This is a genomic window from Phytohabitans sp. LZ39 (assembly GCF_059359075.1).
Window position 1 is genome coordinate 1 of sequence record NZ_JCADBM010000031.1, and the last position, 112,495, is coordinate 112,495.

96 protein-coding genes and 3 pseudogenes are annotated in these 112,495 nt (G+C 70.6%); 61 read left to right on the forward strand and 38 right to left on the reverse strand.

The window, feature by feature from the left end; genetic code table 11:
* Positions 1–154 precede the first annotated feature (154 nt).
* The 6 genes from AC5L36_RS40090 to AC5L36_RS40115 all read left to right on the forward strand — a co-directional run bounded on the left by AC5L36_RS40090 (position 155) and on the right by AC5L36_RS40115 (position 7,957).
* Entirely contained in the window at positions 155–2,302 is a 2,148-nt protein-coding gene (locus AC5L36_RS40090; RefSeq protein ID WP_494909571.1) for an alpha/beta hydrolase, read from the forward strand.
* Between the two features lie 115 nt (positions 2,303–2,417).
* Complete coding sequence (locus AC5L36_RS40095) at positions 2,418–5,168, forward strand: AfsR/SARP family transcriptional regulator (RefSeq protein WP_441224044.1); 2,751 nt, start codon at positions 2,418–2,420, stop codon at positions 5,166–5,168.
* 136 nt (positions 5,169–5,304) lie between these two features.
* Positions 5,305–6,084, forward strand: coding sequence for an IS21-like element helper ATPase IstB (gene istB / locus AC5L36_RS40100; protein ID WP_441224045.1), 780 nt, complete (start codon positions 5,305–5,307; stop codon positions 6,082–6,084).
* A 57-nt stretch (positions 6,085–6,141) separates the two neighbouring features.
* On the forward strand, positions 6,142–7,140 hold the full coding sequence (locus tag AC5L36_RS40105; protein WP_441224046.1) for a hypothetical protein: 999 nt from the start codon (positions 6,142–6,144) through the stop codon (positions 7,138–7,140).
* A 67-nt stretch (positions 7,141–7,207) separates the two neighbouring features.
* Positions 7,208–7,822, forward strand: coding sequence for a hypothetical protein (locus AC5L36_RS40110; RefSeq protein WP_441224047.1), 615 nt, complete (start codon positions 7,208–7,210; stop codon positions 7,820–7,822).
* Complete coding sequence (locus tag AC5L36_RS40115; RefSeq protein WP_441224048.1) at positions 7,823–7,957, forward strand: hypothetical protein; 135 nt, start codon at positions 7,823–7,825, stop codon at positions 7,955–7,957. It begins immediately after the preceding gene.
* Here the strand turns inward: AC5L36_RS40115 and AC5L36_RS40120 are convergent.
* The 3 genes and pseudogenes from AC5L36_RS40120 to AC5L36_RS40130 all read right to left on the reverse strand — a co-directional run.
* Positions 7,950–8,109, reverse strand: a pseudogene (locus AC5L36_RS40120) (AraC family transcriptional regulator); the annotation flags it as partial. The gene AC5L36_RS40115 and the pseudogene AC5L36_RS40120 sit on opposite strands and share 8 nt — an antisense overlap.
* Before the next feature lie 10 nt (positions 8,110–8,119).
* A complete protein-coding gene (locus AC5L36_RS40125; RefSeq protein ID WP_441224049.1) occupies positions 8,120–9,106 on the reverse strand; it encodes an aldo/keto reductase in 987 nt (328 codons plus the stop codon).
* Positions 9,107–9,139: 33 nt separating this feature from the next.
* A complete protein-coding gene (locus AC5L36_RS40130; protein WP_441224050.1) occupies positions 9,140–9,997 on the reverse strand; it encodes a helix-turn-helix transcriptional regulator in 858 nt (285 codons plus the stop codon).
* Between the two features lie 85 nt (positions 9,998–10,082).
* On the opposite strand from AC5L36_RS40130, the gene AC5L36_RS40135 reads away from it, so the two are divergent.
* Positions 10,083–10,868, forward strand: coding sequence for an SDR family NAD(P)-dependent oxidoreductase (locus tag AC5L36_RS40135; protein ID WP_441224051.1), 786 nt, complete (start codon positions 10,083–10,085; stop codon positions 10,866–10,868).
* Positions 10,869–10,906: 38 nt separating this feature from the next.
* Here the strand turns inward: AC5L36_RS40135 and AC5L36_RS40140 are convergent, their stop codons facing one another.
* Positions 10,907–11,662: a DUF4386 domain-containing protein gene (locus AC5L36_RS40140; RefSeq protein WP_441224052.1), complete on the reverse strand. Its 756-nt coding sequence runs from the start codon at positions 11,660–11,662 to the stop codon at positions 10,907–10,909.
* A 502-nt stretch (positions 11,663–12,164) separates the two neighbouring features.
* Here AC5L36_RS40140 and AC5L36_RS40145 point away from each other — a divergent pair.
* A complete protein-coding gene (locus AC5L36_RS40145) occupies positions 12,165–12,758 on the forward strand; it encodes a dihydrofolate reductase family protein (protein WP_441224053.1) in 594 nt (197 codons plus the stop codon).
* A 37-nt stretch (positions 12,759–12,795) separates the two neighbouring features.
* Here the strand turns inward: AC5L36_RS40145 and AC5L36_RS40150 are convergent, their stop codons facing one another.
* Positions 12,796–13,242 (reverse strand): hypothetical protein, encoded by a 447-nt coding sequence (locus AC5L36_RS40150; protein ID WP_441224054.1) that lies wholly within the window; start codon positions 13,240–13,242, stop codon positions 12,796–12,798.
* Between the two features lie 30 nt (positions 13,243–13,272).
* The gene (locus AC5L36_RS40155; RefSeq protein WP_441224055.1) at positions 13,273–13,398 is read right to left on the reverse strand and encodes a hypothetical protein; all 126 of its coding nucleotides are present in this window, start codon (positions 13,396–13,398) and stop codon (positions 13,273–13,275) included.
* Between the two features lie 158 nt (positions 13,399–13,556).
* Between AC5L36_RS40155 and AC5L36_RS40160 the strand changes: the two genes are divergently transcribed.
* From AC5L36_RS40160 to AC5L36_RS40175, 4 genes are all read left to right on the forward strand, one after another.
* Positions 13,557–14,810: an MFS transporter gene (locus AC5L36_RS40160; RefSeq protein ID WP_441224056.1), complete on the forward strand. Its 1,254-nt coding sequence runs from the start codon at positions 13,557–13,559 to the stop codon at positions 14,808–14,810.
* A 3-nt stretch (positions 14,811–14,813) separates the two neighbouring features.
* Positions 14,814–16,580, forward strand: coding sequence for a S9 family peptidase (locus tag AC5L36_RS40165; protein ID WP_441224057.1), 1,767 nt, complete (start codon positions 14,814–14,816; stop codon positions 16,578–16,580).
* Between the two features lie 431 nt (positions 16,581–17,011).
* A complete protein-coding gene (locus AC5L36_RS40170; RefSeq protein WP_441224058.1) occupies positions 17,012–18,901 on the forward strand; it encodes a RiPP maturation radical SAM C-methyltransferase in 1,890 nt (629 codons plus the stop codon).
* Positions 18,898–19,563 carry a DUF5825 family protein gene (locus AC5L36_RS40175; protein WP_441224059.1) on the forward strand — a complete coding sequence of 222 codons (666 nt, stop codon included), beginning with the start codon at positions 18,898–18,900 and terminating at the stop codon, positions 19,561–19,563. The genes AC5L36_RS40170 and AC5L36_RS40175 overlap by 4 nt, the downstream gene beginning before the upstream one ends.
* A gap of 250 nt (positions 19,564–19,813) precedes the next feature.
* Here the strand turns inward: AC5L36_RS40175 and AC5L36_RS40180 are convergent, their stop codons facing one another.
* On the reverse strand, positions 19,814–22,678 hold the full coding sequence (locus AC5L36_RS40180) for an AfsR/SARP family transcriptional regulator (RefSeq protein ID WP_441224060.1): 2,865 nt from the start codon (positions 22,676–22,678) through the stop codon (positions 19,814–19,816).
* A 190-nt stretch (positions 22,679–22,868) separates the two neighbouring features.
* Between AC5L36_RS40180 and AC5L36_RS40185 the strand changes: the two genes are divergently transcribed.
* The 4 genes from AC5L36_RS40185 to AC5L36_RS40200 all read left to right on the forward strand — a co-directional run bounded on the left by AC5L36_RS40185 (position 22,869) and on the right by AC5L36_RS40200 (position 26,606).
* A complete protein-coding gene (locus tag AC5L36_RS40185) occupies positions 22,869–23,783 on the forward strand; it encodes an NAD-dependent epimerase/dehydratase family protein (protein WP_441224061.1) in 915 nt (304 codons plus the stop codon).
* A gap of 9 nt (positions 23,784–23,792) precedes the next feature.
* Positions 23,793–24,653 carry an RNA polymerase sigma-70 factor gene (locus AC5L36_RS40190; RefSeq protein ID WP_441224062.1) on the forward strand — a complete coding sequence of 287 codons (861 nt, stop codon included), beginning with the start codon at positions 23,793–23,795 and terminating at the stop codon, positions 24,651–24,653.
* 211 nt (positions 24,654–24,864) lie between these two features.
* Positions 24,865–25,311 (forward strand): CBS domain-containing protein, encoded by a 447-nt coding sequence (locus AC5L36_RS40195; RefSeq protein WP_441224063.1) that lies wholly within the window; start codon positions 24,865–24,867, stop codon positions 25,309–25,311.
* Positions 25,308–26,606: an ArsB/NhaD family transporter gene (locus AC5L36_RS40200; protein ID WP_441224064.1), complete on the forward strand. Its 1,299-nt coding sequence runs from the start codon at positions 25,308–25,310 to the stop codon at positions 26,604–26,606. Before AC5L36_RS40195 ends, AC5L36_RS40200 begins: the two co-directional genes overlap by 4 nt.
* Before the next feature lie 14 nt (positions 26,607–26,620).
* Here AC5L36_RS40200 and AC5L36_RS40205 read toward each other — a convergent pair whose 3' ends face one another.
* Positions 26,621–27,064 (reverse strand): ester cyclase, encoded by a 444-nt coding sequence (locus AC5L36_RS40205; RefSeq protein WP_441224065.1) that lies wholly within the window; start codon positions 27,062–27,064, stop codon positions 26,621–26,623.
* Positions 27,065–27,124: 60 nt separating this feature from the next.
* Between AC5L36_RS40205 and AC5L36_RS40210 the strand changes: the two genes are divergently transcribed.
* A complete protein-coding gene (locus tag AC5L36_RS40210) occupies positions 27,125–27,775 on the forward strand; it encodes a TetR/AcrR family transcriptional regulator (protein WP_441224066.1) in 651 nt (216 codons plus the stop codon).
* 62 nt (positions 27,776–27,837) lie between these two features.
* On the opposite strand, the gene AC5L36_RS40215 is transcribed toward AC5L36_RS40210, so the two are convergent.
* The 3 genes from AC5L36_RS40215 to AC5L36_RS40225 all read right to left on the reverse strand — a co-directional run bounded on the left by AC5L36_RS40215 (position 27,838) and on the right by AC5L36_RS40225 (position 30,887).
* Positions 27,838–29,229: an alpha/beta hydrolase gene (locus tag AC5L36_RS40215; RefSeq protein ID WP_441224067.1), complete on the reverse strand. Its 1,392-nt coding sequence runs from the start codon at positions 29,227–29,229 to the stop codon at positions 27,838–27,840.
* 108 nt (positions 29,230–29,337) lie between these two features.
* Entirely contained in the window at positions 29,338–30,387 is a 1,050-nt protein-coding gene (locus AC5L36_RS40220) for a hypothetical protein (RefSeq protein ID WP_441224068.1), read from the reverse strand.
* On the reverse strand, positions 30,384–30,887 hold the full coding sequence (locus tag AC5L36_RS40225) for a SigE family RNA polymerase sigma factor (protein ID WP_441224069.1): 504 nt from the start codon (positions 30,885–30,887) through the stop codon (positions 30,384–30,386). The genes AC5L36_RS40220 and AC5L36_RS40225 overlap by 4 nt, the downstream gene beginning before the upstream one ends.
* A gap of 126 nt (positions 30,888–31,013) precedes the next feature.
* Between AC5L36_RS40225 and AC5L36_RS40230 the strand changes: the two genes are divergently transcribed.
* The 9 genes from AC5L36_RS40230 to AC5L36_RS40270 all read left to right on the forward strand — a co-directional run bounded on the left by AC5L36_RS40230 (position 31,014) and on the right by AC5L36_RS40270 (position 40,645).
* Positions 31,014–31,754, forward strand: coding sequence for a hypothetical protein (locus tag AC5L36_RS40230; RefSeq protein WP_441224070.1), 741 nt, complete (start codon positions 31,014–31,016; stop codon positions 31,752–31,754).
* A gap of 62 nt (positions 31,755–31,816) precedes the next feature.
* Complete coding sequence (locus AC5L36_RS40235; protein WP_441224071.1) at positions 31,817–34,213, forward strand: hypothetical protein; 2,397 nt, start codon at positions 31,817–31,819, stop codon at positions 34,211–34,213.
* Positions 34,210–35,202, forward strand: a complete 993-nt coding sequence (locus tag AC5L36_RS40240) for an MmpS family transport accessory protein (RefSeq protein ID WP_441224072.1) — start codon at positions 34,210–34,212, stop codon at positions 35,200–35,202. Before AC5L36_RS40235 ends, AC5L36_RS40240 begins: the two co-directional genes overlap by 4 nt.
* Before the next feature lie 23 nt (positions 35,203–35,225).
* Entirely contained in the window at positions 35,226–36,146 is a 921-nt protein-coding gene (locus AC5L36_RS40245; RefSeq protein WP_441224073.1) for a hypothetical protein, read from the forward strand.
* A gap of 123 nt (positions 36,147–36,269) precedes the next feature.
* Positions 36,270–36,647, forward strand: a complete 378-nt coding sequence (locus AC5L36_RS40250; RefSeq protein WP_441224074.1) for a VOC family protein — start codon at positions 36,270–36,272, stop codon at positions 36,645–36,647.
* A 207-nt stretch (positions 36,648–36,854) separates the two neighbouring features.
* Entirely contained in the window at positions 36,855–37,814 is a 960-nt protein-coding gene (locus tag AC5L36_RS40255) for an aliphatic sulfonate ABC transporter substrate-binding protein (protein WP_441224075.1), read from the forward strand.
* 122 nt (positions 37,815–37,936) lie between these two features.
* Positions 37,937–38,689 (forward strand): ABC transporter permease, encoded by a 753-nt coding sequence (locus AC5L36_RS40260; RefSeq protein ID WP_441224076.1) that lies wholly within the window; start codon positions 37,937–37,939, stop codon positions 38,687–38,689.
* Positions 38,662–39,384, forward strand: coding sequence for an ABC transporter ATP-binding protein (locus tag AC5L36_RS40265; RefSeq protein WP_441224077.1), 723 nt, complete (start codon positions 38,662–38,664; stop codon positions 39,382–39,384). The genes AC5L36_RS40260 and AC5L36_RS40265 overlap by 28 nt, the downstream gene beginning before the upstream one ends.
* Before the next feature lie 70 nt (positions 39,385–39,454).
* The gene (locus AC5L36_RS40270; RefSeq protein ID WP_441224078.1) at positions 39,455–40,645 is read left to right on the forward strand and encodes an LLM class flavin-dependent oxidoreductase; all 1,191 of its coding nucleotides are present in this window, start codon (positions 39,455–39,457) and stop codon (positions 40,643–40,645) included.
* Positions 40,646–40,661: 16 nt separating this feature from the next.
* On the opposite strand, the gene AC5L36_RS40275 is transcribed toward AC5L36_RS40270, so the two are convergent.
* From AC5L36_RS40275 to AC5L36_RS40285, 3 genes are read right to left on the reverse strand one after another with little or no spacing between them, the layout of a single operon-like run.
* A complete protein-coding gene (locus AC5L36_RS40275; RefSeq protein WP_441224079.1) occupies positions 40,662–41,630 on the reverse strand; it encodes a ThuA domain-containing protein in 969 nt (322 codons plus the stop codon).
* A gap of 9 nt (positions 41,631–41,639) precedes the next feature.
* A complete protein-coding gene (locus AC5L36_RS40280; RefSeq protein WP_441224080.1) occupies positions 41,640–42,452 on the reverse strand; it encodes a citryl-CoA lyase in 813 nt (270 codons plus the stop codon).
* On the reverse strand, positions 42,449–43,618 hold the full coding sequence (locus tag AC5L36_RS40285) for a CaiB/BaiF CoA transferase family protein (protein ID WP_441224081.1): 1,170 nt from the start codon (positions 43,616–43,618) through the stop codon (positions 42,449–42,451). Before AC5L36_RS40285 ends, AC5L36_RS40280 begins: the two co-directional genes overlap by 4 nt.
* Positions 43,619–43,771: 153 nt before the next feature.
* Between AC5L36_RS40285 and AC5L36_RS40290 the strand changes: the two genes are divergently transcribed.
* Genes AC5L36_RS40290 through AC5L36_RS40310 form a run of 5 tightly spaced genes read left to right on the forward strand, consistent with a single transcriptional unit; the run spans position 43,772 to position 50,645 of the window.
* Positions 43,772–45,244, forward strand: a complete 1,473-nt coding sequence (locus AC5L36_RS40290; protein WP_441224082.1) for an aldehyde dehydrogenase family protein — start codon at positions 43,772–43,774, stop codon at positions 45,242–45,244.
* Positions 45,241–46,989 carry a thiamine pyrophosphate-binding protein gene (locus AC5L36_RS40295; RefSeq protein ID WP_441224083.1) on the forward strand — a complete coding sequence of 583 codons (1,749 nt, stop codon included), beginning with the start codon at positions 45,241–45,243 and terminating at the stop codon, positions 46,987–46,989. Before AC5L36_RS40290 ends, AC5L36_RS40295 begins: the two co-directional genes overlap by 4 nt.
* Before the next feature lie 34 nt (positions 46,990–47,023).
* Entirely contained in the window at positions 47,024–49,147 is a 2,124-nt protein-coding gene (locus AC5L36_RS40300) for an outer membrane protein assembly factor BamB family protein (RefSeq protein ID WP_441224084.1), read from the forward strand.
* Positions 49,147–49,599 carry a type II 3-dehydroquinate dehydratase gene (locus AC5L36_RS40305; RefSeq protein ID WP_441224085.1) on the forward strand — a complete coding sequence of 151 codons (453 nt, stop codon included), beginning with the start codon at positions 49,147–49,149 and terminating at the stop codon, positions 49,597–49,599. The genes AC5L36_RS40300 and AC5L36_RS40305 overlap by 1 nt, the downstream gene beginning before the upstream one ends.
* On the forward strand, positions 49,596–50,645 hold the full coding sequence (locus tag AC5L36_RS40310; RefSeq protein ID WP_441224086.1) for a Gfo/Idh/MocA family protein: 1,050 nt from the start codon (positions 49,596–49,598) through the stop codon (positions 50,643–50,645). The genes AC5L36_RS40305 and AC5L36_RS40310 overlap by 4 nt, the downstream gene beginning before the upstream one ends.
* A gap of 190 nt (positions 50,646–50,835) precedes the next feature.
* Here the strand turns inward: AC5L36_RS40310 and AC5L36_RS40315 are convergent, their stop codons facing one another.
* Together AC5L36_RS40315 and AC5L36_RS40320 are read right to left on the reverse strand one after the other, a co-directional pair.
* Positions 50,836–51,483, reverse strand: a complete 648-nt coding sequence (locus tag AC5L36_RS40315) for a TetR/AcrR family transcriptional regulator (RefSeq protein WP_441224087.1) — start codon at positions 51,481–51,483, stop codon at positions 50,836–50,838.
* 179 nt (positions 51,484–51,662) lie between these two features.
* Positions 51,663–52,460: an IclR family transcriptional regulator gene (locus AC5L36_RS40320; protein WP_441224088.1), complete on the reverse strand. Its 798-nt coding sequence runs from the start codon at positions 52,458–52,460 to the stop codon at positions 51,663–51,665.
* A 219-nt stretch (positions 52,461–52,679) separates the two neighbouring features.
* On the opposite strand from AC5L36_RS40320, the gene AC5L36_RS40325 reads away from it, so the two are divergent.
* The 4 genes from AC5L36_RS40325 to AC5L36_RS40340 all read left to right on the forward strand — a co-directional run bounded on the left by AC5L36_RS40325 (position 52,680) and on the right by AC5L36_RS40340 (position 56,526).
* Positions 52,680–53,243: a TRAP transporter small permease gene (locus AC5L36_RS40325; RefSeq protein ID WP_441224089.1), complete on the forward strand. Its 564-nt coding sequence runs from the start codon at positions 52,680–52,682 to the stop codon at positions 53,241–53,243.
* Complete coding sequence (locus tag AC5L36_RS40330) at positions 53,240–54,520, forward strand: TRAP transporter large permease (RefSeq protein WP_441224090.1); 1,281 nt, start codon at positions 53,240–53,242, stop codon at positions 54,518–54,520. The genes AC5L36_RS40325 and AC5L36_RS40330 overlap by 4 nt, the downstream gene beginning before the upstream one ends.
* Before the next feature lie 47 nt (positions 54,521–54,567).
* Positions 54,568–55,602 (forward strand): DctP family TRAP transporter solute-binding subunit, encoded by a 1,035-nt coding sequence (locus AC5L36_RS40335; RefSeq protein ID WP_441224091.1) that lies wholly within the window; start codon positions 54,568–54,570, stop codon positions 55,600–55,602.
* Between the two features lie 69 nt (positions 55,603–55,671).
* A complete protein-coding gene (locus AC5L36_RS40340) occupies positions 55,672–56,526 on the forward strand; it encodes a shikimate dehydrogenase (protein WP_441224092.1) in 855 nt (284 codons plus the stop codon).
* On the opposite strand, the gene AC5L36_RS40345 is transcribed toward AC5L36_RS40340, so the two are convergent.
* The 3 genes from AC5L36_RS40345 to AC5L36_RS40355 all read right to left on the reverse strand — a co-directional run bounded on the left by AC5L36_RS40345 (position 56,515) and on the right by AC5L36_RS40355 (position 62,687).
* A complete protein-coding gene (locus tag AC5L36_RS40345) occupies positions 56,515–59,238 on the reverse strand; it encodes a TIM barrel protein (RefSeq protein WP_441224093.1) in 2,724 nt (907 codons plus the stop codon). The genes AC5L36_RS40340 and AC5L36_RS40345 overlap by 12 nt on opposite strands.
* A 3-nt stretch (positions 59,239–59,241) precedes the next feature.
* Positions 59,242–61,158, reverse strand: coding sequence for an alpha/beta hydrolase family protein (locus tag AC5L36_RS40350; protein ID WP_441224094.1), 1,917 nt, complete (start codon positions 61,156–61,158; stop codon positions 59,242–59,244).
* Between the two features lie 281 nt (positions 61,159–61,439).
* Entirely contained in the window at positions 61,440–62,687 is a 1,248-nt protein-coding gene (locus AC5L36_RS40355) for a metallophosphoesterase (RefSeq protein WP_441224095.1), read from the reverse strand.
* Positions 62,688–62,786: 99 nt separating this feature from the next.
* Here AC5L36_RS40355 and bluB point away from each other — a divergent pair, with 99 nt between their 5' ends.
* Both bluB and AC5L36_RS40365 read left to right on the forward strand, forming a co-directional pair.
* Complete coding sequence (gene bluB, locus AC5L36_RS40360; protein WP_441224096.1) at positions 62,787–63,437, forward strand: 5,6-dimethylbenzimidazole synthase; 651 nt, start codon at positions 62,787–62,789, stop codon at positions 63,435–63,437.
* 4 nt (positions 63,438–63,441) lie between these two features.
* The gene (locus AC5L36_RS40365) at positions 63,442–63,792 is read left to right on the forward strand and encodes an antibiotic biosynthesis monooxygenase family protein (protein ID WP_441224097.1); all 351 of its coding nucleotides are present in this window, start codon (positions 63,442–63,444) and stop codon (positions 63,790–63,792) included.
* Between the two features lie 96 nt (positions 63,793–63,888).
* On the opposite strand, the gene AC5L36_RS40370 is transcribed toward AC5L36_RS40365, so the two are convergent.
* Positions 63,889–65,421 carry an alpha-N-arabinofuranosidase gene (locus tag AC5L36_RS40370; protein ID WP_441224098.1) on the reverse strand — a complete coding sequence of 511 codons (1,533 nt, stop codon included), beginning with the start codon at positions 65,419–65,421 and terminating at the stop codon, positions 63,889–63,891.
* 239 nt (positions 65,422–65,660) lie between these two features.
* On the opposite strand from AC5L36_RS40370, the gene AC5L36_RS40375 reads away from it, so the two are divergent.
* Positions 65,661–66,551 carry an alpha/beta fold hydrolase gene (locus AC5L36_RS40375; RefSeq protein WP_441224099.1) on the forward strand — a complete coding sequence of 297 codons (891 nt, stop codon included), beginning with the start codon at positions 65,661–65,663 and terminating at the stop codon, positions 66,549–66,551.
* Positions 66,552–66,576: 25 nt separating this feature from the next.
* Here AC5L36_RS40375 and AC5L36_RS40380 read toward each other — a convergent pair whose 3' ends face one another.
* The 3 genes from AC5L36_RS40380 to AC5L36_RS40390 form a co-directional block, all read right to left on the reverse strand.
* Positions 66,577–67,176, reverse strand: a complete 600-nt coding sequence (locus AC5L36_RS40380; RefSeq protein ID WP_441224100.1) for a CGNR zinc finger domain-containing protein — start codon at positions 67,174–67,176, stop codon at positions 66,577–66,579.
* Positions 67,160–68,047: an alpha/beta fold hydrolase gene (locus tag AC5L36_RS40385; RefSeq protein WP_441224101.1), complete on the reverse strand. Its 888-nt coding sequence runs from the start codon at positions 68,045–68,047 to the stop codon at positions 67,160–67,162. The genes AC5L36_RS40380 and AC5L36_RS40385 overlap by 17 nt, the downstream gene beginning before the upstream one ends.
* Before the next feature lie 284 nt (positions 68,048–68,331).
* Positions 68,332–71,622 (reverse strand): ATP-binding protein, encoded by a 3,291-nt coding sequence (locus AC5L36_RS40390; protein ID WP_441224102.1) that lies wholly within the window; start codon positions 71,620–71,622, stop codon positions 68,332–68,334.
* A 114-nt stretch (positions 71,623–71,736) separates the two neighbouring features.
* Here AC5L36_RS40390 and AC5L36_RS40395 point away from each other — a divergent pair, with 114 nt between their 5' ends.
* Together AC5L36_RS40395 and AC5L36_RS40400 are read left to right on the forward strand one after the other, a co-directional pair.
* Entirely contained in the window at positions 71,737–72,417 is a 681-nt protein-coding gene (locus tag AC5L36_RS40395) for a hemerythrin domain-containing protein (protein WP_441224103.1), read from the forward strand.
* On the forward strand, positions 72,417–73,382 hold the full coding sequence (locus tag AC5L36_RS40400) for a quinone oxidoreductase family protein (RefSeq protein ID WP_441224104.1): 966 nt from the start codon (positions 72,417–72,419) through the stop codon (positions 73,380–73,382). The genes AC5L36_RS40395 and AC5L36_RS40400 overlap by 1 nt, the downstream gene beginning before the upstream one ends.
* Here the strand turns inward: AC5L36_RS40400 and AC5L36_RS40405 are convergent.
* Positions 73,372–74,034 carry a TetR/AcrR family transcriptional regulator gene (locus tag AC5L36_RS40405; RefSeq protein ID WP_441224105.1) on the reverse strand — a complete coding sequence of 221 codons (663 nt, stop codon included), beginning with the start codon at positions 74,032–74,034 and terminating at the stop codon, positions 73,372–73,374. The genes AC5L36_RS40400 and AC5L36_RS40405 overlap by 11 nt on opposite strands.
* A 56-nt stretch (positions 74,035–74,090) precedes the next feature.
* Between AC5L36_RS40405 and AC5L36_RS40410 the strand changes: the two genes are divergently transcribed.
* From AC5L36_RS40410 to AC5L36_RS40450, 9 genes are all read left to right on the forward strand, one after another.
* Positions 74,091–74,855, forward strand: a complete 765-nt coding sequence (locus AC5L36_RS40410) for an alpha/beta fold hydrolase (protein WP_441224106.1) — start codon at positions 74,091–74,093, stop codon at positions 74,853–74,855.
* Between the two features lie 59 nt (positions 74,856–74,914).
* Positions 74,915–75,118: a response regulator transcription factor gene (locus AC5L36_RS40415; RefSeq protein ID WP_441224107.1), complete on the forward strand. Its 204-nt coding sequence runs from the start codon at positions 74,915–74,917 to the stop codon at positions 75,116–75,118.
* 168 nt (positions 75,119–75,286) lie between these two features.
* Positions 75,287–77,806 (forward strand): ATP-binding protein, encoded by a 2,520-nt coding sequence (locus AC5L36_RS40420; protein WP_441224108.1) that lies wholly within the window; start codon positions 75,287–75,289, stop codon positions 77,804–77,806.
* Between the two features lie 66 nt (positions 77,807–77,872).
* Entirely contained in the window at positions 77,873–79,021 is a 1,149-nt protein-coding gene (locus tag AC5L36_RS40425; RefSeq protein ID WP_441224109.1) for a glycosyltransferase, read from the forward strand.
* On the forward strand, positions 79,018–80,175 hold the full coding sequence (locus AC5L36_RS40430) for a lipase family protein (protein WP_441224110.1): 1,158 nt from the start codon (positions 79,018–79,020) through the stop codon (positions 80,173–80,175). The genes AC5L36_RS40425 and AC5L36_RS40430 overlap by 4 nt, the downstream gene beginning before the upstream one ends.
* Positions 80,176–80,180: 5 nt before the next feature.
* On the forward strand, positions 80,181–81,665 hold the full coding sequence (locus AC5L36_RS40435) for an alpha/beta hydrolase (RefSeq protein WP_441224111.1): 1,485 nt from the start codon (positions 80,181–80,183) through the stop codon (positions 81,663–81,665).
* Complete coding sequence (locus tag AC5L36_RS40440; protein ID WP_441224112.1) at positions 81,662–82,279, forward strand: hypothetical protein; 618 nt, start codon at positions 81,662–81,664, stop codon at positions 82,277–82,279. The genes AC5L36_RS40435 and AC5L36_RS40440 overlap by 4 nt, the downstream gene beginning before the upstream one ends.
* A 5-nt stretch (positions 82,280–82,284) precedes the next feature.
* A complete protein-coding gene (locus AC5L36_RS40445) occupies positions 82,285–82,872 on the forward strand; it encodes a hypothetical protein (protein ID WP_441224113.1) in 588 nt (195 codons plus the stop codon).
* Positions 82,869–83,696, forward strand: a complete 828-nt coding sequence (locus AC5L36_RS40450; protein ID WP_441224114.1) for a hypothetical protein — start codon at positions 82,869–82,871, stop codon at positions 83,694–83,696. The genes AC5L36_RS40445 and AC5L36_RS40450 overlap by 4 nt, the downstream gene beginning before the upstream one ends.
* Before the next feature lie 27 nt (positions 83,697–83,723).
* Here the strand turns inward: AC5L36_RS40450 and AC5L36_RS40455 are convergent, their stop codons facing one another.
* A complete protein-coding gene (locus AC5L36_RS40455) occupies positions 83,724–84,245 on the reverse strand; it encodes a GNAT family N-acetyltransferase (protein WP_441224115.1) in 522 nt (173 codons plus the stop codon).
* Positions 84,246–84,451: 206 nt separating this feature from the next.
* On the opposite strand from AC5L36_RS40455, the gene AC5L36_RS40460 reads away from it, so the two are divergent.
* Positions 84,452–85,477 (forward strand): hypothetical protein, encoded by a 1,026-nt coding sequence (locus AC5L36_RS40460; protein ID WP_441224116.1) that lies wholly within the window; start codon positions 84,452–84,454, stop codon positions 85,475–85,477.
* A 100-nt stretch (positions 85,478–85,577) separates the two neighbouring features.
* Here AC5L36_RS40460 and AC5L36_RS40465 read toward each other — a convergent pair whose 3' ends face one another.
* The 4 genes from AC5L36_RS40465 to AC5L36_RS40480 form a co-directional block, all read right to left on the reverse strand.
* Positions 85,578–87,632 carry a helix-turn-helix transcriptional regulator gene (locus AC5L36_RS40465; RefSeq protein ID WP_441224117.1) on the reverse strand — a complete coding sequence of 685 codons (2,055 nt, stop codon included), beginning with the start codon at positions 87,630–87,632 and terminating at the stop codon, positions 85,578–85,580.
* 54 nt (positions 87,633–87,686) lie between these two features.
* Positions 87,687–88,724 (reverse strand): aminotransferase class V-fold PLP-dependent enzyme, encoded by a 1,038-nt coding sequence (locus tag AC5L36_RS40470; protein ID WP_441224118.1) that lies wholly within the window; start codon positions 88,722–88,724, stop codon positions 87,687–87,689.
* A gap of 124 nt (positions 88,725–88,848) precedes the next feature.
* Positions 88,849–89,352: a permease-like cell division protein FtsX gene (locus AC5L36_RS40475; protein WP_441224119.1), complete on the reverse strand. Its 504-nt coding sequence runs from the start codon at positions 89,350–89,352 to the stop codon at positions 88,849–88,851.
* Between the two features lie 10 nt (positions 89,353–89,362).
* The gene (locus tag AC5L36_RS40480; RefSeq protein WP_441224120.1) at positions 89,363–89,884 is read right to left on the reverse strand and encodes a permease-like cell division protein FtsX; all 522 of its coding nucleotides are present in this window, start codon (positions 89,882–89,884) and stop codon (positions 89,363–89,365) included.
* 237 nt (positions 89,885–90,121) lie between these two features.
* On the opposite strand from AC5L36_RS40480, the gene AC5L36_RS40485 reads away from it, so the two are divergent.
* The 7 genes from AC5L36_RS40485 to AC5L36_RS40515 all read left to right on the forward strand — a co-directional run bounded on the left by AC5L36_RS40485 (position 90,122) and on the right by AC5L36_RS40515 (position 98,902).
* A complete protein-coding gene (locus AC5L36_RS40485) occupies positions 90,122–91,459 on the forward strand; it encodes a choice-of-anchor B family protein (protein WP_441224121.1) in 1,338 nt (445 codons plus the stop codon).
* Positions 91,456–92,322, forward strand: a complete 867-nt coding sequence (locus AC5L36_RS40490) for a DUF8832 domain-containing protein (RefSeq protein WP_441224122.1) — start codon at positions 91,456–91,458, stop codon at positions 92,320–92,322. Before AC5L36_RS40485 ends, AC5L36_RS40490 begins: the two co-directional genes overlap by 4 nt.
* A 156-nt stretch (positions 92,323–92,478) precedes the next feature.
* Positions 92,479–93,396 carry an AraC family transcriptional regulator gene (locus AC5L36_RS40495; protein WP_441224123.1) on the forward strand — a complete coding sequence of 306 codons (918 nt, stop codon included), beginning with the start codon at positions 92,479–92,481 and terminating at the stop codon, positions 93,394–93,396.
* Positions 93,397–93,534: 138 nt separating this feature from the next.
* Complete coding sequence (locus AC5L36_RS40500; protein WP_441224124.1) at positions 93,535–96,249, forward strand: helix-turn-helix transcriptional regulator; 2,715 nt, start codon at positions 93,535–93,537, stop codon at positions 96,247–96,249.
* 171 nt (positions 96,250–96,420) lie between these two features.
* Complete coding sequence (locus AC5L36_RS40505; RefSeq protein WP_441224125.1) at positions 96,421–97,248, forward strand: alpha/beta fold hydrolase; 828 nt, start codon at positions 96,421–96,423, stop codon at positions 97,246–97,248.
* A gap of 17 nt (positions 97,249–97,265) precedes the next feature.
* Complete coding sequence (locus AC5L36_RS40510; RefSeq protein ID WP_441224126.1) at positions 97,266–98,099, forward strand: alpha/beta fold hydrolase; 834 nt, start codon at positions 97,266–97,268, stop codon at positions 98,097–98,099.
* 2 nt (positions 98,100–98,101) lie between these two features.
* A complete protein-coding gene (locus AC5L36_RS40515; protein ID WP_441224127.1) occupies positions 98,102–98,902 on the forward strand; it encodes an alpha/beta hydrolase in 801 nt (266 codons plus the stop codon).
* A gap of 21 nt (positions 98,903–98,923) precedes the next feature.
* On the opposite strand, the gene AC5L36_RS40520 is transcribed toward AC5L36_RS40515, so the two are convergent.
* Together AC5L36_RS40520 and AC5L36_RS40525 are read right to left on the reverse strand one after the other, a co-directional pair.
* On the reverse strand, positions 98,924–100,222 hold the full coding sequence (locus tag AC5L36_RS40520; RefSeq protein ID WP_441224128.1) for an MFS transporter: 1,299 nt from the start codon (positions 100,220–100,222) through the stop codon (positions 98,924–98,926).
* Positions 100,223–100,358: 136 nt separating this feature from the next.
* Positions 100,359–103,052: a PQQ-dependent sugar dehydrogenase gene (locus tag AC5L36_RS40525; RefSeq protein ID WP_441224129.1), complete on the reverse strand. Its 2,694-nt coding sequence runs from the start codon at positions 103,050–103,052 to the stop codon at positions 100,359–100,361.
* Positions 103,053–103,676: 624 nt separating this feature from the next.
* Here AC5L36_RS40525 and AC5L36_RS40530 point away from each other — a divergent pair.
* The gene (locus AC5L36_RS40530) at positions 103,677–103,799 is read left to right on the forward strand and encodes a hypothetical protein (RefSeq protein ID WP_441224130.1); all 123 of its coding nucleotides are present in this window, start codon (positions 103,677–103,679) and stop codon (positions 103,797–103,799) included.
* Between the two features lie 45 nt (positions 103,800–103,844).
* A pseudogene (locus tag AC5L36_RS40535) lies at positions 103,845–104,075 on the forward strand (Hsp20/alpha crystallin family protein); the annotation flags it as partial.
* Between the two features lie 59 nt (positions 104,076–104,134).
* On the opposite strand, the gene AC5L36_RS40540 reads toward AC5L36_RS40535, so the two are convergent.
* Together AC5L36_RS40540 and AC5L36_RS40545 are read right to left on the reverse strand one after the other, a co-directional pair.
* Positions 104,135–104,758, reverse strand: coding sequence for an alpha/beta hydrolase family protein (locus tag AC5L36_RS40540; RefSeq protein WP_494909600.1), 624 nt, complete (start codon positions 104,756–104,758; stop codon positions 104,135–104,137).
* A 324-nt stretch (positions 104,759–105,082) separates the two neighbouring features.
* Positions 105,083–105,337, reverse strand: a pseudogene (locus AC5L36_RS40545) (ferrochelatase); the annotation flags it as partial.
* Positions 105,338–105,510: 173 nt separating this feature from the next.
* Between AC5L36_RS40545 and AC5L36_RS40550 the strand changes: the two are divergent.
* Complete coding sequence (locus tag AC5L36_RS40550; protein ID WP_441224132.1) at positions 105,511–105,852, forward strand: hypothetical protein; 342 nt, start codon at positions 105,511–105,513, stop codon at positions 105,850–105,852.
* Positions 105,853–106,060: 208 nt separating this feature from the next.
* Here AC5L36_RS40550 and AC5L36_RS40555 read toward each other — a convergent pair whose 3' ends face one another.
* Positions 106,061–107,023, reverse strand: a complete 963-nt coding sequence (locus AC5L36_RS40555) for a hypothetical protein (protein WP_441224133.1) — start codon at positions 107,021–107,023, stop codon at positions 106,061–106,063.
* A 69-nt stretch (positions 107,024–107,092) separates the two neighbouring features.
* On the opposite strand from AC5L36_RS40555, the gene AC5L36_RS40560 reads away from it, so the two are divergent.
* On the forward strand, positions 107,093–107,524 hold the full coding sequence (locus AC5L36_RS40560) for a DUF1398 family protein (RefSeq protein WP_441224134.1): 432 nt from the start codon (positions 107,093–107,095) through the stop codon (positions 107,522–107,524).
* A 191-nt stretch (positions 107,525–107,715) separates the two neighbouring features.
* Here the strand turns inward: AC5L36_RS40560 and AC5L36_RS40565 are convergent, their stop codons facing one another.
* The 4 genes from AC5L36_RS40565 to AC5L36_RS40580 all read right to left on the reverse strand — a co-directional run bounded on the left by AC5L36_RS40565 (position 107,716) and on the right by AC5L36_RS40580 (position 112,007).
* The gene (locus AC5L36_RS40565; protein ID WP_441224135.1) at positions 107,716–109,323 is read right to left on the reverse strand and encodes an MFS transporter; all 1,608 of its coding nucleotides are present in this window, start codon (positions 109,321–109,323) and stop codon (positions 107,716–107,718) included.
* 792 nt (positions 109,324–110,115) lie between these two features.
* Complete coding sequence (locus AC5L36_RS40570) at positions 110,116–110,688, reverse strand: CbrC family protein (RefSeq protein WP_441224136.1); 573 nt, start codon at positions 110,686–110,688, stop codon at positions 110,116–110,118.
* A 205-nt stretch (positions 110,689–110,893) separates the two neighbouring features.
* On the reverse strand, positions 110,894–111,382 hold the full coding sequence (locus tag AC5L36_RS40575; protein WP_441224137.1) for a dihydrofolate reductase family protein: 489 nt from the start codon (positions 111,380–111,382) through the stop codon (positions 110,894–110,896).
* 16 nt (positions 111,383–111,398) lie between these two features.
* A complete protein-coding gene (locus AC5L36_RS40580; protein ID WP_441224138.1) occupies positions 111,399–112,007 on the reverse strand; it encodes a TetR/AcrR family transcriptional regulator in 609 nt (202 codons plus the stop codon).
* Between the last annotated feature and the right edge of the window lie 488 nt (positions 112,008–112,495).

The window sequence follows — 112,495 nt, forward strand, 5'->3', positions numbered from 1 at the left end:
ACCGACGAGGCCAGCGGGGACGGCGTCACCGGCACGCCCACCGTGCGGGTGGGCGGCAAGGACGTCCAGCCCACCACCCAAGCCATCCTAACGGCTTTGTCGGTCGACCGACCGAGGTGATAGCCTAGGATCGGCTGATGCGGATGGGGGCGACATGCGAGCACGTGATCCTGACGGCGAGGGCTTTGTAGAGTGCGACGGTTTGAAGATCCACTACGAGGTGTACGGCGACGGTGGGCCGACGATCCTGCTGTTGCCGACCTGGACGATCACGAACGCGCGCGTGTGGAAGATGCAGATCGCCTACCTGTCCCGGCACCACCGCGTGGTGACCTACGACGGACCGGGCAACGGCCGGTCGGACCGGCCCACGCGCACCGAGCCGTACGAGCATGACGCACAGGTCCGGTACGCGCTGGAGGTGCTCGCGGCGACCGGCACCGACCGGGCCGTGGTGGTCGGCCTGTCCAAGGCGGCCAACTGGGCTCTTCAGCTGGCCGCCGAACATCCCGGCCGCGTCGCGGGCCTCGGCCTCGTCGGCTCCGCCGTGTCACTTGAAACGCCGTCCGCGGCTCGGGCCGCCGCCCAGGCCGCGTTCGAGGCCCCGCCGCCGCGGTTGGCGCCTTCACAGGTGCCGGCCGGTGGCCGCGATCCGCGGTCGCACTGGGCCAAGCACAACCGGCGGTACTGGTTGGAGCAGTACGAAGACTTCCTGTGGTTCTTCGCCGGCCAGTGTTTTCCGGAGCCGCACTCGACGAAGGCGATCGAGGACGGGCTCGCCTGGGGGCTCCAGACAAGCGCCGAGGTGCTTATCGCGGACAGCGGCGCGGCCATGCCCGACGCCGCGACCGTCGAGGGGTGGTGCGCGGCCGTCCGCTGCCCCGTGCTGCTGATCCACGGCGAGGACGACCTGATCAGTCCGGTGTCGCGCAGCCGGCGGCTCGCCGAGCTCACCGGTGGTGAGCTTGTCGTGATGGCCGGCAGCGGGCACCTTCCGCCGGCTCGGCACCCGGTGCCGGTAAACCTGCGCCTCCGCGAGTTCGTCGAGCGGATCGCGCCGTCCGCGCGCCAGCGCCCGAGTGTCGCGTCGCCGGGCCGAAAGCCCAAACGCGTGTTGTACCTGTCGTCCCCGATCGGGTTGGGGCACGCTCGGCGAGACGTGGCGATCGCCCGTGAGCTGCGCCGCCAGTATCCCGGCGTGGAGATCGACTGGCTGGCCCAGGATCCGGTCACGCGGGTACTCGACCGGGCCGGCGAGCGCGTGCACCCGGCCAGCCGGTGGCTGGCCAACGAGTCGGCGCACATCGAGCGCGAGGCGGTCGAGCACGACCTGAACTGCTTTCAGGCGGTCCGCCGCATGGACGAGATCCTGCTGGCCAACTTCATGCTGTTCCACGACGTAGTGACCGAGCAGCGGTACGACCTGATCGTCGGCGACGAGGCCTGGGACGTCGACCACTTCCTGCACGAGGCGCCGGAGCTGAAACGCTTCGCGTACGCGTGGCTGACCGACTTCGTCGGCAACCTGCCGATGCCGGACGGCGGCGAGCGCGAGGCGTATCTGACCGCGGACTACAACGCCGAGATGCTCGAGCACGTCGCCCGCCATCCGCGCCTGCGCGACCGGGCTGTCTTCGTGGGCAACCAGGCCGACGTCGTCGACGAGCGCTTCGGCCCAGACCTGCCGAGCATCCGCGAGTGGACCGCGAAGCACTACCACTTCCCGGGGTACGTGACGGGCTTCGACCCGAGCGAGCACGCGGACCGCGCCGCGCTCCGCGCCGACCTCGGCTATCGCCCGGACGAGCCGGTTTGCGTCGTGACGGTGGGTGGCTCAGGTGTCGGCGTCCACTTGTTGCGCCGGGTCGTCGCCGCCTACCCGGAGGCGGCGCGGCGGGTGCCCGGGCTGCGGATGGTCGTGGTCGCCGGGCCGCGCATCGACCCGGCCAGCCTGCCCGCGCCGGCGGGCGTCGAGGTCCACGGCTACGTCGACGGCCTGCACAGGCACCTCGCCGCCAGCGACCTCGCCATCGTCCAGGGTGGACTTACGACGTGCATGGAGCTCACGGCCAACCGGAGGCCGTTCATCTACGTGCCGTTGCGCAACCACTTCGAGCAGAACATCCATGTGCCGCACCGGCTCGACCGCTACGGCGCGGGGCGGCGCCTCGACTACGCCGACGCGACACCCGACGTGATCGCCGGCGCGATAGCCGCCGAGATCGGGCGTGAAGTCGACTACCGCCCGGTCGAGACCGACGGCGCCGCCCGCGCCGCGAGCCTGCTGGCCGACCTGATCTGACATTTGTGGTCGAGCCGGTGGCGCCTTGACCTGGCGCTGAACCAACGCTGGAACGGACGGGGGCCTCGGAATGCGGGTCAGGCTTCTCGGCCCGGTCGACGTGACCGTCGCTGGCATGATGCGACCGATCTCGGGTCTGCGCCGCAAGGGCGTGCTCGCCGTCTTGGCGCTGCACGCCGGATCGGTGGTGAGCGTCGACCAGATGGTCCACGCCATCTGGGACGAGCACCCACCCGCGACCGCGTTGAACACCCTACAGAATCACGTGTCGCATCTGCGTGGAGTCTTCGGCGTCCGCGACGCGATCGTGGCGCGTTCACCCGGCTACATGCTCCAGATCGGCCCCGACGCGACCGATGTCGGTGTCGCCGAGGTCCTCATTGGACAAGCCAGACAGGCGGCGGACTGGTCCACCAAGGCAGCCCGGCTGCGCGCCGCCCTGGCGCTCTGGCGCGGTCCGGCGCTGGTGGACGTCGCCGGCCTCAGCTGGCTGGAGGCGCAGGCGGAACGGCTGACGCATCTCAAGATGGAGGCGACGCACGCGCTGCTGGAAGCCCGCCTGGCGCTGGGCGAGCACGCCGAACTCCTGCCCGAGCTCCAGCGCCTGACCGCGGAACAGCCGTACCACGAGAGCCTGCACGGGCAGCTGATGGTCGCCCTGTACCGGTCCGGCAGGCAGGCCGACGCGCTCGCGGTGTACCAGCGGCTACGGCAGGAACTGCGCGACGACCTCGGGATCGACCCGAGCCCGCCGCTGCGCGACCTCGAGTCCGCCATCCTCCGGCACGACACCGATCTCGACCTGCCGCCGCAGGCGATCGTCACCGGATCCGCCGCGCCGGCGCGGCCGACGCCCGCGCAGTTGCCTCTGGCAATACGGACGTTCGTCGGTCGTGAGGCAGAGCTCGCACACCTGGACGAGATCCTGTCAGAACCCGGTGACGCGGCATCGGATCGTGGGACGATGGCGGTCGCGGTGCTGTCCGGGACGGCCGGCATCGGCAAGACCGCGCTGGCGTTGCACTGGGCGCACCGCGCCGCCCCGCGGTTTCCCGACGGTCAGTTGTACGTGAATCTGCGCGGGTTCGATCCAGCCGGGTCGGCGCTGGACCCCGCCGTGGCGTTGCGGTCGTTCCTGGAGGCGCTCGGGCTGCCGGCCCAACGGATCCCCGCCGGCCTGGACGACCAGGCCGCTCTCTATCGCAGCGCGCTCGCTGGCAAGCGGGTGCTCGTCGTGCTGGACAACGCCCGCGACGACGCCCAGGTACGGCCGCTGCTGCCGGGCGCGGCGGGATGCATGGTGGTCGTGACCAGCCGCGATTTGCTCGTCGGCCTCGTCGCCACCGAGGGCGCCCACCTGTTGACGCTGCACCTGCTGACCCGCGACCAGGCGCGCGAATTGCTCACCCGCCGCGTCGGCGACAGGCGAGCGGCGGCCGAACCGGAGGCGGTAGACGAGATCGTCGACCGCTGTGCGTGCCTGCCGCTGGCACTGGCCATCGCCGGTGCGCGCGCCGCGAGCCGACCACACCTGCCGTTGTCCGCGCTGGCTGCGGAGCTGCGCGACGCCGCCGGGGCACTGAAGCCGCTGAACGGCGGCGACCACGTCACCGATCTCGGCGCCATATTCTCGTGGTCGTACCGCACCTTGAGCCCTGGCGCGGCGCGGATGTTTCGGCTGCTCGGCTTGCACTGCGGGCCGGACATCACCGTCGCGGCCGCGGCCAGCCTGGCCCGGGTAGCCGCGAAGCAGGCCCGGTCCATGCTGTTCGAACTGACCGGTGCACACCTGCTCGCTGAGCACGCGGTTGGCCGCTTCGCCTTCCACGACCTGCTCCGCGCCTACGCCGTGACCCAGGCCAGAGCAATCGACGATGAACGCGACCGTCGGGCGGCGGTGCACCGGACGCTCGACCACTACCTGCACTCGGCACACGCGGCCGCCGTGATCCTGGACCCGTTTCTGGTGCCGATCAGCCCGGCACCGATCCAACCGGATGTCGTCGTCGAGCCACCCGCCGACCACGACGCCGCGCTGTCCTGGTTCGCGGCGGAGCACGCCGTCCTGCTGTCCGCCGTCGAATGGGCCGCGGAGGCCGGCTTCGAGTCGTACCCCTGGCAATTGGCCTGGACCCTCACCACCTACTCGCTGCGACAGGGACTCTGGCCGCACCATACGGTCGCACACGACGCGGCGCTGGCCGCCGCTCGGCGGCAGGCCGATCGGAAGGGTCAGGCACACGCCCTCTACGGCCTCGGTCTCGGGCACTCTCGTGCCGGCCGGTTCGAGGAGGCGGAGCCCTATCTGTGGGAGGCCCAGGACCTGTTCGGACAGGTCGACGACCGCCTCGGCCAAGCCGTCGCCCTCGAAGGCCTGGCCTGGATCGCCGAGCGGCAGGGCCGCCCAGCCGACGGCCTGCACCGCATGAAGCGTGCCCTCTCCCTCGTCGAGGGCGGCGCCGACCAGGTCCACAAGGCTCGATTCCTCAACGATCTGGGCTGGTTCCACGCCCAGATCGGCGACCATCGGCAGGCGCTGGTCCACTGTGAACAGGCGCTGGCGCTCTGCCAGAAACTCGACGACCGCCTCGGCCAGGCCGGCGCCTGGGACAGCCTCGGGTACGCGCACCGGCACCTCGGCCACCATCAGCAGGCGGTCAGTTGCTATCAGCACGCTGTCGACCTGTACCGGGAGCTCGTGGACGCGTACAACGAGGCGGTGACCCTCGCCGACCTGGGCGACACGTACCAGGACGCGGGGCAGCCCGAGGACGCTCGTCGTGCCTGGCAAGAGGCGCTGCACACGCTCACGAAACTCGACCATCCGGACGCCGAGGACGTGCGCGTCAAGCTGCGCGAAGTGTGAGGGCAACTCTCGTTTCAGCGCCGTTTCAGCGCCGTTCCAGGTCGGCACTCCACCCTGTTCGAGCCTGCGGTGCGCCGTCACCGTGTAGGGCGGGTCAGGGGGCTTGGCCCGGGGCTTCAGGGGGAGGAAATGGTTCATGACTGTGTTCGAGGCCGCGGCGGGATCGATGCCAGCCGGCATGACACCCGTAGCTCGCATCCGGTCGGCCGCCGTGCGGCTCGGCCTGCCGCACCTGGCCGAGACTCTGGAACGCCACACCGCCTACGCCAGCGCCGAGGCCATGGGACACCTTGATTTCCTCGACATGGTGCTGGCCGAAGAGCTCGCCGCACGCGGCGAACGCCGCTTCCGCACCGCCCTGCGGCGAGCCAGGCTGCCACACCACAAGACCCTCGATGACTTCGACTTCACGTACCAGCCCGACCTTGACGAGCAACGGGTCCGCGAGCTCACCACACTCGCGTTCATCCCCGCGAAGGCCAACGTCGCCCTGCTCGGCCCGCCCGGCGTCGGTAAGACCCATATCGCCGTCGGCCTCGCCGTCGCGGCCTGCCGCGCCGGGTACACGGTCTCCTTCACCACCGTGGACGACATGGCCCGCCAGCTCAAGGCGGGCAGTGCGAACGGCAGCCGGCTGGCTTGCGACCTGAGTCCCTACCTGCGCCCCGACCTGCTCGTCATCGACGAGGTCGGCTACCAGCCCTTCGCCCACGCCGAAGCCGCGCTCATCTTCGACGTGTTGTCCCGGCGGTACGAGAAGGGTGCCACGATCCTCACCTCCAACCGCGGCTTCCACGACTGGGGACACGTCTTCGGCGACGAAGCCCTCGCGACCGCCATCCTCGACCGCCTTCTGCACCACTGCACCGTCGTCGACATCAACGGCCCCAGCTATCGCCGCCGAAGCATCACCTGAACTCCCGTCACCGGCCGGCGGCGCGGCCAGCCGAGGCCTCCACCCGATCAGGACGCCGTGACCACGAACAACCATTGGGGCACCTACAAGAACAGCCTTGTCACGTGGTACGCCGAGTTTCCGCCGCGGTTGCGGCAGTCGCCGGCGAAGCTGCTGGCATTCGCCGACGCACTTGTCGAACTCGGCAGCCGCGAGGACATCTCCCGCGTCAGCGTATTCGGCCCGGCCGGCGTGGAGGAGCGGCGCGTAGCCGACGTGGGCGCCGAGCTGCTTTCGCTCCGGCCGGAGCTTTCGCACGTGCCACACGTACCCGCGGTATCCGTCTCCGGTCCGGGTTCGCTCTACCGGAGCAAGCCGCCCTACATCACGATCTCACTGAACACCGACATCTGGTTTCCCCGGGTCGTGGGTATCAACGATGACGCCTACCGCTTCTACGACAACAGTCCGCTCGCCGAACGGCACACCCCTCGCCTCAACCGCTTCCTCGCGGGTGTGCGTCGAGCGGCGGAGGCCCTCGACGCCGAATGGTCGTACGACGTCGACAACCTGAGGTACGCGGACCAGGTGACCGACAGCGGCGTCCTCCTCGAGCGGTCGGTCGACGCCAACCGTGTCGCGGAGTGGGGCGTGCGCGTCTGCGTGGCGTCGACGACCGACCCGGCCGAGCTGCTCTTCGAGCTCGGCGTGCCCGGCACGGTGGTGCCATTCGTCGACGCGGTCCGGGTAGAACCACCGCCGCCCGGGAGCAGTGAGCTGAGGTTGGTCGAACGCGCGGGCGAGTTCTCCCGGCTGGAGGCGCGGCTCGTCGGGACCAACCTCACCCGCGCCCATCTCGACGACCGGCTGGGGCCGGGTGCCGACGTGCCCCGCGTACATCCCGGCCGTGAGTTCTGGGTGAGTTACCCGGTCGACATCCCTGGCGCGCCGTACGGCTGCACGATCTTCGCCGAGTTCGTCGACCAGCCGGGCGCCGATACTCCCGCGTGCGCCGTGATGATCCGCCGCGATCCATCTCGGCTCCGGCCCCTTGTCGGTCGACCGACCGAGTGCTAGCGTACCTTCGGCCGGTCGGTCGACCGGTCAGCACCGCAAGCATGACGGCTCGCCCGGGAGACCAACGATGACAGGCGCCCTGCTACAGATCGACACCGCACCTGGCAAGAAGTACGGGCTGGTGCTCACCCTCACCGAAGACGCTATCGACCTCGGCGGAAAGAGCCTCCGCTGGTCGGAGATCGACAAGGTCAGGTACGGCGCCGTGGACAAGCGTGTCAACGGCGCGTACATCGGCACCACGTACACCATCGACGTGGGCAGCGCCGCCAAGAAGTACGTCCAGTTCTCGTTGTACTCAGGCACCACAGGCCTGTTGGGTGGGCGGGTCGACACCGACAATCGCGATCGCAACCGCGCGGATTGGCTCAGAGCCTTGGAAATCGTGGACGCGCGTGTATGCGTGCGCCTGGTCTCCGCGGCGGTGCGGAGCGTGCGGCAGGGGCAGGAAGTCGAGTTCGCCGGCCTCCGGCTCACGCCGGACGGCGTCCACAAGGGAGGGATCTTCCGCAGGTCCGTCGCCTGGGGAGACGTCGCGGGCACCGAGGTGAAGCACCCGTACCTGAGAGTGCTGGCCCGCGACGGCGGCAAGACCAAGAAAGCGCTCGAGATCCTGAACAACACCTGGAACGCCGTGCTGCTGCCACGCGTGCTGGATGCCCTGACACCAAAGGACTCCTGAGTGTCAGTGCCAGACCGTACGCTCCCGCGGGCACCGCTCCCGGCCGGCGGCTCCCGGAGCGAGCCGAAATCCCCGGCCGTCCACTGCCAGGTCCGCGGCTACGCCAACGCCTTCGCCCTCACCGACGCGCGGTGAACCGGCGGGCGAACGCGGCCCGCGATGCTCCGGTCGCCGCGGCCAGGCTGGCCACCGTCCACGGCCGGGCCGGGTCGTCGTTGGATGTGTCGCAGGGCGGGCGCGACGAGCGGGTCGCTGTGTGCGCGGTACCAGCCGGGCGCGTCGGTGCCGGTGTACGGATCACCGGCCGACCATGGACATGTGGTGCTGGTTGTACCGGTCGCCCCGCACGCCAACCCGCGCCGCGAGGTCGTCGAGGTCGGCGAGCTCGTCCGCCGACAGCGGCACCGCGGTGGCGGCGGCGTTTTCCTCGACACGTTCCAGGCGCCGCGTGCCGGGGATGGGCACGATCCGCGGGTGCTGGGCGAGCAGCCAGGCGAGGGCGACCTGACCTGGCGTGACGCCCTTCGCCCGGGCCAGTCCGGTGACGTGCTCGACCAGGGCCAGGTTGGCGGCGCGGTTGCCGGCGGCGAACCGCGGAATGCCGGCCCGGACGTCGCCGGGGGTGAACTCGGTCGCGGCGGTGACCGTGCCGGTCAGGAAGCCCTTGCCCAGCGGGCTGAACGGCACGAACCCGATGCCCAGCTCGGCACAGGTGGGCAGCACCTCCGGCTCGGGGTCGCGGGTCCACAGCGAGTACTCGCTCTGCACCGCGGTCACGGGGTGCACGGCGTGCGCGCGGCGGATCGTGGCCGCGGCGGCTTCGGAGAGGCCGAAATGGCGCACCTTCCCGGCCTGGACGAGCTCGGCGACGGCGCCCGCGACGTCTTCGACCGGCACGTCGGGGTCGACGCGGTGCTGGTAGAACAGGTCGATCGCGTCGACCCGCAGCCGGCGCAGGGACGCGTCGGCGACCCGCCTGATCTGCCCGGGCCGGCTGTCGAGCCCTACCGACCGGCCGTCTTCGATCCGCCAACCGAACTTCGTGGCGATGACGACCTGGTCGCGAAGCGGGGCGAGGGCCTCCCCGACGAGCTCTTCGTTGACGTACGGGCCGTAGACCTCCGCGGTGTCGAAGAAGGTGACGCCTCGGTCGACCGCACCGCGCAACACGCCGATCATGGCGTCCCGGTCGCCGGGGTTGGGCCCGTAGCTTTGGGACATGCCCATGGCGCCCAGGCCGATGGCCGAGACCCGCAGGCCCTGGCCGAGGATTCGGGTGTGCATCGGTGCTCCTTGGCTGCGCTGGCGGTCAGCCCCTCAAAGCGTTCCGCTGGTCTTGAGGCTATCGGTTCCCAGGACGTTCAGTAGCGCTAGCGCTTCGGCGTCGCGGGATCCTGGTGGCGCGGTGTAGAGCACGAGGTGTTGGTCGCGGTCGGTGAGGGTGAGGGAGTCGCAGTCGACGGTGATCTCTCCGACGGCCGGGTGCTGGAACGTCTTGGTGAGCATCGGTGCGCCCTGCACGTCGTGGCGTTCCCAGAGCCGGGAGAAGTCGGGGCTGCCGGCGCGGAGTTCCTCGACGAGGCCGGTCACCGCGGGGTCTGTCGGGTATCGGGTGAGGGTGACCCGCAGCCGCATGACGACGTGGTGGCGGAACTCGGCGCCGTCGGAGACCCCGTACAACGGCGTTCGCGGTCCCGGCGGCCCGAGGAAAGCCCGGCGGGCGAGGTTGCGGTCAGCTTGGGCGAGCCGGCCGAAGTCTTCCATGAGTGCCGCCGCGAGGTCGTTCCAGGCGAGCACCTCGAACGCCCCGGACGTGACGATGGCGGCGGTCAGCGGGAGGCGCTGGAGCAGCGCGAGGATGCTCGGGCGCACGTCGCGCCGGTGCAGGCCGGTGCGGATCGGTGCGGTGCCCGCCAGGACGTGGAGGTGGTCGGACTCGGCGTCGGTGAGCCGCAGCGCGCCGGCGATGCCGGCGAGCACCTCGCCTGACGGGCGGGGTGCCCTGCCCTGCTCCAGCCGGACGTAGTACTCGGTCGAGATGTGCGCGAGGACGGCGATCTCTTCCCGCCGAAGGCCCGGAGTCCGGCGTCGCGGACCCGGAGCGAGGCCGACGTCCTGCGGCCGCAGCCGCTCGCGTCTACTGCGGAGAAACCGCCCGAGCTCCTGCTTGTCCATACGCCAAGTTTGCGCGTTCGCGCGGCGGCGATCCTGGTACCGTCTGTGCCTGCATCCGGATCCCGAGCGCGGCGACGCTATCGGCATGACAAACCGTCTCGACACCACCGCCGCCGGTCTGCTCACCGGCAAGGTCGTATTCATCACCGGCGCGAGCCGCGGCATCGGCGCGGCCGCGGCCCGGCTCTTCGCCCGGGAAGGCGCCGCCGTCGTGCTCGCCGCCCGTAGCACCGACGCCCTCGACCGCCTCGTCGCCGAGGTCCGCGCCGACGGCGGCGTCGCCGACGCGGTCGCCCTGGACCTCGCCGACCGGGCGAGCATCCGCGCGGCTGTCGACCGGGTCGAGCAGCTGCACGGCCGGCTCGACGGCGCCTTCAACAACGGCGCGGCAATCCAACACCGGCCCGGCCCACTCGACACCACCAGCGACGACGACATCGACGAGCAGTTCGCCGTGAACTTCCGCGCCCACTGGACCGCCATGACCGCGGAGGCCGCGCTCATGCGCCGCACCGGTGGCGGAGCGATCGTCAACACGTCCAGCATCGGCAGCCGCCGCGCGAACCCGGCCCTGCCCGCGTACGGCGCCATGAAGCGGGCACTCAACAGCATCACCGAGACCGCCGCCGTGACCTGGGCCCCACACGGTGTACGGGTCAACGGCATCACCCCGGGCGGCACCGCCACCGCGATGATCGACGCGTGGGAGGCCGCCACTCCCGGCATCGTCAAGCAGATCAACGCCTCGATCCCGCTCGGCCGGATGGCGGAGCCGCGCGAGGTCGCCGAGGTCGCCGCCTGGCTGCTCAGCGACCGAGCCTCGATGGTCACCGGCGCGATCGTGCCCGTCGACGGCGGCGCCGGCGCCTGAACTCACGGCGGTACGAGTGCGGGGGCCGGTGCGGGCGATCAGCGGAGTGCGGCGGCCTGGGACAGCCGGGCACCCCGGAACAGAAGCCACCCGCCGAGGAGCACCTCGAAGAAGAAAATGGGCACGTAACGACCGATCGCGACAACAGCGTTGTCCTCGGCGCCCGGGAAGATGCTGACCGCCATGGTGATAGTCACCAGGACCAGGTTGGCGAACACGCCCCACGCGGCCAGCGCCCTTGGTACGTACCGCGACTTGAACAGCAGGTAGCTGAAGACGCCGTTGCCGAGGCCGAGCAGGACCAGCCCGACGCCGAAACCCGTGGTGTGCACGCCGATGTACGCGTTGGCCAGAGCCTCGAGCTGGCCGGTGTCGAGCCTTCCGGCGTTGTCGGGATCGGTGAGCATGGCCGGCACCGACAGGAACGCGACCGTATTCGCGATCATGATCGCCGCTTGTGCTGTCCGCCAGAGCGTCGCGAGCATGGCGAGGCCCGGATTCACCGACCGGAGCAGCACGTACAGGGCGACCGCCATGACGATGTCACCGGCGAAGATGAGCACGTCGAGGGACACGCCGACGCGAAAGAGTCGTTGCGATTCCACGATGTTGTGTGCGGTCGCCGCGGCGTCGTCAGCCACGATCAGGCTGGCCGGAACGAAGACCTGCGAAAAGAACCCGGCTGCCATCAGCAGCAGTAACATCAACCCCGCGACCCTGGCCGCGGTGCGCTGCTGCGACTCGGTAAACATCGCGTCCCCCTCATTTCCGGACCGGGCGGTCCCGGCCGTCATGCCACGAGCGTGACGGAGCGGGGGCGGCAGCTCATCGCGACATGGGCCGGACTCCGCCCGGCCGATGGTGGGAGACAGATGTCGTACTTCGGTCGCCGCGACGCACACCTTCGCCGAATCGTGGATCTTGCTAGAGACCTTTCGGAGTCGGGGTGGCTCGACCCCCCTATTTGGACAGAGATTTGAGCTACCGCGATGTGCGTCGTGGTCCAGACCGCTGCTCCCGCGGCCTCACCCGTCCGCCGCTGGTCGCGCCGGTGGGTCGACGTTTGTCCACAATGCCTTTTCCCGGATCGGCGATCCGGGAAAGCAACAGGGTTTCGGCGAGCGCTGCGAGCCGCCGGCCGGGAACGGTGCCCGCGGGAGATACGGTCCGCCGCTGACGCGAGCCGACCGCAGCCAGGTTCCGTGGAGGTTTCTTTGGAAGAAGTGTCGGATTCGGGGTGAGCCCTTCGTGGAAGGGGTGAACGCACTCATGACCGCGAAGCAGAAAGGGATTGTCATGACCGCCATCTACACCTGGGACGTCTTCTCCACCCTCGACGGCTACGGCTCCTTCGCCGAGGGCGCCGACTGGGGCGGCTATTGGGGCAAGCAGGGCCCCGAGCTGCTCGAACACCGCGCCGCCATCTTCGATACCGAGCAGCGGATGGTGTTCGGCGCCACCACCTTCCGGGAGAACGCGCAGATCATGTCCTCGGGCATCGACCCCCACGCGCTCGACGAGTGGAACGTCAGGACGATGCGCATGCCGGCGACGGTGATCTCGTCCACGCTGCGCGACACGCTCGGCTGGCCGGACGCGACGATCGTAAGCGGCGACGCCGTGGACATCGTCGCCCGGCTCAAGGAGCAGTCGGACGTGCCGCTGCGGTCCCAGGCAAGCTTGTCGCTGAACTGGGCACTGATGGCCGCCGGGCTGGTCGACCGCCTCCAGGTGACGATCTTTCCCGTCATCTCCGGACGGACCGGCACGAGCCCGATCCTGGGCGGCGCGGGCGACTTCGACCTGGAGCTGATCGAGAGCCGGACCCTCGACGGCCACACCCAAGAGCTCGTCTACCGCCCGACTCCCCACCCGGCCGGCGCGGCCTGAAGCGCGGCGGAGGGCTCCCGCGGGCGCGGGGGCCCTCTCAGGTTGGCAGGTCGTGCGGCCCGACGGCCGGGTCGGCCAGCTTGTGGGTCAGGTCGTCGGCCTGTGTCTCGGCCAGCTCCGTACGCACCAGCGGGCAGCGGCGGCACGCCGTGACCCCGGTCTGCCGCCACCACTGGCATTGGCCGCGCAGGTGGCAGCGGGGGAGTGTGTGGCCGGGGACGGTGGGCGCGGCGAGCGCCACCTTTGTCACCAGCCCGCATCCGGTGCCCGTGTGGTGGCCGCACTTTTGCGTGCAGTGCGCCGCGAACCGCATGATGCTTGTCGCCTCGACGCCCTCCGGGACCAGGGCGAGCGCCTCCGCGGCCGGCACCGGCTCGTTCAGGTAGCTGAGACCGTCGGAGCCGGCATGGACACCGAGCAGGACGGCCTCCGGCCGGTCGGCGGGCGCGCTGGGGCACCAGGTGCGGTCTTCGGTGTGGTCCATGCCGGCCCACCTTTCTCGACGTGACGACGTCTAGTTCATGAGGATCAGGCCGATGAAGATCGTTCGCGTTCCTTTGGCCGACGCCTTGGTGCCGGCGCCCGCGGCCGCGCGCCGGATCGACTTGTCCAGCTGATCCCTGGTGATGGTTCGGTTCACGTTTCCTCCCCGTGGTCTTGGCAGGCACCGTACGGCCCGGCCCTGGACCGCCCGCTATACCGCGCACCGGTTGCCGGTCAGCCGGTACTCCAGTGGCCGGTCCAGTCGCTGTCGCCACGATGAACCGGCTGCCGTCCAACAACTCTGGAGGAGCATGCATGCACAAGGCATCGCGGGATTTCCGGTTGTTCTGGGTCGCCGGGGCGGCCGACCAACTCGGGTCGCACGCGTCCAGCCTTGTGACGCCTGTGCTCGTGCTCGCGGTGGGCGGCGGTCCCGTCGAGGCCGGTCTGGTAGGGACGTTCGGCGCCCTGGCCCGGTTCGGCGTCGGTCCCTTCGCGGGGGTGTACGCCGACCGTTTCTCGCGGCGCACCCAGCTCAGCGCGGCCGCGGTCGTCGCGGCCGCCGCGACGGGCGTGATCGCCATCGGGGTCGCCACCGGCACGATGACCTGGCCCGCTCTGCTTGGCGCCGCGATCGTCCAGGGTGCGGCGGCGGGCTGGTACGCCGCGGCGAGCGCCGCCGCGCTGCGCCGAGTCCTGCCGGCGGAGCGCCCGGAGCGGGCGGTGGCCTCGCTGCGCGCCCGCGGTCAGGGCGCTGAGCTGGTCGGTCCGGGGATCGGCGGCGGCCTGTACCAGCTCGCGCCGGCGGCGCCGTTCCTGTTCGACACGATCTCCTACCTCGTGAGCGCCGGGTTGGTCCGGCTGGTCCGGGCGGATCTCGGCCCGGATCGCCGGCCGGGGCCGGACGGGTCGAGCGGCTTCCGCGCCGATCTTGTGGCGGGCGTACGGTTCGTGTTCCAGCAGCCGTTCCTGCGGTTCGTGGTCATCTGGGCGGGCGGCATCAACCTCGCGCTCGCCGCCCTGTACTTCCACGTCGTCCTCGTCGCCCGGATGAACGGCGCGTCGGCGGCGTCGATCGGCCTGATCCTCATGGTGTCCGGCGCGGTCGGTCTCGTCGGCTCGCTGCTGACCCCGCGGATCATGTCGGTAGTGAGTGGCGACCGGCTGGTGGCGGGCGCGTCCTGGCTGCTGGTGGCCGTGGTGATCTCGCTCGCGCTGGTCGAGTCGACGTGGCAGTTCGCGCTGGTGCTCAGTGCGGTCGCGTTGATCAGCCCGGCGTTGAGCGTGGTGCTCACCACCCGCGCGATCATGATCATCCCGGACGGCATGCAGGGCCGGATCGGAACCGTCCTCAGCACGGTCAGCGAAGGCGCCGCCGCGTTCGCGCCGCTGCTGGCCGGCTTCCTCGTCGCGGTGACGGCGCCGTTGCTGGTCGCGGCGCTGTTCGGCGCCGGCCTCGCGGCGCTGGCCTGGTACGCCACCCGCAACCGCCACCACGTCACGCCGCCGCCCGCGCCGCCGCCGGAACCCGAGCTCGCCACCGTTGCGACGACAGACCTGAAGGGCTGAGCCGTGGAAGTGAGCATCCGCCTCGTCGTGCCGGAGCTGCCGTCGGTCGCCGAACGGTGCCCGCACCGTGCCGTCACCCTCGGCGACCTGAACGGCACCTGCCAGGCGTTCGCCATCGACAGCCGCACCGGCGGGCGCCGGCCGGTCACCGACCGGCCGCAGGGTACGGCCCGGTACGCGATCGAACCGGACGGCGGGCGGGTCTGGTGGTTCGACGACGACGCGCACGGCGTCGGCCGCTGGCGGGTCCAGCCGTTCACCGGCGGTCCGGACACCGACGCGTTACCGGGGACCGCCAGCGGCCGGCCGGCCGGGCTGGCGATGGCGCTCGACGGCACCGTCGCGGCCGGTCTCGGCGACGGCGACCACGTGCTGGTGTACCTGCGTGCCCCCGGCGCCCAACCCCGGCAGGTGGCCCGGATCGCCGGGCACGCCGAACTGACCGACGTGTCGGCGGACGGCGACCTGCTCGCCGTCTCCACCGAGCCGGACGCGCCCGACGCCGTACGGATCCTGCGCCCGGACGGCGGCACCACCGCGGTTCTTTCCGGTACCGGTGCCCGGGTGTGGGGCCTGGGGTTCCGGCCGGTTTCGGGACCGGCGGCGTTCCTGTGCGTGTTCGAAAGGGACGGGGTGTACCGGCCGGCGGTGTGGACGTCCGCCGGCGGGCTCGTCGCCGTGCCCGGGCCCGGGTTCGACACCGAGATAACCGCCAGCTGGTTTCCGGACGGCGGTCGCCTGCTGGTGCGCCAGCACCGGCACGCGCGCAGCGTACTGATCGCGCTGGACCCGGCGGACGGCAGCCGCCGGACCGTACCGACCGAGACAGGCAGCGTCCTGGACGCGGCGGCCCAGCCGGACGGCATCTTGCGTTACGTGTGGACACGCGGTGGCCGGGCACCCGAGATCCGCACCGATCCGCCGACCCACGCGGCTGGCGCGGGCGGGGCCGGTGGCCGGACGCATCGGGAGCCCGACACGGACCTGTGGGTACCCGGGCCCGGCGGACCGGTGCACGTGCTGCTGACCCCGGCCGCCGCGGCGGGCCCCCGGCCGGCCGTGTTCCTGCTGCACGGTGGCCCGTTCCGCGCCGCCATGGACGCCTACGATCCGGCGGTCGAACTACTGCGGAACATCGGCTTCACGGTCGTGCGCCTCAACTACCGCGGCTGCCCCGGGTACGGCGCGGCGTGGCGGACGGCGTTCGACGCCGGCGTCGGGCACACGCAGGTGGCCGACATCGAGGCCGTGCACCGGTACCTCGTCGACAGCGGGACGGTCGACCCCGCGCGGGTCTGCGTCGCGGGGGAGTCGTGGGGCGGCTACCTGGCGCTGCTCGCGGCGGGCACCCGGCCCGAGCTGTGGTGCGGGGTCGCGGCGGTGAACCCGATCGCCGACTACGCCCTCGCCTTCCGCGACACCACACCGGCCGTCCGGGCCCTCGACGTGCGCCTGTTCGGCGGTACCCCGGACGAGATGCCCGACGCCTACCGGCGGGCGTCGCCGGCCACCTACGCGAAGGCGGTGCGGGCACCGGTGCTGATCGTCGCCGGCCGGGACGACGTGAAGTGTCCACCGGCGCAGATCAGCAGGTACGCCGACGAGGTGCGGCGGCACGGGCACGACGACATCGAGGTGCTCTGGACCGGCCACGGTCACGACGCCTACGACGTCTCCGGCCGGGTCGGCATCCTCTCCGCCGTGGTGCGGCACCTCGGGCTGGCCGCCGGTGGCCAGCCGGAGCAGGCGCCGGCCGCGGTGGGCGGCTGAAGCGACCGCACCAGTGACCGGCGGCGGTATCCCGCTGTCCGGACGGTACACGTGGCGAGAGGAGGTGGAGCTGTGACGAAGACCGTCGTGCTGAGTGACCCGCTGGGTCTCAGCGGTGAGCGCAACCGGGGCGTCGACATCATGATCCAGATCGTGATCGAGTTCTGACCCGCCGCCTGACCGGCGCGTCGGCAGGCGCGCAGCCCGACTTACCAGGGTGGGGAGGAGGTGAGCCACACATGAACAAGACCGTCGTCCGCAACGACCCGCTCGGTGTCAGCCGCGAGCAGGGCCGCGACGTCCACATCCACATCCACGTCAGCGCCAAGTAGCAACCCGGCGGCGTGAGCCGGCGCCCCATATCGCCGGCTCACGCAACCCCCTTACCGCCAGCGGCAGCCGCCGTGGCCCGACCGGAGCAGGAGCCCGCCATGCGAATCCTCCTCGTCAACATGCCGTGGGCGTTGATCGACGTCCCGTCGCTCGGACTGGGCATCCTGCGTAATGCCGCGAGCCGCGCGCTGCCCGACGCCGAAATCGAGGTGCTGCACGGCAACCTCGAGTACGTCGACTGGATCGCCGAGCGGGAGGACGCCTTCGGCGTCGGCGACTACCACTACTACTCGCTGGAGACGTACTTCGCCGGCGTCGGCGACTGGGTCTTCACCTCGGCCCTGCACGGCGTACCGGAGTGGCGCGTCGAGGAGTTCACCGCGCAGGCCTCGTTCCGCGGACCGAGGCTGGACGCGACCGTCCGCCTGCATCGGCGCTCACCCGAGTTCATCGCCCACCTCACCGAGCAGATCCTGGGGTTCGCCCCGGACGTCGTCGGATTCACCTCGACGTATCAGCAGAACGCCGCGGCGCTGGCGACGGCGCGGGCGGTGAAGGCGGCGGCGCCGCACGTCACGACCGTCCTCGGCGGCGCGAACTGCGACGGCGAGCAGGGCGCCGCGATCCACCGCAACTTTCCCTTCGTCGACCTTGTCGCGCGTGGTGAGGGCGAGGCCGCGTTCCCCGAGATGCTGCGGGCGCTGGCCGGTGACGGGACCCTCGGCGCCGTCCCGGGGCTGTGCTGGCGGCGCCCGGACGGCACGTCGGCCGTCAACGCGATGAGTGCCCGCCCGCTGCCGCCGGCGGCGATCGTGGGCCCCAACTACGACGGCTACTTCGACCGCCTCGACAGGTCGGTCGCCCGCGACTGGGTCGAGCCGAAACTCGTCGTCGAGGGCGCCCGCGGCTGCTGGTGGGGGCAGAAGCACCACTGCACGTTCTGCGGGCTCAACGGCTCGTTCATGGAGTTCCGCAGCAAGAGCCCATCCGTGTTCCGCGACGAGATCTTCGACCTGGTGCGACGGCACCGCGTCCTCGACATGTTCGTCGTCGACAACATCCTCGACATGAACTATGTGACGTCCCTGCTGCCGATGCTCATCGAGAGCGGGTACGACCTGCGGCTCCAGTACGAGATCAAGTCGAACATGCGGCTCGGGCAGCTGACCACACTCGCCCAGGCGGGCCTGGTCAACGTCCAGCCCGGCATCGAGAGCCTGAGTACCCGCGTCCTGAAGATCATGGACAAGGGCGTCACCGGCTGCCAGAACGTGCGGATGCTGCGCGACGCGGCGACCGCCGGGCTGAGCGTGGCCTGGAACTACCTGTACGGGTTCCCCGGCGAGACGCCCGAGGACTACGAGCCGATCGTCGAGCAGTTCCCGGCGCTGCACCACCTGCCGCCGCTCGACGGCGTGTACCGGATCGCGATCGAGCGGTTCAGCCCGTACTTCAACAAGCCGGAGCTCGGCTTCGGCGAGTTGCGCCCGGCCCGGCAGTACCGGCTGAACTACGACCTGCCGGAGGAGGAGCTGCTCGGCCTGGCCTACATCTTCGAGGCGGCGCCGCAGGGCATCGACGAGCGGCTGGGTGACCGGCTGCGGGCGGCGGTCGATCGCTGGCAACGCGAGTACCACCTCAGTCGCCTGTCCTATGTAGACCTGGGCACTGAGATCGTTCTGGTCAGCCGGCGACGGTCGTTCGACTGGTCGGTCCTGCGGCTGGAGGACCCGGTCGAGGTGGCCGCGTTCCGGCTGCTCGACCAGCCGCACCGCCCGGCGGTGCTGGCCCAGAAGCTGGCGGCGGACGGCGCCGATCCGGCGCGCGTGACCGAAGCGGCCGTCGCCGACCTGCTCGACCGGTGGGTCCGGCTGGGCCTGCTGTTCACCGACGCCGGCCAGTTCGTGCATGTCGTACCCGTGGCGGGCAATCAGGAACTGATCCGGATCGCCATCGCCGAACCGGAGCTCGAGGAGGTGGCGGTGTGAAACCACTGGCGAACATCGAGCCGCAGGTGCTGACCCTGTGGCGCGACCACGACGACGCCCTGCTGAACATGCCCGGGATCGTCATGGGCATGCGCAGGCCCGGCCCGGCCGGCTGGACCGACGCGGCGGCCACGGTCGCCGGGCTGTACCACGGCGGCGTGCGCCGGGCGGCGCTGAGCGACCCGGTGGACCTGACCCGGAACACCGACCCGGCTGGCCTGGTGCAGGCCATGATCCTGCTGCGCGAGCTGACCAGCTGGGGCATCGCGGTCGACTGGGTGGCCCACTTCGACGACCCCGACATGTGGCGGCGGCTCAATCACCTGTACCCGCCGAAGGCGATGGTCGGGCACCCGGACGCCGACGCGGCGCTCGGCGACTGGCGCCAGACGTTCTACCTGTGCAAGTGCGTCTACCGGCAGGGCCCGGGCTTCATCCAGGTGCGCGACCGTAGGGCGGGTTCGCTGGCCCGGTTCACCATCGACGACCCGGACTACATCGCGGCCGTCGGCACGCTGCTCGACGGCGCGCCGGCCGAGGCCGTTCCCGCGCCGATCCTGACCGCGTTCCTCGAGGAGGGACTGGCTGGCATCGTCGGTGAACTCGCCTGGTGGCTGCCGTACCGGGTGCGGCGGTGGCCGTGGCCGTCCCTGGTGGTGTGAGCGCCAGCGTCATCCACAGGGCGCGACGGGCCGCAGGAGGGCACGCTGAAACATCGGCGTCCGGCGATGGCATTGCTACTCTCGACACTCCAGAGTCGGCCCGCGCCCGTGGAGTGAATCATGAATGTCCTACTTCGTCGCTTGTCGATGGCGTTGCTCTGCGCCGCTGCCATCTCGGCCGGCGCCGGCGGTGCGGCCACGCGCGATGGCCACGACCGTGGCGCCGTCGACACGACGGGGAGCACGCGGATCAGCGCGGACGCCTGTGCACACTGCCCGAAGGAGCTAGTTCTTCCCGAAACTCCAACGTCGCGATCTTGATCTGGAGCTGATCGGCGACCGAGGGGTCGGTCGCGCCGAGCACGTCCACCGCGCGCTGCCAGGCGCGGCGAGCCGCGTCGGTGTCGCCGGTGGCGTGCAGGGCATCGCCGAGGTCGTTGAGTATGTTGACCTCGCCGTCCCAGTCGCTCATCTCCCGGGTTATGCGTAACGCCCGCTCGAAGCAGGCGATCGCCTCGCGGTCGAGACCCAGGTGGTGGTGTGCGTAGCCCAGGCTGTGCCAGGTGGCCGATTCCGCCAGGCGGTTGCCGAGCCGCTGGTGCAGGACCAGCGCCTGTTCACAGCAGGTGATGCAGCGGCGATGGTCGCCGGCTCGGCTGTGGCACCAGCCGATCGCGTTGAGGGCGAGGGCTTGGCCGGCCAGGTGATCCATCGCCAGGTACAGGTCGAGCGCCCGCTCAGCGTGGGTGATCGCCTCCTGGTGGCGCTCCTGGGCGACGAGCAGATCACTCAGGATCCGATGGCCGGTGGCCTGGCTGGCCGGATCGTTCCACCGCGCCGACACCTCGATGCTTCGCCGCACGTAGTCCTCGGCCTCGTCGTACCGGCGCAGCCGCGTCGACGCGATGGCGAGAACGCGCAGCGCGTGAAACTGGCCGGTCGCGTCCTCCAGCCGGTCGGCGGCCTCCAGCGCGACCCGTCCGATCGCGGCGAGCTCCGACCACTGCCTGCGCCGTTGCAGGAACGTACCCAGGACCCAAGCCAGCTGCCAGGCGTGCTGGTCGAACCCCGCGTTGGCGGCGAGGTCGACGCCGGCGACCAGCACCGGGTACTCGATCGCGAACCAGCTCATCGCCTGGGTTTCGTCGGCGAACTCCTCGACGGCGACGGTGGGGCCCCGAGGGGTGAGGGTGATCGGGTCGCGGTTGGGGTACAGCAGCCGCTCGCCCGCGTAGGCGCTGTGCAGGTAGTAGTCGAACATCCTGTGCAGCGCCGCGCGCCGATCCGGCTCGCCGGTCTGATCGTCGGCGAGTTCCCCCGCGTAGGCGTGCAGCAGGTCGTGCAGCGTGTACCGCCCCGGACTGTGCTCGGTCAAGAGGCTGGCCAGGTCGAGCTCGATCAGCAGCGCACGGGCCCGGGCCGGCGACTCGCCGGTGAGGCTGGCTACCGCCGCCGCCGAGAACTCCGGCCGCGGGTGCAGGCCGACCAGCCGGAACAACCGCGCCGCGGGTGCGCTGAGCGCGGCGTAGGACAGCGCGAACACCGAACGGACCCGTCCGGTCGGGTCGCCGGCGTCGAGTACGGTCAGCCGCTGTCCGGCCTGGCGGAGCTCGGCCGCGATCTCGGCCAGGCGAAAGCCGGTCTGCTGGGCGCGGGCCGCGACGATGTTCAACGCGAGTGGCAGCCGGGCGCACGCCGCGACGATCTGATCGACCGCCTCGGGTTCGGCCGAGACGCGGCTGTGGCCGAGCCTCCCGCGGAGCAGGTCGTGTGCGTCCGCGGGCGAGAGCACGTCGAGGCTCAACGGGTGCGCGCCCTCGGCCGCGACAAGGGAGGTGAGCCGGTTGCGGCTGGTCACCAGGGCCAGCGCCGAACGGGTGCCGGGCAGCAGCGGACGGACCTGGTCGGCGTCGCGGGCGTTGTCCAGGAGCACGAGAATCCGCTTGTCGGCCAGCATGCTGCGGTACAGGGCGGCCCGCGCGTCGAGGCTGGGTGGGATCCGGTCGGGTGGCACGCCGAGGGCGACGAGCAGCGCGTGCACGGCCATGGTCGGCGATATCGCCCGCCGGTCGGGGTCGAAGCCGCGGAGGTTGATGTAGAGCTGGCCGTCGGGGAACTTGTCGGCGACCCGGTGGGCCCAGTGCACGGCCAACGCCGTCTTGCCCACGCCGGCGGAGCCCGACACCGCTGAGATCACCACCGCGCTCGGCGCGCCGCCTGACGGTTGGGCCAGGAGGTCGTCCAGGCGAGCCAGCTCTTCCGCCCGCCCGGCGAACCCGAAGACGCCCGCGGGCAGCTGCCGCGGCACCGTGCTCACGCCGCCGACGGCGACGCCTCCGCCCAGCGGCGCCGGCTGGCCGATGGCGGGGTCGCCGCTGAGGATCTGCTCGTGTACCCGGCGCAGCTGCTCGGTGGGCTCCAGACCGAGCTCGTCGATCAGATAACGGCGCGCCTCCTGGAACGCCGACAGCGCGTCCGCGGCGCGGCCGGACCGGTACAGCGCGATCATCAGCAGGCTCCACAGCCGCTCGCGCAGCGGGTGCTCGGCGAGCAGGCCGCGCAGCTCCGCGACGAGGTCACGATGTGCGCCCAACTCGACGTCGAGCTCGATGCGTTCCTCGACGACCTCGAGGCGCCGCTCTTCATGCCGGTCACGCTCGGCGTCCAGCAGTGGGCTGGACAGCCCCGCGCAGAACGGGCCGCTCCACTGGTCCAGGGCCGCCCGCAAGGCCACGGTCGCGGCCGTGAGGTCACCGGCGGCCCGCGCGCGGCGCGCCTCGGCGACCCCGACGTCGAACCGGCTGAGGTCCAGATCTTCGGCGGGCACGGCCAGGCGATAGCCGGCGTCGGTCCACATGAGCCGGCGCGACCGCGTGCGCGGGGCCCGTGCCGGCTCCAGCACCCGGCGTAGCCCGGCGACATGCTTTTGCACGAGGTTTACGGCGTATGTCGGCGGCGCGTCGCCCCACACCGCCGCGATGAGTTGATCGCGGCTGACCGACCGGTTGGCTCTCGAGAGCAGCACGGCGAGGACCACCCGTTGCTGTATCGGACCAAGGTCGAGCTCGCCGTCACCACTCCACACCCGTAACGGGCCGAGCACCTCGAAACGCATGCGGCCACCCGGATCAGCTAGATTGCCACGCTGCCGGGATTCTAGTGGGCTTCGCCAATGTCTGTCGTGAGCAGTTCGCCAAAGCGCAGCAGGTAGAGGCGTGTCCGCCGGTGAATCCGAGTCGAGAATTGAGTGACCGGGGTCACGCCCGGGGATGTCACGGTTCGGCCGGCCGCCTTGTCCCATGGCCATGACCGAGACAAAGAACCAGACAGTGATCGTGGCCGGAGCCAGTGGTGTCCTCGGCCGGCACATCCGCGCCGCGCTCACCGGCGCCGGGCACACCGTGCTGGGCCTGGGCCGCGGTGAGGGCAACGAGATCCGCGCCGACCTGCTCGACCGGGACGGACTGCTGCGGGCGTTCCAGGGGGTCAAGGGCGACGTGGTGGTGCACGCGGCGACCGCGCTGCGCAAGCCGCCGATGCGGCACAAGGGCATGTTCGGCACCGACGACCTGCGGGTGGCCGGGACCGCGAACCTGATCGAGGCGGCCAAGCTCGCGGGTGTGCGCCGCTTCGTCGGCGAGAACGTCGCCGTCGGCTACGGCTACCGCGACTTCGGCGACCGGGTGCTGACCGAGGCCGACGAGTTCGGGGTGCCGGTGACCGATCCGAAGATCAACCGGCACTTGGCGGGCATGCGGGAGAAGGAGCGCTTGGCCCTGGAGTCGGGGCTGGAGGCGATCTCGCTGCGCTTCGGCTTCTTCTACGGGCCGGGTGGCACCGAGGCGATGGTGGACATGCTGCGCAAGCGGCAGATGCCGGCGTTCGACGACCACGGTCGCGTCTCGCCGTGGACCCACCTGGCGGACGCGGCCGCCGCCGTCCTCGCGGCGGTCGATCGGGGACGGCCCGGCGAGGCGTACAACATCGTCGACGACCACCTGGGCTTCGGGCAGCTGATCCGGGCGATCGCCGAGATCTTCGGTACGCCCAAGCCGTTCACCGTGCCCACGTGGATGCTGGCGCCCGCCTCCTACATGCACCTGATGCTCGGCGTCAGCATGCGGGTCTCGAGCGAGAAGGCCCGCCGCGAGCTCGGGTGGCGGCCCGCATACCCCACCGTGCTGGACGGGCTGCGGGCGCAGGCGTCCGCCCACGTCTAACCTGTTTCCATGATCGATCTCCAGGTCTTCGCCCAGCATCGGCGGCTGCTCTTCGACGTCGCGTACCGGATGACGGGGAGCGTCGCCGATGCCGAGGACATCCTCCAGGAGGCCTGGCTGCGGTGCCGCGACGTCGACGGCGAGCAGGTCGCCAACCCCCGGGCGTACCTGGTCAAGATCGTCACCAACCTCTCGCTCAACCAGCTGACCTCGGCCCGCGCCCGCCGCGAGACGTACGTCGGGCCATGGCTGCCCGAGCCGGTGCTCACCGCGCCCGACGCGGGTCAGGAGGCCGAGATGGCGGAGTCGATCTCGATGGCGATGCTCGTCGTCCTGGAGACGCTCACCCCCGCCGAACGTGCGATCTTCCTGCTCCACGACGTTTTCGGCTACAACCACGCCGAGATTGCGTCCATCCTCGACAAGTCCGAGGTCGCGGTGCGGCAGGCCGCGGCCCGGGCGCGGGCGCACGTCGCGGCCCGCCGGCCTCGCTTCGACGTCGACCAGGAGGTACGTCGAGAAGCGGTGGACCGGTTTCGCCAGGCCTGTGCCGGCGGCGACCTGAACGCGATGATGGAACTCCTGGCGCCCGAGGTGATCTGCTGGTCGGACGGCGGTGGCAAGGTGACCGCGGCCCGCCGCCCGCTGGAAGGCGCGGACAACGTCGCCCGCTGGCTGCTCGCGGTCTTCGCCAAGCCGGACGTGCGCGGCACGCGGCTCGTGATCACCGAGATCAACGGCGGGCCGGGCATCCTCGGCCTCGTCGACGGGCAACCGGCCGGAGCGATCTGCTTCGACTTCGACGGCGAGCGGATCACCGGCGTGCGCATGCAGGGCAACCCGGACAAGCTCCGCGGCCTCACCCGCTGAAGGTGCCGGGCCCCCGGGGCTCTGCTGGCTGCGCTCGCTTCGCTCGCTGGGCGCCCCGGATGGCCGGCGCCATTCGGCCTCGTCGCTGCGCTTCTCGGCTCGAATCCCGCCAGCCCCGGGGCGGTTGATGCGTTAGGGTAATCGTCAGGTGTGCCGGGAAGCCTGGTCGGCGTCGTATTTGTCGTGGCGGCGAGGCTGGAGGTGCTTCCTCATGCGGGCCCGAGACTTGGCCGCTGAGTTTCCGACGGTGGCGGTCGACACCCCGGCGCTGGACGCGGCCCGGCTGTTGGCGGGGCAGAATCTGCCGGGGCTGATCGTGGTCGACGACGCCGGCCGCCCGAAGACGATCCTGCCGGGCACGCAGGTGCTGCGGATGGCGATCCCGTCGTACTGCCAGGACGATCCGGCGCTCGCCCGGGTCATCGACGAAGCCGCCGCCGACCTGTTCATCCGCAACGTCGGCGACCGCACCGTGGCCGAGCTGCTGCCCCGCGAGCACCGTGAGCTGCCGGTGGTGGACCCGGACGCCACGGTGCTGGAGATCGCGGCGGTGATGGCCCGCGCACGCAGCCCTCTCGTCGCCGTCGCGGGCAAGGACCGCCGGCTGCTGGGCGCGATCACCTTGGACGCGCTGCTGGACCGGATGCTCGGCACGTGAGTGGCACCGCCTGGGCCGCGGTCGCGGTCTTCGCCGTCGCCTATGTCCTGATCGCCACCGAGAAGATCCATCGAGTCGCGGCCGCCCTCGGCGGCGCCGCGGTCATGCTGGTCATCGGCGCCACCGACGCCGAGCACGCGTTCTTCTCCGAAGAGGCCGGCATCGACTGGAACGTCATCGTCCTGCTCGTCGGGATGATGCTCATCGTGGCCGTCCTCAAACGCACCGGCGCGTTCGAGTACCTGGCCATCTGGGCGACCAAACGCGCCAAGGGCCGCCCGTTTCGGGTCATGGTGCTGCTCGTCGTGGTGACGGCGGGCGCGTCCGCGTTTCTGGACAACGTGACCACCGTGCTGCTGATCGCCCCGGTCACCTTCCTGGTCTGCGAACGGCTCGACGTGCCGGTCGCGCCGTTTCTGATCGCCGAGGTGTTCGCCTCCAACATCGGCGGTACATCCACATTGGTCGGTGACCCGCCGAACATCATCATCGCCAGCCGGGCCGGCCTGTCCTACAACGACTTCCTGCTCCACCTCGCGCCCATCGTCCTGCTGCTACTTGTCGCGTTCATCGGACTGTGTCGCATCCTCTTCCGGTCCGCGTTCACCTACGACCCGGTGCGCGCCGCCCAGGTCGCCAGCCTCCGTGAACGCGACGCGATCCGCGACGTGCGGCTGCTCGTGGTCAGCCTGGTGGTACTGGCCGCGGTGACCGCCGCGTTCGTCCTGCACACCGTGCTGCACCTGGAACCCTCGGTCGTGGCGATCGTCGGCGGCCTGGTCCTGCTCGCACTGTCCAGATTGGACGCCGGTGATGTCGCCAAGGACGTCGAGTGGCCGACGCTGGTGTTCTTCGCCGGCCTGTTCGTCATGATCGGCGCCCTGGTCAACACCGGCGTCATCGAACAGATCTCCCGGGCCGCGACCGACGCCACCGAAGGCCGGCTGTTCTTCGCCTCCATGGTGCTGCTGTGGGGATCAGCGGTGCTGTCCGCGATCATCGACAACATCCCGTACGTCGCCACGATGAGCCCGGTCGTCGCCGACATGGTCAACGCCGAAGGAAACACCAGCCAGTCGCAGGTGCTGTGGTGGGCTCTCGCACTCGGTGCCGACCTCGGCGGCAACGCCACCGCGGTGGGCGCCTCGGCGAACGTCGTCGTGCTGGGCATCGCCGAACGCGCCGGCAAACCCATCACTTTCTGGCAGTTCACCAAGTACGGCCTGATCGTCACCGTGGTCACCGTAGCCCTGACGGTGCCGTACCTGTGGCTGCGGTACTTCGCACTCGCGTGAATGCCGGACCGCCGTCACCCGGCGGCGGGCACCGGTCGCCCGGGCAGCACGCCGAGCTGTCGCATGGTCACCATGTCGTTGTGCACCGCCCAGTGCTCGGCCGCCTTGCCGTCGCGGAAGCGCAGGATGTGCACCATCGGCGTGGCCACGTCGCGGCCGGTCGGCGGGATGCCCATCAGGTCGCCCGTGTGGCGGCCGGTCAGCGTGCAGTGCACGGCCACCGTGTCGCCGTCGCCGACCACGTGGTGGATGTCGAAGCTGAGGTCGGAGAAGACGCTGTGCAGCCAGCGCATCGTCTGGGCGGCCCCCTCGATGCCCGGCGGCTCGTCGGGGCGCGCCGAGTGGTCGACGTAGTCGGGGTGCATGACCTCGGGCAGCGCGGCCACGTCGTTGGCCGGGATGATCTCCGCCCACACGCGGCGGGCCTGGGACTTGAGCTCGTCGATGGTGCCGGACATGACTACCTCCGCTAATATGAGTGGAACCAACGTGATTTGATGTCATGAGGATTCCACTGAATGTCTGAGGATGTCAAGCCCCGGCGCAGGTACGACTCCAGCCGCCGCCAGGCACAGGCGGCGCAGACCCGCCAGGACGTGCTGGCCGCCGCCCGCGAGGCGTTCCTGGAGCACGGGTACACCGGCACGACGCTCGCCGCGATCGCCAAGGCGGCCGGGGTGGTGGTCGAGACGATCTACCGGGGCTTCGGCGGCAAGGCCGGCCTCTTCAAGGCCGTCGTCGAGGCGGCCGTCGCCGGCGGCACCGCCCGCGCCGAGGTCCCCGTCGACGAGCGGCCGGCGGTGCGCGCCCTGATCGACGAGCCCGACCCCCGCCGCCAGCTGGAGCGGTACGCGGCCACCCAGCCCGGCATCCACCACCGGATGGGGCCGCTGATGCGGGTGCTCGCCACCGCCGCCGCCACCGACTCCGAGCTGGCCCGCGTGCAGCGCGAGATGGACGACTTCCGGCTGGCGGGGCTGGGCCGCTTCGCCCAGCTGCTCGCCGACCGCGGCGCGCTCCGCCCGGGGCTCTCGGTCGAGCAGGCCCGCGACATCCTCTGGACGCTGGCCTCACACGCCACCTACGACCAGCTTGTCACCCAGCGTGGCTGGTCCACAGAGGACTATCAAACCTGGCTCGCCGAGACCCTCTGCCGCACCCTCCTCTAAAGGATTTCCGGCGCGCCTTCCGGGAGCCGGAGTGGCCGGTGCTGGCTCCCGGAGGCGCTGTCTCAGCGTGAGGGGCGGAGGGTGACCCCTGGCGTGAACCGGGTGAAGGCCGGCGGCAGCAGGCCCTTGGTGAAGGTGCTCAGGTCCAGCACCTGGTGGTAGTGCGGGTCGAACCGGTTGGCCGCCCCGTTCAGCCGGCCCGGATCGGTGCCCGGCCAGCGGCCGGTGTCCACTTTGGTCAGCAGGGCACGCAGGGCGGTGACCTCCTCGGCCGCGTTGAACGAGCAGTGGCCGCCCCGCTCCACGTACAGCTGGCGCAGCCGGCCGGGGTCACCGGCGCGGCGGATCTGCTCGGCGTACCACCGCTCCTGCTCCGGGGGAGCGCCCCCGTCACCGGTGGTGTGCAGCGACAGGATCGGCACCGCGGTGCGCCCGGTCGGGACGCCGTAGCGGTACATGTACCGCACCGCCGCCGGGTCTGCCGCGATGCGCGGCTCGCCGGCCAGGCGGGCGAGGTCGGCGCGCAGGTCCAGCCCGGCGTCCCGGTACGCCCGCGCGACCGCGTCCTCCTGGCCGGAGCGGGCCAGCTGCCGGGTGTAGTCCACCCCGGTGTTCCACAGTGGATTGCCCCCGGCCACCTGGGAGATGTCGGCGAACGCGACCGGCCCGTTGCCGAACGCCTTCGCCCACTTGACCCACTCGCTCTGCTGCTGGATCCAGTCGGTCGGCTCGGTGGGCTTGGGCTGGAGCGAGAAGTACCACCCGGTGACGTTGCCGAGCGCCGCCGCGAGCGCGAGCCGGGCCCGTCCCGTCGCGGTCGCCCGCTCCCGGTCCACGACCGCGACGAGCGCGTCCCTGCTGGCCGCCGGATCGGCGGCGTCGACGAGGTCGATGTCCGCGCCGCCGGCGAGCAGCGTCTTGACCGCGAAGTTGACGTCCAGGGCTGTGTTGAACGTGTTCAACGGATCATAGGCGCCACACAGGGCGAGCATTCCGTCGAACCGGTGCGGGTACCGCTCCACCAGCAGCGTCGAGATCGCGACACCCAGCGACTGCCCGGTCACCACCGTCCGGTGTGGTCTGCCGACGTTCGCCTCGAACCAGTCCAGCAGCGACAGCTGGTCGCGCATCGCCTCCTCGACGAGGTAGCCGAGGCCGTTGTTCTGGTATTCCGAGGCGGCCAGCGCGTACCCGTGGTCGAGTAGCCACTGTGCGGTCTCCTCGGCGTTGCTCACCAGCAGGCTGCCGTCCCCGAAGCCGGGGAACGGGTAGTAGCCGTGGCTGAACAGCACCAGCGTGCCGTTCCACCGCCGCGGCATCTCGACCCGGTAGTCGGCGCCTTCGATCGTGCCGGTGTAGGTCCGGCGCTCCTCGACGGCCGGCCCGGCTGACGCACTGGTCGCCGGTCCGGCCACCAGCAGGCCGGCGACCAGCACCGCTATCAGCTTCCTCATGGTCCTTCCTCTCCCCGTGACGGACACCCGGCGTGCGGGTGCGTGAATGCCATACAGACCGTCCGGGGAGACGAAACTCATCGGTACATCTAGCGTCGGGCGCGGGTGCTACATCGGGCCTTGCCAGGTCTGGGGATTTTGGAGGTCTTCGGCGGGGTCGAGGCCTTCGACGAAGTCGGTGACGGTCTGCTCGCTCTGGCCGAAGACCTCGAGGTCGAGGTCTCCGAAGTAGTCGAAGACGATGAGCATGTCGCTCTGGTCCGACCACATCGCCGGCCTGCCCGCCACGGTGCGGTTCGGGGTGGGACCGAGCGGCTGCTCAGCGAACGAAACCTGGATTTCCCCGTACGGCGCCGGCGCGACGAGCGTGAACGACGACGTGCGTGCCCAGGCGCTGATGCCGTCGAGCTCGATCGAGCACCGTTCCAGTTTGGCGCCGGCCGGCATGTGGGTGGCCAGCACCGGCTGCGCGCAGCGCTGGGCACGGTCGAGGCGGATGGCCTCGGCGAAAGCTGTCAACGCCTCCTCGCTCGGGCTGGTCGTCAACACCGAGACGGTGAGGCCGTCCGCCGGCTGCCACACCAACTGCCAGGTGAGTCGATCCTCTGTGGACGTCGGGCTGAGACCGCGCAGGGTGGCGGGCCGCCCGTGGACGGAGACCTGGCGCTCGTCGGCGCCGGCCTCGGTCCGCACGGAGCCGCCGCGGCGGGGGATCTCCACTGTGTACGCCGGGGTGTCCCCGACAGCGCCGCCCTTGGTGTACACGCGCAGCCATTCGCCCTCCGGCATGGTCTGCCAGCTCGTCTTGTCCAGGCCCGGTACCCCGGACAGGTCCACGTCGAAGTGGAGTATCCCGGCATCCGCGCCGACCAGGTCGGGCCGCTGGGCGGCACCCGGCTCGCCCGGCGCGTCGGGGAGGGTCGGGGGTGGCGCGGGCGGTACGCCGACCGGCTCGTCGCCGGGGAGGCTGATCGCGTACGGGACGCCGATGGCCAGCGACACGACCGCGGCCGAGGCCAGCAGCGAGGTACGCAGCCTGCGGCGGGAGCGGATCCGGCGGCCGGAGGCGATCGCGGCGGACGCGGTGTCGGGCTTCATCAGGACGCCTTCGGTCATGCCGTGGATCGCGTCACGGAGCGTGCTGTCGGTGTCGTTCATCGCGTGACCTCCTGGTCGATTTCGTGTACCAGCGACCGCAGCTTGGCTAGCGCGCGACTTGTCTGGCTCCCCACCGTGCCCACGCGGCAGCCGACGATCCGGGCCGTCTCCTCGACGCTCACGTCCTCCAGGAAGCGGAGCACGATGATGGCCCGCTGCTTGGGTGGCAACGACTGCAACGCCTCGCGCAGGGTCAGCCGCAGCACAGTCGAGCCGGCGCCCTCGCCGCCGGCCGCCCGGTCCGGCACGGCGGCGACGGGTACCTCGCGCCGCCGTACCTTCCGCCAGGCCGAAATATGGGCGTTGTACATGATGCGGCGCACGTACTGCTCGGGCGCGGCGTGGATCTGCCGCCACCGGGAGAACGCCTTGGCGAGTGCGGTCTGGAGCAGATCGTGGGCACCGTGCTCGTCACCGCTGAGCGCGAAGGCCGCGCGCAGCAGCGCCGGCCCGCGTCCGGCCACGAACTCGGTGAACTCCTCCTCGACGGACTGGCTCATCCAGCTCCCTCCCCGCTTTCCCTCTGAGACGCCGGAGGGTGGGTGGGATTTTCGCCACCGCGCCGAAATTTATCTTTGGGCGCGCTGGCGCGAGCCGCGATCACCGGGTGTCGTTAGATTGGCCGGATGGACGCGCTGACGGAGTGGCTCGATTTGACCGAGGCCCGCATTCAGCTCATGCAGGACGCCGTCGGCTTCGTCACCGATCAGTCGAGCGACTCGCTTGCCGCGCTGCAAGATGTGCTCGACTCGCTCGACGACGAGGAGCGGCTGGGCGCGGCGGCCTACCTGGGTGAGTCGCTGCTGGCCGCGGCGGACGGCGAGTGGGGTTGGGACGCGTCGGCCAAGCGGCCGATCGTGGTGCCCGACCCGGCGCTCGGCCTACCGCCGGTCTCGCCGATCGACGAGATCGACGCCGCGGCGGGCGAGCGCGACGGGCGCCTCGCCGCGTTGCACCGCACCTGGGCCGCGGCGGCCGGCCCCCGGGCCGAGACGTCTTCGCTGGCCGCGTGGCTGGCCCGGCAGGAGTCCGGGTTTCCGGCCTGGGCGGCGAGGTACGGGCCGGGTGTGGAGTGGGACTTCTCCGTCGGCTCGCTCGATCGGCTGGAGGAGGTGCTGCGCCGGACCGTCACGTCGGTCGCGGAGCTGACCGACGGTCGGCAACGCTACTTCAGCGACGGCGCCTCGTGGTACTACGGCGAGGTGCTGCGGCGGGGGCTCGGCGGTTTCTGGGAGGACGACGTCGACTTCGTCTATTTGCAACAGGTCGGGCCGCATCGCGGAAAGATCATTCCGGTGCTGGCCTTGGAGCGTGCCGTCGCGGAGCCGGGGCATCTACGAGATTGGTATTCGATGTACGCGAGATAGTGCGGACATTGACAGCGGCGCCTACCCTGACAGGCTGTAGTCCACGGGGATGAGGTGTCCGCATGCCGGTCACGAGACTACGGCTCCGCGCTTTAGCGCTGATCTTCGCGCTGCTCGGCGCGTTGCTTGTGGCACCGGGGCGATCGGTCTCCGCGGAGCCCGCGCCACCGGCCGATCCCTCGTCCATCGGGTTCGAGATGGACGGCGCTCCCCACTCCGACTGGTTCGACCAGAATTTCTATCACTGGTCGGTGGATTTCCTTTATGAGCTGCCAGGATTCGACGGATCGGACCCGCGGCTGCTGGACGATCGTGCGCTGAGCGCGCTCGGCCCGCACCACCAATACCAGGTCGGCCAGCCGGAGCACGTGCTCACCGCGTGGTTCACGAGCAGGGCTCGCCGGAGCCTCAAGAGCGAGCTGGCAAAGCTCAACAAGAAGTACGCGAACGAAGCTGAGCGGGCGCAGAAGGCGAACGACCTGATCGAGGGCCGGTGGCTGGCCTACCTCAAAGCCTATGTCACGGTCCAAGACAACCGTATGCGCGGCAAAGCGTTCGAGCTGGCGATCCTCCGGATGCTGAACATCTCGCCGACAGATCCTCGCATCGCCTACGACAAGCCGTACAAGAAGCTGCCCGGACAGCGCAGCAAACGGCGGCCGGACCTGGTCAGCGAGGTCCTCAAGATGATCGCCGAGTTCAAGTCCGGCGGGATCTCCGATATGCGGCAGGTCCGAGATCTGCTGGAGATCGCGAAGGACATCGATGCCGAGACGCTGCACCTTTACCTCAACCGGGCGCTCGACGACGACACGGCGCAAGAGCTGCGAAATTTGATCAAGGAAATCGAGGAGGAGAACACCGAGCGGGCGGGACGGGGCGAAAAGCCGCTGCCGGTCGTGGAGCCGCGCGTGGTCCCGCTTACGCCGGTGGGCGTGGACATGCGGCTCATGCCGGCCGGCCAGTCGTTCACGACGACGCCGGTGCCGACGCCGGCCGCGATCGCCGCACACACGGCCGCGGCGACCGCGCTGCCGTCTCCGCCGGTCGCTACGGGCGACCCAGGTGGGCAGCCGGCCGCCGGGCCGGCGAATCCGACCGGGCCGAAGGGCGGGCCGACCGGTTCGCTGAGCGCCGGTGGGCAGGTCGCCGCGAACGGGGCCGCGGAACGGCTGGTCGCCGCGTCGCCGGATACCGCCGCGGCCGCACAGACGCTCGCCGAGGTCGCCGCGGAGGAGGCCGCCGCCGCCGGTTACGCGGACGGGGACGAGGCCGGGATGACGCCGGAGCGGCTCGGCGGCGTCGACTTCTCCACATTGGAGCTGCGGTACGTGTCCGACACGTACGACGGCGGGCTCGGCGCCGGCCTGCGCTACGCGTACCAGGTCGAGCCGGAGCCGGGCGCCAAGGTGTCCTTCGGCGGGCGGCAGTCCGCGCAGCTGGCCGCGGACTCGTTCTTCACCTGGCTGGCGCTGCCCCCGGCGAGCTTCACCGTCAACCTCAACCCGGACGAGCCACACCGCATCATGGACGCGAAGCTGGGCCGCACCGAGGCCGGGCGGACGCTGCTCGACGCGGATTTCCAGATGAAGAAGACGGTCGCGAAGCTGATCCATCCGGACTCCGCGACCGGCAAACAGTTCTGGCCGGAGCTCCACGGCGAGACCCCGTGCTTCTCGATGCGGCAGTGGATCGTGCCGCGCCCGGCGGTGGTCCGTGAGCAGGGCAACGAGTTGTTCATCCTGGACGCGCCGCTGGAGGTCAAGATGGAGACCGAATACCTCAAAACCAAGGGCAGCGGCTCAGAAGGGTGCCCGAACCACTCGACCGCGGACACCAGCCACAACGAAGGCGTCTACCGCGTGGTGGTCCTGCCCGAGCTACAGAAAGCGGTCAACGAGGCACCCGAGTACGCCGACCTGCGCCGGGTGTACGCGAGCAGGGTCGCCGCCGAGTGGTACCGGGAGCGCAGCGCGAAGAAGCCCACCGCGTACGGCCACTTGATCGACTCCGGCGACGTGAGCGCGTGGCCGCTGCGCGAGAGGTGGACGCCGAAGGACACCTGGAACCGCTTCGTGAAGTCGTACAAGGACGGCGAGTTCCGGGTCGAGCGGACCACCCGCGAGGGCTTCATGCAGGTCACCCGGCTGTACGTGTACGGCGGCGTCGACCTGTCGGACATCCCGCAACGACGGCTCTCCGGCGCCGACTTCACCGGAAAACGGCCGGCCATGGACGCGGCCGTCAAAGCCGCGATGGCGGGGCCCGTCGCCGAGGCCGGTGGCGGCCCGATGTGGCTCGGTGGCTGGTCGACCGAGCGGCCGCGGTGGTCACCGATCCCCGCACCGAAATCGCCGCTCGGCAGACCTGTGTTCTGGGCGGCGACAGCCGCGCCGGTACTGATCTGGATGATCGTCGCCGGCCTGCTGCTGGCCCGTCGCCGCCGGGTGGCGCGATGAGACGGCCGCGGGATCTCGTCGGCTCCCTGCTGCTGTCCGGGGCGGCGGCCCTGTGGCTGGCGGCCGCGGTCGCGACCCTGTTCGCCGGCCCGCAGTACGCCCGCCACCAGGTCGATCTCCAGCAGGACCCCGGGGCGAGCACCAGGACCGGGCTGGTCCTGGTCGCCGCGGTGCTCCTGATGATGGTCGCGGCCGGCGCGGCGATCGCGGTTGCGGCGCTCGGGTCGATCGGTTCGCCGGTGATCCGGATGCTGACCTGGATCTTCGAAGCGGTCGCGGCCGTGGTCGCCGTGGTCGTCATGGTGTCCGGCGCACCGGCCGGCGTGACGTGGCACGCGCGGTTCATGACCGGTACGGCCGTACTCACATTGTTGTTGCTCGCGGCCGCCGCCTCCTTCCAACTGCCGTCGCGCCGCCCGGCCCCGCGCCCCGCGCCCGCCGCCGTTTCGCCCGCGCCCGCCGCCGTTTCGCCCGCGCCAACCGGATCGGCCGGGCCGGCGGCGTCGCCCACGCCGGCGCCCGCGGGACGTGCGGGCTTTTGGCGGTCGGCCGGGCGCCGCGACGTCCCCCGGTGGGCGGTGGCGCTGGCCGCGGCGGTCGCGCTGGTCTTCGCGGCGGTGGCCGGCCTCCTCGGCGTACGCGGCGCCGGGCCGATCACCCCTCCGTCCGTGCCGGTCGCGGGAGCCCCGGCCTCTGCCGCGCCTCCACACGACGTCATCTACACCGTCAGCGCTCCGAGCACCGTCACCTGGATGGAAATCGTCTACGTCGACGCGGAGGGGAAGGCCCAGCGCACCACGTCGGCGCCGACCGGCCTGCCCTGGGTGCAGCCGATCCGGACCGGATCGCGGACGGACCTGCTCTATCTCGCGGTCTCGGTATCCAGCAAGGCACCCAACACCAAGATCCAGTGCGCCATTCATGTGGACGGGCGCAGGGCCATCGCTTCGGAGGGGCCGTCGTGCAACGTGCACGTGCGGTTCCCCTGACTGATATCCACGGGGAGAGAGAAATGAGAACGCGTCGAACGTCCATCGCGATGGCCGCCGCCGTCGTCGTCCTGCTGGCCGCGGCGAGCTGTGCCGGCGGCGACGAGGAGACCGGCGGAGGATCCGTCGAGCCACCGGCCGGCGGCTGGCCCCAGCCGGAAAACGGCCAGCTCACCGCGAAGATGTGCGGCCTGCTGACCCGCGCGGACTACGAACAGTTCGACCACCGCCAGCTGCTCGACCTCGAACCGCTGACCAGCCAAAAGGAAAGTACCAACAGCGTCTCGTGCAGCGCCCCGCCGGCCGACATGCTCGGGCTGACGCTCCAGCCCACCGCCGAGTCCGCCAAGGTCTGGTACCAAAGCTCGCTCGCCGGCCGCAAATCCCAAGTAATCTCCCACAAGCGCGACACGGTGCTGGTCGAAAACCTTGTCACCGGCGCGGACGAGAGCTGGCTCGACTTCTGGGTCGACAGCGGCAACGACGACAAACTCAAGGACTACGAGCTCAAGGTCCGCCGCGGCGCCCTGGTGGTCACGCTGGTCCTGAGCGGCATCGACGAGACCAAGGAGAAAGACCCCAAGGGCACGCTCGTCGCCCTCGCCGACCGCGTCCTACAACGCGTCGGCGACCTCGGCAAGACCGACACCGGCGTCACCCCGATGCTGCGCCTGGAGGTCAACGGCAAGGGCAAGGCCGGGCAGATCGTCTACTCGGTGCCGGACCGGGACGTCAAAACCCTCACGGACGTGAAGCTTCCGTGGAAGGTCGACCTGCCGCTGGCCGACCACGGCGAGCAGTTGCAAAACTTCTCGCTCAACGCGCACACGCCGATCACCCGGGGCCTCCCGGTCGGGATATCCTGCCGCATCCTCGTCGACGGCAAAATCCTCAGCCAGGAGCAGAACTTCGGTTTCGCCGGCTGTCTAGGCCACCTGCCCTAACGCGGTCGGCACGTGAATGGCTGGAGACATATTTGCCCACGCTCGCGTCAGCTGTAGACCGGCCCTACCATCCTTGAACGGAATGAGGGTGGGCGAGCACGACGAGCCAAGAGGTGTGAGGTTGTGCGGTTCAAGCGTCGGATGATCGTTTTCGAGGCGGCGGATCTCGATGCGGAGAGTGGGTTTTGGGCCGGGCTTTTGGACGGCACTGTCCATAAGGGCGACAGATGGCACAACATCTGGGTCGACGGCGACTGGCAGCTCGGGATCCAGTTGGCGCCGCATCACGTTCCGCCCAGCTGGCCGGACGACGCTTCGTCACAGCAGATCCACCTTGACTTCTATCTCGAGGATCTCGAGGCTGCGCACGCGAGGGTGCTCGAGCTGGGCGGGCGAGTGTTGAAGGCGGCAGACGATCCCACGGTTCCCTCGGGTTTCCGGGTCTACGCCGACCCGGCCGGCCACCCCTTCTGCCTGTGCTGGCTTCCCTCGCCTATATAGCCGCAGAGGCAGCTCTACTGCCGTGGTCGCCGTCCTGAAATGTGGACTGTGAAGGAACTGGTCGACGCAGCACGGTCCTGGAGTGAGGCACACCTGGACGAGCTCCTCGCGGCGCGTGAGGCGGGCAACGGCTGACTGGCGCTGGTCACCGTCTTCCTGTGTTCTGCGACTACCCACTTCTCCCATAGGTTCAGTAGACTTCGGTGCATGTACAGGTCAGTGTGGCGCCGCCGCGCGCTCGTCATGTTCGGAGCACTCCTGCTCGCCGCCGCGGGGCTCACCGCGTGCGGCGACGACGAGGCAGGCGGGAGCGGCGACGGCCCGCTGCGGGTGGGTTACCAGCGCTACGGCAGCCTGAGCCTGCTCAAGGCCCGCAACCAAGCACCGGGGGTGACCTGGTCGCTGTTCGAGAGCGGGCCGGCCCTCACCGAGGCGCTCAAAGCCGGGTCGATCGACATCGGCGAGACCGGCGAGGCACCACCCATCTTCGCCGCCGCCGGCAAGATCCCGTTCAAGATCGTGGCGACGTCGGACGAGGTGCCGCAAGGTGAGGCCGTGCTGGTCAAGGAGAGCAGCGGGTTCAAGACCTTCGCCGACCTCAAGGGCAGGACGGTCGCGCTGAACAAGGGCTCCAACGTGCACTGGCTGCTGGTCAAGCTGCTCGAGGCCAACAACATGACCCTGGGGGACATCACCGTCAGGTACCTCAAACCGGCCGAGGGGCGGCCCGCGTTCGACTCCGGGCAGGTGGACGCGTGGGTCATCTGGGATCCGTACTTCGCCCTGGCCGAGCAGCCCGGTGTCAAAGTGCTCGCGGACGCGACCGGGCTGGCCAGCAACCGGGAGTACATCCTGGCCGCGCCCGACGCCGTCGAGAAGAAGGCCGACGAGGTGCGCGACCTGCTCACCAAGCTCGACACCACCACCGAGTGGGGCATCGCCAACCCCGACGAGCGGGCTCGCGTGCTCGCGCCGGAGCTGAAGATCCCCGAGGACGTGGCCAAGCGCTCGCTGGCCCGCAGCGCCAAGCCGCTCGCCCCGGTCACGCCGGCGATCGGCGACGAGCTGCAAGCGATCGCGGACGGCTTCGCCGCGCTGGAGCTGATCCCCGAGCCGATCGACATCAAGGCCCGCATCGACACCCAGTTCACGCAGGTCTTCACATGATGCACCCCACGAAAACGCTTCGCTTCGCTCCACGTTTACGCGGGGACCCCGCGACCGCCCTCGCCACGCGGCCGCCGGCCACCGCGCGGAAGGCGCCGCAACAGGCCCCGAGGGCCAGCCGATTGCGGTGGCGCCGCCTCGTCACGCCCCTCACGCTTGTCGCGCTCTGGGAGATCTCCTCGCGTACCGGCGTGCTGCCCGAAGAGAAGCTCTCCCCACCCAGCCAGGTACTGCGCACCGGGTGGCGGCTGGCCGCGGACGGCACGCTCGCCACGCACCTGCTCGACTCGCTGACCCGCGCGGGCGCCGGCCTCGCCATCGGCGCCAGCCTCGCGCTGCTCCTCGGCTCGGTCGCCGGCCTCCTGCGGATCGGCGACGACCTGGTCGACCCAGCGGTGCAGATGGCCCGGATGCTGCCGCATCTCGCGCTGGTACCGCTGCTGATCATCTGGGTCGGCATCGGCGAGTCGCTGAAGATCACTCTGGTCAGCCTGGGCGTGTTCTTCCCGATGTACTTCAACCTGTACGCCGGCATCCGGGACATCGACGAGCGGCTGGTCGAGGCCGCACGCACCTGCGGGCTGGGCGCGCTGGCCCGCCTCCGCCACGTCGTGCTGCCCGGGGCGCTGCCGTCGGTGTTCCTCGGGCTGCGTCTGGCGAGCGGCGCCGCGTGGCTGAGCCTGGTGGTCGGCGAGACGGTCGCCACGCAGAGCGGCATCGGCTTTCTGATGATGGAGGCCCGCGAGTTCAGCCAGACCGACGTGGTCCTCGTCGGCCTGTTCGTCTACGCCCTGCTCGGCCTGCTGTCCGACCTGATCCTGCGGGTCGCGGAGAGGAGGGCGTTGACATGGCGGCGCGGCCTGCGGGCGACCTAGTCACCGCCACCGGCGTGCGGCGCGCCTTCGGGGACGCGGCCGTCCTCGACGGCGTCGACCTGACGATCGGCCCCGGCGAGGTGGTCGCCCTGCTCGGCGGCAGCGGCTCGGGCAAGACCACCTTGCTGCGGATACTCGCCGGCCTCGACTCGGACGCGACCGGCGACTGGCAGGTGCGCGGCAGCCTGGCGGTGGTCTTCCAGGAGCATCGGCTGCTGCCCTGGAAGCGGGTGGCCGACAACGTGGCGCTCGGCGTCACCGGCCCCGACGCGCGGCGCCGCACGGCCGCGGCGCTGGCCGAGGTCGGCCTGGCCGGCCGGGAGAGGTCCTGGCCGGCCGAGCTGTCCGGCGGCCAGGCCCAGCGCGTCGCCGTGGCCCGCGCCTTGGTCCGTGAGCCCGATCTGCTGCTGCTCGACGAACCGTTCGGCGCGCTGGACGCGCTGACTCGGCTGCGGATGCAGGCCCTCTTCGGGCGGCTGCGCGCAGAGCATGGCTTTGCCGCGCTGCTGGTCACCCACGACGTCGAGGAGGCGCTGCTGCTCGCCGACCGCACGCTCGTACTGGATGGCGGCCGGGTCGTCGACGACGCGCCGGTGCCACTGGCCCACCCGCGCGCGCCGGACGACCCCGGCTTCGGCGCGCTGCGCCGGCACCTGCTCGACCGCCTGGGCGTGCCGGCCGCCGCTGGGCTCTGACGCAAGACCGTACCAAGAACCTCCACGACCCCGCGGCGTGGAAGTCCCAACCCACGGACAGGTGTGAGCCATGACAGACCTGAAGTTCCACTGGTTCCTACCCACCAACGGCGGCGACGGCCGGCACATCGTCGGCGGCGGTCACGGCACCCCCGCCGGTACTGGCGGGCGCCCCGCCTCCGTCGCCTACCTCGGGCAGATCGCCCGGTCGGCCGAGCAGCTCGGCTTCGAGGCCGCCCTCACCCCGACCGGCGCGTGGTGCGAGGACGCCTGGATCACCACCGCGATGCTGAGCAGCGTCTCCGAGCGGCTGAAGTTTCTCGTCGCGTTCCGGCCGGGCCTCACCTCACCGCTCCTCGCCGCGCAGATGGCCGGTACGTTCCAGAACCTCTCCGGCGGCCGGCTGCTGCTCAACGTGGTCACCGGCGGCGAGAGTCACGAACAGCGGATGTACGGCGACTTCCTCGACAAGGACGCCCGCTACGAGCGCACCGGGGAGTTCCTCGAGATCGTCCGCGCGCTCTGGTCCGGCAAGCCCGTCGAGTTCGAGGGCCGGCACTTCCGGCTCGCCGACGCGGTCCTGGCCCAGCTGCCCGACCCGACGCCGCGGGTCTACTTCGGAGGGTCGTCGCCCGCGGCGCTGGACGTGGCAGCACGGCACGTCGACGTCTACCTGACCTGGGGCGAGCCGCCCGATGCCGTCGCCGAGAAGGTGCGCCAGGTGCGCGAACTGGCCGAGCGGCAGGGCCGGACCCTCGGCTTCGGCCTGCGGGTGCACACGATCGCCCGGGACACCTCGGAGGAGGCCTGGGCGGAGGCCGGCCGGCTGCTGGCCGGCATCTCCGAGGAACAGATCCGCCGGGTACAGGCCGGGCTGCGCCGCAGTGAGTCCGAGGGCCAGCGGCGGATGCTCGCCCTCAACGGCGGCACCAAGGATGGCCTGGAGATCCACCCCAACTTGTGGGCCGGCGTAGGGCTGGTCCGGGGCGGCGCCGGCACCGCCCTCGTCGGCAGCCACCAGCAGGTCGCCGACCTCGTCGAGCAGTACGTCGAGGCGGGTATCACCGAGTTCGTGCTCTCCGGCTACCCGCACCTTGAAGAGGCTTACCGGTTCGGCGAAGGCGTGCTGCCCGAGCTGTCCCGCCGGGGGCTCTGGCACCACTCGGCGCCCGGCCGGCAGTCGGCGCCGGTAGTACCCTTCGGCGCGGCGGCGCCGGCCCCGAAGGCGGCACCGCCGGCCCCGAAGGCGGCAGCGTCGTGAGCGCGACGCTCGACGTTCATCGGCAGAACGGCTCGCGCCCCATGGCGGACTCGATGCCGCCGAGTACGTGGCGCAGGAAGTACTCGTCGCCGGTCGTGGGGGTTTCCGTCCATGCCTCGACGGCGTGTCCGAGGGTGGTGACCCAGGAGCGGCCGCCGTCGTAGTACTGGCACCACGAGACGGGGTGGTTGCGACCGTGGCCGGGGTGGCCGCTGCCGCCGGTCGGCCCTTCGGGCAGCGACGCTTCGTCGACGTTGGCGAGGATCCGGACCCGGCTGGGGAAGGGCACGAGGTTGTACCACTCGTCGGTGAACTGCCAGCGGGCCGGCAGCCCGGCGGTCGACACGTCCCGGCGGCTCATCGTCACTACGGTGCCGGGTTGGTTACGCCCGTGGTCGTAGTAGTTGGCGCCGCCGAGCAGGCCCTCGTACCACTCCCAGTTGTACTCGGTGCCGAAGGCGTTGTGGATGCCGACGAAACCGCCGCCACCGCGGATGTACTGGCGCAGCGCGGTCTGTGCCGGGTCGTCGAGGGTGTCGCGGGTGGTGCTCATGAAGATGACCGCGTTGTAGCGGAACAGCCGTGACGGCGACGAGAGTTGGGTGACGTCCTCGGTCCAGTCGACGGCGAAGTCGTTGTCCGCGCCGAGCTTCACGAGCGCGTTCTGCGCGGCGTGGGCGGGTGTGAGCGGCGGGTTGAGTCCGGCGGGAAGCGCCGGGCCGAGGTGGGCGTGGCGTGGACCGGCGGTGCGGCTGTAGACAAGCACGCGGTATCCGTCGGTGGCCGGGTCGAAGTTGTCCCAGTCGTGATAACACTCGGGATCGGTGCCCCGGCACACGCCGTAGTCGGGGTTTCCGAGGTTTTGCGCGCCGCTTGGCGGGCGCTTCTCCGCGGCGCTGGGGATGGATGTGGTCAGCAGCATGACGGTCGCGGCCATCGCGGCGCCGAAGGCGGTACTGAGGATGGTGCTGCGTCTCAGGGGCATGTGTGCTCCTCAGGTGTCTTTCAGGTAGGTCGGCGTGATGGAGGGTGGGATCGGTCCTTTGTTGCGGCGGCCTTGGCCGGTCTCCTCCCAGGCGTGGGCGAGGATCCCGACACTGCGGCTCAAGACGAACAGGCCGCGGGCGAGCGGCGGAGCGAATCCGAGCTCGCCGTAGACGACGGCGGTACAACCGTCCACATTGATGGGTATGGGCCGGTCGCGTCCGGTCGCGAGGACGCGTTCGACGGCGGTCGCGGCGCGCAGGTAGGCGCCCGTCACGGTGCCGTCCGCGACCGCCTCCTCGACGCGGTGCAGCAGCGGGTCGCGGCGGGGGTCGACGGTGTGAAACCTGTGCCCGTAGCCGGGCAGGTACCGCGAACGCGCCCGCCACTCGGCGACGACCGACGACGCGGCGCGGTCGAGCGGTTCGCCGGCCTCGGCGCGGGCGTCGACCTCGGCGAGCATCCGCATGCACTGCTCGCCCGCGCCGCCGTGTACGTCGCCGAGGGTGTTCACGGCGCTGGCGATGGCGTTGTTCAAACCGATGCCGCACGTCGCGGCGATGCGCGCGACCGCGATCGACGGCGCGTGCGGTCCGTGGTCCACAGAGGACACGAGCGCGGCCTCCAGGAGCCGTTCCTGGGCCGGAGTCGGTGGTTGGCCACGCAGCAGCAGCCAGATCACGCCGACGAAGCTCATGTTTCCGATGAGCTCCTGTACCGGGCGGCCACGCAGCTCTATCACGTCGGGTTCGACGCGGGAGACCGCGGTGGACCACCAGTCGGCCACGTCCCGGACAGTCGGCCGCACAGGCTCCTCGCTCATGGCAGCTCCACCCCGACGGGCTCGACCTCGGCGTTGTGTTCACCCAACAGCGGCGGCGGCGCGCTCGGTCGCAGCGGGGCGCGGTTGAGGTGTACGCCGTTGCCGCTGACCCGCAAGGTGCGGTTGGGGTCGCCGGGAAACGGAAGGTCGGTGAAGTAGCCGCGCACGCGCAGCTGCTCCAGCTCGACCGCCTGTGGAACGGTGAGGATCCGCGCGGCCGGCACGCCCGCCGTGGAGAGCAGCTGCTCCCATTCCAGCGCCGAACGGCGTCGTAGGGCCGCGTTTATCTCGTGGTTGAGCGCGGTCCGGTTCGCCTTGCGGGCCTCGCGGTCGGCGAAGCGTTCGTCGGTGACGAGGTCGTGCCGGTCGATGAGCCGGCACAGGGTCTCGAACTGCTCCTGCCGGTTCGCGGCGATGTTGAGCGGTCCGTCGGCCGCGTCGAAGGTGCCCGATGGCGCGGCGGTGGCGTTCTGGTCGCCCATGGGTTCCGGGCGCACGTCGCTGACGAGGTAGTTCGAGGCCGCCCACCCCATGGCCGACAGGGATGCCTCCAACATGGACACATCGAGGAAGGCGCCCTTGCCGGTGTGCGCCCGGCCGGCGAGGGCGGCGCAGATCGACATCGCGGCGACCAGGCCGCCAACCGAGTCGCAGACCGGGAAACCGACCCGCAGGGGTGCCGTCTCGGGCGTGCCGGTGATGCTCATCATGCCGGAGAGCCCCTGGATGATCTGGTCGTACGCCGGCGCCTGGCTCATCGGCCCGGCCTGGCCGAAGCCGGAGATCGCGCAGTAGATCAGCCGCGGGTTGGTGCGGTGCAACGCCTCCCAGCCGTACCCCAGGCGTTCCAGGACACCCGCGCGGAAGTTCTCCAGCAGGACGTCGGCGCCGGCTACCAGCCGTTCGAAGGCGACCCGGTCCTGCGTGTCCTTGAGGTCGAGCTCGACCGACTTCTTGCCGGCGTTTTGCGCGAGGAAGGACGCGCCGATGCCGGCACTGTTGAGCGCCGGCTCAGGGCCGAGCCGGCGGGCGAGATCGCCGTGGCCGGGCTTTTCGATCTTGATGACCTCGGCGCCGAGGAGCATCAGCTGATAGCTACAGTACGGGCCCGCCAGCACGTTGGTCAGGTCGAGGACGCGTACGCCGTGCAACGGTCGGTCTTCCATGCGGTGCCCCTCGGTCGTCGGCGGGCGTGGCTTCATGTCGCCGTAACGGCTTCGGAACCAGCTATTGCCAGGCGACCTCGCCGCCCGTACGTTACACCTAGTCCGTACAACGGTCCAGATGGGCCGCTTAGTGGTTCAGGCAAGGGAGCGGTGATGCCCGACAACTCGGCCGAGCTCGTCGAGGTCGGCTGCCTCGTGGCGGGCGACTGGCGGACCGGCGGGACGCGGCTCGACCGGGTTGGTCCGTGGGTGCGCCGGGTGGTGAGCACAGCCCGGCAGGCGGACGACAGCGATGTGCGGGCGGCCTTGGCGTACGCGCGACGTGGCGCCAAGGCGGTCGCCCGGATGTCGCCGGCGGCGCGCGCCGAGGTGCTGGAGCGGGCGGCCGTCGCCGCCGTCGAAGGGCGGGAGGGACTGGCCCGCCTTTTGGCACTGGAGCTCGGCAAGCCGCTCAAGGACGGGCGGGGCGAGATCGACCGGGTGGCCGACACGTTCGCGGTCTCCGCCGCCGAAGCCCGCCGGATCGGCGGCGAGGTGCTGCCGGTCGCAGGCTGGGCCAGGGGAGTGGGAAACACCGCGTTCACGCACCACGCACCGGTGGGGGTGGCGTTGGCGATCACGCCGTTCAACGCACCGGCCAACCTGCTGGCGCACAAGCTGGCGGCGTCGTTCGCGGCCGGCAACACGACGATCGTCAAGCCACCGCCGCAGGCCCCGGCCGCCTCGGCCGCGCTCGTCGCGCTGCTTCTCGAGGCGGGGATGCCGCCGGAGGCGGTCCAGGTGCTGCACGGTGACGGCCGGCTGGGGGCGGCGTTGTGCGCCGCGCCGGAGGTCGGCGTGATCAGCTTCACCGGCAGCGTGGCGACCGGGGCGGCGGTGGCCCGCGCGGCCGGCGCGAAGCGGCTCGTCCTGGAGCTCGGCGGCAACGCCGCCACGATCGTGTGCGAGGACGCCGACGTCGGCCTGGCCGCACGGATCTGCGCCGCCACCGGCTACAGCAACTCCGGCCAGAGCTGCATCTCCGTGCAGCGGGTCTACGTGCACCGCGACCGCTACGAGCAGTTCCTCGAATCCTTCACCGGCGAGGTGGAGAAGCTGACCGTGGGAGATCCGCTCGATCCGGCCACCGACGTCGGCTCCATGGTCGACGACGACGCGGCCGCACGCATCGTCGAATGGGTGGGCGCGGCCGCCGCCGCGGGCGCCACGGTCACGACCGGCGGTCACCGCGACGGCGCCACCGTCGCACCGACGGTCGTCGCGTCCCCACCTGCGGATGCCCGCCTGATCCGGGACGAGGTGTTCGGCGCGGCGGTCAGCGTGCTGCCCTACGACGACTTCGACGACGTCGTGGCCACCTGCAACGACAGCCGGTACGGCCTTCAGGCGGGCCTGTTCACCAACGACGTCCGGCGGATCGTGACGGCCTGGCGCGAGCTGGAGGTCGGCGGCCTGGTGGTCAACGGCTCGTCGAACTTCCGGCTCGACCACGTGCCGTTCGGCGGCGTCAAGGACTCCGGCTTCGGCCGCGAGTCACCCCGCTGGATGATCGACGACTACACCGTCGTCAAGACGCTCATGCTGCGCGGCATATCTCTGTTCGGCGACCAGGAAGGCAGTCGATGAGCCCCGACGACACGGTCACCGCGGCCGAGGCGATGGTCGCCCAGTTGGAGTCGTACGGCGTGGAGTACGTCTTCGGCACCTGCGGCCACACCAACATCGCCCTGCTGGACGCGATGAGCCGCAGCACGATCCGCTTCGTCATCGCCCGCCACGAGCAGGCCGCCGCGCACGCCGCCGACGGGTACGCCCGCGCCACCGGCAAACCGGGCGTCGTGCTGCTGCACGTCGGCCCCGGCATGACCAACGCGGTCACCGGCGTCATGACCGCCGCGCTCGACTCGGTGCCGCTGGTGGCGATCACCGGCGACATCCCGTCGTACTACCGGGGACGGCACCCGCACCAGGAGGTGAACCTGCACGCCGACGGTGACCAGGCCGCGATCTACCGGCCGTTCGTGAAGCGGGCCTGGCAGGTGCACCGGGTCGCCGACCTGGCGCGGTTCACCGAGCGGGCGTTCTGGACCGCGACCTCCGGGCGGCCCGGCGCGGTGCTGCTGAGCGTGCCGATGGACCACTTCTCGCGTCCGGTGCCGCGGGACACCGCCGCCGGTTTCCCGCTCGCGACCCCGGAGCGGCCCGCCCTCCCCGCCGACGTGGCGGGACGGATCGCCGACCTGCTCGTCGCCGCGGAACGACCACTCGTGTACCTCGGTGGCGGCTTGCGCCGCGGCCCCGGCCTCGACGCACTGCGCTCGCTGGTCGAGCACCTCGACATCCCGGTCGCGCACTCGCTGATGGCCAAGGGCACGCTGCCGGACTGCCATCCGCTGCTGCTGGGCATGCCCGGGTTCTGGGGGCTGGAGCTGACCAACCGGTACACCCGCGAGGCCGACGTCGTGCTGGCGCTGGCCACCCGCTTCGCCGAGACCGACGCAAGCTCCTGGGACCGCCGGTACACGTGGCAGTTTCCACCCGGACGGCTCATCCAGATCGACATCGACCCGGCCGAGATCGGCCGCAACTTCCCGGTCACCGTCGGCGCGGTCGCCGACGTGGCCGACGCCGTGCGGGCGATCGACGCGGCGGTCCGCGACCGACAGGCCACGCCGCGCCCGCGGCCCGGACTGCGCGAGACCGTTACCGCGACCCGCCGCACCCTCTTCACCGAGAGCCGGGAACGCGGCACCAGCACCCAGTTTCCGCTGCGGCCCGAACGGATCCTCACCGACCTGCGGGCCATCCTCCCGCCCGACGCCATCCTCGTCACCGACGTGGGATGGAACAAGAACGGCGTCGCCCAGTGCTACGAGCTACCCGAGCAGGGTCGCTTCATCACCCCGGGCGGCGCCTCGACGATGGGCTTCGGCCCGGCCGCGGCGGTCGGCGTACAGATCGCCCAGCCCGACCGCACCGTGGTCGCCCTGATCGGCGACGGCGGTATGGGCGCCCAGCTGCCCGCCGTGCCGATGGCCGTCGAGCAGGGCGCGCCGGTGATCTTCGTCGTGATGAACAACCGCTCGCACGGCACCATTTCCGACTTGCAGGCGGCGAACTTCGGCCGCAGCTACGGCTGCGACTTCCTCGGCCCGGACGGCCTGCCGTACAGCCCGGACTTCGCCGCGTACGGCCGGGCCTGCGGCGCGGACGGCTACACAGTGGACAGTGCCGGCGCCCTCGGCGAGGCGCTGCGTGCCGCCGTCGCGGCCCGCCGCCCGGCGGTCCTCGACGTGCCGATGGTCAACGAGCCCGTCCCGACCCCGGGCCACTGGAACATCAAGGATATCTACCAGGGCGTCTTCGACTGAGCGCTTTCTTCCCCCCACGCATCGAGGTGACCCCATGGCATACATCGACCGGAGAAACCTGCTCAAAGGCGCCGCGGCGGCGGCCGTCGCCACGACCGCCGCCCCCGCCGCCGCCGCGACACCCGCCACCGCGGGCGGGCGCGGACCCGGCGCCGCGGACCTGCGCCGCTTCGACACCCCCGGCGACAAGGACTTCCCCAAGGTCGGCGGCAACCTGGGGAACCAGAACTACACCTCGCTTCGGCGCGTCAACCCCGGCAACGTGCGCCGGCTGCGAGGCGCGTGGCTCAACCGCATCGAGGGCGGGATCACCACCGGCAACAACGAGAGCACCGCGGTCGCGGTCGACGGGACCATCTACATCGAGTCCGCGCTCGGCAACGTCGTCGCCGTCGACGGCGCCACCGGCCAGACGAAATGGCGCTTCGAGCAGACGCGCGGCACGCTGGTCCGCCGAGGTGTGGCGGTCGGCGACGGCAAGGTGTTCACCAAGTCGAACGAAAACTACGTCATCGCACTGGACCAGGAAACCGGCCAGGTCCTGTGGGAGCGTCAGGTCGACGGCTTCGGCAACATCGAGAAGGTCGCCGTCGTCTACTGCGACGGCATGCTGTTCTGCGGCACCAACGACGGCCCGCGCGGTGCCGCCGTGGCGCTCGACGCCCGCGACGGCGCCTTGCTGTGGCATTTCTGGGGCACACCCGGGCCGGGCGAGTTCGGCAACGACACGTGGGAGGGCGACTCCTGGACGGAGGGCGGCGCCACGCCGTGGATCCACCCGGCCGTCGACCCCGAGCTCGGGCTGACGTACTGGACGTTCGGCAACGCCCGCGGCTACAACTCCTCGCAGGACGGCTCCGCGCGCGGCGGGCAGAACCTGTTCGCCAACTCGCTCGTGGCGCTGGACATGCGCACCGGCGCCTACCGGTGGCACTTCCAGTCGGTACACCACGACATCTGGGACATGGACAACGTGATGGCGCCGGTGCTCGCCGACGTCACGATCCGCGGCCGGCGGCGCAAGGTGGTCGTCTACGGCAGCAAGTCCGGCATGTACTTCATCCTCGACCGGGTCGACGGCACCGCTCCGCTGGGCGTCGTCGAGCGGCCGGTGCCGCAGGAGCCGCGCCAGAAGACCTGGCCGACCCAGCCGTTTCCGGTGCAGGGCGGCTGGACCGAGCAACGCGTCGTGGACCAGCCGCTGGGGACCTCCGTGCCCGGCGACCCCAACCGGGCCGTGCCCAACTACGTACAGGGCGCGCTCTACGACCCGCACTGGGACGTGCCGATCCTGTCCATCCCCGGCCACGGCGGCGGCGCGGACTGGTCGCACCTGTCCTTCAGCCACCGCACCGGCCTGGTCTACACCGGCTTCGGGTACGTCGCCGCGGCGCACTCGCTGACCGAGAGCAGCAACGGCCTGCGACCGCCGGGGGAGTACCAGACCGGCGGCGTCGTCGCCGTCGACGTCAGCACCAACCGGGTCAGGTGGAAGCGGCGCATGCCCTACTCGCTGGCGCACGGCAACGGCATCCTCACCACCGAGACCGACCTGATGTTCATCGGCCAGCCGGACGGCAACCTGCTCGCGATGGACGCCCGCACGGGCCGCGAGCTGTGGCGCTTTCAGACCGGGGCCGCGATCAGCTCCAGCCCGATCATGTACCGGGCCGGCGGCAAGGAGTACCTGGCCGTGTACGCCGGCGGGACGAACATCCCGTACGGCAACTCGGCCCCGCGTGGCGACTTCCTCTGGGCCTTCGAGCTCGACGGCGACCTCGGCCCGGCGCCCACCCCGCCGCCCCCGGTGATCCGCCGGCCGGTCTCCGGCGGCCCGGTCGACGGCGCCGCGGTCGCCAACACCGTGGTCGTCGGACGCACCTACAACGCCGCCACCGGGCAGATCGGGACCACCGAGTCGTTCGCGGTCGCCGGCATGGCCCCCACCCACCTGCGGGTCCCCGCCGGCACCACGGTCACGTTCACCAACCATCAAGGCAACACCGGCGAACGCGGTGTCACCCAGTTCTTCGAGGGCCTCTTCGACGTCCGCCTCGCGCCCGGTGAGTCGTTCCAGTACACGTTCGCCCACGCCGGCGAGTACTTCTTCAACGACCCGGCCAGCCCCAGGTCGACCGGCAAGATCGAGGTCTACTAGTGGCCCGCCGCGTGTTCATCCTCAACGGTCCCAACCTCGACATGCTCGGCCGCCGCGAGCCACGGGTGTACGGGACGGTCACCCTGGCCGAGATCGAAAAACGGTGCCGGACGCTGGCCGCCGAACTCGACTTCGACCTGTTCTTCGCGCAGTCGAACGCCGAGGGCCAGCTGATCGACTGGCTGCACCAGGCGTACGACGAGGCGGCCGCGGTCATCGTCAACCCCGCCGGGCTGTCCACCCGGTCGGTCGCCCTGCACGACGCGCTCCGGATACTCGAGCAACCGGTCATCGAGGTCCACCTCACTAACATCTTCAGCCGGGAGGCGACCTACCACGACGGGCTGGTGACCGCCCGCGCGGCCGGCGGATTCCTGGCCGGGTTCGGCGCGGACGTGTACGAGCTGGCCCTGCGCGGTCTCGAAGGATTGCCGGGCGGCCCGCCGGCATGAGGATCGGCGTCATCGGTTGCGGGAAGATCGCGCGAAGTCACGTAACCGCCCTGCGCGACATCGCCGGCGTCAAGGTGGTCGCGGTCGTCGACGTCGACATCGGACGCGCACGTGCATTCGCCGCCACCCACGGCGTCCCGCACGCCTACCAGGACGCGGACCAGATGCTCGCCACGGGCCTGGACGCGGTCACCGTCTGCACCCCGCACGCCGCCCACGAGGAGGGCGTCCTGGCGGCGGCCCGGCACCGCACGCACGTTCTCTGCGAGAAACCTGTCGCCCTCACCGTCGCGCAGGCCCAGCGGATGATCGCCGCGACCCGCGCGGCCCGGGTCCGGTTCGGCGTGCTGTTCCAGCGCCGCTTCTGGCCGGCCGCGGCACAGATCCGCCGAGCCATCGACGACGGCCGGCTAGCCACGCCCATCTGCGGCGGCGTCGTGGTCCGGCTCAACCGCGACGCCGACTACTACGCCGAACCGTGGCGTGGGCGCCTGGCCACCGAGGGCGGCGGCGTCCTCATGACGCAGGCGATCCATCACATCGACCTTCTGCAATGGTTCATGGGCCCGGTCCGGCGGGTCACCGGCCGCTGCGCCACACTCGTGCACCGCGACCTCATCGAGGTGGAGGACACCGCGGCGGCGGTCGTCGAGTTCACCTCCGGTGCGCTGGCCACCATCCAGGCCGGCACGACGTTCCGGCCCGGACTGGGCGGGCAGGTCTGGATCAGCGACGCACGCGGACGCACCGCCGGCGTGACGGAGTTTCCGGAAGGCGTCGGCTTCACCGACATCTCGACCGTCCCGGGCGAGGAGACGTCGCAGACCGGCCGGCTCCAGGCCGGCACGCCGGACCTGCCGCTCGCCGAGGTCCACGACCACCTGGCGCCATACCACGCCAGGCAGATCAGCGACTTCGTCGACGCCGTCACCCACGACCGCGAGCCGGCGGTGACCGGGGTGGACGCGGTCCGGTCTCTTCAAATCATCGAGGCGATCTACGCGTCGTCCCGGATCGGCACGCCGGTGGACCTCGCCGGCGACTAGAGACCTTCGGGGTCGGGGTCGCCGTCCGTCGTGTCGTTACTTCGAGGCAGATTTTCCCGCCTTCGCGTCAGCTGCGGACCGTATGCTCCCGCGGGCACCGCTCCCGGCCGGCGGCTCGCCAGGGCGAGCCGAAATCCCCGGCCGTCCACTGCCAGCTCCGCGGGACGGCCCGCCACCTGACGCCGAAGCTCTAGGCGGCGAGGTAGCGCGCGACCATGTCACCGCACATCGTCCGGTAGTAGTCGCGGCGCGACGGGTCGAGCAGGTCGCGGCCGAAGATGGCGCCGAACGTGTGCCGGTTGGCGACGTGGAATACGCAGAACGCGCTGATCATCATGTGTACGTCGACCGCGTCGACGTCCGCGCGGAAAAGGCCCTCCGACCGGCCGCGGCGCAGGATGCCCTCCAGCATGGAGATTACCGGGCCGCTGAGGTCGACCAGCTTGACCAGTTCCTTGACGTGCTCGGCGTTGTGGATGTTTTCGATGCTGACCAGCCGGATGAACTCAGGATGGGCGCCGTGGTGGTCGAAGGTGACCTCGGCGACCCGGCGCAGCGCCGTGACCGCGTCGAGGTTGTCCACGCTGACCTCGCGCTCGGCCGCCCGGATCCGGGCGTAGGCCCGTTCGAGGACGGCGATGTAGAGCTGCTTCTTGCCGCCGAAGTGGTAGTAGATCATCCGCTTGGTCGTGCGCGTCAGGGCGGCGATCTCGTCGACCCGGGAGCCGTGGTAGCCGTGCGCGGCGAACTGCGATGTGGCGACGTCGAGGATCTCCTCGCGCGTCCGCACGCTGTCCCGCACGCGTCCCTCAGCGGCCGGCGCCCGAGTTTCTGCCATCACGTCCTCCGATGTCCAGCCGGCGCGGCGTGACCGAGCTTGCCACGGCCCTTGACTTTCCCGCCAACGGCTGGCTAACTAACGTACCAGTTCGTATAACAACTACCGTCGCCAGCATCTTCACCGGTCCGCACGGCCGGAGGTGACAAACCTTGTGCTTTTCGGACTTGAACGCCGCGCTAGCTGGCGGCGCCAAAGGGGTGGGTGAACCCGCGCTCGGACATCTGGCGGGCCATCCGCATGAGGTCGGCGGCGAACTCGGCCACCCGGGTCTCGGTGAAACGGACCGTCGGGCCGCTGAGCCCCAGTGCGGCGATGACCCGCCCGGATCCGCCGATGATCGGGGCGGCGACGGCGGACAGGCCCTCCTCGCGCTCGCCGTGGCTTTCGGCGTAGCCCTTCACCGCGGCGCCGTCGATCCACTCGCGCAGCCGCTTGACGTGCTTCGGACCGTAGGGCGAGCTGCGGGCGATCCGGTCCAGCAGGGCGGGGCTCGCATCGCGCAGGAGGATCTTCGCCGAGGCGCCTGCCCACATCGGCAGCTCGTCGCCGACGTGGACGACGTGCCGCAGGGGCTGGGGGCCCTCCTGCTGGGCGATGCACACCCGGTAGACGTCGCGGACGACGTAGACGTTGACGGTCTCGCGCTGGCGGGCGGCAAGCTCGCGCATGCTGCGCTGCGTGTCCGGCGGCAGCTCCCACGAGCGCTGCACCAGGTGTGCCCACCGCCAAAGCCCGGGCCCGGCCATGTATCCGTTGGCGGTCGCCCAGAGCAGGCCGCTCTGCTCCAATGTGGACAGCATCCGCAGCACGGTGGTCTTCGCCAGGCCGGTCGCCTCCACGATCTCGCGGATCGAGATGGCCGGTCGATCCTCGGTGAGCAGGCCGAGGATGTCCAACGCGCGTTGCACACTCCGCACGCCCTGCGCGTCGGCGGCCTCCGCCGCCGGGGCACCTCGCCTGGTGCGCGCCTCCACGCTCTCCCACTCTCCTCGCCGACCGGTGGATGGTGCCGAGCGAACCATCGAACCACGCGTCACCGCGATTCTCCTACCCGGCCGCGCGTTTCACACATCCGTAACGGTCCGGACTCGAAAGCTTGCCAGAAGCGGCTGGCACCCGTACGTTAGCACGCAGTCCGCTAGATGGCCCATTCGGTCCGGCTAGTGGTCTACCTTGAAGGGGAGTGGTCGCTGATGACCGGCGAGCAAGTTGTCGCCACAGACCTCTCGGCGGCCGACGCCGCCGAGCAGGTCCCTCGGCGGCCCGAGCCGCGGCTGCTGCGCGCCTGGGCGTCGGTGGAGTTGGCGATCGCCTGCGCCGCGGTCGTGGCCATCTTCCTCAGCGTGCTCTGGCAGGTGATCAGCAGGTACGTGCCGGCCCTCAACTGGCCGGAGGTGGGCGAGATAGCCAACTACTCGCTGATCATCCTGACGTTCGTCATGGTCGGCTATCTCATCGGCAACAACGGCCACATCACCATCCAGGTCATCGACTACGTGGCCAAGGGTCGGGCCCGGACGGTCGTCAAGGCCGTGTCGGCGGCGTGCACCGCGGTGATCTGCGCGCTGCTGGTGTGGGAGGCGATCGCGTTGATCCAGGCGTATCCCAACCGGCGCACGGCGGCTCTCGAAATCCCGATCTGGATCCTGTACGCGTTTCCGTTGGTCGGCTTCCTCTCCGGCGCTGTGCGGGCGATCGTGCGCATCTTCCAGGCCGGCCACCCGGATCCGGTTTTCGACGCGGCGGAGGTTCGATGATTCTCGAACTCTGGATGGTCGGCGCCCTCATCACCCTGCTGCTGCTCATCCGCGTGCCGGTCGGGCTCGCCTTCATCGGCCCGTGCCTGTGGTGGGCGATCGCCGACGGAAACTCCAGCGGGTTCGCGCTGAAGACCACCTTCGACGGCCTCAACAGCTTCCCGCTGCTGGCCGTCCCGCTGTTCATCCTCGTCGGCGTCATGGCCAACCGGCTTGGCATCGCCGACCGGCTCTACGAGTTCTGCCTCGCCGCGCTCGCCCGGGTTCGCGGCAACCTCGCGTACGTCAACATCGGCACCGCGGTGGGCTTCTCGTGGATGAGCGGGTCGGCGCTCGCCGACGTCGCGGGACTTGGCAAGATCGAGGTCCCGCACATGGTCAAGGCCGGCTACCCGTACCGCTTCGCCGCCGGCCTGTCGGCGTCGTCGGCGCTCATCAGCCCGGTCATGCCACCGAGCATCCCCGCCGTCATCTACGCCGCGACGGCGGCGGTCTCCACCGGTGCGCTCTTCGCCGCGTCGGTCGTCCCGGCGTTGCTCATGGCGGTCGGGCTCTGCGTGTACGTCTTCTTCTATACCGCACGCCGCCCAGATCTCGTCTCCGTGCCGTTCGACCGCAAGCGGTTGCGCGACGCGGCGATCGGCACCATCGGCCCAGCCCTCGTCCCGGTCATCCTGCTCGGTGGCATCCTGTCGGGCACCTTCACGCCGACCGAGGCGGCGTCGGTGGCCGTGCTCCTGATGTTCGTGCTCGGCCTGCTCTACCGCACGCTGACGCTCCGGGTGCTGCTCCAGTCCCTGCGCGAGACGGCCGCCATCACCGGCGGGATCGGGCTGATCCTGGGCTCAGCGGCGCTGCTCGGTCTGATCCTCACCCGCGCGCACGTGTCCCGAGACGTTGCCGGCCTTGTGACGTCGTTGTCGGACGAGCCGTGGGTCTTCATGCTCATGGTCAACGTCGTCATGCTCGTCATCGGTACGGTCGTCGACGCGACCGCCGCCATCCTCGTCACCGTGCCGGTGCTGCTGCCGATCGCCGTCGACCTCGGCGTCGACCCCATCTACTTCGGGGTCGTCATCATCATCAACCTGATGATCGGTCTGCTGACGCCTCCTGTCGGCAGCGTCCTCTTCGTCACCGCCTCGGTAACGGGTCGACCGGTCGAAGAGGTATTTCGCGGGGTCGTCCCCTTCCTGATCCCGTTGCTGGCCGTGCTCGTCCTGGTCACCGCGTTTCCCTCCGTCGCGTTGTGGCTGCCCCGACTGCTCGGATTCTGACCCTCCAGCCCCGCACCCCATCCCTGACCTGATAGGAGAGGGAGCCCATGTATCCACGACCGGTCAGCCGGCGGCGGCTCGTCGCCGTGCTCGCCCTCACCATGCCGCTGGTTCTCGTCGCCGGCTGCTCCACGGAGAACAACGCGCCCGCCGCTGAAGGTGAGAACCCTCGTCTCACCTTGAAGATCGGGAGCTCCCAACCCGAGACACAGCCCAACTTCTACTGTGGAATGAAGCTCCTCAAGGAAAGAGTCGAAGGGCAGAACCTCAACCTCACCCTCGACCTGTTTCCAAACAGCCAGCTAGGCCCCGACGCCGAACGCTTCGCCAGTGTCCAGACCGGCGACATCGACATCGACCTACAGGGCGGGTCCGCGATGTCGACCGCGTTCCCGAAGATCGGCGTGCTCGACGCGGCCTACGTGTTCAACGACGTCGACCACTTCTTCAAGTGGATCGACCAGAATGGACAGGAGTTCTTCAAGGAGTTCAACGCCGCCACCAAGACGACCATTGTGGACTCGTGGTACTTCGGGATGCGCACGTTCACCGCGACCAAGCCGATCCGCAAGCCCGAAGACCTCGCCGGTCTGAAGATCAGGTTCCCGAACACGCCGCAGTTTCTGGCCAACGCCAAGGCGCTCGGCGCGAACGCCGTCGCCATCGCCGTCGAGGAGCTCTACCTGGCTCTCCAACAGGGCGTCGCGCAAGGACAGGAGAACCCGGTCGTCGCCACCCACGCGCAGAAGTTCGACGAGATCCTCAAGGTCGCCAGCCTGACCAACCACCAGGTCGGCACCCACTACGTCGTCATGTCCGACAAGACCCTGGAGAAGATGAGCCAGGCCCAGAAGGACGGACTGTTCAAGGCGGTCCGCGACATCCGCGCCGAAAACCGCAAGTGTGTCGACGACGAGACCCAGAAGGTGCTCGACGGGTGGCGCGCGGACTCGGGACGGACCGTGGTGGAGATCGACCAGGTCGACCGCCAGGCGTTCATCAGCAAGTCCGAGGCGTACTTCAACACCTACTTCAAGGGTGCGGACCTGGAGCTGTACAAGAACGTCCGCGCGTCCGCCTGACTTTCCGCCGGAGGGCCGGCGCGACCGGCCCTCCACGTCCATCCCAGGCGGCGCCGACCGGGAGGTGTCATGGTCCTGATCGGACTGATCGGCGAAGGCATCCAGCGATCACACGCACCCCTGCTACACCAGGCGGAGGCCGACCGCCAGGGAGTCCGGCTGCACTACACGACCATCGACTCGGCGGAACGCCGCCTGGCGGCCGGTGACCTGCCCGACCTGCTGCACTGGGCCCGCACGCTCGGATACCGCGGGCTGAACGTCACGCACCCGTTCAAGCAGGACGTCGTGCCGCACCTCGACGAGCTGTCGGACGACGCCCGGGTACTCGGTGCGGTCAACACCGTCGTCTTCGACGCCGATGCCAGCCGTGGCTACAACACCGACGCCCCGGGGTTCGCGCGCAGCTTCGCCCAGGACTTCTCCGGCGCCCCACGAGAGCGCGTCGTGCAGCTCGGCGCCGGCGGAGCCGGATGCGCGGTCGCGCACGCCCTGCTGACGCTCGGCGTCGGCACGCTGACGCTTGTCGACCTCGACCTCGCCAAAGCGACCCGACTGGCCGAAGCCCTCGCGGCCGAGTTCGGCGCACATCGCGTCGCCGCGGGCCAGCCGGGCGAGCTGACCGCCGCGCTCGCGGCGGCCGACGGCGTCGTCAACACCACGCCGGTTGGGATGGCACACCACCCGGGATCGCCCGTCCCGGAGGCTGACCTCCGCAAGGACCTGTGGGTTGCCGACATCGTCTACCGGCCGTTCGACACCGCGCTGCTGCGTGCCGCCCGAGCCGTCGGCGCGTCGACGCTGCACGGCGGCGGTATGAACGCCTACCAGGCCGCCGTGGCGTTCGAGCTCTTCACCGGCCAGGCCGCGGACGCCGAGGCGATGCGTGCCCACTCGGCCGAGCTGCTCAGCTCAGGACGCTGACCCGGCCGCCTCCGGTGCCCGGTCGAGGTGTTCACGCGCGGCCGCGATCGCCATGCGGGCATGCTCCTTCCCACCGACCTGTGCCACCTGCGTCGCTTTCGGTATCTCCAGCGCGTACGGCAGACCGGGTGGCAGGGCATCGAGGATGCCGTGTACGTCGATGCCGCCTTCACCGGGGAAGAGCCGCTCGAACCGAGCGGTGTGGATGAGCCCCTCGTTCGTCGCGGGCACCCCGGGCGGCGCGTCGCACACATGGATGAAATGGAACCACTCGGCCGGCAGCTGGCGAAGGTCCGCGACGCTCGACCCGGAGCGCGCGAAGTGCAGCAGGTCGACGAGGATTCCGGCGTTGGGCTGGTCGGCTCCGCGCAGCACACGTATCGCCTCGCGCAGGTCCGGTGTCTCCGTCCACGATGGAAACTCCAGGTCGACCGTGAGGCCGAGCGGCCGCGCCATCTCGCACAGCCGCGCGAACCTGTCGACTTTGCGCACCCGGTCGGGATCGGGTAGTTGGGTGATGACGTGCCGCGCCCCGAGCTCCGCGCCCGCCTCCAGAAACCGCAGGAAGTCCTTCGGGTCCTCGTCCGGGCTGATCCGGGCGAGCTCGATGTCGAGGACCTCGACGCCGGTCGCGGCGAGGCGGACCTTGGTGGTGCGCATCAAAGCCGGGTCGGTGGCCAGCGGGTAGTGCGGCTCCTGCGCCGTCACCCGGGTCAGCCGCAGCCCCACGTACCGGTAGCCGGCGTCCGCGGCGGCGTCGACGAGCTGCGGCGGCGACAGGCTCAGCGCGGTCAGGTGGGCCAGCGAATACTCGTGCCGCTCGTCCCGGCGCGACGCGGGCGTGTCCCGCAGCGCGATCAGCCGGCGCTCCCGATGGGCGGCCATCCGGACCGGTGCGCTCGGGTCGCCGTAGCCGGCGTAGCCGCCGACGCGTTGCACGACCGCGAAGAACACGCGCGAGCCGAGCATCTCGGTGTAGAAGTGCAGGTATGCGCCGTGCTCGTCGCGGTCGTAGAGGATCGAGTGCTCCCGTAGCGCGGCCAGCAGGTCCGGCGGCAGGTCGAGACGGGCGTCGAGGTCGGCGTAGTAGTTGTCCGGGATCTTCAGGATCGACGCGCCGAGTGCGCGCATCGCCTTCGCGCTGGCGATCGCGTCGTCGGTGCGAAACGCGACGTGCTGCGGGTTCGGGATCGCCGGCGCCCAGTCGCCGCGGCGCAGCGGCGCGGTGTGGAGCGTGATCCTGACCCGCCCGTCCGAGTTGGTGGCGTCCCGGCCGCGGATCAGGCCGAAAGGCGCGGCGATGTCGGTCGTCTGGCCCGCGCGCAGGCCGAGCACCGCGCGGTAGAACAGCGTGGTCTCGTCGAAGTCGTCGACGGCGTCGGTCAGCGAGACGTGGTCGGTGTCGGTGACGCCGCCGCGGGCGGGCGCCGTCGCGCCGGTGGGGACGAAGTCCTCCAGCCAGCTGTCACCGTCGGCGCCGGTGCGGACCAGGAAGACCGCCGTCCCGTCCGGTGCGGCGACGGACGTGAGCTCCGCCTCCTCCGGTTGGCGCAGGCGTGGCAGCACCGGGGCGAGCAACCGCTCCGCCCGCCGCGTCGATCCGGCCGGATCCTCGCTCTCCACCGCGAGCGCGCAGATCGACGCCGTGCCCGGCGTGACCGTCCGCTGTGGTGCGAAGTTCACCAGCACCCGGGCCTTGCCCTGCTCCCACAGCTGCACCGGCTTGGAACGGTGCTGCCCGGTGTGCGCGAACCCGAGCGCGGTCAGGGCGCGCGCCGTGGCCGGACCGGAGACGGCGTCGACGGCGAGCTCGGTGAACACGTGCCCGGCGAGCGCCGGCGCCGGTGGCAAACCGCCCAGCCGAAGCCGTTCCCGTACCGCGGGCGCGGCGGACGCACCGGCCGCCTCCTGCAAAGCGAGCAGCGAGCGCATGCCGTCGATCGCGGCGTACCGGGGGTCCGCCTGCCGGTAGACGTCGTTGAACACCTCCAGCGACAGCGGGCCGTCGTATCCGGTGGCCAGCACATGGCTGACGAAGGTGGTGAGGTCGAACGAGCCGAGCCCGGGAAACAAGCGATGGTGCCGGCTCCACTCCACCACGTCCATGCTCAGCCGCGGTGCGTCCGCCAGCTGCACGTGGAACACCTTCGCTCCGGGCACGACCCGGATGCCGGCCGGATCGTCGCCGCGCGAGAGCACGTGAAAGCTGTCCAGGCACAGGCCGAGCGCCGGGTGGCCGGCACGCCGGACGATGCGCCACGCGTGCGCGTAGGTGTTGACGAACCGGCCCCAGGCCAAGGCCTCGTAGGCGATCCGCAGTCCGCGCTCCTCGGCCCGGCTGGCCAAGGTATGCAACTGCTCGGCGGCGAGGTCGTCGTCGTCCACCGCGTCCGCCGACACCGACGAGCAGACCAGCAGGGTGCTGGCACCAAGCTCTTCGAGTACGTCGAACGTGCGTTCCGCGCGCCGGAGGTTGGCGGCGAAGACGTCCGGAGGGACCGCCTCGACGTCGCGGAACGGCTGATACAGGTCGATCGACAGTCCACGCCGGGCACACTCCTGGCGCACCCGGCGTGGTGACCACGATGACGCGATGAGGTCGCTGTCGAACAGTTCGATGCTCTGAAAGCGCGCCGCCGCGGCGGCCGAGAGCTTGTCCTCGAGCGTTCCCGAGAGGCAGACGGTCGCGATGGCCAGCCGGTAGTCGGACATGGGTCAGAGCCGCTCGCTGTCCCAGGGACGGCGGAAGCCGGACTCGCTGTAGTAGCGGATCACGTTTCCGTGGCGGTCGACCTCGCGCCGGTAGTGCTTGAGGAAGTCCCACATCAGCGGCGACTCCTCCGGCATCGTGTTGTGCGAGCGGTAGACGTTCTTCGTCAGCTTCAGCACCGGGATGGCGGTGTCACGATCGCGCCACGTCCAGGTCTGGAAGCGGTCGTGCCAGCCGCCGCGCTCACCGTCCGGGTCGTCCACATCGGACAGCTCAAGGCCGTTGACCGCCAAGTGGTACCGCGCCCACGCGTCGAGGCTGTTGTCCACGTCGTCCCAGAGCCCACCCGCGAGGAACCCGAGGTCGCCGTAGCCGTAGATCTGGTAGTTGGGTATCGCCTGCCCGCTGGCCGGGTGCTGCACGCCATCCATGGTGATCGTGCCGGCCGTGCTGGGGGCGGCGGTGAACGACGTGGACGCGACCGCGGCGAAGTACTCCGGGAACGCGATCGCCAGGTTTTGGGTGACCGCGCTGCCCGCGGACTGCCCGGTGGAGTAGAACCGCGTCGGGTCGACGGGGTACTCGCGCACCATGACGTCGCGCAGCTGCCGGAAGAAGGCGAGCGAGTCGCGGTGGCTGACCGAGATGGACGTGTTGCTGTACTGCTCGCAGATGACGACGAGGACGAACCCCTCACGTTCGGCGACCTTCCACCACTGGGCGGCGTCGAAGAACACCTTGTCGGTCTGGCTGTTGCCGGGCCACACGAACACGACGGGTGCCTTGTCCCGCCACAAACGGCGGGCGGAGCGGGGCACGTGGACCAGGTACTCCCGGACGAACCCTTCGACGGTCATCGTCCGCACCCGCACACCCAGCTTGGCGTAGTCAGCGCGTTCGAAGAGCTGGTTGCCGTAGGCGAAGAAGTTCTCGTAGCGGGTGTACGACGTCAGGAAGTCCACGATCTGGCTCGTGCTCGGCTTGTTCCGGTGGCTGACCGGTCCCTTTTGGACGGCGACCCGCGCGATCGGCCCGGCGTACGACGTCATCCACCGGCCCGACCGGTGCCGCTGCCGGTAGACCGTGCCGAGGGTCCGGTCGGAGGTGCCGGCGTCGACGGTGTCGTTGGCGCGCTTCCAGTAGGACAGGCTCGCGCCGACCGAACGCGGCTCGGGGTGGACGAACCACGTCGGCAGCACTGTCTCGTCGTACCTGATGAGGTCGAAACCCTCCGGGAACACGACGTCGGTGTAGGTGCCCTCGGTGTCCCCGTCGAACTCCCGCGCCGCGTACGAGTCCAGGTACTCGGCGCTCAGGCCGGGGGAGTCGACGTACACCTGGCTGATGACCCGCAGCGGATGCGCGACCGCCCACGCCTCCAGCGCCGGAGCACCCGCGCCGTAGCCGACGAGATAGTGCAGCCCGAAGATCGAGAAGTAGCGATTGCTTTGGTAGAACGCCATCGCCGCCTCGACGTAGGCCGTCTCCGCCTCGTGGTCACCCCAGCCGCCCGCACCCGGTTCGAGGATGAACAGGCCTTCCTCCCGCCGGTCCGCGACGTCGACCCACGACGACCTCCGGAGGAACTCAGCCGTGTCCACCCCGTCGGGCACCGCGACCACCGTGTAGTACGAGCGGATCGGCGTCTCGGGGGAGATGTAGACCTTCGCGGTGCGAGCCTGTCCTCCGACGTCGAACGACTTCGTCCAGTACCCGCTCATCTCCCTCGGCAGCTTGTTGGCTCGGGAGTAGTCGTAGGCGGGAAACGGGCGCCCGTCCAGCGGCCGCGCCTCGCCGAGGCCGCCCGCGCCATGACCTGACGCGCCGGCCGCGGCCGGCGGCACCCCGAGTGTTTCCGTGACCAGCGTCGCAGTCACGGCGAACGCGGCGGTTCCCTGAAGCAGTTGACGTCGGTCGATCATCGCTGGTGGCCCTCCGTCGTGAGACAAGGTGTGTCGCCGCGATGGCACCGCGCGGCCGGCATGCTCGTCGACTCGCTGTGCGTCCGCTCCAGCGGGTCCACCTGATGGACTCAGTGATCTGCTAGGCAGACCATAGTCCCGTCTATGAGCAACCGGCAATACCTTCGCGCGCTCTCCGCGGAGCCGGCGGCCCGCGGGAGCAAACGGCCTACAGCTGGCGCGGACGTGGGCAAATCCCCTGACGGGAAAGCTGTCTGGCGCGCTGCCGCCGCGGCGTCCGGCTACCTTTCGGTGGCCCGGAGGGTTAGCAGGGTGATGTCGGGATCGGCGCCGACCCGGACCGGTGGGCCCCAGAATCCGGCGCCGTTGGTGACGTACACCGGCGTCCCGTCCACCTCGCCCAGTCCGGACACCACGGGCTGCTGGAGCCCGACGAGGTAGTTGAAGGGAAACATCTGGCCGCCGTGGGTGTGGCCGGAAAGTTGCAGGTCGACGCCGTACGGAGCGGCGTCGTGCACGGCAACCGGCTGGTGCGCCATCAGCACCACCGGGCGGGACGTGTCCCGGTCGGCGAGCGTCGCCGCGTAGTCCGGTGGGTCCGCGTACTGCGCGCCGGTGATGTCGTTGACGCCGGCGAGGTCGAGCACACCGCCACGGTGACTGATCTCGACCCGTTCGTTGCGCAGCACGCGCAGGTCCAGCTCGGCGGCCGCCTCGGTCCAGTTCTCCGGGCCGACGTAGTACTCGTGGTTGCCGGTGACGTAGTACACCCCGTGCCGGCCGCGCATCCGGGTCAGCGGCAGCAGGGACTCCCGCACCCGGCCCGGCTCGGACGTGACCACGTCGCCGACCACCGCGACCAGGTCGGCGTCGAGGTCGTTGACGATCTCCACCATGCGCTCCACCTGGCCGGTGCCGAGCAACGGTCCGACGTGGAGGTCCGCCAGGACCGCCAAGCGCAGCCCGTCGGCTCGGCGGTCCAAGCGGGTCAACGGGATGTCGTGCCGTTTGACGGTCGGCGTCCGGTAGGCCCGGCTCACCCCGAAGCCGGTGAAGCTCACGGCGACCGCCCCGGCCGTGATGGCCGCCCCTCTTCGCAGCAGCAGCCGCCGGTCCGGATCGTGGCCGGGCTCCGGCTCGGCGTCGGCTGCCGGCGGCGAGTCGATGGCGCCGCCCGACCCGCCCGCACCCGCCAGCACCGGGACGGCCGCGGGCTGCTCCGTCCGGGCCGGCCGTCGAGTCACGAACCGCGCCGCCAGCACCGGCAGCTCGAGCAGCAGCAGCGTGAGCAGCAGGTAGAACATCAGCGCCAGCCACACGTAACCGGGCAGGGTCAGCCAGCGCAGACCGGACGGCAGCCGGTCACCGAGGATCAGCGTGGCGATGAGGAGCACCAGCGCGCCGGCGATCGCCGCCCCTCCCACCCGCCGCCACCGGCCGGGGCGGGTGGTGCCGCGCACCAGCCGGTGCCACAGGTACAAATGGATCAGACCGGCTATCCCGAATATGATCGCGACGAATACGAGCACCCGGTCTCCTTCCAGCGGCGGCCGGTCAACGCTAGACAGCGAGGGCTCCGCCGACCACGCCACCACAGCTTGTTCTCAGATTCGAGGCGGAGCCTGCCCATGACCAGCCAGCTGTACGACGTCATCCATCGTCGCCGCGACGTCCGTGGCCAGTTCACCGGTGCCCCGGTCGCCGACGAGGTCCTCGACCGTGTGCTCGCCGCGGCCCACGCCGCGCCGAGTGTGGGGTTGTCCCAGCCGTGGGACTTCATCGTGGTGCGCGACCTGGCGGTCCGCGAGGCGTTCCACCGCCATGTCCGTCAGGAGCGGGACGTGTTCGCCCGCACGCTCGACGCCGAAGCCGCTGAACGGTTCGCCCGCATCAAGATCGACGGTGTGCTGGAGTCCACGTTGTCGATCGTGGTGACCTACGACGCCGACCGCGGCGCTCCCGCCGTGTTGGGCCGGCACGCCATCGCCGATGCCGGTCTGTACTCGGTGTGCCTGGCCATCCAGAACCTGTGGCTGGCGGCCACCGCCGAACAGCTCGGCGTCGGTTGGGTGTCGTTCTACCGCGAGGAGTTCCTGCGGCAGCTGCTGGACGTTCCGGCCGGTATCCGCCCGGTCGCCTGGCTCTGCGTGGGGCCGGTCACCCACCTGGAAGCGGTACCGGACCTCGAACAGCACGGCTGGCGTCGACGCCGGCCCCTGCACGCCGCCGTGCACACCGATCGTTGGGGTTCGCCCAGCGCCGACGACTTGCGAGAATGAACGCATGACCGTCGTCAAGATCAACGCCATCACCGTGCCGGCCGACAGCGGCGACGAGCTGGCGCGCCGGTTCGCCGCGCGTGCCGGGGCCGTCGACGACCAGGACGGGTTCGAAGGCTTCGAGCTGCTCCGGCCGGCCGACGAGCGGACAACCTGGCTTGTCGTCACCCGCTGGCGAGACGAGGAGGCGTTCCAGGCCTGGGTCACCTCGCCCGCGTTCGCGCACGGGCACCGCTCGGCCGCCGAGCGCGCCGGCGAGCCCCCGACCGCTCCGATCGGAGTGCACAGCGAGGTCTGGTCGTACGTCCCGGCCGGCGGATCCACCCCGACCCGACCGCCGTCTCCGGGCTCCTAGATGATCTATTCCAAGGGGTCTCACTCAGGGCGACCAAGCCCTGTTTCAAGGTGAGTGGCATCGGGCCCGGACCACGACGCACATCGCGGTCGCTTCTCAGCTCGCGAGCAGGAGGCGGACGGTCACGTACGAGTGGGGTGGCAGGGTCACCTCCAAGCCCTGGGCGCTCGCCTTGAGCGCGGTGTGCGGCCGCGGGGTGACGGCGTCGGTCCGGGCCGCGGAGTTGTGTGCGTTGAGCGACTCCCCGGTGAGCACCCGCGCCTCGTAGTCCGTCACCTCGCGACCGCGCAGATCCAGCGTCACGGTCTCGGGCCGCTCGGCGTGCAGGTTGGTCAGCGAGACCAGGGCAGCGCCGTCCTTTGTGGACGCTGATGCGGAGACGGTGCTCAGCTTCTCGGCTCCGACCTCGACCGTGGGTACGCCGCCGGGCAGGTGGACGGCGAGGCCGCGGGCGTCGTGGTGCGCGGTGTTCATCGCGAACACGTGGTACGTGGGCGTGCGGATCAGCGTGCCGGTCCGTTCGTCGGTGAGCAGCATCGCCTGGAGCACGTTGACGGTCTGGGCGATGTTGGCCATGACGACGCGCTCGGCGTGGCGGTGGAACGCGTCGAAGTGGACGGTGGCCACCAGCGCGTCGCGGAGGGTGTTCTGCTGGAAGAGAAAGCCGGGGTTCGTGCCTTCCTCGACCTCCCACCAGGTGCCCCACTCGTCGACGACGAGCCCGATCCGGCGGTGCGGGTCGTAGGAGTCCATGACGGCGGAGTGCCGGCGCACCAGCTCCTCGATCCGGCCGGCGCGGAGCATCGTGAGGTAGTAGTCGTCGGTGCTGAACTCGGTGGCCCGACCGGTCGGCACGCCTTCGCCGTAGTTGGTGTAGTAGTGCAGCGACAGCGCCTGGAACGGGCCGTTCGGCTGGCGGGAGCAGCCGAGGCAGGAGACCGCCTTCATCAGCGCCTCGGTCCAGGCGTAGTCGTCGGTGTTGGCGCCGGCCGCGATGCGGTAGACCTTGTTGCCACCGTGGTCGCGCACGAAGGTGGCGTATTGCCGGGCCAGGTCGGCGTACGCCTCGGCGCGCATGTTTCCGCCGCAGCCCCAGGCCTCGTTGCCCAGGCCCCAGAACGGCACCCGCCACGGTGCCTCGCGTCCGTTCGCCTTGCGCAGCGCGACCATCGGCGAGTCACCGTCACGGGTCAGGTACTCCACCCACTGGCTCATCTCCTGGACGGTGCCGGAGCCGACGTTGCCGTTGACGTACGGGTCGGCGCCGAGCAGCTCGCACAGCGCCATGAACTCGTGCGTGCCGAAGTGGTTGGTCTCCTCCACGTTGCCCCAGTGCGTGTTCACCATCCGGGGACGTGCCTCGCGCGGGCCGATGCCGTCCCTCCAGTGGTACTCGTCCGCGAAGCACCCGCCGGGCCAGCGCAGGTTGGGAATCCGGATCTCCCGCAGCGCCTCGACGACATCGGCCCGGATGCCGCCGATGTTCGGTTGGTCGGAGTCTTCGCCCACCCAGAAGCCGCCGTAGACGCACCGTCCGAGGTGTTCGGCGAAGTGCCCGTACACGTGGCGGCTGATCGTGGGTCCGGGCAGGTCGAGGTTGACGACGGCGTGGATGGGGGCGGTGGTCACCGCTGTACTCCTTGGGGTCAGTGACGGGTCAGCCCTTGATGCTGCCGGACAGAGCAGCCCGCTGACGATGTGACGTTGGATGAAGATGAAGAAAACGACCATCGGGACGAGAGCGATGACTGAGACCGTCATGAAGCCGGCCCTCATCCACCGACTCAACGGCGCGCCTAACTAACCGGTATCGGGGTAGTAAGGGGTTACCCGGCGTCGATGGCGCCCCGAAGAGTCAGGAGTGAGGCATGGTCACCGCCCGAGTCTTGCACCGCTACGCCGACGTGGACGGGGTTCGCGTCTTCTACCGGGAGGCAGGGGAGCCCGACAGCCCGGTCACGCTCGTGTTGCTGCACGGGTCTCCCAGCTCGTCGCAGATGTTTCGCTTCGTCATCGGGCCGCTGGCCGACACGGGTGTCCGCGTCCTGGCTCCCGACCTTCCCGGCTTCGGTCTGTCGTCGATGCCCGACCCGGATGGGCAGTACACGTTCTCCTGGATCGCCGACGTGGTCGAGGAGTGGCTGGCGCGGCTCGGGGTCACCGACAAGATCCTGTACGTGCACGACTACGGGTCGGCGGTCGCGTACCACCTCGCGACGCGCTCGCCGTCGACGGTCCGCGGCTTGATCGTCCAGAACGGCAACGGCCACGACGAAGGGCTCGGCAGCGCGTGGGACGTCTGCCGCGCCTACTGGGCCGACCCGACCGAAGAGAACAAGAGCCGCATCGAATCGTGGCTGCACTACGAAGGCACCAAGAACACGTACCTCCAGGGCCTGCCGGAGCGGCTGGCGGAGCTCGTGCCGCCGGAGTCGTGGGAACTCGACTGGCGTGCGATCTCGCGCGGCCACGGGCTCGACGCCCACTGGGAGCTGTTCACCGACTACCGGACGCACGTGGCGCGCTTCGGCGAGATCGCGCGCTTCCACCGGACCGAGCAGCCTCCGACCCTGATCGTGTGGGGCGTCCACGATCCGTACTACGCCATCGAGGAGGTGGTCGCCTACCACCGGGAGCTGCCGGCCGCGGAGAGCCACCTCCTGGACGCCGGGCATATGCTCCTCGAAACCCACAGCCCCGAATGCCTCTCGCTCATGCGTCCCTTCGTCGCCGGCCTGGCCGAGCCGAGCAGCTCGTGACCGCCGGGCGTGGCGGGGGAGCGGGTCAGGCCGCGTGGCGGTGGCGGCTGGCCTTCTCCCGGTTTCCGCAGGTGCTCATGCTGCACCACCGGCGGCGCCCGCCACGCGAGGAGTCCAGAAACAGCCAGCCGCACCGCCCGCACGCCCGGACCCGCTCGGCGGCCAGGGTGAACAGCGCTTGCACCGACAGCAGCGACAACGCCTCCGGGATCGCGCCGGGTGCGGCCCAATCGGCGGCTAGGTGACCCAGGCGCGCGTCGGCACCCTGGAGCCGGCCAGCACGTAGGCCCGCCCCGCTCCGTTCCAGCAGTACGCCAAGAGCGGCGCCAGGGACGACATCTCCGCGCGACACGGCGTCGAAGACCGCCCACGCGTGCTCGCGGATCGAACGAACCTCGGTCACCAGACCTTCCGCGACGGCGTCGCTCAGGGCAGGCGCGTCTTCGAACAGCCCGACGGACGCACACCAGGTGAGCACGTCGGTCGGGGCCTTGAGCAGCTCGTTGTCCGGCACCGGGTGCGTCCGGTTGAACACCGTGTTGGTCAGATCCAGCGCCGGGTGGCCACCGATGAAATGCCCGTCCTGCCACGGCCCGCGAGCTCGGGGCTTACGCCGGGTGTCCATCGTTGTCCAGCACGAACGCCCGCATCAGCGCGGCGCACTCGGCGGCGTGTGTCTCCAACAGCAGGTGCGCGCCGTCGTAGATGTGCGCCTCGACGCGCTCGAGGGCGCGGTGGTAGGCGAGGACCTCGTCGACGTCGAAGTACGGGTCGTGCCGTCCCCACAGCACGAGCGCCGGCGGCTGGTGAGCCTTGTGGTACTCGGCGAGCTCGTCGAAGCGGGCGACGTGGTTGGCGTAGTCGGTGAACAGCGCGAACTGCGCGTCGAGGTTGCCCGGTCGGGTCATGCGCGCCCAGTCGAGGTGCCACGACTCGGGGGAGGGCAGTTCGCGCAGGTACTCGGGCAGACCGGCGAGGTACTGGTCGCGCGTGCCGGCGAAGTTCAACCAGTCCGGCAGCTCGGCGCGCGTGTCGTCGCTGGGGTCGGCCCAGTACGCCTTGGCGCTGTCCCACTGCTCGCCCAGACCGTCCTCGTGCGCGTTGCCGCTCTGGACGATCAAGCCGCGGACCCGAGCTGGGTCGCGGGTGGCCAGGTGGTAACCCACCGGTGCGCCGAAGTCGTGCAGGTAGACGAAGAAGCGCTCGATCCCGAGCCGGTCGAGCAGGTGCGCGATCGTCCACGAGAGGTTTTCGAAGGTGTAGTCGTACTCGTCGACGGTTGGCGACGAGGACAGGCCGAAGCCTGGCAGGTCGGGCGCGACCACGTGCGCTACGTCGGCCAGCGGCGGCATGACCTCGCGAAACCCGTGCGACGAGTTGGGAAACCCGTGCAGCAGCAGCACCGTCGGCCGGCTTGGGTGTCCGACCTCCCGGTAGAACACCTCCAGACCGTCGACGTCGCACCGTCGGTGGCGGATCTTGTGGATCGTCTGCATTCGCATCCTCCGGCTCGCGGAGCCATCAACGCCAGGTAACCCCTTACTACCCTGATACGGGTTAGTTAGTCGTTGGTGGCTCGGAGACGGTCAGAAGCTGCCGAAACCCCCGGCGTCGCCGACCCCGTAGCTGCCGTGGTGGCTGGTGCCGCGTTCGAGTCGTTCCCGGCTGCGGCGGGTCGGCACCGGCCACGCCGCCCGGTTCGTACACCAGGCGGTGGGGGCCTGGTGCGGCTGCTCCCACGGGCCCGCGGCCGCCGACGTGTCGGGCCGCGGCGGTCTGGTCAGGCCAGTAGTGGACGGTGGGCTCGGGCTCGCTCGTGCCACAGGGGTGCGTCGGCCTTTCCGGCTATCCGCGCGGCTCGTTCGTAGTGGGCGTCAGCCGGCAGCGCGAGGAAGCCGGCGAGGTCCGCCAGCACGTGGGCGATCGGCCCGAGTGCGACGTTCGCGGTGGTGCCGCCGGCGATGAGGTCTTCCAGTGGCAGGAGGGCCTGGTACGCGGCGCGGGCGCGGGCGAGGTCGTGGGTGGCCAAGGCGTGTAGTGCGCGGAGGGTCCACCTCAGGTCGTAGACGTAGTCGCGCCGGATCGATGTCGCCTCGATCGTGGCGCGCGAGGCGTCTGTGTCGCCGGCCAGTGCGAGGGCGAGCGCGCGCAGTTCCGGCATGGTGCGCAGTTCGGGCTGGCTGTTCGGGGTTTGGCCGAGGCAGATCCGGGGCACGTCGGCCGCCCTGCCGGCGTCGATGGCCAGCATGGCTCGGGCGACCACCATGAGGTCCGGTTCGTCACCCCAGCGGCCGAGGGGGTCCAGGCGGCGGGTGGCGTCGAGGTAGGCGGCCTCGGCTTCGTCGTGGCGGCCGGCGGCGGCGTGCAGCAGCGCGCGGTGGCAGCCGGCGATGCCGAGGGTGAGCGGCTGCTCGTAGGTCGTCGCGAGCCGTCCGACCGCTTCGACGTGCTCGGCGGCGGCGGCCAGGTCGGCGCGGGCGGTGTGTGCGCCGGCGAGGGCCATCCGGCCGAGGATCTCCGCGTGGAAGAGGCGGTGTTCGGCCGCGACGTGGAGCAGTTCGTCACCGGCGCGGACCCGCTGGTCCAGGTCGAGGACGGAGTACGACTGGAGGAACGTCGCGTTGAGCGCCATCATCAGCAGGTGCGGGTCGCCGAGCCGGCGCGCCATCGCCTCGGCCTCGGTGGCGGCGGCGCGGCCGCGCGGGTCGTCCTCGCCTTCGAGTTCCAGGGCGAGGTTGACCAGTAGCCGGCCGCGTGGCTCGCTGTCGCCGTCCGGCAGCCGGGCGAGTGTCCGTGTCGTCAACGCGATCACCGCGGCGTTGACCGTCCCGTATGGACGGTTGGTCCACAGCGTCGGCACGTCGAACGACGCGAGGACTCGCGCGGTCAGCAGCGGGTCGTCGACCGCCGCCGCCTCGCGCAGCGTCTCGTCACGCAGGGCTCGCGCGGCCACCAGTTCACCGGCGTGGGCCAGCGCGTGGACCCGGCCGAGCAGGAGCCGCAGCCGCTCGGTTGGTGTGCCGCCGGCCCGGTCGCGGGCGGCGAGCGCCTTCTGCCACAGCCGGTCGGCGTCGCGGTAGGCGTACCGTCGTTGTGCCTCCTCGGCGGCCAAGGCGGCGTACCGGCTGGCGGATGCGGCGAGCTGCGGGCTGTTGGCCGCCTCGAAGTGGTGTGCCAGCGTCGCCACGTCGTGCGGGGTGGAGTGTTCCAGTGCCGTGGCGGCGCGCGCGTGCAGCCGGCCTCTGCGCAGCTGCGGCACGCTTTCGTAGAGCGCCTCACGTACCAGCGCGTGGGGGAAGGCCACCGCGGTCGGGCCGGTCTCGACGAGCAGACCCACCATGAGCGCCGCCTCGACGGCGTTCAGGACGGACTCCTCGTCGGCGCCGGACACCTCGGCGAGCGCGTCGAGGCCGATGTGGTGGTCGAGCACGGCGGCCGCCACGAGGACGGTCCGCGCGGTCGCGGGGAGCATCGACACCCGGCGCCGGACCACGTCTCGCACGCCGGCCGGCACCACCGAGAGCGCTGCGGCCGGCCCGTCCGACTCCAGCAGCCGGGCGGTCTCGCGGACGAAGAACGGGTTGCCGCTTGTACGCTCGGCGATGGCCGCGAGCGTCTGGCTGTCTACATCGGATGAACAGGTGGCCGCGACGATCTCGCTGACCGCCCAGTCAGGCAGGCCGCGGAGCTCGACGCGCTCCGGGTGGTGCGCGGCGACAAGTGCGAGCAGCTCGTCCAGCAGCGTCGAGGACTCGCCGTCGCGGACGGTGAACAGCAGCGTCGACCGGCTGTCCCGCAGCGTGTGCAGGACACCGGCGATGAGCGCGAGGGTCTCCTCGTCGAGCCGGTGCACGTCGTCCAGCACGAGCAGGAGCGGCCCGCACGCGAGCAGGTACTCGCCAAGCGCGCGGTGTATGCGGTGGCGGCCGTCCAGCGGGTCGCCGCCGGCCGGCGACTCGTCGGCGAGCAGCCATCCCAGCTGCGTCGCGACCGCCGGATCGGGCGGACGCACCTCCGCCAGCGAACGGACGGCGCCGATCCACGCCCAGCCCGGCGGCATCCCATCGGTCTCGGCGCACCGGCCCTGCCCGACCGTCCACCCGCGCCCGCGCAACCGGTCCGCGACCTCGCGCGCGAGGCGGCTCTTGCCGGCGCCGGTCTCACCGGTGACAAGTACCAGCTGAAGCGCCGGACGGTCCGCGACCGCCAGGACCCGGTCGAGCTCGACGTCCCGGCCGACGAACAGATCCACCTCGGCGGGTGGGGACGGGGGAGTGGGCGGCGGCATCGGCCGGGCCAGGGTGAGGTGTGTGGCCTGCGCCAGGATGTCGGACTCCAGCTGCCGCAACGCGGGCCCGGGATCGACGCCGAGATGTTCGCGCAGTGTCTGTCGCGCCTGACGCAGCGCCGCCAGCGCGTCACCCTGCCGGCCGCAGGCGTAGCGCGCCAAGGCGAGCAGCCGCCACCCCTCCTCGCGCAGCGGGAACCGTACCGCCTGCGCCTCCAGGTCGGCGATGAGCTCACGTGCCCGACCCAGCCGGATCAGGGCGTCCGCGCGCCGCTCGGCCGCGACCCGGTGCAGCTCGGTGAGTCGTTCGACCTCGGGTTGGGCCCATCGCTCGGTGGCGAACTCCGCGTAGGCCGGCCCGCGCCACAGCGCGAGGGCCTCGTCGAGGACGGCCAACGCCGGGGCCGGCTCGCCGGCGGTGGCCGCCGACCGGACCAGCTCGGTGAAGTGCCACGCGTCGACCTCGTGCGGCGCGGCCCGAAGGGCGTAACCCGGCGCGACGGTCACCAGCCGGGTCGGTGCCGCGCGGGGCGCGCGGTCTGGCTCGATCGCCCGCCGCAACCGGGACACGAACGTTTGGATCGTCGCGATCGCCTGGGCCGGTGGATCACCGTCCCACAGGTCGCCGACCAACCGGTGTACCGGCACCGTGCGCCCGTTTTCGACGAGCAGCCGGGCGAGCAGGGCGCGTTGCCGCAGTCCGGGCATGGCCAGCGGGCGGTCGGATCCGTGCACCTCCAGCGGCCCGAGCACCCGGAACGCGATGGTCTCCGAACTGATCATGGCCTGTGCAGGGTACCGAATCAGGCGTCCGGATTCTGCAAGAAAGCCGTCTGACCGGGCGCTGACAGCCGCGCTGTCAGTGGCTGGCAAGCCGGTCGGGTCAGGCTGTGCACCATGGACAACGAGACCGTCAACCCGAGCCGGTCCGGCGAGCCGGAGCCGAACCTCATGGGTTTCACCATGGTGCACCGCGCCATGCTCCGCGACGTCCAGCGGTTGGCGGACGTCGCCGCCGGACTGGCGCGGGACCCGTCGGCGATCACCGCGGCGCGAGCGTCGGCGCTCGCCACGCACGGCACCCACATGGTGCAGGAGATCCACCATCACCATCGCCGCGAGGACGAGGTGCTGTGGCCGGTCATCCGAGCCGCCGCCGGCCACGCCGTCGACCTGACCCCGTTCGTCGACGACCACAAGGCCCTCGACCCACTACTGGAGCGGCTGCGGACCACGATCACCGACTTCGGCGCGGACCCGGCCCGGCACGCCGCCAGCCTCGCCGCCACCGCCGGCGAGCTGAGCCAACTACTCCATGAGCACATCCCCGAGGAGGAACGGGAGGTCTTCCCGATCATCCGCACCTACGTGTCCGCCGCCACCTGGCAGCGGGCCGAGCGGCAGATGTCCAAGGGCGTCACCCTGCGGCACGCGAGCTGGCTCATCCCGTGGGTCGAGCACCACGCCACCGGCGAGGAGCGCGCACACCTCCAGCGGGAGGCGCCGCTGCCGTTCAGGATCCTGCTCGCCATGTTTCGCGGCAGGTTCGCCGCCCGCTACCGAAAGGCTTTCAGCTGATGCGCGCCCTGCAAGTGTCCTCCCTGGACGGACCCGGTTCGGCCCGCCTTGTCGAGATGCCGATCCCCACGCCGGGCCCCGGTGAGGTGCTCGTCCGGGTCACCGTGGCCGGGATCAACTTCGCCGACACCCAGGAATCCCGGGGCACGTACCCGTTCGGCCGCACCCCGCCCTACATCGCGGGCAACGAGCTGGTCGGCGAGATCGTCGCCACCGGCCCGGGCGTCACCGGCGTGGCGATCGGCCAACGGGTCTACGGCGGTGGTGGCGGCGGCACCTTCGCCGAGTACGCCACGCTGCCGGCCGCCGGCTTCGTGCCGGTGCCGGCGGGCTGGACCGACGCGCAGGCGATCGGGCTGCTGTCCAACTGGGCCACCGCGTACGCCGCGCTGCGGACCGTCGGCCGGCTCACCGAAGGCGAGACTGTGCTCATCCACGCCGCCGCGGGCGGGGTCGGGCAGGCCGCCGTCCACCTCGCCCGCCACTTCGGCGCCCGCGTCCTCGCCACCACGTCCACTGTGGAGAAACAGGATCGGCTGCGCGACCTCGGCGTGGCAGATGTCCTGGGGTACGAGGACTTCGCCGACGAGGCGCTGCGGCTCACCGGCGGGGCCGGCGTCGACGTGGTGTTCGACGGCGTCGGCGGTGACGTCTTCCGGCGCAGCCTGACCGTCACGAAACGGCACACCGGACGGCTTGTCGTCGTCGGCATCGTCGCGGGCGAGACCGCGACCAGCAACCGGGAGGTGCTGTGGGACCACCCCGTGCAGCTGCTCGGGCTGAACATGCGGCACATCTTCATGCACCAACACGACCTCATGGCCGAGATCCTCACCGAGCTCATGCAGGTCTTCGCCACGCAGCCGCCGCCGGCCGCCACCCTCGTCAGCCTGGAGAACGGGCCGAGGGTACTGGCCGACGTCGAGCGGCGCGGCACGGTCGGCAAGCTCGGCCTCACACCTTGACGGTCGGGGTGGGCGTGGTCAGTGCGATGAGGGCGGTCGCGATCCAGTCGCGGTAGGCGTGGACGGTCCAGCCGCGCTGGTGGACCAGCAGCCCGTACAGCAGGGGTGAGTTGAGGGTCCAGATGGTGTCCCGCAGGTAGGCGACGTGTCTTGGATCGGTGTTCCCGAGCCGGTCGGCGACGGTGGTGGCTATGTGCGTCGCGCCGGTGAGCCGTTGCTGGTCCAGGTCGGCGACAAGGGCGGCGATCTGGGGGTCGGCGTCGGCGGCGGCGTGAGCGACGGCGTAGATGGGATACGCGCGGGCGGCGACGTCGACGATGACGGCCGCGTACCTGCGCAGTGCCTCGGTCGAGGTTGGCGCGTCGTGGACGTCCCGCATCGCGGGCCGGTCGTTGAGGGCGACAGCCGCGGTGTCGCCCACGATCGCGGTGTCGATGGCCTGCTTGAGCAGGTTGACCTTTCCCCGGTAGGCGGCGAACACGGTCGGGGTGGAGACCCCCGCCTCGGCCGCGATCTGGCCCATCGAGGTGGCGGCGTAGCCGTGGGCGAGGAACAGGCGAGTGGCCACGCGCACGATCCGCTCCCGGGTGGCCTGCGCCTGGGCGCGTCGGCTGGAGGCGTCGTAGCGGCGGCTTGCCGGCGGCCTGGTCATTGGCTTACTGTACCTCATATTCGATAAGAGCTAGGTAAAACTAATTGGGGGACAAAGTGACACTCGCCTTCCACACCGCCGGGGTCGACTCCGGCCGGCCGGTGCTGCTGATCCACGGGGGTGCTGAGGACGCCGGCATGCTGGCGCCGCAGGCCGAGGCGATCGCCGCGCGAGGGCGGCGGGTGATCTGGTACGACCGGCGCGGCACCGGCGGGAGCACCCGGCAGGACTGGCCGGGGTCCGGTGCCGACCAGCACGCCGACGACGCGGCCGAGCTGCTGACGGAGTTGGCGGCCGGGCCGGCGACCGTGCTCGGCTTCAGCTCCGGCGGCCTGGTCGCGCTGGCCCTCGCGGCCCGCCATCCGCACCTGGTCGGCGAGGCGATCGCATGGGAGCCACCCGCGGTCGCGGTGCTGCCCGACGGCCTGGCCACCCACGCCGCGATCATGGCGCCGGTGGACGCCCACCTGGCCGCGCATCCCGGCGACTGGACCGGTGCGTACCTGGTCATGCTCGCGATCATCAGCAACGGCGCGGCCGACCCGGACTCGCCCCAGGTCCGGCGCAGCATCGTCAACGCCGAAGCCATCGTCCGTGACGACGGGCCGCTGATCACCCGCCGCACGTTCGCGGTCGGCGAACTGCCCGCCGGCAAGGTCACCGTCGCGGTCGGCGAACGGGCCGACCCGATGCACCTGGAGATCGCCAAGATGCTGGCCGAGATCACCGGCACCCCGTACGTCGCCGTGCCCGGCGCGGACGACCACGAGGTCTACCTGAACGAGCCCGAGGTGCTCGCCGCCTGGGTGGATGCGCGGTGAACGCGGTTTCGTGGCCGGTCGATCCGGTCGCCGAGCCCAGGCCGCACACCGTGACGAGCATGGAGCGAACGCTGGCGGTCCTGACCCGACGCGAGCGGCAGGTCGCCGACCTTGTGGCGGAGGGTTACACCAACCGGCAGATCGGCCACGACCTGTTCCTGAGTGTCAAGACCGTGGAGCGTCACCTGGCCCGGATCTTCAGCAAGCTCGACATCACCGCGCGCGCGAAGCTCGCGGCGATGGTCGCCCGCGCCCGGGACTGATTGAGGGTTCTCCCCCTCATGTTCCCCAGGCCCCTCGATGATCATTGGGTTGTCGTCGTCGCACCGGTCGGGCGCCAATGCGGTCCGTCCGACCGCGGTGCGTGCGGCTGTATTCGATCAGCTCAGGTAACCGACTATTCGGGTGAGCCGGCCTTGGGGGAGGCGGGTGTGCGGGACGTGCTGCTGGAACGGGCGGGGGCGCTCGCGGCGTTGTTGGAGGCGGTGGGTGACGCCGTCGCCGGACGGGGCCGGGTGGTGCTGGTTCGGGGTGAGGCCGGGATCGGTAAGTCGAGTCTGCTGAGGGTGTTCCGGGAGGGGCTGCCCGCTGGCGTGCGGGTGCTGTATGGCGGGTGTGACGACCTGGTCACGGCCAGGGCGCACGGGGCGCTGCGGGAAGCGGTGGCTGGCACCACGGGCCTTCTGGCGGCGGCCCTGGCCGCGGATGGTGGCGGTGTGTTCGAGGCGGCCATCGCGGAGCTGTCCGGCCCGAGGCCGACGGTGCTGGTGATCGAGGACGTGCATTGGGCCGACGACGCGACGCTGGACGTCCTCGGCCATCTGGCGCGGCGGGTGGGGGATCTGCCGGCGGTCGTGGTGGTCACCGTTCGGGATGGAGGCGCACCGGCCGGGCATCGGCTGGAGCGCTGGCTCAGCGCCGGGGCGATCCGGCAGGTGGTCCTGCGGCCGCTGTCGGTGACGGCGGTCGGCGAGCTCGCCGCGGGCAGCGGTTGGTGGGCGGCGTCGCTGCACGAGCTCACCGGTGGCAATCCGTTCTTCGTCACCGAGGCGCTCGCCGTCGCGCCGGGGCAGGTGCCGGCCACGGTGGCCGAGGCGGTGCTCGCCCGCGTCCGGCGGCTGGATCCGGCATGCCAGGCGGCGCTGGCCCAGCTCGCCGTGGTGCCTGGCTGGGTCGACTTCGGGTTGCTGGATGATCTGCTGGGCGGCGACGTGGACGCGCTCGTGCCCGCTGAGGAGCAGGGCATTTTGCGGGTACGGGCGGCCGGCGTGGCGTTCCGGCACGAGTTGGCGCGGCAGGCGATCGAAGCCAGCCTGCCCGCGCTTCGCCGCCGGGTGCTACATCGGGCGGTGATCGCCGCGCTGCGGCGCCGGGATCGGCCGGATCCGGCCCGGCTGGTGCACCACGCCGCGCGCGCGGGCGACGCCGATACGGTGCTGGAGTATGCCCCAACGGCCGGACGGGAGGCGACGGCCGCCGGGTCCCACCGCCAGGCGTTGGCGCTTTTCGAGGCCGCCGCCGCGCACGCCGACCAGCTGCCGCCTGAGCAAGGTGCCGCCGTCCTCGACGGGTACGCCTGGGAGCTGCGCAACGCGCACCGGTTCGCGGCCGCGGTCGAGGCGGGCGAGCGGGCGGTGGCCCGGTACGCGGGCTTGGACGACGCGGTGGCGCACGGCGAGGCACTGGTACGGCTGTCCCGGCTCTATTACCTCGTAGGCGACACCGACCAGGCGGAGCGGACCGCGCGGGCCTCGGTCGAGATGCTGGACGGGGCCGGATCGGCATCCGCGACGGCTTACGCGGTGACCAACCACGGGGCGACGCTGGCACTTGTCGGCGATCCCCGCGCCGACCGCACGCTCGCCCGAGCGCAGGAGTTGGCCGAGCGGGCGGGCCGGGTGGACCTGGTCGAGCTCTGCCTCAACTACCAGAGCCTGACCCGGCCTGACCTCGATCCGGACGGTCGCATCGGCCTGGTGCGCCAAAGCCTCGACCTCGCGCTCACCCACGGCCACCACGAGCACGCCGCGCGGGCCTACGCCAACCTCGGCGAGCTGCTGTACCGGTACGGCCGCCTCGCGGACCTGGAGCGCTGCCTGGCCGACGGGTTGGCGTTCGCCCGGGACCGGGGGTTCTTGTCGCACGCGTACAACCTGGAGGTCCACGCCTGCCTGCTGCGGCTGCGTCGCGGCGACTGGTCCGGCGCGGAGGCCGGGCTGGCCGCGTTGGCCGAACCGGATGAGGACCCGGGCATACTGCGCTCGTATGCCGAGCCGCTGCATGCCCGGCTGCTTGCCCGGCGCGGCGCGCCCGAGGCCGGACCGCTGCTGGAGGCGGCCTGGCGGCGTGCACTGGCCCAGCGCTCCCTGATCGGGCTGGCGTACGCGGGCAGCGGCCTGGCGGAGTGGGCCTGGCTGTCCGGGCGGCCGGACGTCGCCACCGCGGTGCTCGACGAGTGGCGACCGCACGCGGCCCGTCCCGGCGCCGAGCCGGTCACCGCCGAGCTGTGGCGCTACGCCCGGCGCGCGGGCGTGCCGGTGCCCGCGGTACCTGAAGCCTCCGATGTGGAGGACGATCCGTACGAGCGGGCGTTGGCGCTGGTCGACTCCGGCGCGGTCGAGTCCGCCGTCGAAGCGGTGCGGATCCTGGACGAGCTCGGAGCCGTCGCGGCGGCCGGCCTGGTCCGGCGCGGGCTGCGCGACCGGGGCGTGAGTACGATCCCGCGCGGCCCCGTGGCCACCACCCGCTCCCACCCCGCCGGGCTGACCCGGCGTCAGGCCGACGTGCTGGCGTTGGTCGCCGAAGGGTTGACCAACGCCGAGATCGCCACGAAGCTGGTGCTCTCGGTACGCACCGTCGACCGGCATGTGGCCTCCACTTTGGACAAGCTCGGTGTCTCGTCCCGGCGGGAGGCGGCTGCCGTGGCGAGGTCGCTCGCGAAAGTTGGGTAGCCGGCGCCGACAAGTGGGTAGTCGTTGCCGATGCCGGGCTCCACGTCACGGCCGTACAACTGGGCTATGCGAATCCTGTTCAGCGGTTGCCCCGGGTACGGGCACCTCTACCCGATGCTTCCCCTCGCCCGGGCCGCGGTGCGAGCCGGCCACGAGGTCGTGATCGCGACCGGGCCAGACCTGGCCGCCCACCTTGCCGAGCGCGGCTTCGACACTTGGGGAGTGGGGCCGACCTTCGCCGAGTCCTGGGCTGAGCGAAACGCGGTGCTGTCCGGCCTCGAAGCGGTGCCGCCGGAGCAGCAGGCGACACTCGACATCGCGGTACTCTTCGGCGCCTCAGCAGCCAAGCGGGCCGTCGACCTCGTGCCACGGGCCGAGGCATGGCGGCCCGACCTGATCATCCACGAGCCGGGCGAGTTCGCCGCGCCGATCGCCGCCCGCCGGTCCGGCGCCCGGCACGTCACCCACGGGCTCAGCCTCACGACACCCGCGCCACTGCGAGCCATGCTCGCACCGGCCATGGATGACGTATACGACCCGTGGAACGTGCCGGATCTCACCGCCGCCGTCTTCGCCGCGCCGTACCTGGACATCTGCCCACCGGCTCTGCGCCCGGACGGCGATCCGGCCTATGTGGACAGTATCCCGCTGCGGCCGTACGCCGGCGACGTGCGGACCACAGACCAGCTGCCTGAGGCACTTGCCACCCGGCCCGTCGCGTACCTGACCCTGGGCACCGTCTTCCACGACGCGCCGGACGTGTTCCGCGCCAGCTTGGCGGGACTACGCGACCTGGACCTTCAGGTGGTCGTCACGGTCGGCCAAGACGGCGATCCGGACCGGCTCGGCCCGCAACCGTCCACTGTGCTGGTCGAGCGGTACGTCCCGCAGGCGCTGCTGCTGCCACACTGCCGCCTTGTCGTCTCGCACGGCGGCGCCGGCACGATGTTCGGCGCGTTCGCGCACGGCCTACCGCAGCTGATCCTGCCGCAGGGCGCCGACCAGTTCCTCAACGCGGCCGCGGCCGCGGCGGCCGGTGCCGCCATCGTGCTTCCGCCGGGGACGGTCACACCGGAGGCGGTACGCGCCGCGGCGCGCCGGCTGCTCGACGAGCCAGGCTTCGCCACGGCCGCGCAGACCCTGCGTGCGGAGATCGACGCCATGCCCAGCGCCGACGACGTCCTAGCCACGCTCAACGGGGCGGCCGCTCGATGAGAACCTCTGCCGTCGTCAAGCCCATCGTCAAATGGATAGCCGCGGCGTTGGCCGCCGCGGTGCTCGCCGCCGCGCCCGTCACGCCCGCCGCGCAGGCCGGTGGCGGGCATCACCACCGGCCCGGCCGTCCGGTCTTCGCCGAGCCGTTGCCGGCGTCGCTGTGGCTTCCGGGTACGGCCGCCGCGCACCGGATCCGGTACACCTCCACGGGGTTCGCCGGCCGTCCCGTGGTCGTGGCGGGTGCCGTGTTCGTGCCCGAGGGCACGGCCCCGAAGCGGGGGTGGCCGGTCATAAGCTGGGCGCACGGGACCGTAGGTGTCGCGGACCCGTGCGCCCAGTCCGTCGGCGGCCGCTCGGCGCGGGACGTCACCTATCTGTCGGCGTGGCTGGCCGCCGGGTACGCGGTGGTCGCCACCGAGTACGAGGGCCTCGGCACGCCCGGCCCGCACCCGTACCTGCACGGCCGGTCGGAGGCATACGGTGTGGTCGACATGGTGCGTGCCGCGCGGACGGTGGAGCGGTCGCTGAGCCGCACCTGGCTCGCGGTTGGTCAGTCGCAAGGCGGGCAGGCGGTGCTGTTCACCGGCGCCATGGCCCACCGCTACGCGCCCGAGCTGGACTACCGCGGCGCGATCGCGACCGCACCGCCCTCGCAGTGGCGCACGCTCATCGAGGTCGCCCGCCCGTTCGAGCCGGCGGCGCCCGCGATCCCGAACGTGCTGCTGGCCTTGGAGATGCTGGGCGCCACCCACCCGCGCACCTTCGACCCCGCCAGCCACCTCACGCCCGCGGGCGCGGAGGTCTTCGCCCGAGCGCGGACCGAGATCTGCTTCACCGCGCTGAGTCAGCTGCTCGCCGGCCGGACGGCCGCGGAGGTGTACGCCGTGGACGCCGCCGAGCGGGAGCGGCTGACCCGGCTGATGGAACGCGAGGCAGACATCCCGATCGTCCGGCACCGCGAGCCGGTGTTCATCGCGCAGGGCACCGCCGACACGGTCGTCTACCCGCCCGCCTCGAAGACCACCGCGGACAAGTTGGCCGCCGCCGGCAGCCACGTGACGTTCCGGTTCTACCCCGGCGCCGACCACAGCGGAGCGATGTCCGCCGCCCTGCCCGAACTGCTCACCTGGGCCGCCGCCCGGGTCGGAAAGTGAACGTGATGAGACGAGAAAAGTGGCGCGCGGTCGCCGGCTGTGTCGCCTTGCTGGCCGGGCTGTCGCTGGGCATACCCGCCGCCGGCGCGTCCGCGGCCGCTACGGTGCCCGCGTTGCGGTGGACCGACTGCGGTGGTGGCTTCCAGTGCGCCGACGCCGTCGTGCCGCTGGACTACGACGAGCCGCGCGGGCCGACCATCACGATCGCGCTGATCCGCAAACCGGCCGCCGATCCGGCCCGGCGCATCGGCTCGCTGTTCGAGCTGCCCGGCGGGCCGGCACAGTCCGGTGTGGACGTACTGCGCAACTCACCGCCGCAGCTGCTGGCGCTGCTGTCCCGCTTCGACGTGATCGGGTTCGACCAGCGGGGCACCGGCGCGAGCCGTCCCGCAGTCGACTGCCGCGCCACGCCACCGTCGTTCTTCGCCCGCCCCGACACGATCGACCAGCGCGCGTACGCCGACGCGGCGCGGGCGTACGGGCGCTCGTGCCTGAAGCACAACCGGGCGATCCTGCCGCACATGAGCACCGCCAACGTCGCGCGCGACGTCGATCTGCTGCGGCGGGCGGTGGGTGACGCGAAGCTGACCGCGCTCGGCATCTCCTACGGCACCGACATCGGCGCCACCTACGCGAGCATGTTTCCCGGCCGGATACGTGCCATGGTGCTGGCCAGCGCCGACAACGTGCAGGGCCTCGTCGACGACCCGATCGCCAGCGGGCGGGAGCAGTCCGCGGCGTTCGAGGACGAGCTCGATCGGTTCTTCGCCCGCTGCGCGGCCGCCGGCCCCCGTTGCGGGTTCGGCGGCGCGGATCCGGAGGACGCCCTCGACACCCTGCTGGCCGACCTGGACCGCACGCCGCTGCCCACCGGCGACCCGGCGCGGCCGAAGCTGTCCGGCGACGGCGTGCGCGAGGCCGCGCTACACGCGATGTACACGCCGCGGCGGTGGCGCGCCTTCGCCGCCGCACTCACCGCGGTGGCCGCCGGCCAGGCGACACCGATGGTGGACTTGCTGCGCGAACACGAGGACGGCGCCATCGACCAGCGCTTCGCGGTGCTCGCCGTCGATCAGCGGTTTCCGCGTTCGCCGGTAGGCGGTTATGTGCAAGACGCCGCCCACGCGTACCGGATGTTTCCCCACTTCTGGTGGGTGAACGGGTTGGTCAACCTCGACCTCGCCTTGTGGCCGGTCGAAGACCGCGACGCGTTTCGCGGCCGGATCCGCAACCCGGACTGGGCGGCGCCGATCCTCGTCGTCTCCAACACCCACGATCCCGCGACGCCGTACGCCGGCGCCCGGCAGCTCGTCGCCGACCTCGGCAACGCCCGGCTGCTCACCCACCAGGCCGACGGGCACGCCAGCCTCACCTCCGGCAACCCGTGCCTGATCGCGCCCACGCTCGCCTATCTCACCGACGGCACCCTGCCGCCGGAGGGCACCACCTGTCGCGACGACACCGACCCGTTCCCCGGGACGACATCATGAGCAGAGACGGGGGACTGGGCCTCATCGGTATGTGCGCGGGTGTGGCGGGTGTCTTCGCCGGCCTGGTGTGGATCGGCTACCCGCCCGCGGTGGACGACAGCGTGTACAGCTATCCCTTCACCGCGACGGGTTTCACCATCGCGCAGGTGGTGCTCACCATACGGGATCTGGGCCTGGCGGTCCTGCTGATCGCCCTCGGGACTTCCGGCGCCGTGGGACGCTCATGGCTCGGCCGGATCGGGATCGCCGGCAGCGTGCTGGCGATGGTGGGTCTGGCGGCGATGGAGATCGTCTCGCTCGCCGCCAAAGACTCGACCGATACCGTCGGGGCCGGATACGGCCTGGCATCGATCGCGGCCGGCCTCTTCCTGATCCTCACCGGGATCGCGGTGCTGCGCGCCAAGACCTGGACCGGATGGCGCCGGTACCTTCCACTCGCCCTTGGAATCTACGTCTTCGCCCCGCTGACGCCCGGCATCGTCGCCGGGTTCGGGCCCGGCCAGGTGGTGATCGCGGGGTGGATGCTGCTGTTCGCCATCCTCGGCTGGACGCTGGCCGAATCGCCGAGCGGGCGGGCGACACTGCCCGACGCGCCGACCCGCGCCGCGCGATGACGGCCGTGGCACACACCGGCCGGCGCGAGCTGGCGCTGCCCGTCACCGTGGGCGCGTTGCTCGGCCTCACCTGGGCCGCGAGCCTGCGCGGTTGGATGACGCATCTCGCCGGGACCGAGTCCAGCTACACCTGGGTCGGCACGTTCCTGTGCCTCCTGCTGCCCGGCGCGCTGGTCGGCGCCCTGCTGGGGTGGGCCGAACACCTTCGGCGCACGGACGACCGGAGACCGGCTCGCTGGCTGGCACTCGCCCCACTGCTCTTCCCGGTCGGCGTGCTGTCGATCCCCGGCGCGATCCCGCACCTCATCCGCACCGGACAGGGAAGCGCGTCCATCGGCATGGTGTTGCTGGCGATGCTGGCCGGCTACTCACTGTCCGGCCGCCGCGCGGGCTGGTGGCGCATCGTGTGCGGCGTCGTCGGCTTCGCGTTGGTGCCGGCCATGCTTCTCGGCGCGGACACGCCGAAGGGCGCCTGGGCGGCCACGCTCTTCTCCACTTTGTACGTCTCATTGGCCTTGGCGTGCGCGATCCCGTTGCGCCGCCACAAGACCGAGAGGGAAACCTCGTGCAGCCCGCGGGTCAACGAAACGTGAGCCGGTACCTCGCGTGGGCGGTGTGGCCGGTGGGCCTGCTGCTCACGGTCGCCTACGCCGTGGCCGAGCTGGTGCCGTTGCCGGTGTTTCTGATCCTCGACCTGGCCTACCTCGCCGCGGTCGCGGTCGTGGTGCGCCATGCCGGCACGCTCGCCGGCCTGCTTGTCGCTCCGGCCGGGTTGATATTTTCGCTGGCCGCGCTAACCGGCGCACCCACCGCCCGGGAGCCCGTCGCGATGGTGGCCAACGCCGGGGCGCTCGCCGCGGCCGGCACCGTCCTGCTCGTCGGCGCGGTGTTCGTCTGCGTACGCGTGTGGGAAGGGCCGGGCCGCGGTCCGGCCGCTCTGGCGGTCACCGCGGTCGTGGTGGGCACCACCTGCTACCTGGTCAACCTGCTGGCCCGGGCCGCGGTCGTGCTGTCCGGTTTCGCGCCGGCACAGGCGGCCGTCGAAGACCGGGCGTGGCAGGCCCACGTTTACCTGCGCGGGCTGGACGGCGAACCGGACCTGCTCACGCTGCTGCTGGTCTGGCTCGACCTCATGCAGGTCGCCTACGTCGTTCTGGCCTACCTCGGCGCCGCCCTGCTAGCCGTGGCGGCCCACCGCGCCGGATGGCTCGCCACACGGCCGACGCGCGGCGTGGTGGCGCTGAGCGCGGGGATGGCCGCTGTCGCGTCGGTCGCCGCCGTCCTCGGCGCCACACCGGGTCCCTTCGGCGCGGCCGCCGCGGGCGCCGCGTTCGCCCTGACCATCCCGTTCATGTCGACGCTGCCACCGGCCCTGCTGGGCGCGGCCCTCGGCCGGCATCGTCCCACGCTCTCGTAAAGACCGTTCCGGCTGCCCGACCCGTAGTTACGCCTTCAGGTCGAGCTCGAGGAAGACGATGCCCTTCATCCCGGTCGTGGCCGTCTCGGATTCTTCGAACGGCTGTGCGTCGGTGAAACCAACCGACCGGTACAAGCTGAGTGCCTCTGCCATGAACGACGCGGTCTCCAGCCGTACCACGTCAAAATCTCCCAGCCGCGCGGCGTCGAGCAGCCGTTCGAGGATGGCCCGGCCGATGCCCAGACCGCGGGCTCGGGGCTCGACGTACATGCGCTTGATCTCACCGCGCCGAGGCCCGGCGGCTTTGAATCCGCCGACACCGACCGGCTCGCCGTCGAGGTAGGCGGCCAGCAGCAGGCCCGGTGGTTTGAGGAAGCTCGCTGATTCGTCGCGGAACCGGGCGTTGTGGTGCCTTACGGCTTGCTCCGGGTCGCCGAAATCCACGCCGTAGTCGGCCGCCATCCGCTCGACGACCATCCGTACGTATCGGTCGAGCATCGGTTCGAGGGGGCTGAGCTCTGTGGCGGGCTCGATCTGGAAGACGCTCACCCGCCAAGCCTGCGGCCAGTCGATCAGCCCTTGTGAGCAAATCGCCGCATTCGAGCCGTGAACGCGGTCACGCGGGCGTGGCGGCGGAGGTCGAGGGTGCGGCCGCAGCCCGGCGTTGTTTACCGAACGGGTGGCTTCCAAACAACCCGTAGGCGTGTTGACCTGTGCAAACGCAGGGAAGCAACCATCGATACGGGGAGGATGTCATGCGCGTTAGGCGACTCTTGTGGTCGGTGCCGGTCGTGGTGCTGGCTTTGGCGGCGGTGCCGGGAGCCGCGGCGGCTGGACCGTCGCCGGCGACCGGATGCACGATCAGTCAGCTGGACGAGCACAAGGAATGGGTCTGGAGTTTCGTGACCGGCGCCGACCCCACCGGCCGGTACATCCTCGGATACGGCTGGACCGACCAAGCGGAGGATCCGGCCGCCCGGTACCCGGTGATCTGGGACAACGGTGTGCGTACGGCGGTCCCGATTCCGGGCACCCGGCAACAGCTCGAGGATGTCAACTCGGCCGGCGTCGCGGTCGGCAGCAGCGCCGACCCGGACACGTCCGAGGCGCTGTCCCCGTGGATCTACCGCAACGGGCGGGTGCGGCCGCTGCCCGGCGGGGTGACCGGCGAGGCCAGGGCGATCAACGATCGCGGCGACGTCGCCGGCAACACCGCGGCCGGCGTGGCCGTGCGCTGGTCGGCCGACGCCACCCGTCCGGGTCCGGAGAAGCTGCCACTGCCGGCCGGCGCGGCGTCCGCGTCGGCGCACGACATCGACGAGGATGGCACGGTCGTCGGCACCATGTGGGGCAAGGACGGCATCGGGCGCGGCATCGTCTGGCGGCCCGGCGCGAAAGCGCTGCTGCTCCAGGCCCCGCCCGGTCTCGGCCCGACGACCAGAGCGGTCGGTATCCGAAACGGCTGGGTGACCGGCTCGGCCGACACCGCGGCGGGGGAGGTCGTGACGGTGCGGTGGCACCTGCCGGGCGGTGCGGCCGGGGCGTACCCGCAGCTGTTCTTCAGCGTCGGCGTGAACGCCGACGGCTGGCTGGCCGGCAGCAGCACCGCCCACGCTCCGCTGGTCGTCACCGACGCCGGAGACATGGCCCTGCCCGGCCTGGTCGAGGGCGCTCCGGTGAACGGCGTCGCCATCGACGTCAGCGACGGCGGGCACACCGTCGCCGGCGCGGTGACCGACCAGCGGGGCGTGGAGCGCGCGGTCCGCTGGCGCTGCGGGTAGCGCGCGGCCGCCCATGCGGGACGGCGTCGTCGCACACTCACCACTGATCGGGCGGCCCATCAAGGTGGGCCGCCCGTTCACCCGCTGGAGCGACTCGCCGTCAGCTGTTGGCTTCGGTGGCGATCATGGCAGCTAGTTTGGCCCGCGACGAGATGTCCAGGCGGGTGAAGATCCGCGCGAGGTGACGTTCGACGGTCTTGACGCTGAGGTGAAGTTCACCAGCGATCTGCCGATTGGTGCTGCCGGCGGCGACCAGCTCGGCGACCTGCCGCTCGCGACGGGTCAGCACCGCCAGCGGGCCGTTGTCCGGGCGCTGAGCCAGACGCTCGAGCTCCTTGCGCGCGGTTTCCCGTAGCGGCTCGGCGCCGAACTGCTCCGCCTGCCGGAGCACCTGCCTCAGCAGAGACTCGGAGCGCGTGGCGATGCCGGCGAAGAGCTTCGTACGGACCGAATCCAGCCAGTCGCCGGTGCCGTCGAAATGCTGTGCCGCGTCCCGGGCGAGGTCTGCCGATTGCCGAAGGTGTCCCTGGGCCGCGGCGATGTGGGAGCCGGCAAGGAGGCTGTAGCCGTAGGCGGCGGGCAGCTTGAGTGTGGCGGCCGCACCCCGGACGCGGTTGGCCCATTCGCGGGCGCCGTGCAGATCGCCGGAGGCCAGCGACGCCCGGCACAGGACCTCGTACCAGTGTGGCCGGCTGGCCGGGTCGATCCGGACGAGGTCGCGCCCACCGCACGCCCGCAGGATGTCGTCGACGCAGCCCTCGGCGTCGCCGGAGTCGAGCCGTATCTGTGCGTGGAGCGCGGCCGCGTGCGCGGCGAACCATCCGGTCGATCTCCTGCCGATGTCGGCGGCCGTTTTGGCCAAACCCAAGGCCGCGTCGACGTCGCCGCGCGACTGCTCCAGGCGGGCCTGCATCGTCAAGGTCAGGACGGTGAGGACATCGCTCCCGGAGGCCACCGCGGCGGTGTACGCCTCGTCGTAGCATTCGCCGGCCTCGTCGAGTCGGGCGAGGTGCCGCAGCGCGGTGCCGCGTCCGACGAGAAGCATGATGAGCGAGTGGTTGTGCCGGGTGCGGCGGGCCAGCGCCACCGCGCGGCCCTGACGGCGTTCGGCCTCCCGGTGGTAGCCGAGGAACAACTCGGTCCAGCCGAGCCAGCTCAGGCCGGGCAGCAGAGGTACAAGCTCGTGGTCGGCGGCCGCGTCGATCAGCTTTCCCATGTCTTCGGTCATGCGCCGCGCGCCGGCGATGTCGCCGCTGAGGTAGCGCGCCACGGCCAGGGTGCCGGCCTTGGCCCCCAAACGCGCGCCATCCACGGCCTGCTCGTGGGCCTCGGCTTGCTCGGCGTATCGTGCCGCGGTCGAGAACTCGCCCATCAGAATGTGGATGTCGGCCAGTGCCAAGGCGACCTCGCCCGGCCGGGCGAGGTCACGGGCTCGGGCGAGCAGTGCGATGGCCTCGTCGAATCGGCCCAGACAGCGTTCGGCGAACGCGGCGAGCATCAGCGCGGTGCGCATGACGCGCCAACCATGGCGTGGAAGCAGTTGCAGGGCCTTCTGCGCGGCGTCGCGGCCCTCGATGAAGCACCCGGCCGCCATCAACGCCTCCGCTCGCCCGAGCAGCAGTCGTCCCCAGCGCACCCGATTGGCCGACGACTCGGGTATCAGGCGCAACGCGGCCAGGTACCAGTCCGCCGCCAGCTCGGCCGACCGGGGTCGAACGGCCGCCGCCGCTCGGGTCAGCCATCGTGCCGCCCGCAGATCGCCGACCGAGGCGGACCCCTGCACGTGAGCGGCCCATGTGTCGACCGGCTCGCCACGCCGGCGGCGCAGGTCCGCGGCTTTGCCGTGCGCCGTGCGCCGCGCCCGCCAGCCGATGCCTCGCTCGACCGCTTGACGCAGCAGGTCATGCCGGAAGACAAGCCCGTTGTCGCCGCGCCGGAGCACGTCGGCGGCGAGCAGGTCGTCGATGGCCGTTTCGGCGGTCTCCGGCGGCAGCTCGCTGACCTCCGAGGCGGCGAGAGGATCCATGGCGCTTCCCCAGACGGCTATCGCGGTGGCGATCGCCTCGCACGCCGCGCCGAGCCGCGTGATCTCCAGAAGGTCACCCGTGGCGGTCCCGTGGACGCAGTTGGCGGAGTGGTTCAGCCGCGTGATCATGGTCTGCCCCCAAGGACACATATCGCTGCGGTATGGAACGCCTGGCGCCGCTGTCTAGCCGCGGAGGGCATCCAGCGCCATGTCAACGTCGGACTCGGTGTTGTACAGGTGAAATGAGACGCGAACCGCACCATTGCGTCCGGCGGTGCGAATCCCAGCCCGGGTAAGGGCCTCACCGGCACCCGCTGAACTGAGCGTGACAATAGCGCTTTCCCGTGGTGGGTGTCCAAGTCCGGCGAGGAACCGGTTGGCCAGTGCGGTGTTGTGCCGGTAGACGGTGTCAACCCCGACGTCTTGGATCACCTTGAGGGCGGGTGCCGTCGCTACCCAGGGATGCCAGGCCGGGGACAGGTCGAACGCGCGCGCCTCCTTGGCGAGGCGCAGCGGCAAACCGTAGAAGGACTTTTCGACATCCTCGCCGGCGAACCAGCCAGCCGCTACAGGGGTGAACGAGTCGCGCAGACGCGGCGCGATGTAGACGAATCCGGTCCCGCGCGGCGCCATGAGCCACTTGTAGGCGCTCACCACCACCACGTCGGCCAACCGCCCGTCGAACGGGTACCACCCGGCGGCTTGGGTCGCGTCGACGACAACCATGGCGCCAACGTGTCGGGCCGCGGTCACTATCGAGCGGTAGTCGGCTATCCGACCGTCCCCGGACTGTACGAGCGAGAAACAAACGACATCGGTTTCCTCGCTGATGTGTCCGGCGAAGTCGTCCAACGGCGCGCTGCGGACTGAAACGCCACGCGCCTCGTGCACGGCCCAGGGAAAGACCGCCGATGTGAACTCCTGCTCGGGCACCAGCACCGACGCGCCACGCGGAAGCGAACAGGCCACGGGTGCGAGCATCTGCGAGACCTGAGCGCCGATGGCCACATCGGCGGCGTCGGCTCCGATGAGAGCCGCGAACCTCGCCCTCGCCTCATCCGTCGTGGCGCTCCAGGTTTCCCAACCGGTGCTACCTTCACGCCATTGCTCCAGCGCGTTCTGGAGGGCCTCGTACGCGGGCCGAGGCGGAAGGCCGTAGCTTGCGGTATTGAGCCATCCGGGCTTTCCCGACCAGAGTTTCTGCGCTTCTTCGACTTCCACGATGACCAGCCTCCGCGTTCGGCACCCCAGCCGCAGCAGCCAATCGCGAGGTGGTGGCGTTGCCGGCCGCCGTTCACCCAGGACAAGCTGCTGTGAACGGCGGCGGCCGCGACCGGCCGCACGACTACGGGCACTCCAGGAGGAGCGCGTACGGGCGGTCGTCATCGGCCGGCTGGCCCACGGCGACCAGCTGCACGCCGGGCATCTTCCCGACCGGAGCCAGCGCTGGGCAGTCGATCGACGATCCGGGGAGCTCGACCCGGAACGACTCGCCCAGCTCGGCCTTCACTTCGGCGCCGAAGTCCTTCAGGTAGTCCTCGCGGAGGGTTTCCAACGTCTGCTCACGGCTCTGCCGGCGGATCCGGTCCGGCGGGTACATACGGGACAGCGCCGACTCCACCGCCGTGCGCTGCTCCGCCGTGGCCCCGCCGTCGAGGAACACCGTCACGACGTGGAGGTCCTCCGGCCGGTCCTCCACGACCAGCAGCGTCACCGTCGCACCGGCGACCGCACCACCCACCAGCGCGGCCAGGACGACCAGCGAGTACACGACCCAGCGCGGCCACGGCGCGGACCGGCCCGGCGGCATGGCGGTAGGGACCGCGCCCGGCGGCGACTCGGGTGGCATCGTCGACATGCTACGGACAGTCCAGGATCATGGCTCTGGGGCGCTCTCCCGCGGCGAGCTGCCAGACCGTGGCGGAGCCGACACCGTCCATCTCCGCCACCGCGGCCAACCCCGCGCAGTCGAACACCTTGGCGGTGGTGGTCACCAGCAACGACTCCGGGAAGCTGTCGGGTCGCACCTTCTCGACCAGATCCGGTTCGTCCTTGTACAGCTCCTTGAACCGCTGGTACGCCTGCTCGCGGGTCTCCACGCGAATCGTGCCGCCCGGGTATCGGGAGGAGAGCGCCGACTCGACCGCCGCCTTCTGCTCGGCGGTGGCGTCCACGTCGAGAAACACCCGCACCTCGTGCTCGCGTGCCGGCCCCGGCCCCGCGTCGTCGCGCATGACCAGGAAGGTCACCGCGCTCGCGAGGCCCGCACCGCACAGCAACGCCGCCACCGCGAGGGCTGCCAGCAGCACCCGGCGCGGCCGGGGTGCGGACCTGTCCGCGGGGGTGGGTGGCGGCACGGCCGCGGCTGGAGTATCGGACACGATGCCCCACTGTCTACCAGATAGCGCCGGCGTTCGGGGGATGGCCCTACGGCCACCGCACGCGCCGCCGCGCACGCGGCCACTCTTGAGTGACACGCCGCAACCCCGTACCGTCGATCGATACAGTTACCAGCCTCGATCGTGCTCGGGTCGTAGCGTCGGACCGTCGACGATGCCTGGCGTGATCGCTTCGGGCGGGCGTGGGTGATCCCCGTGCCCTGCCACGGGAGGTGCGCCATGCGGCGTCGGCCTTTGTATTTCCTGCTACCGCTCTGCGCCGTGGTGGCCCTCAGCGGGTCGCTCACCGCGAGTGCTTCAGCCGTCGACCCGGATCGGACCGGACCGCGCGACCTGAAGACGATGCCGTGGCTCGCCGCGGACGGCGGCCACGATCACGACCACGACCGCCCGGAACAGGTCGACCCGTTGTCCATTCCGCAGGCGGCGGCCGCGCAGGCGTCCTGCGTCGGCGGGATGGCAGGTGGCTATCCGTGCTCCAATGTGGACCTGCTGGGCAACCTTCCGCTGTCCGCGATCGGTGGCGGCAGCGGCTCGGCGGGCTGGGGGTGGACCGACACCTCTACGGGCAAGGAGTACGCGATCGTCGGTCGTACCACGGGAACGTCGTTCGTCGACATCAGCGACCCGGTCAACCCCCGGTACCTGGGTAACCTGCCCAGTGCCACGGGCACGTCGAGCTGGCGCGAGCTGAGCGTCCACAACAACCACGCCTACATCGTCTCGGACAACAACGGGGCGCACGGCATGCAGATCTTCAACCTGGCCCGGCTGCGCTCGGTCACGACCCCGCAGACGTTCACCGCGGACGCCCGCAACACGTCGTTCAACAATGGACACACCATTCACATCAACAACGCCACCGGGTACGCGTACGTCAACGGCTCGAACACATGCAGCGGCGGGTCGCGAGTGTTCAACCTGGCCAACCCGACCAGTCCGAGTTTCGCGGGCTGTGTGAGCGGCGACGGCTACACCCACGACGCGCAGGCTGTGGTGTACCGCGGTCCGCACACCGCGTACCAGGGGCGCGAGATCCTCATGGCCAGCAACGAGGACACGCTGACCGTCTGGGACGTGACCAACAAGTCCGCGCCGGTGCGGCTGGCCCGGCAAACCTACGCCGGGCGGGGCTACACGCATCAGGGCTGGTTCACCGAAAACCACCGCTACTTCGTGCTCGACGACGAACTCGACGAGACGCGGTTGGGCCACCGCAGCAAGACATACGTGTTCGACATGGCGAGCCTGACCAGCCCGGTGCTCGTGGGCTCGTACCTCGGGCCGACCGCGGCCACCGACCACAACCAGTTCGTCAAGGGTAACTACAGCTACCAGGCCAACTATCGGGCCGGGCTGCGGATCCTGCGGCTCACCAACATCGCCAACCCGTCGACGATGACCGAGGCCGGCTACTTCGACGTCGACCCGTCCAGCAACGCCGCCGGGTTCGCCGGCGCCTGGCACGTCTATCCGTTCTACCCCAGCGGCAACGTGGCGATCTTCAGCATCCAGCGCGGCCTGTTCGTCGTCCGGCCGAACCTGCCCACGACGTGACCCGCCGGATCCCCTGGGTCCCGCTCGTCATGGTCGGTTTGTTCGTGGCGGCGGTGGCCTACGTCAACCCCTTCGACGCTGGCCGGGACGCCCCGCCCCGGCCAGCGGCCGGCCACGCCGCGCACGGCGACGTCGCGGACGGCCTCTCCGACAACCACGACGGGTACCTGCTGTCGCCGGTCGCGCTGCCCGACCGGCGCGGTGACGCGATACCGCTGGCGTTCCGCATCATCGGTCCCGGCGGCGCGCCGGCCACGGCGTTCGACGCGGTCGGGAGTGAACCGCTGCATCTGTACGTGCTGCGCGATGACCTCAGCTTCTACCAGCACCTGCACCCGACGCTCGCCGGTGACACATGGACCGCCGCGGTCAAGGTGCCGGACGGCGGCGTCTACCGGCTGTACGCCGAATTCGTCCCCAAGGGCGGCGCCGGCGGCCAGCACCCCACCGTGCTCGGCACGCCGTTCGTCATCGCCGGCGACACCCGCTACGTGCCCCTCCCGGCGCCGGCGTCCCGGGTGCGCGCCGGCCGGTTCACGGTAAGCCGGCTCGAAGGCACGGCGGACGCGGCCGCGGGCCGGCCCGACATCATGCGCTTCCAGGTGCGCGACGCCCGCGGTGCGCCGGTCACGGCGCTCGAGCCGTACCTCGGTGTGTACGCCCACGCCTCCGTGTTCGACTCCACCACCCAGCGCCTCACCCATCTACACCCCACGACGCCGGCGAACACGCGGGCAGCACCGGCCGACGGCGTCCTGACCTTCCACACCCAGTTTCCGCAGCGCGGCCGGCACCGCGTCTTCCTACAGTTCAAGGTGGCCGGTGCCGTACACCAGGCGGCATTCACCGTGATAGTGAGGTGATCACCCGCCACGGCAAGCGATCCACTCGGCCAGACCGTGTGCCGGGCCTCTCGACGCCGCATACTTCTTGGCATGCCGCCGCGTACAGAAAGGAATGGGGATCCGTGGCCGGCCCCGGTGTCGTACCACGCGTCCAGTGCCGATGAAACGAACGCGATGTTCGACTGGGCCTACTGCCCGCTGACCGTGCGGCCCCGCGGACCGGTGGACGCGTTTTCGTTCGATCTGACGGTGATCCAGCTCGGCCCTTTGACGGTCGGTGACCTGGCGTACGGCGTGGATGTGTCGACCGGCCTGGGATACCTGGACGCCTATCAGCTCAACCTGCCGCTCGTCGGCCACGTGCAGGCCCGGCAGCACGGCACGGAGACCGCCGCCGGCCCTGGATGGGCGACGCTGTTCCGCCCCACGGGGGCGGTCGACCAGCCGTTGATCAGCGGCGGCAGCCACCAGCTCGCCACGAAGATCGACGCGTCGGCGCTCGAAGCCGCGCTGGCTCAGCTGCTCGGACACCCGATTCGGGGGCCACTGCGCATCCCGCTCGGAAACGACTTCAGGACCGGCCCCGGCCGCAGCCTGGTGCGGTTGCTGCGGTTCATCCACGCCGAGTTGGAAAACCGCGACGGCCTCGTCTGTCAGCCGTTGGTCGCCAGCCGGCTGTGGAGTTGCGTGCTCACCGGTGTGCTGCTGGCCACCGACCATCAGTACCGCGCCGAGCTGGCCGGCTCGGTGACGCCGAGCCGGCCGCGGCACGTGAAGCGGGCGATCGACCTCATGGAGGCCGACCCGGGCCGAGCCGTCACCGTGCAGGACCTCGCGCGGACGGTGGGGGTGAGCGTGCGCGCGCTGCAAGAAGGATTCCGCCGGTACGCCGGCATGTCCCCGATGACCTACCTGCGGCGGCTACGGCTCGCCAGAGCGCACGACGACCTGCGCCGCCCGGACACCAACGGCCGGACCGTCACCGAGATCGCACACCGGTGGGGTTTCGTACACATGGGCCGCTTCGCCGCCGCTTACCAAGCCCAATACGGTGAGCTACCCCACCACACCTTGCGCACGGGTGGCGGCTGAACCAACCGCCGGCCGCGTTTGCCACCCACACACCGGTAGGTGTTGACCAAGCCCGAACGGCCCATCGGCCTGGCCGCCTTCTTCCAATAGCCTTCGTGTCATACGTACCCGACACAGCGGGGTACGGCGGGGGTAAGCGTGGACGCACAACGTTTTCTGGTCGGTCGGGCGCCGGAGCAGACGGCCATCGGCGCGTTGCTGGACGGTGCCGCCGAGGGTGGCGCCGCGCTGGTCATCCGCGGCACGCCCGGTGTCGGTAAGTCGGCGCTGCTGGACTGGGCCGCCGTAACGGCCGGCGACAAGCTGCGGGTGTTGCGCACCGTCGGTTCGGTCACCGAGTTCGGCCTGCCGTATGCCGCGCTGCACCAGGTCACGCGTCCGGTCCTCGGCCACCGCAACCGGCTCACCGCACAGTATCGGCGAGCCCTGGATGTCGCCTTCGGTCGGGCGTCGGGTGCGGCGCCGGACCTGTCCACGGTGGCGATGGCGGCGCTGGAGTTGCTGGCGGAGGTCGCGGTCGAGCGACCGGTACTGCTGCTGGCCGACGACGCCCAGTGGATGGACCCGGCCAGTCAGCAGGCGCTGGCCTTCCTCGCGCGCAGGGTCGCGTCCGACCGCATCGTGCTGCTCGCCACGCACCGCGAGAACGAGGCCGGGGCACTCCTCGACGCGGCGGTCCCGGCCATGAGTCTCGCCCCGCTCGACTCGGAATCCGCGGCGGCCCTGCTGGACCGCGTCGCCGGCACACTCGACGCGAGCGCGAGGTCGTTGCTACTGGACGCCGCGCGTGGCAACCCACTCGCGTTGCTGGAGTTGCCCCGTGCGATCGGGATGTACTCCGGCGTCGACACCGACCGCCTGCCGCTGACCGCACGCCTGGAGAGCTCGTTCCTGGCGCGCGTCGACGAGTTCGACGCCGTGACGACGACGATCCTGGAGGTGGCGGCGCTCAGCGACTCCGACGACGTCGCCGAGATCGTCGCCGCCGCCGAGATGCTGTGCGGCCGGGACGACACGCCCTCACTCGACCCGGCGGTGTCGGCCGGGTTGATCGTGGTGGACGGCGCCGCCGTCCGCTTCCGGCACCCGCTCATCCGGTCCGCGATCCTCCAGCGACTCCGACCCGACCGGCGGCGGGCCTGCCACGCCGCACTTGCACACGTCCTGCCCGACCAGCCGGAGCGGTCCGTGTGGCACCGGGCCGCCGCGGCGTTGCGGCCGGACGCCGCGCTGGCGGCCGAGCTCGAGCGGCACGCCGAGCGGGCGATCAAACGCGGCGCGCCGACGAACGCGGTGCGGGCACTGGAACGTGCCGCCCAGCTGTCCGTCGACGGCCGCGACAAGGCGGGCCGCACCTATCACGCGGCCGCCCTCGCGTACGCGGTCGGGCAGCCCGAGCACGGCGAGCGGCTCCGGAGGCGCTACGGGGATCTCGTGGACAGCGAGCACGACGGCCTGCGGTACGAGTGGCTCAACGAGCTGGCCGACGGAGACCGCGGCGGTGACCAGCGCATCACCGCACTCGTCGACCTCGCCGGCCGGGCGAGCACGGTCGGCGACGACACACTGGCGACCGACTTCCTCCGGGCGTCGGCGCTGCGCTGCTGGAACCTCGCTCCCGGCCGACCGGTCGGCAAGCAGGTGATCGGCGCGGCGGACCGGCTGGCGTTTGTCGACGTTTCGACGCGGGTGCAGCTGCTGGCGTACTGCTCGCCCTTCGACAGCGACGCCAGGATCCGCGCGTTGACAGCCCAGGTGCCGGCCGGCGCCCGGGACACCACCACCAGCTACCGGCTCGCGCACGCGGCGGCGTGCGCCGGCGCGTTCGACGTCTCCCAGGGCCTGCTCACCGACGCGGCGGAGCGGCTGCGTTCCGAAGGTCACCTGCACACCCTCGGCAGGACGCTGTCGCTGCTCGCGTGGTCCGCCATGCGCCGCGGAAACTGGTCCTACGCCGTGGCCGCCGCCGAGGAGAGCACCCGGTTGTGCGCGGAGACCCGCCAGCCGTTCTGGGAGGCGTCCTCGCTCGTCGCACACGCTGTGGTGGTGGCGTTCCGCGGCGACTTCGCCTCCGCGGAGGACCTCGTCGCCCGCGCCGACCGCGAGAATCCCCGCCGGTTCGCCACCATCGGCGCCGTGACGCTGATCGCGCGCGCGGCGGTCGCGTCGGGGCAGGGCAACTACGAGCGGGCCTTCGCCTGCCTCGCCCAACTGCACGATCCGGCCGACAGCGCCTACCACCCGGCACACGCCCTGTGGTCCTTGGCGAGCATGGCCGAAGCCGCCGCGGCGTGTGGCGAGGTCGCCGCCGCCCGGTCGCTCATCGCGAGGCTGCCGCCGGAGGTACGCGAGACGACCTCGCCCACGGGCCGTATGAACCTCGGCTTCGCGGCGGCGGTGCTGGCCGCTGACGACGAGTCGGAGCCACGGTTCGCCGAAGCCTTGGCGACCGACATGACGATCTGGCCGTACGAGCGCTACCGCCTGCTCTTCGCGTACGGCAAGTTGTTGCGTCGCCGGCGGCGGGTGCGCGAGTCACGCGACCACCTGCGCAGGGCCCGGGAGGGGTTCGACAGCCTCGGGGCCCGGCCGCTGGCGGAGCGCGTCAGGGCGGAGCTGCGGGCGGCCGGGGAACGCAGCGACTCACCCGTCGCGGACGTCTGGGACACGTTGTCGCCGCAGGAGATACAGATCGCCTCGATGGTCGCGCAGGGGCTGACCAACCGGGACATCGCCAAGAGGCTGTTCATCTCGCACCGGACCGTCGGCAGCCACCTGTACCGGATGTTCCCCAAGCTCGGCATCACTTCGCGTAGCGAGCTTCAGCGGATGGCGGCCGAGCACGACCGCTGATCCGCAGTCATTTGACTCACGACGGGGACGCCGCCGCCGCCGTAACGTTCCCGGCACGGCCGCAACGGAGCACCACGGCCGGCACGGTCAAGGCCACGAAGCCCACCAGTACGTGGGCCGATGCCGCCTGCCCGTGAACCATGCCCCTTCGCCGAAAGGAACCAGCGCCACATGCCTGCCGTCTCCCGCCGTACGGTCCTGGCCGGATCCGCGGCCCTCGTCGCCTCGGGCGTCGTCACCGCGGCGACAGCCGCACCCGCCGGCGCCCACCCGGCGTCCGGGCCGAAGCCCACCGTCGTCCTGGTCCACGGCGCGTTCGCGGACGCCTCCGGCTGGAACGATGTGATCCGGCGGCTCGTCCGCGCCGGGTACCCGGTGCTGGCCCCGGCGAACCCGCTGCGCGGCGTCGACACCGACTCGGCCTACCTGGCCAGCATCCTGCGCCTCGTCCCCGGCCCCATCGTCCTGGTAGGCCACTCCTACGGCGGCGTCGTCATCACCAACGCCGCCACCGGCAACCCGAACGTCAAGGCCCTCGTCTACGTCGCCGCGTTCGCGCCGGACGAGGGTGACACCGTGCTGGACCTTCAGACGAAGTTTCCCGGCAGCAAACTTGGTGAACATGCCATCGAGCGGCGCCCTTACCCACTGCCCGGCGGCGGCACCAGCGTCGACGGCTACGTCAAGCAGGACCTGTTTCGCGACATCTTCGCCGGCGATCTGCCCAGTCCCACCACACAGATCATGGCCGCCACCCAGCGGCCCGGCGACGTGCACACCCTGCAACAGTCGTCTGGACCGCCGGCCTGGAAGCAGATCCGGTCGTGGTACCTGGTCGCCCGCGACGACAACCTCATCCCCGCCGCCGCGCAGCGGTTCATGGCACAGCGCGCCGGCTCCCGCACCGTCGAGGCACGCGCCTCGCACGTCGTCATGATGTCCCAGCCGCGGCTCACCGCCGACCTCATCACGCTCGCCGCCCACACCACCCGCGACTGATACCAGGGGGACTCACCATGCCATTCGTCACCACCTCCGACGGCACCGACATCTTCTTCAAGGACTGGGGTGCCGGCCGCCCCGTCGTGCTCAGCCACGGCTGGCCGCTCAACTCCGACAGCTGGGAGGCCCAGCAGCTGTTCCTGGCGGCCAACGGCTACCGGGCCGTCGCCCACGACCGGCGCGGCCACGGCCGCTCCACCCAGACCTGGCATGGCAACGAGATGGACACCTACGCCGACGACCTCGCCGCCCTGATCGAGCACCTCGACCTGTCCGACGTGACGCTGGTCGGGTTCTCCACCGGCGGAGGCGAGATCACCCGGTACATCGGGCGGCACGGCACCAGCCGCGTCGCGCAGGCCGTCCTCGTCTCCGCCGTGCCGCCGCTGATGGTCCGCCGCGACGACAACCCGCACGGCGTGCCGGTCGAGGTGTTCGACGGCATCCGCGCCGGATCGGCCACCGACCGTTCCCAGCTGTACAAGGACCTCGCCGACGGGCCGTTCTTCGGCAACAACCGGCCGGGCGCGAACGTGTCGCAGGGCATCCGGGACGCGTTCTGGTCGCAGTCGATGGCCGCCGGGCACCGCAACGCCTACGAGTCGATCGCCGCGTTCTCCGCCACCGACTTCCGCGACGACCTCGCCGCCTTCGACGTACCGACCCTCGTCATCCACGGCGACGACGACCAGGTCGTGCCGTTCGAGGTGGGCGGCAAGGCATCCGCCGCCCTGGTCAAGGGCGCCGAGCTGATCGTCTATCCGGGCGCGCCGCACGGCATCACCGACACCCACAAGCAGCAGCTCGGCGACGACCTGCTCGCATTCCTCAACACGCACGGAGCCTGATGATGAGCGAAACGCCCGACACCATCGTCCTGGTCCACGGCTTCTGGGTCACCCCCCGCAGCTGGGAGCACTGGATCACCCACTACGAGAGCAAGGGCTTTCGGGTCCTCGCACCCGGCTACCCCGGCTTCGAGGTCGAGGTCGAGGCCCTCAACGCCAACCCCGACATCATCACCGCACTCACCGTCCCGGCCATCATCGAACACCTCGAAGCGGTCATCCGGCCGCTGTCGAGACCGCCGATCATCATGGGCCACTCCGCCGGAGGCGCCTTCACGCAGATCCTGCTCGACCACGGCTTCGGCGCCTCCGCCGTGGCGCTCAACTCCGCCCCGACCGAGGGCGTCCACGTGGTGCCGTTCTCCCAGGTCAAGTCGACGCTGCCGGTGCTGCGGTCACCGGCGAACCGGCACAAGGCCATCGGCCTGACGCTGGAGGAGTGGAAGTACGCGTTCACCAACACGTTCGGCGACGACGAGGCGAAGGCGCTGTACGAGCGATACCACATCCCGGCCAACGGCGGCATCCTGTGGGGCAGCGTCCTGGCCAACTTCCAGCCCGGCCACCAGGACACCTGGGTCGACTACCGCAACGACGACCGGGCACCGCTGCTGTTCATCTCCGGCAGCGAGGACCACATCATGCCCCCGGCCGTACAAGCCTCCAACGTCAAGCACTACAAGTCGAACACCACCACCGAACACGTTGAGTACGAGGGCTACGCCCACCTGCTGACCGCCCAGAAGGGCTGGGAAGAGATCGCCGACTACGCCCTCGACTGGGCCCTGCGCCACGCGAGATGAGCCGGGCACCGCGCAGTCGCGTCACCCGTCGTGGAGGCTGTGCCGACTTGACGTCTCGGTAAGCGTCCAGGTACAGACGACACTGATGGCCGCCAACAACGCGACCATGGCGCCGACGGCCATTGCGCCGAAGGAATCCGCCAGCACCGGAGCGAGCAGTGGGGGCACGGCACCGCCGATGATGCCACCGAGGTTGAAACCCACTCCCGCTCCGGTGTACCTGTGTCGCGTCGCGAAAAGCTCTGGGAGAAAGGCACCAACCGGCCCGAACGCCAAGCCGTTGAGGGCGAAGGCGCAAGCGAGCCCCAGCCCGAACGCGAGCGGACTGCCGGTGCTGAGCAAGGGGAAGACGCCTATCGACCAGACGAACGCGAGTCCCCCCGTCACGATGATGATGTTGCGCCGACCGTAGCGGTCGGAGAGCCTGCCTCCCAGGAAGACGAAGAGTGCCACTACAGCGGCGGCAACGATCCCGAGCGAGAGAACGACCTGCCGGTCGATCCCCAAGGTCGCGGTGCCGTAGGTCGTCAAGTAGGTAGCGCCTATGTAGAAGAGCGCGAATACGACGCCGGTGAGCCCGCCGCAGAGCAGCACCTCACGCCACTGTTCGCGGACAACACCGGCAAACGGCGATCGGGTCGAAAGCGCCTGCCTGCTCGCGCGGAAGACCGGAGTCTCGTCAATCGTGCCCCGTGCCCACAGGCCCAGCAGTACGAGAACCGCGCTGGCGATGAACGGGACGCGCCAACCGTAGGAGCGGAATGCCTCGTCGCTGTTTCCGATGACGAGGTCGGTCGCCAGGAACGTCGCGCTTGACAGGGCGAAGCCGATCGCGCCGCCCAACTGCGGGAAGACGGCGTAGAAGCCACGGCGGCCCCGCGGGGCGTACTCCGCCGTCAGCAGGTTGGCGCCCGCCCACTCGCCGCCGAGGGCCAGACCCTGGAGAAAGCGCAGGGCTACGAGGGCGACCGGAGCGGCGACGCCGATCGCTGCCGCCGGCGGGAGCAATCCGATCGTGACCGTGGACAAGCCCATCACCAACAGCGTCGCGACAAGCGTGCGTTTGCGGCCCCACCGATCGCCGTAGTGCCCGAAGACGATCGCCCCCAGCGGCCGGGCGACGAAGGCGACGGCGGACGTGGCGAAGGATGCCACGGAACCCGCTACGTCCCCGAGAGCCGGAAAGAAGACGTCGGAGAAGACCAGCGCGGCGGCCGTGCCATAGATGAAGAAGTCGTAGTACTCGATCGTCGTGCCGACAAATCCCGCGATCGCGACTCGTCTCAGCGAACTCCGGTCTGCCTGCCGTGTGCGGCCCATCCGTCACAGTGTGGATCACCGACCCGCACCTATGTGTCGCGGGGAGCGCGGGTTCGTGTCGAGAGCCTCGGTCACCTCTTCCGGCCGTCGACCCGTCGGCCGGAAGAGGTGCGGTCGCGGGATGGCCGCGGGCCGGTCAGGGCAGGATGCCGACGTTCAGCTCGGCCACCGACGCCCATGCGTTGCCGCTGACCTCGCTGAGCGCGCGCAGCCGCACGTACCGGCCGGACTTGGCCGGGAACGTGACCGCTTGCTCGGCCGTGCTATTGGGGAACGTGCCGGTCGCCACCGCCGGGCCCCAGGTGGTGCCGTCCGCCGAGACGTACACCTCGTAGTTGGCGATCCGCCCGCTGGCGCTGCTCTGCCGCGGCAGGTAGTACACCGCGGCCACCGAGCGGCTGGTGCCGAGGTCGAGCTGGATCTCGTGCGGCATCGGCGCCGGCAGCAGCATGCGGCTCATCCAGACGGTGGACGTGTTGCCGTCCAGCACGTTCGTACCCCGGCCGTTGAGCAGCAGCGTCTCCTGGCTGTCCACCGAGCGCACGGTCATCTGCGACTGCGGCAACCGCACCGGCCCGGTGGCGGCGTAGGTGGCCTGGTAGGTCGTGGCCGTCGCCGGAGCGGTGATCAGGTGGGTCTGCGCGCCGGCGTCCGACCAGCTGGCGAACGTGTACGTGGTGCCGCCGAGCGTCTGCGGCGTCACCGCGCTGACCGAGTTGGCCGAGCCCTGGATCACCCGGCGGGTGAACGGTGTGGCCGCCGCGGTGCCGCCGACCGCGATCTGAAGCCCCGGCGGGCTGCTGGTGAACGTCAGGTCGACCGTCTTCGGGTCGAGCCGCACGCTGGTGGTGTGTGTCAGGCCGCCGGCGTCGGTCACGGTAAGCACGAGCTCCAAATAGGACGGATACTCGTGGTCGGGCGCCGGGAACGAGGCGGACGCCACGCCGGCCCACTCCTGCGCGGTGTGTACGTGGCAGTTGTCCACTGTGAAGCAGTGGTGCTGGAGCAGCCGCCAATGCAGGGCGGAGGCCGGCAGCGCGCCCTGCTCCGGGTCGGTGCCGTGGCCGGCGAAGTTGATCGTGTCGTTCACCGCGAAGGTGAGCGTGGGCGCGGGCGCGTCGATCACCGCGGTGGGACGGGCATTGCCCGACTGGATGGTGACCGTCGCGGTGTCGTCGGCGTCGAGCGTGTCGATCACCCGCAGCCGCGCGGTGTACGGCCCGCCCGCCGGGTAGGTGTACGTGGCGGTAGCCGTGGTGGCGTCGACCGTGCCGTCGTTGGTGAAGTCCCACTCGTACCGCAGCAGGCCGGCGTCGGCGGGGTCCGGGTCGGACGAGCCGCGCGCGTCGAAGCTGACGGTGAGCGGTGCGGCGCCGGACGTCGGCGAGGCTTGCAGCACCGCGGTGGGTGGCGTGTTGCCGGCGAAGTACCGGATCCGGCGCACCGTGCCGGCGGCGTCCACATAGTACAGATCGCCGCCCGGACCGATCGCGAGGTCGACCGGGTTGGCCGCGCCCGAGACGAAGACCTGGCGGCTGGCCGGGTCAGGCACGCCGCCCGGGCTGGCCGGCGGCATCACCCAGACGCAGTCACGGGAGTAGTCGGCGAAGAACAGGGCGCCCCGGTACGCGGCCGGATAGCTGCCGCCGCTGGTCGGGTAGAAGGCCACCCCGGACGTGGACGACCCGGTGTTGACCGGGCAGGTCTCGCCGCCGACCACCGCCTGGCCGTGCCGGTACGCGTAGTGCGGCGCGGTCTGCCCCGAGCCGGTGTACAGGTTTTCGCACAGCGAGAGGTTTGCCCCGTCGTAGCCGCTCTGCGTAGCGCCGCCCTCGTAGCACGGCCAGCCGAAGTTGGTCACACCGGCGACCGGGGCGACCACGCGGTTGATCTCTTCCCACGTGCTCCAGCCCACGTCGCCGAGCCAGGCCTCGCCGGTGCCCGGCCGGAACGTGAACCGGAACGGGTTGCGCATGCCCTGCGCGACGATCCGTCGGGCGTTGAGGTCGGCGCTGGCGATGAGCGGGTTGCCGCTGGCGGCCGCGCCGGTCATCGGGTCGAGGCGCAGCAGGGTGCCGTCGAGCCCGGTCGGATCGGCGAGCGTGCGCACGTCTTGCGAGCGCAGCGCGCCGCCCTCGGCGCTCGGCGGCGCCATCGTGCCGCCCGGCGGGTCGGCGCAGGGGTTGGGCGGCGTGCCGAGCTGGCCGTAGTCGACCGCGGAGTAGCTGGCACCGTCGCCGGAGCTGGCGTACAGCGCGCCGTCCTCGCCGAAGCGCAGATCGCCGATGGAGTGGCTCGGGTACTGCTGGCACCAGTCGTGCAGGAACACCTGCTCCGCGCCGGTCATCACGTCACCGGCCGCCTCCAGCCGGGACAGCCGGCCGGTCACCACGCAGCGGCCGCCGTTGGCTCCGCCGACCGAGGTGCAGTTGTCGTTCCACACCGGGGCGGTCTGGCCGGGCGGGGCGTCGTACGTGTACAGCACGTAGACGTACGGCGTGGCGGGGAAGTCGGGGTGCAGCGCCAGGCCCAGCAGGCCCCGGTCGTGCTGGTTGTGCACGTTGGTGCGCAGGTCGGCGAAGACCGTCGCCGTGGTGTCGCCGAGCCCGTCGAAGACCTTGATGATGCCGGCCTTCTCCGCCACGAAGATCCGCCCGTCGGGCGCGAACTCCAAATTCATCGGCTGGTTGAGGCCGCTGATCACGACCTGCTCCTGGAAGCCCGCGGGCACGGCGGCCGCCGCCGGCGTCGCCGCGACAAGCGGGGCAAGCCCGCCTCCCACCAATGCGGCCACGAGCATCGAACCGGCGAATCGGCGAGACAACGACATCCGGCTTCTCCCTGATCGGCTTTGCCCAGAATGGACGGAAGCACGCGCACACCGCGCATCAGAATCGCGACGGCACCGTACGCGACGGACAGACGCTAACGAAGGCGTCTCGTTACGTCAGCCCCACTAAGATCCATCTGAAGTTGCCGATGCTTTGGACGCACCGTCTATAAGGGACATTGCCTCCACCGAACCCTGTTTCGCTCCGAACCGTGCGATCCGGGATCGCGCATTTCGGCGTAGGGCGATTCGGCCACGAAATTGGTTATCCCACTAAATGGCGGCAGCAAGCTCGCATCCGGATCCGCCGCCAATTTCGCATGCGGCCGTCGATACGAGATGTCTTCACATTGGTCGCAGCGCAGCCATTCGTCGAGTTCGCCCCAAGGAGGCTGCCCCGGCACGAGGACCAGACACTGCCACGGAAAGCCACACAAAGCCTTGACGTCGTCTCGCACCTGGAGGTGGCAGGTGGCCGTCGGAGTCTCAGTTCGACGTCGTAAGTCAGCCGCGTCTGCACCTCTCCGAAGACCACCGTGAGGGCGCTCGGTGGCGACGAGATACGACACGCACGCATGATCGCAGGGCGGTACAGCCCGACCAAAACCGTTTATCAAGTTCGTCGTGCGGGCCGGCGCGGCGTGTGGTCGGTACCGCCCGCCGCTGATCCGGCAGATCGGGTGGTCAAGGCTGCGCGCGTACGGCATCGTGTCGTGCACCGGGTACGGGCAGGCCGGTGTCGACTAGCCGGCCGGCCAGGTCTGACACGGCTTGGACGTTCAGACCGGCGGCGTGGCGCTTACCGAAGAACAGGTCCAGGTCGGCAAGTGCCCGCCGCCATCGGTCGTCCAGCCCAGCCACCGTTCGTTCAGCGTCCGATATGGACTCGTCCACTTCGGATCGGGCGTCGACCGCGGCCGCCGGCATACCGGCCAGTTCGAGTACGCGGTCGCACTACCGGGTGACGTGGATCCGGAGAACGTGACGGCGAAGCTGTCCGACGGCGTGCTGAGCGTGCGCGTGGGCAAGTTGAGCTCGATCGGCTCGTCCTGCGCTGCAGCGGGAGCCCTGGATCGCCGAGGTTACGGGTCCATCCGCCAGCTCGCGCCCAGGTCGGTGAACGTGGTGGAGAGGTCCTTGTCGCCCGCGACGACGAGCGCCGGCGTCCGCATCGTGGAGAAGTCTGGGGCGTTCAGGGCGGGGTAGAGCCGGACCACCCGGTCGTGCAGCGCATCGCCGCCCCGGCCGGGCCCGGCCATCAAAACACCCGCCCTGATCCGGCGGTCGACGAGGCTCACCTTCCGGCCGCCCTGGGACGGATCCTCGAACTGCATGCCCAGCAGCAGGGCAGCCGTGTGCCCGCCCAGCGAGTGGCCCACCGCAGCGACCTTGTCCCGGTCCAGGCGCCCGACAAGCTGCGGCACAGCCTTCTCGATCAGGTCGAGCTGGTCCAGGATGAGCGACATGTCCTCGGCCCGCGTCCGCGTGTACAGGGGCGCGTCTGGGTCATCGGCTTCGCGCAGGCCGAGCGCCGTCGCGTCCAGGAAGGTGGGCTGGATGACCACGAAGCCATGCGACGACAGCTCGGCGTCCGGCAACCGTGTCAGGATTCTGTTCCAGAGCGGAAACGGCAGGATGCCTTCGAGGCGCCACGGCAGGCGCGCTCCGAGGCCGACGACGCCGATGGTCCCCTTGGCCGGTCCCAATGTCGGCATAGACAGATGGGTCACCGCGGGAGTCGCGTCTGTGCCTCGTCCAGCGTCTTTCTGCTGGTCACGCGGTAGTTGACTGCACGGGCGAGTTTTGGCGACGCATATCGTGACGTTGGAGATCCCCAGGTCGCGGGTGTAGTCGGACGGTGTGGACTGCCGTCACCGGTCGGCCCGTGGGGAGACGTGAGCCGGCGACTGGAGCTGCGTAACCGACAGCCCCTGCCGCACTCGCCCCGCCGACCACGAGCGGCCTGCCGAGTCGCTCACCCTACGCGGGGCTATCAGCGACAGGAACGCTGCCTCCGTGCCCTCAACGCCCGCGAGGTACCGGTGCCAGTTCCGGTTGCCCCAGTCCATCGGTAGGTCGACGTGGGGGGCGCAGTGCCGCCCGCAGTGCGTGGCGTTGCTTGTTGATGGGGCTACCCTCGCCGAAGTGGTGGTAGTGCTCCGCGAGCGCCGCGAGGCGTTCGAGCGGCACGCCGCGCCCGCGGGTCACATTTCCAGGAACGGCAGCAGGTCGTCCGGCCCCTCTGGGCCGCCGAACGGCTGAAGCAGGATCGCGTCGTACGTCACCCCCCATCGTGCCCCACCCCGGTCGATCCGTACCGGGTGCCCGCGACGCGACCCACCCTGACCAGGGCTGATCGGGGCAATGCAGCCATGATGCCGAAACGATGAACGCATGTTGGCAGCATGGCGTTGCGCCTGGACACCCAGGTCCGGGCCTGCCCCGCGGAGGCTCAGCAATGACCCTGAAGAGAAAGACCACGACAAGGCTCGGGCTAGCCGTGGCGGTCCTGGCCGCCGGCACGGGCACCCTGTTCGCCGTCATGCCCACCGCATCGGCGGCCTCGGGCGTCCTCCCACCGAGCCAGCCGTGCCCGACCAGCCTCTCCTCATGGACGTTCCACACGGGACGGTACAACGAGGAGGCGCACAACCTGACTTTGCAGTCTGAGGTCGGCAGGAGCTGCAACTACATCGCCGCGAGGTATCACATTTTCGGCCAAGGCATTCCGGACCAGGAGTTCCGCAACCGCCCGACGACCATCAGCAAGGGCTTCGTCTACCCGACCGTCCACCTGTGACCGTTGACCCCTCGCGCGCCGCTCGTGATCGCGATTTCGGGTGCAGAACTGCAGTTCCCGGGCCGGAAACTGTATCTTGCGCCTGAAGTCGCGATCACGCGCACGCGTCAGGCGCCGAAGGCGTGGTACCCGCCGTCGACGTGGACGATCTCGCCGGCCTGATTAGCCAGGACGCATCTGACTTTGGCGCTACTGCGTCGAGTTGACCTCAGTGGGTGTGGATGGGTGGGACGGGTTCGCGGGGGGTGTACTTGAGCTGGGCGCCGGTCAGTTGGGTGTCGGTGGTCCAGGCGTTGAAGGCTTTGAGGTAGAGGGTTACGTGTTCGCGGGTTTCCCGGCGGCGTAGCGGCTGTCCGGCCTGTTTGCGGGTGTGGTTGAACATGATCCGGCGGAACAGCAGCCGCGGGTCACCTTTGGTTAGGCCGGTGCCTTCGATGATGCCGTCGAACCAGGGCGTCAGGTCGCGGTGGCTGGCCTGGGTGACCAGGTAGCTTGCGGCCGCGGCCGCGCTTTTGATCATGCCTGTGGCGGTGCCGATCTGTTCCCCGACCGGGACAAAGTCACGCAGCTTGGGATGCTGTTGCAGGGTTTGCACGATCTGGTGGTTGGTTACGCCGGCGTCGCCGCCGGACCAGCCCAGTTCGGGGCGGTTTTCGTACAGCCATACGGTGCGGACCATGGCGGCCAGCACGACGGCTGACTTCTCGCCCTCGATGGCCAACACGTCGGCGGCGTTGCGTCGCTTGCCGGTGTCCAGCACATCGAACGCACCTACCGGCACTTCGGTGAACACCGTCATCTCCACGGGGATATCGGCTTCGATGACGGCGGCCAGCCGGTGCTGCCCGTCCACCAACGCCCCGGTGGTGTCGAACGCGATGCCTTGATGGGTGACCAGCCACTCACCGCGCCGCATCGCCTGCGCGAACTCACGTACCGTCCGCTTCGCCAACGGCCGGTTGGCCGTATTGCGCTCCAAATATTCGGCGGCCTTCTTCGGCGTTACGGTCTGAACCCTGCTACGCACGACACCCTCGCCCCTCCCATACACCCACTGCCAGCCATGACAGCCGCACCATGATGCCAGCCACCTCACCACCCACGCGAACCGCGCGCCGCGGTCGGTGGCGAGGTCCCAGCGGAACCGGACACCCTGCTCGGCAGCCGGCACGCCAGGACGGTGCCACGATCAGCTGCAGACGTCGAACACCACCACGATCAGCTTTACTGAACTGCCGAGATGAGTGCGCGCGATCTTACAGCGAAGCCCCTATATGCCGCCGACATGTTTACGCTTGAGCAGATCACTGACATTCACGATCGCCTAGGCAACAAAGGCACTTTGGGCGGCTATTTGCGCGCGCTGCGGGACATCGGCGTCAAGGCGTATGACTCATATATAACCGACGGGCACTCCGAATATTTCGGTGCGGACGGGCAAATACTGGTCGGCCCGGCGTTCCACGAGACGTTTGCCATCGCCGAAACCTGCGATGGGGACGAGTTTTTGCGGTACATGCAGCAGGCTGAAAAAGGTGGTGTCGGCTACGCAGAAATGTCCAAAGCCTTAGCCGACAATGGCGTCGAGAAGTGGACGTTTGACACGGACAAGTTGACCATCACGTACCTCGACAAAGCCGGCAATGTTTTGCTGCGCGAAAAGGTCGAGTAGGCTATTTGCGCCCAGCCCAGAAGCGTAAGTGGATGGCTCGTCGCGGGGCCGCCGGCCGACTGGCACTCCGCCGGCGACGGCAAGGCCGCAGCATCCGCTTCTGCCGCGATCCGCTCGTCACCGAAGTAGGCTGCGCCGCTACGGGTACGCGGCAAGAGTGCCCGGGCGCACGACGAGCTGTCGAACGGCGGCTACAGATGGTTACGGGTCACGCCGGGCCGGCGCGCTCTGGCGTGCTGGCGCATTCGTCGTCGGCTCCGACCGTTTGACGCCGGCTCGGGTCGCGGCCTGGGGGCATGACAGCTGACGCGCGCGTGTCGCGCGACGACGGGGCAACGCCGACACGTCGTGCGCTCCACGTGTGTTCGTCGTGTGCTGGCCGTCGCGTCACGGCCGGCGTTGTCCGGGCTAGAGACCGGCGCATGAATCTGAGCGGCGGAATCGCGAGTATGCTTACCGCGGCGAGGATCGCCATTGTCCACACCAGAGCTTCGGCGAAGGCGCGGTTGGGCAGCGCGTGTGGCGGGTGGTCGAGCAGGGACAGGTAGACAGAACCGATCGTGGCGATCCCCAGGGCGTTGGCTAGCTGTGTGGTGGTGAGCAGCGTTCCGGACCGCGGCACCGGCGTCCGCGTCGGTGGTGCTGGAGATGACGAGGTCGAAGAGCGGGTTCACCGCGAGACCGTGGCCGATTCCCACGGCCAGCAACGCGACGGCGAGCAGCGGCGGTTGGGCGGTGGGACCGGCGGCGAGGCTGTGCAGCGCGATCGCGGCGTAGCCCATCGCCTGAAGAGCGATCCCGCCCGCGATCAGGGGCAGCCCGAGGCGGGCAAACAGCCGCGGGGCGGCGCGGCTGCCGATGGCGAAGCCGGCGCCGACCGGCATGAGGAGTATGCCGACCCACGTGGGCGTGAGGTGCAGCCCGTCCAGTAGGTGGAAGGAGAGTACGAAGAAGCTGGCGTCGGTCGCGTAGAGCAACGCTACCGCGATCAGTGCCCAGGTGAAGTTTCGGTGCTTGAACAGCCGCGGTGGCAGCAGTGGTGCCCCGCCACGGCGTTCCAGGTGGTTTTCGCGGACGACGAATCCGCCTAGCATGAGCACGCCGGTGGCCAGCAGGGCCAAGAGCTGCGGTGACCAGCCGTGCTCGCCGCCCTGGGTCAGCGAGACCAGTAGGGCCGCCAGGCCGATCGTCGAGGTGACGGCACCGGCAAGGTCGAGGCGCGCCGCGGTGGCGCTGCGGGACTCCGGGACGCCGCGGAGCACGCCCGCGATGGCCAGCAGTCCAAGTGGGACGTTGACCAGAAACACGAGCCGCCATCCCAGCTCTGCTACATCCCACCCCATCAGCAGCCCACCGATGACCGGTCCGGAAACCGCGCCGACGCCGACGACCGTCCCGTACCAGCCGACCGCGGAGGGTCGGGCCTGGTCCGGCAACCACGCCCGGACGATGGACAGAACCTGAGGGACGAAGGCCGCCGCCGCTAAGCCTTGCAGGATTCGGGCCGCGATGAGCAGGTTTGCATCCGGTGCAGCAGCGCAGCCGGCCGACGCGGCGACGAAGAGGAGGAGCCCGGTGAGAAAAAGCCGCCGGCGGCCATACCGGTCGCCGAGCCGGGCGCCGGTGATCAGGCCGACGCCGTACGCGGTTGCGTAACCGGCGACGACGAGCTGTGCCTGTCCAAATGTGGCGTCCAGGTCGGCGCGGATGGCGGGCACGGCGACGGTCACGATCAGCACGTCCAGCACGCCGACGAACGGTCCGAGCAGCAATGCGGCGAATGCCAGGCGCTGCCGCACAACGCCGACATCACCGCGCCGCGTCACGGCCCCCGTTCCCATACCGCCGCGTACCCCGGGCGGGGAACTTTCATGCCGCCCCGCGGCGGCCCGCGCCGTTACCGGTCGGATGTCAGCGACGCCGAAATGGGTCGGGCTGGCCACGTGTTTCCGCAGGTAGTTCGAGAAGGTAGGCGAACGTGTCGGACCGCGATCGGGGCCGGGGGGAGGGGGCTGACCGCGGCGTAGCGTAGTCGCCGCGCCAGGATTGCCGCGCACGCCTCGTGGGCCAACACCGCTGACCGCACCGCGGACGTCCTCCGGGACCAAGGCGTTCCTTGACCGGTTCGAGCGCCAGGTCGACCACGGCGGCGTGCTGTCCGAGGAGATTCGCGCCGCGATGGCGAGGCACACGCGGATGACCTACATGTTCCAACTGGCGGAACGCTCCGCAGCGGCGCGACGACGGAAAGGCAATCGTCGATCCTTGAATGCGTGTCAAGGAGCTCCGAAATCCGTGAGACGCCTCAACATCAATGCAGACCGGCGGGCTGCTGCCGGGCGGGCCACGACCCGCGGCTGGCCCGAGCCTTGGTCGATTACCGCGCCGGCGGCTGTTGCGCCCACCTTCCGGCACAGCATGCCTGGCGCCGCGGCCCTGCTCGCATAGGCCCGCGTCCGCCGGTATGCCTCGAACAGCGTAGGTTGAGCAGCCAGCGACGTGGCCGGCCACCGCCAAGCACGGCCACGTCGCCCCATCAGACTCACTCATTTGCCGATGACAGTGCGTCGGCGTTGTGTGGGCGAGAGGGTCTAGCCGATATCCCAGGAGGCGATGTGAGTTTGACATCGCAGGCACTGAAACAGATATGCGGTGGGCTCACCATCGCGGTCGAGCCGGCGTAGAAACGTTTCGGATTCATCTGCCGCCCAGCCGAGTTGCCGGTGGCTCTCACGGAGCATGTCGAGCGCGTCTGGATACGGTGTGAGGTCACGATAGCCGGCAGGCCCCACAAGGGCCGCACCGTCGCCGCAGTGGTAGAGCCATGACTGCTGCTGCCAGCCGAAGAAGCCTGGGGTTCGGCGGGTGATTTCCTCCACAACGTAGCGCGGCACGTCATCGGGTACGTTGACGGCGTCGCTGAACTCGGCGGGCATGTCCAGGACGTCGCTGCCGTCTATTGCTGTGGCGACGACACTGAGTGCCCGGGAGGCTTCTCCGGATTGAATACAGTGCAGGCACAGGCTATCGGGTTGTTTGCCGTAGATCGGTCCGCGATAGCGCATTTGCCGGGTCTGGCCGCAGACACTGCACTCGTGTTCGACACGCACCGCCGAACCCGTGGCTACGGGATCAGGGTGGTAGCGGAACAACGGCTCGGTCATGGGCTCATGCTGCCAGCAACACGGCCCTTGTCGGCGACGTCTGCGCCGAGGGATCCCATCTGCCGCTCCCCGCACGTGCCGGTGAGCCGCCAGCGCCTCATCCTGAGCGGTGGGCCTGGCGCTTGGTTACGGCCTCTTCTCCGCTTCCGCCAGCTTCTCTGCGGCCCGCTGGCACTCAAGTGATCTCGCGGGGGGCGGCAAGCTTTCAGGCGCCAGCGCGGTAGTGCATCTGGACGGCTGAGCCGGCCAGCTGGCGCACGTCGAGCAGGCGCAGGTCGGCCGGCTGCGGTGCAGCGGGCAGGGCCGGTCCGGCCGGGGTCAGCACCGGTACGACGTTGAGGTAGATGTCGTCGACGAGGCCACGCTCCAGAAAGGAGGCGTTGGCGCCGGCGCCGCCGCCGAGGAGCGCCTCGGCGTGCCCGCGGGCGGCCAGCAGCCGCAGGGCTTCTTCCGGGGATGTGGCCACGCCGCGACCGGGGTTGCGCGACAGGACGACGACGTTGATGCCGGCGAACTCCGCGGGTGAGCCGGTGGCCCGTATGAGTTCGGCGGTGCGCCTGCCGACCACGACGTTGCCGCAGCGGCGAACGTGACCGAGGAAGTCCGTGAGGATCGGCGCTGGGATCTCGCGCTCGCCGCCGGCACGCACGAGGAACCCGTTCGCGGTCAGGGAGGCGTACAGGGTCGTCTGCATACCTTTCACCGTACGCCTAGTTGGAAGAATCCTCCAGTTCGCGGACGGCGCGCCACGCCAGCCCCGGCAACGCGGCCCGGGCCCAGACCAGGTCGCCCGCGCCCGTGGCAAGCCACCGGCGGCTCAGCTCATGGCTCGGACCGAGCAGCACGGTCTCCAGCAGCCCGGGCTCCCAGCCCGGCAGTTCACCGGCCGCCACGAACGTGGCTAGGTGTGCGCTGACCGGCTCTTGCAGCTCCCGCTTCGCCGCCGCGAGCCGTTCGGCATGGCCGGATGCGAGCTCCAAGGCCATCGCCTGGTACATGAACCGGGCCTCGTCCGGGTGCGCGTCGACCCAATTCAGGTGGGACCGGACCAGCGCGTGCACCGCGTCCCGGGCGGTCCGCGCGGTGGTGACATCGGCCGTGAGCTGGGCACAGACCCGGGTGAACGTACGCACGAGCAACGCGGCGACCAGATCCGGCAGGCCGCCGAAGAGGTGATACACACTGGACGGGCTGGCACCAGCCGCCTTGCGGATGTCCTCGATACCGGTCGCCAGCAAGCCCTTGTCCGTGAAGCACCGCAACGCCGCGTCGAGAAGCTCCTCCCGCCTGCGGACGCCATCCTTCCTCGCCGTACCCACCCGGCCAGGCTAACGACTTTGCCGATGAGCGGGCGTTGCCTCGCGGTGGATCGGTGTCTGATTCGAGTCTGGTCAGGCGCGGTTCCCGGCACGGGATTGCTGGAGGCTATGGCGAGCCGGGCTGTTCAGGGTTTGGTCGTCCAGTTTCGCTCGAGTGGATAGTCGACGGTTCGCTGGTACGGAGCGGCCGGCTGCTAACCGTGGCGTCAGCCGGTGCCACGTTGCGGATTTCGCGCTGTTAGCGGCCCGACCGACCGGTGCTGGTTGGTCGGGCGTCGAACCGGTCGGTGTGGCGGGCGCGGGCAAGGTCAGTTGCCCGCGCCCGCTTTCGTTACCGCTGGGCGTAGTACTCGCGGGGGTCTTTGGCGAGGGCTGCCTTCGCGAGGCTGGGCATCTCGTCGGCGATTACCTCCCAGTCGCCGGCCTCCAGGCCGTCGAGTCCGGCTTTCACAATGGCAGCTGGATCGCTCTTCGGGACGTCGAAAGCG

Excerpts from the sequence above, each read along its gene's own strand:
- AC5L36_RS40395 (WP_441224103.1), top strand. The coding sequence starts at position 71,737 with ATGGACAACGAGACCGTCAACCCGAGCCGGTCCGGCGAGCCGGAGCCG.
- AC5L36_RS40170 (WP_441224058.1), top strand. The coding sequence starts at position 17,012 with ATGCGAATCCTCCTCGTCAACATGCCGTGGGCGTTGATCGACGTCCCG.
- AC5L36_RS40280 (WP_441224080.1), bottom strand. The coding sequence starts at position 42,452 with ATGAGCGAGGAGCCTGTGCGGCCGACTGTCCGGGACGTGGCCGACTGG.
- AC5L36_RS40425 (WP_441224109.1), top strand. The coding sequence starts at position 77,873 with ATGCGAATCCTGTTCAGCGGTTGCCCCGGGTACGGGCACCTCTACCCG.
- AC5L36_RS40285 (WP_441224081.1), bottom strand. The coding sequence starts at position 43,618 with ATGGAAGACCGACCGTTGCACGGCGTACGCGTCCTCGACCTGACCAAC.
- AC5L36_RS40205 (WP_441224065.1), bottom strand. The coding sequence starts at position 27,064 with ATGTCCGGCACCATCGACGAGCTCAAGTCCCAGGCCCGCCGCGTGTGG.
- AC5L36_RS40230 (WP_441224070.1), top strand. The coding sequence starts at position 31,014 with ATGGACGCGCTGACGGAGTGGCTCGATTTGACCGAGGCCCGCATTCAG.
- AC5L36_RS40235 (WP_441224071.1), top strand. The coding sequence starts at position 31,817 with ATGCCGGTCACGAGACTACGGCTCCGCGCTTTAGCGCTGATCTTCGCG.
- AC5L36_RS40390 (WP_441224102.1), bottom strand. The coding sequence starts at position 71,622 with ATGATCAGTTCGGAGACCATCGCGTTCCGGGTGCTCGGGCCGCTGGAG.
- AC5L36_RS40525 (WP_441224129.1), bottom strand. The coding sequence starts at position 103,052 with ATGTCGTTGTCTCGCCGATTCGCCGGTTCGATGCTCGTGGCCGCATTG.
- AC5L36_RS40090 (WP_494909571.1), top strand. The coding sequence starts at position 155 with ATGCGAGCACGTGATCCTGACGGCGAGGGCTTTGTAGAGTGCGACGGT.
- AC5L36_RS40185 (WP_441224061.1), top strand. The coding sequence starts at position 22,869 with ATGACCGAGACAAAGAACCAGACAGTGATCGTGGCCGGAGCCAGTGGT.
- AC5L36_RS40510 (WP_441224126.1), top strand. The coding sequence starts at position 97,266 with ATGCCATTCGTCACCACCTCCGACGGCACCGACATCTTCTTCAAGGAC.
- AC5L36_RS40330 (WP_441224090.1), top strand. The coding sequence starts at position 53,240 with ATGATTCTCGAACTCTGGATGGTCGGCGCCCTCATCACCCTGCTGCTG.
- AC5L36_RS40270 (WP_441224078.1), top strand. The coding sequence starts at position 39,455 with ATGACAGACCTGAAGTTCCACTGGTTCCTACCCACCAACGGCGGCGAC.
- AC5L36_RS40560 (WP_441224134.1), top strand. The coding sequence starts at position 107,093 with ATGAGTGCGCGCGATCTTACAGCGAAGCCCCTATATGCCGCCGACATG.
- AC5L36_RS40310 (WP_441224086.1), top strand. The coding sequence starts at position 49,596 with ATGAGGATCGGCGTCATCGGTTGCGGGAAGATCGCGCGAAGTCACGTA.
- AC5L36_RS40130 (WP_441224050.1), bottom strand. The coding sequence starts at position 9,997 with ATGGACAAGCAGGAGCTCGGGCGGTTTCTCCGCAGTAGACGCGAGCGG.
- AC5L36_RS40295 (WP_441224083.1), top strand. The coding sequence starts at position 45,241 with ATGAGCCCCGACGACACGGTCACCGCGGCCGAGGCGATGGTCGCCCAG.
- AC5L36_RS40375 (WP_441224099.1), top strand. The coding sequence starts at position 65,661 with ATGGTCACCGCCCGAGTCTTGCACCGCTACGCCGACGTGGACGGGGTT.
- AC5L36_RS40190 (WP_441224062.1), top strand. The coding sequence starts at position 23,793 with ATGATCGATCTCCAGGTCTTCGCCCAGCATCGGCGGCTGCTCTTCGAC.
- AC5L36_RS40495 (WP_441224123.1), top strand. The coding sequence starts at position 92,479 with ATGTTCGACTGGGCCTACTGCCCGCTGACCGTGCGGCCCCGCGGACCG.
- AC5L36_RS40325 (WP_441224089.1), top strand. The coding sequence starts at position 52,680 with ATGACCGGCGAGCAAGTTGTCGCCACAGACCTCTCGGCGGCCGACGCC.
- AC5L36_RS40110 (WP_441224047.1), top strand. The coding sequence starts at position 7,208 with ATGACAGGCGCCCTGCTACAGATCGACACCGCACCTGGCAAGAAGTAC.
- AC5L36_RS40515 (WP_441224127.1), top strand. The coding sequence starts at position 98,102 with ATGAGCGAAACGCCCGACACCATCGTCCTGGTCCACGGCTTCTGGGTC.
- AC5L36_RS40400 (WP_441224104.1), top strand. The coding sequence starts at position 72,417 with ATGCGCGCCCTGCAAGTGTCCTCCCTGGACGGACCCGGTTCGGCCCGC.
- AC5L36_RS40520 (WP_441224128.1), bottom strand. The coding sequence starts at position 100,222 with ATGGGCCGCACACGGCAGGCAGACCGGAGTTCGCTGAGACGAGTCGCG.
- AC5L36_RS40240 (WP_441224072.1), top strand. The coding sequence starts at position 34,210 with ATGAGACGGCCGCGGGATCTCGTCGGCTCCCTGCTGCTGTCCGGGGCG.
- AC5L36_RS40380 (WP_441224100.1), bottom strand. The coding sequence starts at position 67,176 with ATGGACACCCGGCGTAAGCCCCGAGCTCGCGGGCCGTGGCAGGACGGG.
- AC5L36_RS40095 (WP_441224044.1), top strand. The coding sequence starts at position 2,418 with ATGATGCGACCGATCTCGGGTCTGCGCCGCAAGGGCGTGCTCGCCGTC.
- AC5L36_RS40385 (WP_441224101.1), bottom strand. The coding sequence starts at position 68,047 with ATGCAGACGATCCACAAGATCCGCCACCGACGGTGCGACGTCGACGGT.
- AC5L36_RS40140 (WP_441224052.1), bottom strand. The coding sequence starts at position 11,662 with ATGACGGCCGGGACCGCCCGGTCCGGAAATGAGGGGGACGCGATGTTT.
- AC5L36_RS40160 (WP_441224056.1), top strand. The coding sequence starts at position 13,557 with ATGCACAAGGCATCGCGGGATTTCCGGTTGTTCTGGGTCGCCGGGGCG.
- AC5L36_RS40365 (WP_441224097.1), top strand. The coding sequence starts at position 63,442 with ATGACCGTCGTCAAGATCAACGCCATCACCGTGCCGGCCGACAGCGGC.
- AC5L36_RS40315 (WP_441224087.1), bottom strand. The coding sequence starts at position 51,483 with ATGGCAGAAACTCGGGCGCCGGCCGCTGAGGGACGCGTGCGGGACAGC.
- AC5L36_RS40475 (WP_441224119.1), bottom strand. The coding sequence starts at position 89,352 with ATGCCACCCGAGTCGCCGCCGGGCGCGGTCCCTACCGCCATGCCGCCG.
- bluB (WP_441224096.1), top strand. The coding sequence starts at position 62,787 with ATGACCAGCCAGCTGTACGACGTCATCCATCGTCGCCGCGACGTCCGT.
- AC5L36_RS40195 (WP_441224063.1), top strand. The coding sequence starts at position 24,865 with ATGCGGGCCCGAGACTTGGCCGCTGAGTTTCCGACGGTGGCGGTCGAC.
- AC5L36_RS40245 (WP_441224073.1), top strand. The coding sequence starts at position 35,226 with ATGAGAACGCGTCGAACGTCCATCGCGATGGCCGCCGCCGTCGTCGTC.
- AC5L36_RS40575 (WP_441224137.1), bottom strand. The coding sequence starts at position 111,382 with ATGCAGACGACCCTGTACGCCTCCCTGACCGCGAACGGGTTCCTCGTG.
- AC5L36_RS40135 (WP_441224051.1), top strand. The coding sequence starts at position 10,083 with ATGACAAACCGTCTCGACACCACCGCCGCCGGTCTGCTCACCGGCAAG.
- AC5L36_RS40415 (WP_441224107.1), top strand. The coding sequence starts at position 74,915 with ATGGAGCGAACGCTGGCGGTCCTGACCCGACGCGAGCGGCAGGTCGCC.
- AC5L36_RS40210 (WP_441224066.1), top strand. The coding sequence starts at position 27,125 with ATGTCTGAGGATGTCAAGCCCCGGCGCAGGTACGACTCCAGCCGCCGC.
- AC5L36_RS40225 (WP_441224069.1), bottom strand. The coding sequence starts at position 30,887 with ATGAGCCAGTCCGTCGAGGAGGAGTTCACCGAGTTCGTGGCCGGACGC.
- AC5L36_RS40220 (WP_441224068.1), bottom strand. The coding sequence starts at position 30,387 with ATGAACGACACCGACAGCACGCTCCGTGACGCGATCCACGGCATGACC.
- AC5L36_RS40465 (WP_441224117.1), bottom strand. The coding sequence starts at position 87,632 with ATGATCACGCGGCTGAACCACTCCGCCAACTGCGTCCACGGGACCGCC.
- AC5L36_RS40435 (WP_441224111.1), top strand. The coding sequence starts at position 80,181 with ATGAGACGAGAAAAGTGGCGCGCGGTCGCCGGCTGTGTCGCCTTGCTG.
- AC5L36_RS40145 (WP_441224053.1), top strand. The coding sequence starts at position 12,165 with ATGACCGCCATCTACACCTGGGACGTCTTCTCCACCCTCGACGGCTAC.
- AC5L36_RS40485 (WP_441224121.1), top strand. The coding sequence starts at position 90,122 with ATGCGGCGTCGGCCTTTGTATTTCCTGCTACCGCTCTGCGCCGTGGTG.
- AC5L36_RS40340 (WP_441224092.1), top strand. The coding sequence starts at position 55,672 with ATGGTCCTGATCGGACTGATCGGCGAAGGCATCCAGCGATCACACGCA.
- AC5L36_RS40300 (WP_441224084.1), top strand. The coding sequence starts at position 47,024 with ATGGCATACATCGACCGGAGAAACCTGCTCAAAGGCGCCGCGGCGGCG.
- AC5L36_RS40125 (WP_441224049.1), bottom strand. The coding sequence starts at position 9,106 with ATGCACACCCGAATCCTCGGCCAGGGCCTGCGGGTCTCGGCCATCGGC.
- AC5L36_RS40550 (WP_441224132.1), top strand. The coding sequence starts at position 105,511 with ATGACCCTGAAGAGAAAGACCACGACAAGGCTCGGGCTAGCCGTGGCG.
- AC5L36_RS40570 (WP_441224136.1), bottom strand. The coding sequence starts at position 110,688 with ATGACCGAGCCGTTGTTCCGCTACCACCCTGATCCCGTAGCCACGGGT.
- AC5L36_RS40335 (WP_441224091.1), top strand. The coding sequence starts at position 54,568 with ATGTATCCACGACCGGTCAGCCGGCGGCGGCTCGTCGCCGTGCTCGCC.
- istB (WP_441224045.1), top strand. The coding sequence starts at position 5,305 with ATGACTGTGTTCGAGGCCGCGGCGGGATCGATGCCAGCCGGCATGACA.
- AC5L36_RS40350 (WP_441224094.1), bottom strand. The coding sequence starts at position 61,158 with ATGATCGACCGACGTCAACTGCTTCAGGGAACCGCCGCGTTCGCCGTG.
- AC5L36_RS40505 (WP_441224125.1), top strand. The coding sequence starts at position 96,421 with ATGCCTGCCGTCTCCCGCCGTACGGTCCTGGCCGGATCCGCGGCCCTC.
- AC5L36_RS40460 (WP_441224116.1), top strand. The coding sequence starts at position 84,452 with ATGCGCGTTAGGCGACTCTTGTGGTCGGTGCCGGTCGTGGTGCTGGCT.
- AC5L36_RS40180 (WP_441224060.1), bottom strand. The coding sequence starts at position 22,678 with ATGCGTTTCGAGGTGCTCGGCCCGTTACGGGTGTGGAGTGGTGACGGC.
- AC5L36_RS40255 (WP_441224075.1), top strand. The coding sequence starts at position 36,855 with ATGTACAGGTCAGTGTGGCGCCGCCGCGCGCTCGTCATGTTCGGAGCA.
- AC5L36_RS40275 (WP_441224079.1), bottom strand. The coding sequence starts at position 41,630 with ATGCCCCTGAGACGCAGCACCATCCTCAGTACCGCCTTCGGCGCCGCG.
- AC5L36_RS40290 (WP_441224082.1), top strand. The coding sequence starts at position 43,772 with ATGCCCGACAACTCGGCCGAGCTCGTCGAGGTCGGCTGCCTCGTGGCG.
- AC5L36_RS40215 (WP_441224067.1), bottom strand. The coding sequence starts at position 29,229 with ATGAGGAAGCTGATAGCGGTGCTGGTCGCCGGCCTGCTGGTGGCCGGA.
- AC5L36_RS40265 (WP_441224077.1), top strand. The coding sequence starts at position 38,662 with ATGGCGGCGCGGCCTGCGGGCGACCTAGTCACCGCCACCGGCGTGCGG.
- AC5L36_RS40430 (WP_441224110.1), top strand. The coding sequence starts at position 79,018 with ATGAGAACCTCTGCCGTCGTCAAGCCCATCGTCAAATGGATAGCCGCG.
- AC5L36_RS40405 (WP_441224105.1), bottom strand. The coding sequence starts at position 74,034 with ATGACCAGGCCGCCGGCAAGCCGCCGCTACGACGCCTCCAGCCGACGC.
- AC5L36_RS40440 (WP_441224112.1), top strand. The coding sequence starts at position 81,662 with ATGAGCAGAGACGGGGGACTGGGCCTCATCGGTATGTGCGCGGGTGTG.
- AC5L36_RS40150 (WP_441224054.1), bottom strand. The coding sequence starts at position 13,242 with ATGGACCACACCGAAGACCGCACCTGGTGCCCCAGCGCGCCCGCCGAC.
- AC5L36_RS40345 (WP_441224093.1), bottom strand. The coding sequence starts at position 59,238 with ATGTCCGACTACCGGCTGGCCATCGCGACCGTCTGCCTCTCGGGAACG.